At 41.6% G+C, this 115,343-nt stretch carries 78 protein-coding genes, 1 tRNA gene and 4 pseudogenes (1 of these 83 running past the window's edge); 55 read left to right on the top strand and 28 right to left on the bottom strand.

Annotated features, from left to right (window positions below; translation table 11 throughout):
- Positions 1 to 2,635: the 3' portion of a DUF3536 domain-containing protein gene (locus tag RMZ42_RS16935; RefSeq protein WP_322672475.1), read on the top strand. Its footprint begins 107 nt before the window's first position; 2,635 of the gene's 2,742 nt are visible here — the last part of the coding sequence; the start codon falls outside the window, past its left edge; the stop codon is at positions 2,633 to 2,635.
- 70 nt (positions 2,636 to 2,705) lie between these two features.
- On the opposite strand, the gene RMZ42_RS16930 is transcribed toward RMZ42_RS16935, so the two are convergent.
- The 4 genes from RMZ42_RS16930 to RMZ42_RS16915 all read right to left on the bottom strand — a co-directional run bounded on the left by RMZ42_RS16930 (position 2,706) and on the right by RMZ42_RS16915 (position 4,974).
- Positions 2,706 to 2,951, bottom strand: a complete 246-nt coding sequence (locus tag RMZ42_RS16930; protein WP_322672474.1) for a hypothetical protein — start codon at positions 2,949 to 2,951, stop codon at positions 2,706 to 2,708.
- A 35-nt stretch (positions 2,952 to 2,986) separates the two neighbouring features.
- Entirely contained in the window at positions 2,987 to 3,232 is a 246-nt protein-coding gene (locus RMZ42_RS16925; RefSeq protein WP_322672473.1) for an HNH endonuclease, read from the bottom strand.
- Positions 3,233 to 3,239: 7 nt separating this feature from the next.
- On the bottom strand, positions 3,240 to 4,337 hold the full coding sequence (locus tag RMZ42_RS16920; protein ID WP_322672472.1) for a Gfo/Idh/MocA family oxidoreductase: 1,098 nt from the start codon (positions 4,335 to 4,337) through the stop codon (positions 3,240 to 3,242).
- 169 nt (positions 4,338 to 4,506) lie between these two features.
- A complete protein-coding gene (locus RMZ42_RS16915; RefSeq protein ID WP_322672471.1) occupies positions 4,507 to 4,974 on the bottom strand; it encodes a DUF4870 domain-containing protein in 468 nt (155 codons plus the stop codon).
- Between the two features lie 1,098 nt (positions 4,975 to 6,072).
- On the opposite strand from RMZ42_RS16915, the gene RMZ42_RS16910 reads away from it, so the two are divergent.
- The 18 genes from RMZ42_RS16910 (at position 6,073) to RMZ42_RS16825 (ending at position 30,184) form a co-directional block, all read left to right on the top strand.
- Positions 6,073 to 8,418 (top strand): NACHT domain-containing NTPase, encoded by a 2,346-nt coding sequence (locus tag RMZ42_RS16910; RefSeq protein ID WP_322672470.1) that lies wholly within the window; start codon positions 6,073 to 6,075, stop codon positions 8,416 to 8,418.
- 434 nt (positions 8,419 to 8,852) lie between these two features.
- Positions 8,853 to 10,904: a glycosyltransferase gene (locus RMZ42_RS16905; protein WP_322672469.1), complete on the top strand. Its 2,052-nt coding sequence runs from the start codon at positions 8,853 to 8,855 to the stop codon at positions 10,902 to 10,904.
- A 24-nt stretch (positions 10,905 to 10,928) separates the two neighbouring features.
- On the top strand, positions 10,929 to 11,495 hold the full coding sequence (locus tag RMZ42_RS16900) for a hypothetical protein (protein ID WP_322672468.1): 567 nt from the start codon (positions 10,929 to 10,931) through the stop codon (positions 11,493 to 11,495).
- 96 nt (positions 11,496 to 11,591) lie between these two features.
- Positions 11,592 to 13,382, top strand: a complete 1,791-nt coding sequence (locus RMZ42_RS16895) for an ABC transporter ATP-binding protein (protein WP_322672467.1) — start codon at positions 11,592 to 11,594, stop codon at positions 13,380 to 13,382.
- Positions 13,379 to 15,190 carry an ABC transporter ATP-binding protein gene (locus tag RMZ42_RS16890; RefSeq protein WP_322672466.1) on the top strand — a complete coding sequence of 604 codons (1,812 nt, stop codon included), beginning with the start codon at positions 13,379 to 13,381 and terminating at the stop codon, positions 15,188 to 15,190. The genes RMZ42_RS16895 and RMZ42_RS16890 overlap by 4 nt, the downstream gene beginning before the upstream one ends.
- Positions 15,191 to 15,246: 56 nt before the next feature.
- The gene (locus RMZ42_RS16885) at positions 15,247 to 15,942 is read left to right on the top strand and encodes a carbohydrate deacetylase (protein ID WP_322672465.1); all 696 of its coding nucleotides are present in this window, start codon (positions 15,247 to 15,249) and stop codon (positions 15,940 to 15,942) included.
- Positions 15,943 to 15,958: 16 nt separating this feature from the next.
- On the top strand, positions 15,959 to 17,227 hold the full coding sequence (locus RMZ42_RS16880; RefSeq protein ID WP_322672464.1) for a hypothetical protein: 1,269 nt from the start codon (positions 15,959 to 15,961) through the stop codon (positions 17,225 to 17,227).
- A gap of 5 nt (positions 17,228 to 17,232) precedes the next feature.
- Positions 17,233 to 18,429 carry a hypothetical protein gene (locus RMZ42_RS16875; RefSeq protein ID WP_322672463.1) on the top strand — a complete coding sequence of 399 codons (1,197 nt, stop codon included), beginning with the start codon at positions 17,233 to 17,235 and terminating at the stop codon, positions 18,427 to 18,429.
- Positions 18,430 to 18,431: 2 nt separating this feature from the next.
- A complete protein-coding gene (locus RMZ42_RS16870) occupies positions 18,432 to 19,625 on the top strand; it encodes a hypothetical protein (RefSeq protein WP_322672462.1) in 1,194 nt (397 codons plus the stop codon).
- Between the two features lie 69 nt (positions 19,626 to 19,694).
- Complete coding sequence (locus RMZ42_RS16865) at positions 19,695 to 20,834, top strand: glycosyltransferase family 1 protein (RefSeq protein WP_322672461.1); 1,140 nt, start codon at positions 19,695 to 19,697, stop codon at positions 20,832 to 20,834.
- Between the two features lie 26 nt (positions 20,835 to 20,860).
- On the top strand, positions 20,861 to 22,033 hold the full coding sequence (locus tag RMZ42_RS16860) for a glycosyltransferase family 2 protein (protein ID WP_322672460.1): 1,173 nt from the start codon (positions 20,861 to 20,863) through the stop codon (positions 22,031 to 22,033).
- Positions 22,030 to 23,160: a glycosyltransferase family 2 protein gene (locus RMZ42_RS16855; protein ID WP_322672459.1), complete on the top strand. Its 1,131-nt coding sequence runs from the start codon at positions 22,030 to 22,032 to the stop codon at positions 23,158 to 23,160. Before RMZ42_RS16860 ends, RMZ42_RS16855 begins: the two co-directional genes overlap by 4 nt.
- A gap of 172 nt (positions 23,161 to 23,332) precedes the next feature.
- Entirely contained in the window at positions 23,333 to 24,544 is a 1,212-nt protein-coding gene (locus RMZ42_RS16850; protein ID WP_322672458.1) for a glycosyltransferase family 2 protein, read from the top strand.
- 75 nt (positions 24,545 to 24,619) lie between these two features.
- On the top strand, positions 24,620 to 25,891 hold the full coding sequence (locus tag RMZ42_RS16845; RefSeq protein ID WP_322672457.1) for an efflux RND transporter periplasmic adaptor subunit: 1,272 nt from the start codon (positions 24,620 to 24,622) through the stop codon (positions 25,889 to 25,891).
- Positions 25,892 to 25,961: 70 nt separating this feature from the next.
- Positions 25,962 to 27,140: an ABC transporter permease gene (locus RMZ42_RS16840; RefSeq protein WP_322672456.1), complete on the top strand. Its 1,179-nt coding sequence runs from the start codon at positions 25,962 to 25,964 to the stop codon at positions 27,138 to 27,140.
- A 924-nt stretch (positions 27,141 to 28,064) separates the two neighbouring features.
- Entirely contained in the window at positions 28,065 to 28,742 is a 678-nt protein-coding gene (locus RMZ42_RS16835; protein WP_322672455.1) for a hypothetical protein, read from the top strand.
- Between the two features lie 196 nt (positions 28,743 to 28,938).
- Complete coding sequence (locus tag RMZ42_RS16830; RefSeq protein ID WP_322672454.1) at positions 28,939 to 29,322, top strand: hypothetical protein; 384 nt, start codon at positions 28,939 to 28,941, stop codon at positions 29,320 to 29,322.
- Positions 29,323 to 29,506: 184 nt separating this feature from the next.
- The gene (locus tag RMZ42_RS16825) at positions 29,507 to 30,184 is read left to right on the top strand and encodes a hypothetical protein (protein ID WP_322672453.1); all 678 of its coding nucleotides are present in this window, start codon (positions 29,507 to 29,509) and stop codon (positions 30,182 to 30,184) included.
- 105 nt (positions 30,185 to 30,289) lie between these two features.
- Here the strand turns inward: RMZ42_RS16825 and RMZ42_RS16820 are convergent, their stop codons facing one another.
- The 3 genes from RMZ42_RS16820 to RMZ42_RS16810 form a co-directional block, all read right to left on the bottom strand.
- On the bottom strand, positions 30,290 to 31,810 hold the full coding sequence (locus RMZ42_RS16820; protein WP_322672452.1) for a BamA/TamA family outer membrane protein: 1,521 nt from the start codon (positions 31,808 to 31,810) through the stop codon (positions 30,290 to 30,292).
- 72 nt (positions 31,811 to 31,882) lie between these two features.
- The gene (locus RMZ42_RS16815; protein WP_322672451.1) at positions 31,883 to 32,716 is read right to left on the bottom strand and encodes a DUF3598 family protein; all 834 of its coding nucleotides are present in this window, start codon (positions 32,714 to 32,716) and stop codon (positions 31,883 to 31,885) included.
- Between the two features lie 319 nt (positions 32,717 to 33,035).
- Complete coding sequence (locus RMZ42_RS16810) at positions 33,036 to 33,938, bottom strand: ABC transporter permease (protein ID WP_322672450.1); 903 nt, start codon at positions 33,936 to 33,938, stop codon at positions 33,036 to 33,038.
- 383 nt (positions 33,939 to 34,321) lie between these two features.
- Here RMZ42_RS16810 and RMZ42_RS16805 point away from each other — a divergent pair, with 383 nt between their 5' ends.
- The 3 genes from RMZ42_RS16805 to RMZ42_RS16795 all read left to right on the top strand — a co-directional run bounded on the left by RMZ42_RS16805 (position 34,322) and on the right by RMZ42_RS16795 (position 36,014).
- Positions 34,322 to 34,609, top strand: coding sequence for a Mo-dependent nitrogenase C-terminal domain-containing protein (locus tag RMZ42_RS16805; RefSeq protein ID WP_322672449.1), 288 nt, complete (start codon positions 34,322 to 34,324; stop codon positions 34,607 to 34,609).
- A 627-nt stretch (positions 34,610 to 35,236) separates the two neighbouring features.
- Positions 35,237 to 35,800 carry a peptide deformylase gene (def, locus tag RMZ42_RS16800; RefSeq protein WP_322672448.1) on the top strand — a complete coding sequence of 188 codons (564 nt, stop codon included), beginning with the start codon at positions 35,237 to 35,239 and terminating at the stop codon, positions 35,798 to 35,800.
- A gap of 10 nt (positions 35,801 to 35,810) precedes the next feature.
- Positions 35,811 to 36,014, top strand: coding sequence for a hypothetical protein (locus tag RMZ42_RS16795; RefSeq protein WP_322672447.1), 204 nt, complete (start codon positions 35,811 to 35,813; stop codon positions 36,012 to 36,014).
- 63 nt (positions 36,015 to 36,077) lie between these two features.
- Here RMZ42_RS16795 and RMZ42_RS16790 read toward each other — a convergent pair whose 3' ends face one another.
- The 6 genes from RMZ42_RS16790 to RMZ42_RS16765 all read right to left on the bottom strand — a co-directional run bounded on the left by RMZ42_RS16790 (position 36,078) and on the right by RMZ42_RS16765 (position 47,063).
- Entirely contained in the window at positions 36,078 to 39,605 is a 3,528-nt protein-coding gene (locus RMZ42_RS16790; RefSeq protein WP_322672446.1) for an NB-ARC domain-containing protein, read from the bottom strand.
- 315 nt (positions 39,606 to 39,920) lie between these two features.
- Entirely contained in the window at positions 39,921 to 41,273 is a 1,353-nt protein-coding gene (locus tag RMZ42_RS16785; RefSeq protein ID WP_322672445.1) for an efflux RND transporter periplasmic adaptor subunit, read from the bottom strand.
- A gap of 132 nt (positions 41,274 to 41,405) precedes the next feature.
- Positions 41,406 to 41,606 carry a hypothetical protein gene (locus tag RMZ42_RS16780; RefSeq protein ID WP_322672444.1) on the bottom strand — a complete coding sequence of 67 codons (201 nt, stop codon included), beginning with the start codon at positions 41,604 to 41,606 and terminating at the stop codon, positions 41,406 to 41,408.
- Positions 41,607 to 41,935: 329 nt separating this feature from the next.
- Positions 41,936 to 45,400 (bottom strand): efflux RND transporter permease subunit, encoded by a 3,465-nt coding sequence (locus RMZ42_RS16775; protein ID WP_322672443.1) that lies wholly within the window; start codon positions 45,398 to 45,400, stop codon positions 41,936 to 41,938.
- A 57-nt stretch (positions 45,401 to 45,457) separates the two neighbouring features.
- Positions 45,458 to 46,006 carry a PadR family transcriptional regulator gene (locus tag RMZ42_RS16770; protein WP_322672442.1) on the bottom strand — a complete coding sequence of 183 codons (549 nt, stop codon included), beginning with the start codon at positions 46,004 to 46,006 and terminating at the stop codon, positions 45,458 to 45,460.
- Between the two features lie 859 nt (positions 46,007 to 46,865).
- A complete protein-coding gene (locus RMZ42_RS16765; RefSeq protein WP_322672441.1) occupies positions 46,866 to 47,063 on the bottom strand; it encodes a hypothetical protein in 198 nt (65 codons plus the stop codon).
- A gap of 64 nt (positions 47,064 to 47,127) precedes the next feature.
- Here RMZ42_RS16765 and RMZ42_RS16760 point away from each other — a divergent pair, with 64 nt between their 5' ends.
- The 17 genes and pseudogenes from RMZ42_RS16760 to RMZ42_RS16685 form a co-directional block, all read left to right on the top strand.
- The gene (locus RMZ42_RS16760) at positions 47,128 to 47,355 is read left to right on the top strand and encodes a hypothetical protein (protein ID WP_322672440.1); all 228 of its coding nucleotides are present in this window, start codon (positions 47,128 to 47,130) and stop codon (positions 47,353 to 47,355) included.
- Positions 47,356 to 47,445: 90 nt separating this feature from the next.
- Positions 47,446 to 48,264 (top strand): PD-(D/E)XK nuclease family protein, encoded by an 819-nt coding sequence (locus RMZ42_RS16755; protein ID WP_322672439.1) that lies wholly within the window; start codon positions 47,446 to 47,448, stop codon positions 48,262 to 48,264.
- Positions 48,265 to 48,464: 200 nt separating this feature from the next.
- Positions 48,465 to 49,106, top strand: coding sequence for a GNAT family N-acetyltransferase (locus RMZ42_RS16750; RefSeq protein ID WP_322672438.1), 642 nt, complete (start codon positions 48,465 to 48,467; stop codon positions 49,104 to 49,106).
- 185 nt (positions 49,107 to 49,291) lie between these two features.
- On the top strand, positions 49,292 to 51,343 hold the full coding sequence (locus RMZ42_RS16745) for an amylo-alpha-1,6-glucosidase (RefSeq protein WP_322672437.1): 2,052 nt from the start codon (positions 49,292 to 49,294) through the stop codon (positions 51,341 to 51,343).
- A 139-nt stretch (positions 51,344 to 51,482) separates the two neighbouring features.
- Positions 51,483 to 52,484: a glutathione S-transferase family protein gene (locus RMZ42_RS16740; protein WP_322672436.1), complete on the top strand. Its 1,002-nt coding sequence runs from the start codon at positions 51,483 to 51,485 to the stop codon at positions 52,482 to 52,484.
- 34 nt (positions 52,485 to 52,518) lie between these two features.
- Entirely contained in the window at positions 52,519 to 52,974 is a 456-nt protein-coding gene (locus RMZ42_RS16735) for a VOC family protein (protein ID WP_322672435.1), read from the top strand.
- Positions 52,975 to 53,195: 221 nt separating this feature from the next.
- The gene (locus RMZ42_RS16730) at positions 53,196 to 55,892 is read left to right on the top strand and encodes an MGH1-like glycoside hydrolase domain-containing protein (RefSeq protein ID WP_322672434.1); all 2,697 of its coding nucleotides are present in this window, start codon (positions 53,196 to 53,198) and stop codon (positions 55,890 to 55,892) included.
- 405 nt (positions 55,893 to 56,297) lie between these two features.
- Positions 56,298 to 57,722 carry a HAMP domain-containing sensor histidine kinase gene (locus tag RMZ42_RS16725; RefSeq protein ID WP_322672433.1) on the top strand — a complete coding sequence of 475 codons (1,425 nt, stop codon included), beginning with the start codon at positions 56,298 to 56,300 and terminating at the stop codon, positions 57,720 to 57,722.
- Positions 57,719 to 58,393, top strand: a complete 675-nt coding sequence (locus RMZ42_RS16720; protein ID WP_322672432.1) for a response regulator transcription factor — start codon at positions 57,719 to 57,721, stop codon at positions 58,391 to 58,393. The genes RMZ42_RS16725 and RMZ42_RS16720 overlap by 4 nt, the downstream gene beginning before the upstream one ends.
- Positions 58,394 to 58,449: 56 nt before the next feature.
- Positions 58,450 to 58,662 carry a CopG family transcriptional regulator gene (locus RMZ42_RS16715; protein ID WP_094351406.1) on the top strand — a complete coding sequence of 71 codons (213 nt, stop codon included), beginning with the start codon at positions 58,450 to 58,452 and terminating at the stop codon, positions 58,660 to 58,662.
- A gap of 592 nt (positions 58,663 to 59,254) precedes the next feature.
- On the top strand, positions 59,255 to 60,604 hold the full coding sequence (locus RMZ42_RS16710; protein ID WP_322672431.1) for a hypothetical protein: 1,350 nt from the start codon (positions 59,255 to 59,257) through the stop codon (positions 60,602 to 60,604).
- Between the two features lie 228 nt (positions 60,605 to 60,832).
- Positions 60,833 to 65,545 (top strand): response regulator, encoded by a 4,713-nt coding sequence (locus RMZ42_RS16705; protein ID WP_322672430.1) that lies wholly within the window; start codon positions 60,833 to 60,835, stop codon positions 65,543 to 65,545.
- 231 nt (positions 65,546 to 65,776) lie between these two features.
- On the top strand, positions 65,777 to 66,412 hold the full coding sequence (locus RMZ42_RS16700; RefSeq protein ID WP_322672429.1) for a hypothetical protein: 636 nt from the start codon (positions 65,777 to 65,779) through the stop codon (positions 66,410 to 66,412).
- 125 nt (positions 66,413 to 66,537) lie between these two features.
- Entirely contained in the window at positions 66,538 to 68,718 is a 2,181-nt protein-coding gene (locus RMZ42_RS16695) for an OmpA family protein (protein ID WP_322672428.1), read from the top strand.
- A gap of 50 nt (positions 68,719 to 68,768) precedes the next feature.
- A complete protein-coding gene (locus RMZ42_RS16690) occupies positions 68,769 to 69,293 on the top strand; it encodes a Rab family GTPase (RefSeq protein ID WP_322672427.1) in 525 nt (174 codons plus the stop codon).
- Between the two features lie 5 nt (positions 69,294 to 69,298).
- Positions 69,299 to 70,066 (top strand): annotated as a pseudogene (locus tag RMZ42_RS34725) (PAS domain-containing protein); the annotation flags it as partial.
- Positions 70,067 to 70,078: 12 nt separating this feature from the next.
- Positions 70,079 to 71,752: pseudogene (locus tag RMZ42_RS16685) on the top strand (ATP-binding protein); the annotation flags it as partial.
- 20 nt (positions 71,753 to 71,772) lie between these two features.
- Here the strand turns inward: RMZ42_RS16685 and RMZ42_RS16680 are convergent.
- Positions 71,773 to 72,201: an anti-sigma regulatory factor gene (locus tag RMZ42_RS16680; protein ID WP_322672425.1), complete on the bottom strand. Its 429-nt coding sequence runs from the start codon at positions 72,199 to 72,201 to the stop codon at positions 71,773 to 71,775.
- Between the two features lie 150 nt (positions 72,202 to 72,351).
- Here RMZ42_RS16680 and RMZ42_RS16675 point away from each other — a divergent pair, with 150 nt between their 5' ends.
- Entirely contained in the window at positions 72,352 to 73,539 is a 1,188-nt protein-coding gene (locus tag RMZ42_RS16675) for a SpoIIE family protein phosphatase (protein ID WP_322672424.1), read from the top strand.
- Positions 73,540 to 73,581: 42 nt separating this feature from the next.
- On the opposite strand, the gene RMZ42_RS16670 is transcribed toward RMZ42_RS16675, so the two are convergent.
- From RMZ42_RS16670 to RMZ42_RS16650, 5 genes are all read right to left on the bottom strand, one after another.
- On the bottom strand, positions 73,582 to 73,908 hold the full coding sequence (locus RMZ42_RS16670) for an STAS domain-containing protein (RefSeq protein ID WP_322672423.1): 327 nt from the start codon (positions 73,906 to 73,908) through the stop codon (positions 73,582 to 73,584).
- 73 nt (positions 73,909 to 73,981) lie between these two features.
- Positions 73,982 to 74,695, bottom strand: coding sequence for a PIG-L deacetylase family protein (locus RMZ42_RS16665; RefSeq protein ID WP_322672422.1), 714 nt, complete (start codon positions 74,693 to 74,695; stop codon positions 73,982 to 73,984).
- Positions 74,696 to 74,869: 174 nt separating this feature from the next.
- On the bottom strand, positions 74,870 to 76,864 hold the full coding sequence (locus RMZ42_RS16660) for a glycosyltransferase (protein ID WP_322672421.1): 1,995 nt from the start codon (positions 76,862 to 76,864) through the stop codon (positions 74,870 to 74,872).
- Positions 76,865 to 77,262: 398 nt separating this feature from the next.
- Positions 77,263 to 80,106: a DUF3131 domain-containing protein gene (locus RMZ42_RS16655; protein WP_322672420.1), complete on the bottom strand. Its 2,844-nt coding sequence runs from the start codon at positions 80,104 to 80,106 to the stop codon at positions 77,263 to 77,265.
- A 269-nt stretch (positions 80,107 to 80,375) separates the two neighbouring features.
- Positions 80,376 to 80,567 carry a hypothetical protein gene (locus tag RMZ42_RS16650; protein ID WP_322672419.1) on the bottom strand — a complete coding sequence of 64 codons (192 nt, stop codon included), beginning with the start codon at positions 80,565 to 80,567 and terminating at the stop codon, positions 80,376 to 80,378.
- A 210-nt stretch (positions 80,568 to 80,777) separates the two neighbouring features.
- Between RMZ42_RS16650 and RMZ42_RS16645 the strand changes: the two genes are divergently transcribed.
- Positions 80,778 to 82,109, top strand: coding sequence for a hypothetical protein (locus RMZ42_RS16645; RefSeq protein WP_322672418.1), 1,332 nt, complete (start codon positions 80,778 to 80,780; stop codon positions 82,107 to 82,109).
- 30 nt (positions 82,110 to 82,139) lie between these two features.
- Here the strand turns inward: RMZ42_RS16645 and RMZ42_RS16640 are convergent, their stop codons facing one another.
- Entirely contained in the window at positions 82,140 to 82,817 is a 678-nt protein-coding gene (locus tag RMZ42_RS16640; protein WP_322672417.1) for an S-layer homology domain-containing protein, read from the bottom strand.
- Between the two features lie 238 nt (positions 82,818 to 83,055).
- Between RMZ42_RS16640 and rpiA the strand changes: the two genes are divergently transcribed.
- Positions 83,056 to 83,766: a ribose-5-phosphate isomerase RpiA gene (gene rpiA, locus RMZ42_RS16635; RefSeq protein WP_322672416.1), complete on the top strand. Its 711-nt coding sequence runs from the start codon at positions 83,056 to 83,058 to the stop codon at positions 83,764 to 83,766.
- Between the two features lie 419 nt (positions 83,767 to 84,185).
- Positions 84,186 to 85,817 (top strand): serine/threonine protein kinase, encoded by a 1,632-nt coding sequence (locus RMZ42_RS16630; RefSeq protein WP_322672415.1) that lies wholly within the window; start codon positions 84,186 to 84,188, stop codon positions 85,815 to 85,817.
- 227 nt (positions 85,818 to 86,044) lie between these two features.
- On the opposite strand, the gene RMZ42_RS16625 is transcribed toward RMZ42_RS16630, so the two are convergent.
- The 4 genes from RMZ42_RS16625 to RMZ42_RS16610 form a co-directional block, all read right to left on the bottom strand.
- Positions 86,045 to 87,226 (bottom strand): CapA family protein, encoded by a 1,182-nt coding sequence (locus tag RMZ42_RS16625; protein ID WP_322672414.1) that lies wholly within the window; start codon positions 87,224 to 87,226, stop codon positions 86,045 to 86,047.
- A gap of 208 nt (positions 87,227 to 87,434) precedes the next feature.
- Positions 87,435 to 87,519 (bottom strand) — tRNA-Ser (locus tag RMZ42_RS16620).
- Positions 87,520 to 88,086: 567 nt separating this feature from the next.
- On the bottom strand, positions 88,087 to 88,422 hold the full coding sequence (locus RMZ42_RS16615) for an STAS domain-containing protein (RefSeq protein ID WP_322672413.1): 336 nt from the start codon (positions 88,420 to 88,422) through the stop codon (positions 88,087 to 88,089).
- A gap of 190 nt (positions 88,423 to 88,612) precedes the next feature.
- The gene (locus RMZ42_RS16610) at positions 88,613 to 90,058 is read right to left on the bottom strand and encodes a PQQ-dependent sugar dehydrogenase (protein WP_322672412.1); all 1,446 of its coding nucleotides are present in this window, start codon (positions 90,056 to 90,058) and stop codon (positions 88,613 to 88,615) included.
- A 66-nt stretch (positions 90,059 to 90,124) separates the two neighbouring features.
- On the opposite strand from RMZ42_RS16610, the pseudogene RMZ42_RS16605 reads away from it, so the two are divergent.
- The 5 genes and pseudogenes from RMZ42_RS16605 to RMZ42_RS16585 form a co-directional block, all read left to right on the top strand.
- Positions 90,125 to 90,468, top strand: a pseudogene (locus RMZ42_RS16605) (IS1 family transposase); the annotation flags it as partial.
- A gap of 164 nt (positions 90,469 to 90,632) precedes the next feature.
- On the top strand, positions 90,633 to 90,905 hold the full coding sequence (locus RMZ42_RS16600; RefSeq protein WP_322672411.1) for a hypothetical protein: 273 nt from the start codon (positions 90,633 to 90,635) through the stop codon (positions 90,903 to 90,905).
- Between the two features lie 226 nt (positions 90,906 to 91,131).
- Positions 91,132 to 92,838: a dihydroxy-acid dehydratase gene (ilvD, locus tag RMZ42_RS16595; RefSeq protein ID WP_322672410.1), complete on the top strand. Its 1,707-nt coding sequence runs from the start codon at positions 91,132 to 91,134 to the stop codon at positions 92,836 to 92,838.
- Positions 92,839 to 93,025: 187 nt separating this feature from the next.
- On the top strand, positions 93,026 to 93,364 hold the full coding sequence (locus tag RMZ42_RS16590; protein WP_322660052.1) for a hypothetical protein: 339 nt from the start codon (positions 93,026 to 93,028) through the stop codon (positions 93,362 to 93,364).
- Between the two features lie 234 nt (positions 93,365 to 93,598).
- Positions 93,599 to 94,612 (top strand): alpha/beta hydrolase, encoded by a 1,014-nt coding sequence (locus RMZ42_RS16585; RefSeq protein WP_322672409.1) that lies wholly within the window; start codon positions 93,599 to 93,601, stop codon positions 94,610 to 94,612.
- Positions 94,613 to 94,875: 263 nt separating this feature from the next.
- Here RMZ42_RS16585 and RMZ42_RS16580 read toward each other — a convergent pair whose 3' ends face one another.
- The 3 genes from RMZ42_RS16580 to RMZ42_RS16570 form a co-directional block, all read right to left on the bottom strand.
- The gene (locus tag RMZ42_RS16580; RefSeq protein ID WP_322672408.1) at positions 94,876 to 100,293 is read right to left on the bottom strand and encodes an AAA family ATPase; all 5,418 of its coding nucleotides are present in this window, start codon (positions 100,291 to 100,293) and stop codon (positions 94,876 to 94,878) included.
- A 613-nt stretch (positions 100,294 to 100,906) separates the two neighbouring features.
- On the bottom strand, positions 100,907 to 101,461 hold the full coding sequence (locus tag RMZ42_RS16575) for a RidA family protein (protein ID WP_322672407.1): 555 nt from the start codon (positions 101,459 to 101,461) through the stop codon (positions 100,907 to 100,909).
- 1,096 nt (positions 101,462 to 102,557) lie between these two features.
- Entirely contained in the window at positions 102,558 to 104,207 is a 1,650-nt protein-coding gene (locus RMZ42_RS16570) for a Ppx/GppA phosphatase family protein (protein ID WP_322672406.1), read from the bottom strand.
- A gap of 476 nt (positions 104,208 to 104,683) precedes the next feature.
- Between RMZ42_RS16570 and RMZ42_RS16565 the strand changes: the two genes are divergently transcribed.
- The 6 genes from RMZ42_RS16565 (at position 104,684) to RMZ42_RS16540 (ending at position 110,574) form a co-directional block, all read left to right on the top strand.
- Positions 104,684 to 105,565: a 4-hydroxybenzoate solanesyltransferase gene (locus RMZ42_RS16565; RefSeq protein WP_322672494.1), complete on the top strand. Its 882-nt coding sequence runs from the start codon at positions 104,684 to 104,686 to the stop codon at positions 105,563 to 105,565.
- Between the two features lie 391 nt (positions 105,566 to 105,956).
- Positions 105,957 to 106,241: a type II toxin-antitoxin system RelE/ParE family toxin gene (locus tag RMZ42_RS16560; RefSeq protein ID WP_322672405.1), complete on the top strand. Its 285-nt coding sequence runs from the start codon at positions 105,957 to 105,959 to the stop codon at positions 106,239 to 106,241.
- 15 nt (positions 106,242 to 106,256) lie between these two features.
- Entirely contained in the window at positions 106,257 to 106,565 is a 309-nt protein-coding gene (locus RMZ42_RS16555) for a HigA family addiction module antitoxin (RefSeq protein WP_322672404.1), read from the top strand.
- A gap of 326 nt (positions 106,566 to 106,891) precedes the next feature.
- Entirely contained in the window at positions 106,892 to 108,670 is a 1,779-nt protein-coding gene (locus RMZ42_RS16550; RefSeq protein ID WP_322672403.1) for an asparagine synthetase B family protein, read from the top strand.
- A 645-nt stretch (positions 108,671 to 109,315) separates the two neighbouring features.
- On the top strand, positions 109,316 to 109,972 hold the full coding sequence (locus RMZ42_RS16545) for a pentapeptide repeat-containing protein (RefSeq protein WP_322672402.1): 657 nt from the start codon (positions 109,316 to 109,318) through the stop codon (positions 109,970 to 109,972).
- 323 nt (positions 109,973 to 110,295) lie between these two features.
- Positions 110,296 to 110,574 (top strand): hypothetical protein, encoded by a 279-nt coding sequence (locus RMZ42_RS16540; RefSeq protein WP_322672401.1) that lies wholly within the window; start codon positions 110,296 to 110,298, stop codon positions 110,572 to 110,574.
- A gap of 375 nt (positions 110,575 to 110,949) precedes the next feature.
- Here RMZ42_RS16540 and RMZ42_RS16535 read toward each other — a convergent pair.
- Positions 110,950 to 111,209: pseudogene (locus RMZ42_RS16535) on the bottom strand (IS4 family transposase); the annotation flags it as partial.
- A gap of 165 nt (positions 111,210 to 111,374) precedes the next feature.
- Here RMZ42_RS16535 and RMZ42_RS16530 point away from each other — a divergent pair.
- Positions 111,375 to 115,343: hypothetical protein (locus RMZ42_RS16530; RefSeq protein ID WP_322672400.1), on the top strand; the 3,969-nt coding region annotated here is incomplete at its 3' end.

Raw genomic sequence — 115,343 nt, 5'->3', positions numbered from 1 at the left:
TTATGTGACGGTGCATGGTCATTTTTACCAGCCACCAAGGGAAAACCCTTATCTGGACGCAATTGAACGCCAACCGAGCGCTGCACCTTTCCATGATTGGAATGAGCGGATTCATTGGGAATGCTATCGTCCAAACGCCTTTGCCAGAGTCTTAAATGACCAAGGTGAAGTGGTGGGGATCATCAATAATTACGAGTATTTCAGTTTTAATATTGGCCCAACGCTGATGTCGTGGCTAGAACGCTACGATGTGGAGGTTTATCAGCGCATTTTAGAGGCGGATGCCAAGAGTAGCCAACGCTTGCATGGTCACGGCAATGCGATCGCGCAAGTATACAATCACATCATCATGCCTCTGGCGAACGAGCGCGACAAATATACCCAAATTCGCTGGGGTAAAGAAGACTTCCGCTCCCGCTTTGGCCGCGATCCCGAAGGAATGTGGCTAGCAGAAACTGCTGTAGACTACGCCACCCTAGAAGCTCTTGTGGCTGAGGGTATTCGCTTCATTGTCCTGGCACCATCTCAAGCCCTGCGTTGCCGTCCCCTCCCGACTCCAGATCGTCCCCATCCTGAATGGATCGAAGTCGGTGGTAGTCAGATTGATTCCACCCGTCCCTATCGTTGTTATTTGAAGCCGACGCTAGATACTTCATCTTCACCTCTGAGTGCGATGGGCTACGCCCCGCCGGAGGCGATCGCCACTAGCCCCAACGATAGTAGTACAGAAGAATTACCCTACATTGATATCTTCTTTTACGACGGGCCGATATCGCGGGATATGGGTTTTAGTGATGTGGTTTATAATTCCAGTCACTTTGCCGGACGTATTGGTTCGGCAGTACGTGGGGATCATCGTCTGGCACAGTTGATTTCTGTGGCGACAGATGGAGAAACCTTCGGACATCACAAAAAGGGAACAGAGAAAACTTTAGCCTACGCCTTTACCAAAGACTTTCCTCAACAGGGTTGGACGGTGACGAACTTCGCCCACTACCTGAGCTTAAATTCTCCCAGTTGGGAAGTGGAATTAAAGTCAGTCACAGCCTGGAGTTGCGCCCACGGTGTCGGCAGATGGGAGGATGACTGTGGTTGCGGTGGGGAAGGCTCAGTTTGGCATCAGAAATGGCGTCGTCCACTGCGGGATGCCCTAAATTGGCTGCGGGATCGGCTAACTGAAGTGTATGCAGAACATGGTAGACAGTTATTTCGCGATCCCTGGCTAGCGCGAGATGAATATATCCAAGTAATACGCGATCGCTCTGCTGGCAATGTCAACCGTTTTCTCGCCCGTCATCAAACTCACAAACTAACCGCAGCCGAACAAGTAGACGCTTTGCGCTTGTTAGAAATGCAGCGTCATGCTTTGTTGATGTTCACTAGTTGTGGCTGGTTTTTTGAAGAAATTTCCCGTCCAGAAGGGACACAAATTCTGCGCTATGCCGCCCGTGCTTTGGAATTGGCAGGGGAAGTGGCCGGCGTGCAGCTAGAAAAAGGCTTCGTCAAACATCTTGGTTTAGCCCCCAGTAATGTGGATCAGTTCAAACACGGTGCGGAAATTTATCGACAACTAGTGTTAACTGCCCAACTTGGCTTTAAGCAAGTTGCAGCCCATTACGCCATTACTTCCCTGTTTACCAATCAGAAACCAGCAGAAACACACAATTCTCTACCGAGAAAAGATGCTGCTGACAAACAGTCTCAGCGTTACCAGAAGCGGGTTTATTGCTATGCTGCCAATGAGCTAGATTACCAACTGCAACGTATGGGATCGCTAACTCTGGCTGTGGGAAATTTAAAGCTGGTATCAGAGATTACTTGGGAAAGTGAGCATTTGGTATTTGCAGTTCTACATTTGGGAGGCTGGGATTTCCACTGTGGCATTCAACAATTTACTGGGCGGCGTGACTACAGCAAATTAAAAGAAAAGCTGTTTGGGGCGCTAAAACAAGCTAGTGCGGCTCATACGATCTTGGCGATGACACAGCTATTTGGAAAAGAAGCTTTTAACTTGCAAAATCTATTTGCTGAAGAACGCCACCGGATTATGCGGCTGTTGAGCCAGGAAACACTGGCACGTTTAGGACAGTTATATACTCAAGCCTACCGTGATAATTACGGTGTGCTGATGGCGTTTCATCGCGATGAAATCGCAGTACCGCAAGAATTGCAGGTGGCAGCAGATATTGCTTTAGGGCATCGCTGTCTGATGACATTACGATCGCTTGAGCAAGAGATTGCCGATCCCCAAAAAAGTTGGAGTCACATCTTAGAATTAGAGGCGATCGCTACTGAAGCAAAACATCTGCGTTGTCAGCTGAATATTCCCGACGGGAAGCAAATGTTAGAACAGTTAATTGCGCGATCGCTCTGGCAATTGTTGCACGATGCCAATGATAGCTTTAATGCAGATATCCAACTATTGGAGCGATTGATTGATGTCGGGGATCAACTAAATATTCATATTTCCCTACAGCGATCGCAGGAACTATACTTTAGTTGTCTGCAAAGTCAGATAGCACCAGTGTGTATTACTAGCGTTGGGAATGAAGGAGATAATCAGTGTCTTCAGTTGCTCAAGTTGGGTAAAAAATTAGCCGTTGATGTTAGCTCGATCTCAAATCAGTTGAAATAGATGTAGGGACGCACGGTAAAATCTCACGCATAGAGAAGGGGAAAATTTCCCCTTCTCTTTTTAATTTGCTTTACCTAACGTGAGAGCGATCGCAATGGTAGGGATAAAGCCACTCACACCTAAAAAGTCCGAAGGTATGTTTCTCAAAAAAGGTTCCTGCGTGGCGGCTACGTGATATATTGATCCCAGCTTTAGTTTTAACCTCATATAGCCAGGGAAAGGCTATTACTAAAACAGTCATGAAGGTGAAGAGGTAAAGAATTGTAGTTTTAATATTGGGGAATCTTCGAGAATTGCTATTGTGATTTTCAGGCATAGAAATAAGAAACGAATAGCCCGTACTATTGTAGCCTAAAGCTGAAAATATCGCCGGAAGCGGGGGTCAATATTATCTGTTTTCTGCTGATTGCAGGTAAGACAGAGGGTTTGTAAATTGCTGATATCATTTTGACCTCCACGGACGAGGGGAATGATATGGTCGATGCTGAGGTGAGTTTCTATAGTAGTTTTACCGCAGCTTTGACACTGGTATTGGTCGCGTTGTAAAACGTATTTTTTTACTTCCGGTGGGATACGAATCCGGGGAGTTTTGCTCATTTGTTTTCTAGTTACTCAGAAATCTTTCCAAGCTAGGTACGTCTACCCAACTTGCTTTTTGATGCGATTCATGAGATAAATCCATCAACAGCTGAGAATAAATTCCTTCGCGTAGTGATGGTGTAATTTCCTGATTGCGGTCAATTCCTTGCACCCATTGGTCTACTACGCGGATAAATGCTGAAATCCGGCCATCAGCATAATTTTTGGGAAAAATTAACCGATTCGGTATTTCTATTTCTGTTAGAGATTTACCTGGCTGGGAACCCCAAACACGAAAACCATGTATATAATCTTTTTGATTTTCACTGCCTACAATTAATGTACCGCGATCGCCATATACTTCTACCCAATGCGTTCTTGCTGCATGAACAACCGCACTGATAGAAAGTTGGCAAGGTGTACCATTGGCTAATTCCAGCGTTAATATACAATTGTCATCTGTATTCACTGCTTTAGATTCCCCGCTAATCGGGTCAACTCGTGTAGGAATAGCAGTAGTTAAATGAGCGTTTAATCTACGCACTGGCCCGAATAACCAGTGAATATAATCGAAGGCGTGAGAACCTAAAGATCCCAATGCACCGCCTCCTTTCTCTTTCTCAGAATACCAATTCCAAGGGCGTGAAACATCAGCACGAGAAGAACCTAACCAATCAATTTTAATGAGGCGTAACTCACCTACATATTTTTCTGACAATAATTCTGCAAACAATTGCCATGCTGGTACAAAGCGAAATTCAAAGTCTACAGTTGCAATGACACTTTTTGCTTTAGCTAACTGATAAAGTTCTTTCGCTTCAAATGCATTTAAAGCTGTTGGTTTTTCTAGTAATAAATGTTTGCCAGCTTGCAGTACAGTTTTTGCCATTTCATAATGCAAAAAAGGCGGTGTCGAAATGCTGACGGCTTGCACTTCTGGTAATGCCACAATATCTGCAAGTGAGTCGGAAGCGTGACGAATATTATGGGATTCTGCTATGGCTTTAGCTTTATTTATATCGCGGTGATAAACAGCAACTACCTCAGTCTGAGAATGTGCTTGGAATCCGGGTATATGGACTTTTTGACCAAATCCAGTGCCTGCGATCGCAACTCCAATCATCTAATTTTTATCCTCATATTTATGCAACTTATTATTTACTTATAATTCACATCTAATATGTAGTTGTATCAAAGTTTATCGGCAATATTTTCCTCCTGCTTTGCGGTTGCTATTGAGTTGATAACATCTAGCGATCGCTCTTTTGAATCTAGTATACTATCAGATAGGCTTATCGTAAAACTCTAATTGTAAAGGGGTAACGATAATGCTCGCCATTGTAAGCTTTAACAGCAGCAAAAGTCACTACAAAGGATTGTAGTAACAGTTTGAATAAAATTAATGACATAAGTATAATTAATAAATTATCTAAAGTATTTTTTATTTGATTAATTGAACCATTAGTAGTCACTGCTAGACTCAAGCTAGTTACTACTAAAATTAAGGATATTGCAATCGCAATAAAAGTATAAAAAGTTAAAGAAATTTGAAAATTTAAGGATTCCTTACCTTGTAAATCAATCCAAGGATATTGAGATTTTTTAAAGTGCCAAATTATGAATGGAGGCAAAATATTTAAAGGTATATATAAAGGAATGCCAATAAATACCAAAAAACCCAATAATATCCACCCTAGCAAAGCCGAGAGATGACACAACATCGCCCATATACGGATTTGTTGTTTAGGTTTTTCTTTCATGGCTTTTTATTGGTAGTGGATTTAGCTGATAATTCCCCACTATAATTATCTATAAAAAAGCCACCAAAGTTAAAATCTGAGTATTTCTCGGTGATAATTGACGAAAAGAGGTTTTATTTGCCAGGTTATGTTTTCTCCTGGTAATATAGCAATCCTATTTGATTCCTGATTACTCGTAAGGATCGGGGACTAGGGACTGGGGACTGGGAAGATAGGAATAAAGGTGTACTGAGTGAGTTTTTTCAGAAATCAAATATGAGTCCTATAGTGCAACTTCTATCATAGTTAGGTTAAGCAACTCGAAGTAGCAAACACAACTGTTTGGTTCAGATTGTGGTATAATTCACAACTTTTAAGTATACCTGCGTAGGCGTAGCTAGTTGATACCGTGTCCGCTTAAAAACTTATCATTGAGATCGCAGAGATGCAGATAAGAGAGGTTTTTGGGCTTTTTGCTTCCCTCTTTTGGCATAAAGTTTCGCAGATTGCACTGCTAAAGATGGCCTTGGCGTAGCTTTTTGACGTAAAACCTTTGAGAATTTCATCAACGCGATCGCAATCTGAAAATAGTCTGAAAGTTTACATTCAGTACTGGCGAAAATAGCAACTATCTTTTGGGATACCTAATAGCAAGGTTTTTCTAAATAAAGGATGAATCCAATAAATCTGTTTGCGATCGCGTTCAGGAGGATGTATGACTTAACGTATAAGTTATATCAGATGAGTTTGCTTGAATTTGTATATCTATCCTACTTTTCCTACCTTTCCTACTTTTCCTACTTTCAATTAAATTGTTTTAATTCGTATTTAAAATCACGAATCATAAAAAACATTTTTTTCAAAAGAAAGGTAAAATATAAGCCATAAGAGGGAAGAAAGCCCCGAAATAAATTAGTTAGTTTTAAAAGCCAGTAATTAAACCGATCGTATTAATAAATATCAGTGCAACTACATCGATTACGTTGGTTACAATTTTTTATTTAAATATATCAAAAAAAATTGATAAAACTTAAACATGAAAGTGACATAATTATGAATCAATAATTAATTAATTAAATATTTCCTTAAGTTAATAACTGGAGATTAAAAAACTGGTTTATGGCACGACGTTCGTTGAAAGCATCTATTGTAGGTATTGAGAAAGCAAAAAAGGCTTTTAAAATTAGAGAATGGACGCAAGAATATTTAGCTAGCGAGATAGGACTTGAGACTCGGCAACCAATCTGGAAATTTTTTACAGGCAAGCCGATTGAGCGTCAGAACTTTATGGAAATATGCTTTCGACTCGGTTTAGATTGGCAAGATATTGCTGAACTACCCAATCAGAAGCTACTGACAGAAAACAACCAGGAATGGGAAAGGGAAAACTGCCAAGATACCGAAAGCTTAGTGCAAATGTTGCGATCGCGTCTAAGTGATAAGATTAAATGCCAATGTGGCACTACCAGATTGTTAGATATCGATCGACCAATTCAACTAGAAGAAATTTATGTCAGCACCAATATTCTGAATAATATTACAAGTCGAAGATGGGTAGATATCCTCGACCTACAAAGCTTCATTCCCGAAGAGTTCGACTGTTTTACTTTTAATCAACTTTATCAAGAACGAGTTTCTGCAATTCAAGCAGTTATCACCTATCCCAAACTCATGGTACTAGGTAAACCAGGGTCTGGTAAAACTACGTTTTTACAGTATATTGCCATGCAATGCAATCAAGGCAAATTACTATCAGACCGGATACCAATTTTTATTCGCTTGAAAAACTTTGCCGAGGATGCTAGAGAATCCGGAAATTACAGTTTATTGAACTATATTAGTCAAGAGCTTGCCAACTGCGGTGCTTCAGACCAAGAAATTCAAACATTACTAGTTAGTGGCAAAATATTAATTCTACTGGATGGCTTAGATGAAATTCCAGAAGATGATAACGCCAAAATTATCACTAAAATTCGTAGTTTTGCTGCAACTTATTACCAAAATAAGTTGATTCTAACATGTCGTATCGGTTATCAACAGTATCAGTTTGAAGAATTTAGCGATGTTGAAATTGCTGATTTTGATTGTTCTCAAATTGAGGCTTTTGTGCAAAATTGGTTTGTCAACGTTAGCAAAAATTCCATCGAAAAAGGAAAAGCCTTAGCTTGTCAGTTCGTGCAAAAATTACAGTTATTAGAGAATCAACAAATTCGAGAACTAGCTGTCAGACCACTTTTGCTTAATTTGGCTTGTTGTGTGTTTCAAGCTGGCTCGGACTTTCCAATTAGAAGGGTCGAATTTTACAGACAAGGATTGGACATTTTGCTCAATCGCTGGGATAAAGTGAGGAACATTAAACGAGATGAAATTTATCTTCATTTGTCTTTAGCTCAGAAGATTGAACTGCTGAGTCAAATTGCTGCTAGTACGTTTAAACAAGGTCATTACTTTTTCACACAAAGTATTGTCGAGCAATACATTACGGACTACCTCTGTAACTTACCCATAGCCCAAACTGAGCCTGGTATGCTGCAACTCAACAGTGAAGCAGTGCTGAAATTGCTTGAAACACATGGATTACTAATAGAGCAGGCGCAGGGAATTTACTCGTTTTCGCATATAGCTTTTCAGGAGTATTTAACAGCTAAAAATATTGTTACTAGGGCTAACCCCCAAATATTAGAAAAAAAATTAATCGATCTGGTTAGTCATTTAACTGAACCACGTTGGCGCAAAATTTTTTTACTAACCGTTGGGATGTTGGATAATCCCACTTGTCTGTTGCAATTAATGAAGCAACATATCGATCGGCTTGTCGCCTTTGACCGGCAATTAGAAAATTTCTTCAACTGGCTTAACCATAAGTCTCTTTCAGTTCAGTCTACTCATAAAAGAGTAGCTATTCGTGCCTTTTATCTAACCCTAGAACTTCTCGACGATCTGAGCTTGACTAATGACTTGGCTTTTTCTCTTGGCATCGATCTCAGACTTACTAGCAATCTTACCCCTGATTTAGCTTTAGATATAACTCTTCAGTGTGCCCTTCACTTAAGCGTTGCCCTCTCTAACGAGCCGACTTTAGATCGAGTTTTGGCTTTAAACTTTGCTCTTTCTGATGACCGAATTCTTGTCTGTCACCCTGAGTTACAGCATTCTTTGCAAAAACTCAAAGAACAATTACCAACCCCAGTTCAAGGCAGAGAAAAGTTAAAAGAATGGTGGAATGCTAACGGTCAAACTTGGGCTAATAATTTGAGGTTGGTGATAGTTCAGTGTCGCAACATTGGTCATCAATGGCAGTTCAGCGAGGAGCACAAAGAAATACTCAAGCAGTACTACACTGCCAGTCAGTTATTGGTAGATTGCCTTAATAGTGCTTGTAAAGTAACTCCCACCGTACCAGAGAGTCTTTTAGCAACGTTATTGTTACCCACCCCTAAAATATTGATGAAATACGGCAGCTAGCAGCTTTATGAAGGATAGTAGTAACAAGTTTTAAACTACTCTTTTCCGAGTTAGTATATGTAGTATAAAATTTTTAGCAAAATTTCGTCCATTGGCTGAAATTGAAGCCTGAATCTATGTATTCAACTACACATTTTTGAACTGACTCAGCAACTAACGTTGCTAGTTTGATCGACCAACTGGATACAAAACTGGACTAAAAGTATACGTTAATTCATACATTTTCGTAAACGCGATCGCAAACGTACTTCTGGCACAGTATTAAATATTGCAATGTTGTTAATCAATAGCGATTGTGGTGGTACTAACGCAAAATATGCTGCCAATGCATTGAACTAAGTATATGTGTGTTTCTTTTTTTGAGCCAATTGACGTAGCGTTTCAGTAACAAGGAAATAAATTTGCAGGGAATTGTCGGGGGTAATTTGCGAAACTTGACTTCAACACCTTCTGGCTTCTGTGCTGAACCACTTGCACAAGGCGAGGTAGTCACAGCAAAAGGTAAGTTTTTCTTTATTAAGGATAAAAAGTTTTTTCTTAAAGGAGTTAGTTACGGCCCTTTCTCCATTGGTAGCCACGGTGAATCTTTTCCAGAAAAATCAGTTGTGGAAAAAGATTTCGCCATGATGGCAGAAATGGGGGCTAACTGTGTGCGTACCTATACTGTTCCACCTGATTGGCTGTTGGATCTAGCTGCAATCTCTGGTCTGAGGCTGTTAATTGGTATACCTTGGTCTCAGCATATTGCCTTCCTTAACTCTTCTGCTCTAAAAGCAGAAATCCGTAACTGCATTGTTCAAGGAGTTAAAGTTTGCCGGAATCATCCCGCTACCTTTGCCTATTTGGTGGGCAATGAAATTCCTCCAGATATTGTCCGATGGCATGGAGCAAAACCAGTTCGAGCTTTTATTAAAGAGTTAATGGCGGTAGCAAAAGACAGCGATCCCGAAGGTTTGGTGAGTTATGCCAATTACCCCTCTACAGAGTATTTAAATATTGACTTTACTGATTTCTCATGCTTCAACGTTTACTTGCATCGGGAAACAGATTTTCGCCGCTACCTCTCACGACTCCATAACCTAGCCGAGGATAAACCTCTAGTGCTGAGTGAGTTTGGCGTTGACTCAATGCGTGAAGGAACCCAAGCCCAAGCCGAAATTCTCTCTCAAAAGCTGTCCTCTAGTTTTGAGATGGGAGCAGCCGGGACAATAATATTTTCTTGGACGGATGAATGGTTTACCGGCGGATATGCCATACAGGACTGGGCTTTTGGTCTAGTTGACGCCGAACGGCTCAAAAAGCCTGCCTTTGAGACAGTTCAGCAGTATTACACAGCGCCTCTACCGCCAGCGCTACCTGAGTATCCTAAAGTCTCAGTGATTGTCTGCGCTTACAATGCTGAACGCACGATGGATAGTTGTCTAGCTTCTCTTAAAGAACTCAACTATCCCAACTATGAAGTCATTGTAGTTAATGATGGATCGAGCGATCGCACTTTAGAAATTACTCAGCGTTACGACTATGTACGGCTAATTAGCCAAGAAAATAAAGGATTAAGCGTCGCCCGCAACGTTGGTATGACCGCCGCAACTGGCGAAATTGTGGCCTATACAGATTCTGATTGTATGGCAGATCCAGACTGGCTCACCTATCTGGTCGCCAATCTCTCCTCTGGTGTAGCTGCCGTAGGCGGGCCAAATTTATCTCCCCCGGAAGACTCTCTTGTTCCCGCCTGCGTTGCTGTCTCTCCCGGCGTACCTACCCACATACTTTTGAGTGATGAAGTAGCCGAACATATTGCTGGCTGTAACATGGCTTTTCGTCGGGAGGTTCTACAAGAAATTAACGGCTTCAACCCGATATTTCGTACTGCTGGGGATGATGTCGATATCTGCTGGCGACTGCAAGATCGAGGTTACACCATTGGTTTTAGCCCAACGGCAATCGTATGGCATTTTCGCCGAAATACAGTAGCAGCCTATCTCAAACAGCAGCAAGGTTATGGCAAGGCAGAAGCGCTCGTTTATTTTCAGCATCCCTACCGCTTTAACCTTCTGGGACAGCCTTCTTGGTTGGGGAGAATCTACGGGGATTTATCAACATTTCTTCGTATTGGTCAACCAGTTATCTACTCTGGGGTGTTTGGTCGCGGTCTGTTTCAAACCTTGTACGAGCCTTCCTCGTCTCTGATTTCTTACCTGCCACTGACACTGGAGTGGAATGTCGCAGCTTTTATCCTCTTGGTGTCTGCGCTTTTATCTGGCGATCGCCCCTGGTTGGGTGCAGCAATGTTCCTCATCTCTTTTACCTGGTGTGTAGCTGGTGCTATACAAGCGCGGATTGACTCTCGTTTTCTCAAAAGAAGGGCACGGTTGCTGGTGGCGCTACTGATTTACCTGGGGCCAATTGTACGTAGTATAGAGCGCTATAAATGGCGAATCAAAGAACTTAAGAAAGCCGAGCCGATAAAGTTTGATGAACTGTAAATAAAAATAGAAGCATTAAAAAAAATGACTCAAACACTAACTCAAGCAGATTTAATTCAATTTGATTCGCCAGCGCACAAAGTAAATATTTCCTGGCGCGATCGCGCCTATGAGTTGTCCTATTGGACAGAAGCAGGAATCGAGAAGGAGAACCTGCTACAAAAGGTAATGGATTTACTCGTGCCTTGCAAGTATTTCATTGCGATGGATCGAGGCTGGAGCGACTGGGATTTAGAGATTTATCAGGGGATTTGGTCAAAAATTCAGCTGAAAGTATGTGCTGAAAATCATGGAGGTAACAAAAGAGTTTTGCGGGTGCGGTGTGCCTTGAGAATGTCACAGTTAGCCATGATGGCGATGGTTGGCTATTGTCTCTTGGCAATTGTGGCGATCGTTCTGGAAATGCCGGAAGTAGCAAAACTTACAATTGTACTAAGTATATTAAACACCATTGTCATCTTATATCAGAACTTCCAGTTGGGACGTATTCTTTACCAAGTACTGGAGATTGTTGCCAAAAGAGTTTACTTGCTGCCAATACAAACCACCAACAACCAGTCTGTCGCAGAAAGTGTAATATTACAGCCATGACAAACGTCTTGGTACTCCAGTAAGCAAATGACCAGACGAGAGGTAAATCTGCAAGTGAGGCAAGAGATCGAATTAATAATGCATCGATACGGGCAGATGCTCCGATATCCGCTGCGCCAGTGGCGTACCTTAATCGCAATCCTCGGTCTCACGGCTGGCACTTGTGCCACCGCCACACTTCAACCTTGGCCAATGAAAATCTTGGTGGATTATGCTTTCGGCCAGGCAGTCATCCCCCCGCCGGTTCGCTCATTCCTGGAGACTTTTAACTTGGTGCTCACACCAGCGTTGCTGGTTGTTGTCGCCGCTGTTTGTAGCCTTGGACTTTATGCTTTAAACGCTACCTTGGAAACTAGCCTTAGCTGGGCCTGGAGCGCTGCTGGGCAAGGTATGGTCTACGAACTTGCCCAAAGACTGTTCTATCGTTTGCAACGCCTTTCACTGCTGTTCCATAGCCAACGGACTGTGGGTGATTCCCTCAGCCGTCTAGCCGGAGATACCTATTGCGTTTATACCTTAAGCGGTGCTTTGCTGATTTCACCTGTGCAATACCTGTTGACGCTAGCAACTATTAGCCTCGTCGCCTGGAATCTGAGTCCTTTACTAACGCTGCTTTCGCTTTTCGTAGCCCCAATAATGGGTGGTTCAGCCCTTGTTTTTGGTTCCCGACTCAAGCGCCGGACAAAACTTAACCGTGAAGCCCAGTCCCGCCTCACCAGTTTTGTCCACCAAACGGTAACAGCAATCCCGATGATTCAGGCATTTGGTAGAGAGAGTTACAATACCCAGCAGTTTGAGCATTTAGCGGCAGACGCAGTTGTTCTCTCACAACGCGAAACTCTGCTCAAGAGTGTTTACGGTGTGGCCAATGGTACTGTGACAACGATTGGTACTGCGATCGTTCTGTATGTGGGCGGACAGCAGGTGTTATTGGGGGCTATGAGTATCGGTAGCTTGCTTGTCTTTTTAGCATACCTACAATCTATACAAGGAGCATTTAAGGGTCTATTTGGCATCTACGGGAGCCTGAAGTCTGTAGATGCCAATATAGATAGAGTGTTAGAGGTTTTGGATGCTGAAGATGGAGTGCAGGATGCCCCTGGTGCTAGACCATTGCCAGCTCGTCCAACAGGAGGACGCGGACACGTATGTTTAGAGAAAGTTAGCTTCGGTTACGAACCGAACTATCCCGTCCTCCAAGAAATTACCCTAGAAGCGCGATCGGGAGAAACGATCGCACTGGTAGGCGCGACAGGTGCTGGTAAGAGTACGCTGGTTTCTCTGATTCCCCGCTTTTTTGACCCCTGGCAGGGACGAGTCCTCTTTGATGGGGTGGATGTCCGAGATGTGCAACTCAAAAGCTTGCGCGAGCGAATTGCCCTGGTGCTGCAAGAGCCGTTTTTACTGCCGCTCTCGGTGGCAGAGAACATTGCCTACGGATGTCCAGAAGCAAGCCTAGAGAAGATTGTCGCAGCAGCCAAAGCGGCTAAGGCAGACGACTTCATCCAACAGTTGCCCCAAGGGTATGATACCCCAATCGGTGAAAGAGGAGCGCTCCTCTCTGGAGGACAGAGACAGCGACTAGCGATCGCCCGCGCCCTGCTCAAGGATGCACCAGTACTGATTCTCGATGAACCCACTTCTGCCCTGGATGCCCAGACTGAGAATTTACTCCTAGAAGCTTTAGATCGCCTGATCGAAGGCCGGACTACATTTATCATTGCCCATCGACTTTCCACGATTCAACGAGCAGATCGGATTGTAGTTCTGGAGCAGGGAAAGGTTGTGGAAATGGGAACGCATCAAGAGTTGCTGGCTATCGGTGGTTTCTACCAGCGTTTGCACTCCTTGCAGTTTTCCAAACCGCCGCAGGAGGCCGTTCTATGAAACTGTGGTGGCTGCGACTGGCGCGTTACGCCCTGGTTCGTTGGCGCAAACTCACCTTTGTCATGCTGCTAATGCTGATTAATGTCGGGCTAAATGTACTCAAACCCTGGCCTTTGAAGTTGATCGTTGATTGCGTCTTGAACAATCAATCGCTACCAAATAACGTTGTTTGGCTCAAAACCTTGCCTGGTAGTGAATCCGATATGCAGTTGCTCGGTTGGTTAGCAGCTGCCACAATCGTTTTATTTTTATCCAGTGAGGGAGTTCGGCTGATACAGGAATATGTTGGAGCTGGTGTTGGCAGCCAGATGGTTTATGACTTGGGAGCAGCACTATTCGATCGCTTACAGCATCTTTCTTTGAGATTCCACAACCAACAGCGCGCCGGCGATCTGGTCAGGCGAGTAATGACTGACAGCATCTGTATTCAGAATCTGGCAATGGGGGTTTTTCTGCCCGTGCTTACTTCTCTGGTGAATTTGGTCGCAATGTTCGGCGTGATGTGGCAGATTAATCAACTGCTTTCACTGCTCTCGCTGACGATCGCTCCTTTAATAGTCTTACTAATTTGGGTCTTTAACCAGCCCATGACTGAACGAACCTATCAGTATCAACAATTTGAAGGTGAGATCGTCGCACTCAGCGAGCAAACCTTGACAGCAATACCGATTATTCAAGCATTCGGACGTGAAGCATACGAAGATCAGCGCTTTCGCTACCTGTCTCAAAAAGCCCTGCAAGCTTATGTACGCTCTATCCTTGCCCAAATGCAATTCAAAGTTGGGGTGGGTGGCGTAACCGCAGTTGGAACAGCAGCAATCATGGCTTATGGTGGCTTCCAGGTTTTGGATGGATCGCTCTCAATTGGTTCTTTACTGGTCTTCCTCTCTTATCTCGCCTCCTTGTACGTGCCGATGGCAACTCTAGCTTATATGTCGTCGAGTTTTGCGGCGGCAGCTGCTAGCGCTAGGAGAGTGTTAGAGGTTTTGGATGCTCAAGATGGTGTGCAGGATGCTCCTAATGTTAGACCATTGCCAGTTCGTCCAGTCGGAGGACGCGGACACGTATGTTTAGAGAAAGTCACCTTCGGTTACGAACCGAACTATCCCGTCCTTCAAGAAATTTCCCTAGAAGCGCGACCGGGAGAAACGATCGCACTCGTAGGCGCAACGGGTGCTGGCAAAACTACCCTAGTCTCCCTGATTCTCCGGTTTTTTGATCCTTGGCAGGGACGAGTCCTCTTTGATGGGGTGGATGTCCAAAGCGTGCCAGTCAAAAACTTGCGCGAGCAGATTGCCCTGGTACTACAAGAGCCGTTTTTACTGCCGATAACTATTGCTGAGAACATTGCCTATGGCTGCTTTAATGCTAGCTGGGAAGCGATCGTCAAAGCCGCTCAAGTTGCCAATGCTGACAGCTTTATTCAACGATTACCTCAAGGTTATGACACGGTAATTGGTGAACGCGGAGCGACACTTTCAGGAGGCGAGAAACAACGGTTAGCGATCGCCCGCGCCCTGCTCAAGGATGCTCCAGTGCTAATTCTGGATGAACCCACCTCCGCCCTAGATGCTCAAACAGAGTTTCTGCTGCTGGAGGCATTAGAGCGACTGATGGCAGGACGGACTACGTTTATCATTGCCCATCGCCTCTCAACAATTCAACGAGCTGACCGAATCGTAGTTTTGGATCGGGGGAAAGTAGTAGAGATGGGAACTCACGAGGAGTTGCTAGCGGTAAATGGCTATTACAAGAAGCTGTATAAATTACACTTCGGCTCAACTCAACCATGCGATCTGCGATCGTGAATTCGCAAACAGGTGGTTAGAAAACTAGCAAGATTTCTGTTTAAAGAGTTTGATCCATGAAGTATTGCATTGTTAATGGAGATGATTTTGGTGCTAGTCAAGGAATTAACTGTGGCATTGTTGAAGCCCACTGTAAGGGAGTCCTAACTAGCACGAGCTTAATGGTGAATATGCCAGCGAGTGAGGAAGCAGCTATCTTAAGCCGTAAACTACCCGAACTGAGCGTTGGTTTGCATATAAATATCACAACCGAGGATGGAGAATTAGCACTCGATCTCACGACTTCGGATCGATGCCGTGCCGAACTAAATCGCCAATTGGAACGCTTTCAAGAGCTAACAGGGCGTCTACCGACTCATCTTGACTCGCATCATAACATCCATCGCTCTCCTCAATTACTGCCCCACTTCCTTAATTTGGCGCAGCAATATCGATTGCCACTAAGAGAACACTCTCCGGTTCGTTATTTCCCCAGCTTTTATGGGCAATGGGATGGAGAGACGCACCTGGAGCAGATTAGTGTGGAAAATTTAGTCCAAATGCTAGAAACCGAAGTTCAGGAAGGGTTTACTGAATTGAGCTGCCATCCAGGTTACGTCGATCCAGAGTTTTCATCAACCTATGCGATCGAGCGAGAAACGGAATTACAAACGCTTTGCAGCCCAATCATCAGAAGCAAGCTCACAGAACTCCAGATCCAACTTATAGGCTTTCGAGAACTCGCCAATTTTCTAGCAAACCTATCAGCTTAGTTGGGAGGGAAGTATTATGTCTGTCGTTGTCATCTCCCCATCAAACGTCGTGACCTTTCCAGAAGGAGGGGGTCATTTCTGGGTTTATATGCAATATGTGCAGGGGCTGCGCCAGTTGGGATGTGAGGTGTATTGGCTAGAGCGCTTCCACAGCAGCGGCGATCGAGAGCAGGATAAACTTATGCTTTCTACGTTTTATCAACGTATGGAACGCTATGGACTGAGTGGAAAGGTCATCCTTTATTCAGACCAGAACGCGATATCGGATCGTGGCAGCGAGTATGAATACGTCGGAGTTTGGTCATCAAAGGCACAGGCAATCTTTCGGCAAGCAGACCTTTTACTAAATTTTTACTATGGTATTCATCCAGCTTTGCTTTCATGTTTTCGACGGACTGCTTTAATAGATATCGATCCAGGTTTATTACAATTTTGGATAACAGTTGGACAGCTCGTCGTACCCCCACACGATTATTACTTTAGTACTGGTGAAACTGTCGGCACACCTAGCGCTAAGTTTTCGGATTGTGGTTTGACTTGGATGCGAATTCGACCACCAGTATGTCTTGAATTGTGGCCATACGTTTACAATCCCAACAGTGAAGCATTTACGACTGTCTCCGGTTGGTGGGGCAATGGTGGCAAAGGGGAATGGATTACGGACGGGCAGGATATCTGCTACGAGAACAACAAGCGAGTTTCCTTCATGCAATTTGTGGAACTACCGCGCTTAACCGACCAAGTGCTTGAGCTGGCGCTGTGCCTGGGTGAGGGAGACGTGGAAGATGACCAAAGCAGAAAAGAGCAAAGCTGGCAAGCTAACAATACCGTACCGTCTGATGTTACTGATTATAAAGGAGACGCAGAGGATCGAGAAGTGCTGGAGAGCTATGGTTGGCGGGTGGGTCATGCCTACAAAATGGCTAGCAGTCCAGATAGGTATCAATCTTACATCCAAATGTCGCGAGGAGAGTTTAGTTGCGCTAAACCTTCATGCATGAAGTTTCAAAATGCCTGGATTAGCGATCGCACCCTCTGCTATTTAGCAAGCGGGAAACCTGTTGTTGTTCAACATACTGGATCGAGTTCCTTTCTACCCGATGGCGAGGGGATGTTCCGGTTCTCGACGCTTAGTGAAGCAGCTGATGCTTTAGCAACAATAAATACCAATTATGAAAAGCACTGTCGAGCAGCAAGGGAAATTGCTGAAACATATTTTGAAGCTAAACAAACTTTGAATGGCATCCTCAACTATGCTCTTAAATTTCAACGATCGATGGAGTGAACCCAATGATCCTTTCTTTTGACTATCCGCCTGCTAATCGGGGAATAGTCGTCGTCTGGGGAATGCTAGCATCCTTCCCATTTGGAGGCATGACTTGGCAAGTGCTCCACTATCTAGCAGGCTTGCGGCGATTAGGTTTCGATGTCTGGTACGTCGAGGATACTGATAGCGAACTATTAGATCCCATTACCTTCTGCTGGCATACATCAGAATATTCAGCAAATGTGCGCTATCTTGCCCAATACATGGATAGTATCGGTTTGGGCGATCGTTGGATTTTCCGTCCTCCAGGAGTGCGAGATGCAACCCTGGGAGCACGTGACTTAATGGGATTGGCAAAATTATACAAGGAAGCGGATGCAGTCATCAATCTATGTGGATACCATCCCCTACGTAGTGAGCACGACGATATAGCCTGTCTTATATATTTACAAACCGATCCGATGGTCGATCAGATTAAAGTAGCTGAGAATGACGCTCAAAAGATTGAGCAACTTGATGCTTACAATTACTTATTCACCTATGGCGAGAATCTTGGAGCGCCCGACTGTCTTGTACCCGTCGATCGATACCAGTGGCATCCGACGCGACCGCCAGTTTGCCTCGATTGGTGGTTTACCGATAGTCCACCAATTTTGGACTCAGCTCTGACAACTATCTCAAACTGGGAGCATTGGGACAATGATATCCTTTGGCAGGGGGAGAAGTATTACTGGCGCAAAGACCGAGAATTCCGGCGTTTCATAGACCTTCCAACAAAATCTTTGCTACCGCTTGAGCTTGCTCTTGAAGGTATTAATGCTCAAGAGGAAGCTGAAATGATTAATCACGGTTGGCGGATTGTTTGTGCTAGGGCATTATCCGATCCGATCGCCTATCGTAACTATATTTGTGCCTCTCTAGGCGAGTTCACCGTGACAAAGGATCAGTATGTTCGTCCTCGCACTGGCTGGTTCAGCGATCGCTCTGTCTGCTATTTAGCGGCAGGTCGTCCTGTCATAACACAAGAAACAGGATTTAGCAAGTTCTTGCCTACAGGGAAGGGATTATTTGCATTCAACACTATGGAAGATATTCTCGCGGCAGTGGACGCGATCGAAAGCGACTACCAAGGCAATTGTCGGGCAGCTCGTGAAATTGCCTCAGAGTACTTTGCCGCAGAGAAAGTGATTGGCAGTCTCATGGAACGAGCGGGGTTCTAAGCATGGCACGCATTGTTGTTTGCGGATATATGATTCGACATCCAGTCGCTGGCAATCTCTTAGCCTACTTTCATTATGTTTTAGGGTTACATCATTTGGGACATGAAATCTTATACCTGGAGGAAAGCGGCTGGGCTGGGTCTTGCTATAACCCCATCGCCCACAATTACACTGATGACCCAGGCTTTGGACTTCACGCAGTCCAAACGCTAATACATAGTTATGGCGTGAATGCAACAGTCTGCTATGTAAATCGGGATACAGGAGATGTCTACGGTGCAGATTGGCAAGAAATAAAGCAGATGCTCAAGACGGCGGATCTGCTATTAAATATCGGTGGAGTTTGCTGGTTATCTGAATTTATTTTATGCAAACACCGAGTATTAATCGATATGGACCCATTCTTTACCCAGATTGGGACGTTCGCTGCCGAGGGTCGTAACGATTATCACGCCTACTTTAGTTATGGCGTTAATATTGGACAACCCGATTGCGGCATACCGAGTGATGGAATTGAATGGCTCCCTACCGTACCGCCTGTTGTACCAGAGATATGGAAAAGTTCGATACTTATTCCCGAAGATAGTGGCGCAGAACGCGCAGATTTACCATTCACGACAATTGCTAATTGGAATGCTTATGGAGGTGTGACTTACAAAGGTGAGGATTATGGGCAGAAAGATCGAGAATTCATGCGTTTGCTGGAACTCCCTAGCCACTGTTCGCAGAAACTCGAACTCGCTCTTGCTGGCAAGGACGCAGAAATAGCAGAGGTTACGAAATCTTTAAAGGCAGCAGGTTGGTTAGTTCGAGATGGCAAGGAAATTAGCGCTAGTCTGTCAATCTACATAACTTATCTGACTGGCTCCCGTGGAGAATTTAGCGTTGCCAAACAAGCTTATGTCAAAACCCGTAGCGGTTGGTTTAGCGATCGCAGTGTTTGTTATCTCGCTGCTGGTCGTCCCGCCATCTTACAAGATACCGGATTTAGCGATTGGCTGCCGACGGGGCAAGGTGTGTTGGCGTTTTCATCTTTGGAGGAAGCGGTAGATTGCATCGAGCGCGTCAATACAAATTATCTAGCTCACTGTCAGGCAGCAAGGGAATTAGCCGAACAATTCTTTAGTTACAAAGTGGTGCTACCTCGACTACTGGAAACAGTTTTAAGCACGCATCTATCTCAATTTCGAGTCTGACTGCCTCTGGAGAAGGAAAAATCATCAGCTAATAAATCTAATGAAAACATATAACAAATTTAAAATAGGATGATTATTATTTTTGCTAGTGCTATTGGTCGGTTTCCCATAGGAGGCAACGCCTGGTCTGACCTGCAATACCTCCTGGGTCTGCGTGCGCTTGGGCATGATATCTTCTACTTAGAAGAATGCGGGTTAGAGTCGTGGGTTTATAACTGGCAGACTGAAGAATTCACAACCGAGTTAGACTATCCCAGCAATTATGTGACAAACTGCCTGGAACCGCTTGGCTTTGCAAACCAATGGATTTACCGCGCTGGCTCTCGCTCAATAGGGATGGCAGTTGACGAGTTTAACGATGTTTGTTCCCAAGCTGATTTAATGATTGTTCGTGGCTCTCCACTTTCTGTTTGGAGAGATGAGTATGGATGGCCGCAGCGCCGCATCTACATTGACGCCGATCCAGGTTTTACGCAGATTAAGATTGCTAGCGGTAATTCGGAATTAGTAGAGACAATTGAACGTTGCGATCGCCTCTTCACGATTGGGCAACGCATTGGTGCTGAGGACTGTCTTATTCCCACAAACGGTAGGCATTGGCAAAAGACATTACCTCCAGTAGCACTGCCTTACTGGCCAGTAATTGAAGACAATCATACCACTCACTTCAGTTCGATTATGCAGTGGCACAGTTATCGAGAGGTGGTATACGAAGGAGTCACCTACGGCAATAAGGATAAAGAGTTCTTAAAATTTATAGATATACCGCAACTCACCAAACAGCAATTTCGGATTGCTTTAAGCGGTGGCTTTCCCGATCAACTATCACAGTATGGCTGGGAAGTGATTCCCGGATGGATTGCCTCCTTTACACCAGAATCTTACCAGAAATTTGTCCAAGCATCCCGCGCTGAGTTTGGAGTCGCAAAACAGGGTTATGTTGCTACCAAAGGTGGCTGGTTTAGCGATCGCAGCGTTTGTTATCTCGCTTCCGGTAAGCCAATTCTAGTTCAAGACACAGGTTTAAGCGATTGGTTGCCGATCGAAGAAGGGATTTTAACTTTTTGCGACCAACAGGAGGCAGTCAAAGGTGTAGAAGCCATCAACGCTGACTATGAGCGACACAAGTATGCAGCACGCAGGTTAGCAGAGGAATATTTTGACTCAGATAAAGTTCTTTCGTCTCTGCTAGAGGCGGCAATGAATTAACTGTCATTGAGTATAGGAGATATATTATGTCAACAGTAACTATCGGATTCTTTCCTCGCGAACAATTTACCTTAGCAGCTGAATCTTTACAGCGAATTTTCAACTACACCCACATCCCGTTTAACCTGATTGTAGTAAACTGCAATACTCCAAAAGTGTATTGGCAGCAGATGGAACAGGTATTAGAAGGTCGCAGTAATGTCAAAGTCATTTACAAAGATTGTTATTTGCAGCCCAACCAATTAAGAAACTTGGTAATTCAGGAAGCTAACGATGATTTTTTGTGCTTCGTTGAGAATGATGTTCTTGTTGAGGAAGGTTGGTTATCCCATCTGATCGCCGCTTGCGAAGAACAACCAGCTGATGTAGCTGTGCCCCGGATTATTGAGGGGCCTTTAGGAGCAACAAACGTTCATTGGGACCCAAACCAGGGTCAGGTTCGGTCAGTACAAACAGCCGACGGCGTTAAATGGGAAGTCCTTCCAGCCACGAGCGAGCAGCAACTCGATCGCGGAACTCATCGCCGGACAATACAGTTAGCTGGAGAGGCTCACTGTCGGCTCTACCGTCGAAGTGTTTTTGATCGAGTCTCTCCTTTCGATGAAGATGTTATTTTTCTAGATCATTTCGATTCTAGTTTGGCTTTATATAATGCCAAAATTCCAGTTGTCTTTGAGCCGAAATCTGTTGTTCATTTCTGGCACCCTTATCCTCCTCATCCAGAAGACCTCGATTATTTTTTCATGAGATGGGATCTTGAACAATCCGCCAAGAGCCTCGAGCGTATTCAAAAAAAATGGAACTTGGTTTCACTGTACGGAGACTTAAGTTTTGCCATAGAGCGGAATCACATTGGTCATCTGTACGAGGTAAGAGAAAAACTCAAAACTCTGATATCGCCACAGGAATCTTTTATCTTGGTCGATGAAGACCGCCTGAACGGTAACGAAATCATCAAAGGTTTTCAAACAATCCCCTTTACTGAACGCGATGGTTGGTATTGGGGACGTCCAGTAGATGACGACACAGCTATTCGAGAATTCGATCGCCTATACCAAACTGGTGCTAGTGCGATCGTTTTCTTGTGGCACACCTTTTGGTGGCTGGAATACTACACCGGATTTGATGAATATTTACGGCAAAAGTTTCCCTGTGTATTACAAAATGACCATCTGATTGTATTTGACCTACGCTCATGAACAAGCCTCTAGCCAGTATTATCATCACCAACTACAACTATGAACGTTTTCTGAAGGAGGCAATTGATAGCGCTCTCAATCAAAACTATCAGCCTTTAGAAGTGATTGTGGTTGATGATGGTTCAACAGACGACTCACAGCAAATCATTACCAATTATGGGGAAGAGATTATCCCTCTGCTAAAAGAAAATGGCGGACAGGGTTCTGCATTCAACGTCGGTTTTGCCGCAAGCCGTGGTGAGGTTGTCTGTTTTTTAGATGCAGATGATGTTTTGCTGCCTGATGCGATCGCCAGAGCCGTTGAACTGCTGGGCGATCCGAATATAGTACAGGTACACTGGCCTTTATCCGCAATAGATGCTGATGGTAAGCCATTGGGAAAATTGATTCCCGATCGACCTCTGCCAGAAGGAGATTTACGCGAGGCGCATCTCCAAGGTAGCATTGAAAGCTATGTCTTCTCACCCACGAGCGGCAATGCCTGGTCGCGTAGCTATTTAGAGAAAATTTTTCCCCTGCACGATATTTACTACTCTCTTAACGCTGATGCGTACTTAACTTTTTTGTCTCCTTTTTTCGGTAGCATCAAGCGCATTGCTGAGTACCAAGCCCTATATCGGATTCATGGTGATAATGGCACTAGCAAGCTTACTTATAGTTGGCAACTTAGCCAATATCACAATCATATAAAAGCTTTGTGCGAGTCTTTACACAAGCACGACATTCAAATCGAAGATGCTTTTGAGCGTTGGAAGGGTTCTGAGTATGAGTTTATCCAACGTCTGGGCGCGTTGGAGCCGGAACTAACTCCCTTAATTCCAATCGGGCAAGGGTACATTTTAGTTGACATGAACGAATGGGGATCTGGTCAGCTTCTGGACAAATGCCAATCAATTCCCTTTCTAGAAAAAGATGGGATGTATTGGGGAGCGCCAAAAGATGATGCCATTGCCATTAAGGAGTTTGAACGACTGTACCGGAAAGGAGCAAGTTTCATCGTGTTTGGATGGCCAGCTTTCTGGTGGTTTGATTATTATGCTGAGTTCGCTTGCTATTTACGTACTAAGTTTCGCTGTGTTTTAGATAATGAGCGCTTGGTTGTCTTTGATTTACGTATGTCTGTTTAATTTTATAGCACAAGCCTTCGTGGTTAGGACATTAACAGATGATAAAACTTAGACACAACAAGACTTTTCACCCAATCCCCAGCGATGCACTGAGCTTGTCGAAGTGTCACCAGTCCCCAGTCCCTTGCTATATTTAAAAATTTTTAGTTAAAAAGGCGGTAATTATAAAAACATGGCACTTCAAACCAAAGTTAGCATTGTAATTCCAACTTACAATCGCTCGGAGTTATTAAAAACTAGCTTGCAGAGCGCATTGGCACAAGACTATCCAGATTTTCAAGTTCTTGTCTTAGATAATGCTTCTAGCGATGATACAGAGGCAGTTGTATGTTCATTTGCGGATTCGCGCATCACTTATATACGCAACGAAACGAATATTGGAATGTTTCGCAATTGGCAGCGAGCTATTGAGGTAAATTCTAGTCCCTATCTAGCTCTCTTGTCGGACGATGACATTCTGCTGCCCAACTTCATCCATGAATCTGTCTTAGCATTAGACAACCATCCAGATGCTGGTTTTTCAGTTGCGCAAGCTGAAATTATCGACACTAATGGTGTTCCAGTGCATATGACAGGCAGAGAGCTTTCAGATAACTTTCCAGAAGGGTCAATTCATGGTCTAGAGTTCATCCACCAAATTGCTGATGGGCGGAAATGGATTTTGCTATGTTCAGCGATCGTGTTTCGCGCTAATGCGCTGGCAATGGTTGGGGGAATCGACGCACCGCACTCGAAGTATATGCTTGATTTGAACTTATACTTACGTATGGCGGCGCAATTCGATCTCTTCTTTATTGCTAAACAACTAGCCCAAGTCCGATATCACATTGAACAAGATTCCCAAATTAATTTTAGTTTTGGAGGAACAGGCCCACTTGGTGTGATCGCAGAACGTACTGATGCGATCGCTTATTTGTTAAAGTCGCCACGTGCAGAGGATGCATCTTATCGTCAGTGGCTAGCAGAGCGCCTGTTGCATATAAGTATGCGTCGCAGTCAGTTCACGTCTGAATTGATACCTGAACTTAATTTGAGCTGGTCAGAACGCCTACAAATTGCGATGCAGGAAATTACATCTGTGATTCCCGCCGGGAAGCGTTTGATTTTGGTCGATGAAAATCAATTGGGCTGCGAGATTCTGCCGCAATTCGATGCCCTGCCCTTTTTAGAACATGAGGGTCACTACTGGGGAGCGCCCCTAAATGACGAGATCGCCATCCGGGAACTGGAACGAATGCGTCAAGCAGGAGCAAGTTTTATGCTCATCGCCTGGCCCGCTTTCTGGTGGCTTGATTATTACTCTGGTCTACGAAATTATCTCAGTTCAAATTTTTGCCGCGTTTTGGACAACAGTCGCCTTATCGTGTTCGATCTCTCGCTATGAGATTCTTCAACCAACATTAATCTGCGGTGAAAGCCTCACTTGCAATCAACTGCAAACTCACTGGATCGAGTTGTCATGAACTGGAAATATGAAAAAGCTAAATTTAATATCCCAAGTCGATGGCTAGCCTGGTCAGGAGTTTTGGCTTTAGCTGGTGCTGGCGGTTGGCTAACCTACTTTTTAGCTCTAAATCAACCTCCCGAACCATTAGCAGTACGCTTGTTAACCGTGGAGCGAGGTAATGTTGAAACCACAATCAATGAGAGCGGTACTGTTGAGTTACGGGAACAGCGAATCTTGAAGTCCCCAAAAGAGGGTGCGGTAGAACAAGTCATGGTAAAACCTGGTGAGAGGGTAAAACTTGGTCAAGTGCTGCTGACCCTGCGCTACCCCGAACGAAAAGTTGCTCTTACCAATCAGCAATTACAAATTCAACAAGAGCAACTCAACCTAGCACGTAGTCGCGAGAAAATTATTGAAGCTCAAGAACGATTAACAGCCGAAGAAAAACAACTCCAGAGGCTTGCTCCCTTGGTGCGAGAGGGAGCTATTGCCCAAGAACAAGCCAAAACGCAGGAAGATACTGTACGCGTTGCTCGCGCTAGCCTGCGAGATAGTCAAGCAGAGGCACGTACAACCGCTCTCAAAATTCAGACTTTGCAATTGGAGCGCCAACTTATTCAGCAGCAACTCCAAGATAATATTGTGACTGCACCATTGAATGGCGTAGTCTTGGGTGTGAATGTAGAAAATGGTGATGGGGTCGAGTTGCGTACCAATCTGCTCACTTTGGGCGATCCCAGAAAAGTTTTAGTGAAACTCCAGCTTTCTACCCTCAACGCTGCTCAAGTTCGCGTCAACCAACTTGCCCGCATTAATGCGATCGGGCCGAATGCAAGGAGATTCTCTGGACGCGTAAAAAGCTTGTATCCTCAAGCACTCAGCCCTGAAGCCCAAAAACAAGATGGTAGTAGTTCAAAACAATCAGAGCAACCAACAGTACCCGCAACGGTTGAGCTTGATAGCCCGACTCGCACACTGCTCCCTGGTAGCAGGGTAAATGTCGAGGTTGTGTTGCAGCAACGGCAGAACGTAGTAGTTTTGAAGACAGAGGCAATTGTGCGATCGCAACCACACCCGTTTGTATGGGTTCTAGATAGCCAAAATCATGCTCAAAAACGCACCATTAATCTAGGATTGGAAGGGTTAATGAATGTAGAAGTAACCTCTGGTTTGCATCCCGGCGAACAAGTTATACTGCCCCCCGTTGAGTCGGAACTCAAGCCAGGAACGCCAGTTAAGGCAGGGGAGCAGGGGAGCAGGGGAGCAGAGGAGAAGTTGCAGTAAATTTTTCCTCTTTGCCCCTCTGCCTCTCTGCCCCTCTGCCCAATCCCCAAGCTAGAGCAAAGCAACTATTATGGCTCTTTCAGGTTTTGACTTATTAAATATTACCTTTCACTCTTTAGGTAGAAACCCCTTGCGTTCTGCTCTGACTACTCTGGGGGTATTTATGGGTGTGGCTGCTGTCAGCGCTACACTTCAGGTTGGTAATATTAGCCGAGATGCGATCGCTCAACAATTAGCAAAACGAGGCGCGCCTCAAGTTTCAGTTTATCCAAATTGGGATTCTGGTGGTGAAGCTACCCAACTCAAGTTGGAAGATATGGAATTCTTACGACAGCGAATGGTAGGTTTGCAAGCGATCAGTTCTTTTAATTGGGCTGGTTCTACACCAACTATATTTCGGGACAAGGAATTTATTCCAACCTTGTCACCTGTTTCTCAAGATTTTTTGTTGACTTCAGGGATATCTTTAGTATCAGGACGGTTTTTCACATCAGAAGATTTTGCCAACTACCGCCCGGTAATTGTAATCGATCGATTGCTGGCAGAACAACTTTTTCAAAAGCAAGAACCTGTAGGGCAGCTGATTTATGCTGGAGACAGACCCTATATCGTGATCGGGGTGGTAGAAACTAGTTTAAATGAAAATGCACCTCCGGCGGGTCAACTGTATGTGCCGATGTCTATTTACAACGCTTCGACTGGTAGCCGCGACATTGGGAGCATCCAAATGCGCCCTTATGCACTTGCAGATGTGGAAGAGTTAAGCCACCAAGCAGAGGAGTTACTGTTACAAAGATTTCCAGGTTACAAATTTAAATTTTGGAATAATGTATCAGATATTATACAGCAGCAGAAAACTCTAGAGATGGCTTCTCAAGGTCTAACAGCAGTAGGAGCGATCGCGCTCTTGGTTGGCGGTGTTGGAATTGCGAATATTATGATTGCCTCTGTAAATGAACGAACTGCTGAAATAGGTTTGAGACGGGCTATAGGTGCAACCCAACGCGAAATCATGCTGCAATTTATTTTAGAGGCGATGCTTTTAAGTCTAATAGGAGGAACAGCGGCTCTAGGAGTAGTGCATGGATTGACTGTTGTAATTACCGATACCTTTAGCTTGCCCTATAAGTTTGATAGCAGAATTGCAGTGCTAGCAGTGGGTTCAGCGCTACTGGTGGGGGTGGGAGCTAGTTTGCTTCCCGCCGTGCGTGCTAGCCAGATCGATCCAGTAAAAGCCTTGCGCTCATAAGTTTTTTTCTACATTTTGAGGCAGGAAGTATATTGAGTAGAGTGTAGCCAGATACAATTCTTCTTAGGGACTTCCAAAAAATAAAACATTCCATTTAAAATAATGATAATCATTATTATAGGGGAGAAAGTGGCAGCCGATGGCTGCCGCTTTCTCCCCTCCTTTTTGTAGTAAATTCAGTAATAATGATAGGACTTACGCATCGTACATAAGTACTAAACACAATTTGGGTATTTTAGCCATGTTTTGCATCCAGCGATCGCAAATGTCGGAATAAATCAGGGTTATCTGAAGCCTCTGAAAAGACTAAATACCGTAGTACACGTTTTGGTTGATTTGTATAGTGCGTAAGTCCTAAATGATTGAATTTTCTGCCAAAAGATTAGTTTTCTGGAACAATTTATTCTTTGGAAGTCCCTTATTCATCAACTCGCGTAGACGGCGAATATTATCCGCTTTTACAGTTAGTAGAGTCGGGTTTAAGTAAGTCAGCGTAAATAAATATTGTTGGCATAAGACAAAAGCAGAGAGCTTTTAGCAGGGGGAGAATGAGTTTGAGCGTTATTTACTTTTATTTACACAGTTTGGTTTTATTGTACCGACTTGCTTATTTGCACTGTTTTCTAATAGTTATTTCAAATAATCCTCGGCCTTCTTTTTGGCGATAATCACTGTTTTAAATACGTTTTTTTCAACACTAAAAACAAAACCTGGTGCTACATTCCGTAGCACATCATATCTATTAAAATTTGTTTAAATATGGAGTTGTAGCATGATTCATGCAAGTATAAATCTTATGAGTTTATACCTTAAAAAAGACTCAAACCATCTATTTACTATTTGGAAAAACTTATGCTGTTGAGTAAAGCTTTATTACTAGGCTGTATAGCGTGTTCAATAGGTTTTACTACTCCGGTCTTCGCTGTGAGTATTAACAAATCTTTAGATGTACAACAAGGTTACAATTTCCAGCCAAATACCTATAAACCTCTTGGGTTTATTAAGACATTAAGCATTGGTGATTTAGCTCTAGTCGCAGATCAATACGTAATCGATCCCACCAGTCGCCCAAGTCCTGGCGGAACCGGGATATATAATTACCCTGTTGTAGCAGTGCTTAGTAATGTTCAATGGGATGGTTCGCCAGTGGGAGATATATTCCTTACAGGGCGTATTTCGACCCCAAATAAGGCGCAGTTAGCTTTGTTGATGGGAGTAATCGGTAAAAAGGTGGTAGCAATTTCCTTTGCTACTTATGAATACAGTACTACCACTAAAACTTACTATCCTAGTTTTGCTTCTTATCAAGGCAGTCGTCCAAGCTATATTAATCCTCCTACTACAACTAATGTAATATATGGCTTGGCAAAAACGTTTACTGTAAATACCCTCCCTAGCACTGATGTTCTCGGCGCCCCAAACTATGTATTTAATATAACTTTATCTCCGACAGTAAGTTCAAGCCCGCAAGTATTCAAAATCCAAACTTCTCCCACTTCGACACAGTTTCAACCGTGGGGATTACCCCAAGCTTCTATCCAACCAACTGAGCTTTATGCGGGAGAATTAGACCTAAGTAAAATTTTTAGTATGACATTCTAAATGACGTTTTTAATGATCGCTATGGGGATTTTTTCACAAAGAGATATGTAACTTTTGTGGGCTGATGCGAGAAATTGGGTCGTCTTTGCACTCAAAATTATTCATTAATTTGCGATCGCTAATCTCGGTTAAATAATTCCGATTAATCTGTGTTAAATCGTTGTCAGCTGTGAATCGCAGGGTCTACAGTCTAACGATGAAAATAAACCGTCATGGTCGCGCCAGGGTTCTAACACAGCAAGAGATACAGCTAATTTTTAGCGATGGCTTAAACAACGGGCGCGATGCCTACGGCGGGCTACGCCTACGCGCTTTGTTCGGTGTCTGCCTGTTTAGTCCTGTAGAATCCGTGAATGCTGTACGCGACAAACTCAAGATATCTACACACCCAAGGGTAACGTTAGACCGCAGTTTGTCATCAGAAAGTCAAACACTAACCCTCGGAATGATTATCATTCTTATAGCCTGTATATTTTATTTTCTGGAAGTCCCTTACTTTAATCTCATGCTTTTAAAGGTGGGTTACTCCTGCCTTTTGACTCCTGCCCCAGCAAAAACTGCCTTCTACCCTCTGTTATAAAGACTCTAACTGATGCTAATCTAAGATTGTAGAACCAAATCCAATAAAAACTTTTGTTTTTGACAGTTTTCTTTTTTGAACAATAGTAATATAAGTCGTGGATAAAGTCTTTAACAATTAAGACTTGGTTATGATTTAAGTAAGTTCTAGAGAACTTAGTTAGTTTTTTAACAGGAGAAGTAGGGTGCTTAACAACCTTCATCAGTTATTATCTCCCCGGAAGTGGGGAATTCCCCTCGCGGGCTTAGGCTTACTTCTCGGTTTGGGCCTTATATCCAAGCAAACTCAAGTAACATCATTTACAGATTCTCGATTATCATCGGCTCAGATTCACAAAACCTCGGAAAACTCTCTTTTATCGCAGCTCAGAAAAGTTCGAGATCAAAGAAGTCAACTGAATGCGGCTTCTGGAGACGGAAAAACAGTACCTACAACCACAGCGCTGCTTCCAGACGATGGGGGAACTACAAAAAGCGCCAGAGTTTTACCAAAAGGAAGTTTTCCTGTAAAAGATGGGATTTACCTTTATGGTCAATCCCCAAAGCCAAACCAGCTTGGTCAAGGTTATATCATATTTCAAAAGCAGCAAGACAAGGTAAAGGGTGCGTTGTATATGCCCCAATCAGAGTTAAATTGCTTTCAGGGTACAATCAACCCATCAGGAGAGTTGGCGATGACGGTTAATACTTCGTCAAATGAAGCCAGTTCTGAACAATCGAATCAGGTAGCTACAAGCAATAGACTGCCCAAGGTTGGTGAGGATGAGTCAAATTCTTATGCTTACTCTTTGGCTCTGCAAGACTTTTATCGGTTAAATTCGATCGCAGCTAGCGATCGCCGCACGTTACAAATGTGTAAGTAATCTCCAATGTCTTGATTATGTCCTTTTGGACTAGACACACTCAAGCAGCCCTGAGTGTGTTATTAAGCAATCTCCAGTAGTTTTCTAGAACTTTTTTGCCACCCGTTAAAATCGTTGACCTGTAGTTAGCTCAAATCTAAGTTCACCTCGATCGCTAATTCCGAAATCACCTCGAATCAGTCCAAAGGATGACTTGACGCGCAATCCTAAGCCGTAACCAAAGCCACTTCCGGGTTTATCTCGTAGCACTCCTGGTTCTCCTAGCACGGTTTCGCTAGACCCGAAATCTGAGGCGAAGTCAGTAAAAACAACTCCTCCGATTGAGTAAGAAATTGGGAAACGATATTCCACAGAAGCTAAACCATAACTCCGACCACTGGCAACTTTTCCATAACCATAACCCCTGACAGAATTTAGTCCACCAATATTAAAAGCATCAGCTGGTGGAAAGTCTCCCAGAATCGTACCAATTTGGAAATTAATCGCCAACATTTCTGGATTGTCAGTTGGTCTACCATTACCGATCCAACTGACTGGTAAATACTGAATATAATCTCCCCGTAGGCGGTTGCTAGAAATATTACCCAGTCCAATCGGAATTGCTTGTTCTGTGCTGAGAGTGAGAATCGATCCTTGAGTCGGATTTTCTCGGCGATCGCGTTGATCTTTGGATACAGAAAATAATACTGTATATAAGTCATCAATGCCAGTACCGCTAAGAGATAAAGGACTCCCTAATCTATCTACCTGTGTAACGTTATAGTCGCGATCGCGTAAGCTAATTCTGGTATAGTTCAAACTTATAGCTGCATCCCACCGATCAAAAGATTTTAAAACTCCTACAGAACCGCCAAACCTTCCCTCGCGTACTTTGTCACCGTTAGACAATCTGATATCGTCGTTGAAAGTTCCCGATGTATTACGAGTACGAAAAGCTCTGATGCTGTAGCCTAAGCGGTTTGGTTCTTGAGGACGATAACGACTAATGAACTGACCATTAAATTGGACATCTTGACCGCTGATTTGTACAATTGTATCTAATTTATCGTTAACACCGCTGATATTTTCATCTCTATAACCTACCCGACCGTATAATCCAACATCGTCGTTATTACCGCCTCCGAAAATTAGAGAAGGGAAATTACGCTCTTTGATTTCATAAATGAGATTAACGCTATTGGCATCTTCTTGGCGATAAACATTGACTTCATTAAATGACTCTAATCTCCGCAATCGTTGCAAGTCTGCTTCTAGTAAATCTTCACGAAATACCTCACCAGGTTTGAGTTTCAGCAGACCAATGATAAAATCTTTTCGGGTACGTCCTTTGATCGGCTGACCTTTTTCATCGAGTAATCGATCTTTGTTGTTAACAAAACGAATCTGGATATCTTTGACAATTCTTTGAGAAATTTGGGAAAACTCGGCAGACTGGTTATCTACTGGAGTTAATCCGATATAGTCACCATATTTTGCATATCCTCCCTCTATTTCCAAAGTTGGTTTTGTTGCCACAATACTACTAGGACTATCTTCAGTAGAAGATTGCGAGTCTGCAACGGCCTCTAGATTTTCTCCAGCTATTAAGATGAATGCGATCGCAACTACAGCTATTTGAATATACATAAATAAAGCTTTGTCATTACCCACATTTTGGCAACAGTTAAATATTTGATAAGTAATCAAGCGGACATGATATCAAAGCTTCCTTTCTTCAGTGACTAATGTCAAGCTAACCCATTCGCCTTTCTCGTTGTAGCTGCGAATCATCCGTTGGCGAAGGTTTGGCTGGATTAACCACCCCACTTCCAGAAAAAATGGTTGGCGTAACTGCACCTTGACAGGTGAAGTTGCAGAAGCGCCATCTGGTAAAAACAATACTTGCACCTGCTTTTGTGGGTCTTGGTCAAAGAGAACAATCGGGCCTTTGATAGTAGCAGTTGAGGTAATTGTGCGATCGCTAAAAGAGGTACTTTGAATTAATCGCCCAGCATCATCAAGTTGTAATTTGAAGATTGTAGAGTAAGTATCAGGCGAATCTCCTTCGGAGACGCTACGCGAACGCAAATCTGGATATATTGTCACTGCTTGGCCTTGCCATTCTCCCAACAAATCATTTATCTGTAAAGTTGGACGTTCATCTGCTGGGGTTCCAGCTAGATGTTCTCGAATTAAAATTAATTCCTTTAGCTGACCGGTAGTATCAAACAGTTGTACCAGACGCAAGCGGCGATTTTCATGAACAAAAGCGAGTTCTCCACCAAATTCGGAAAATGGCCCTAGCTGAATTAAACCTTCAGAAAATGAACCATTTTCAAAAAACAGCAGACCCCCTCCCACGGTATTAAAGTCTCTGATTATATCTTGCCCCGAACGGCTCAGAGTTAGGCGCACTTTCTGGCTATTGTTCAAATGTTCTAGGGAAAGACGGCTAGGAGTATCGTTCAAAAGTGTTCCTTGGGGAGAAAAATTAGTAAATGAACCTTCCCAAACACCGAGATTCTGCAAAAAACATTCCCATTGTGATTTCATAGTTATTTTGTCATTTGTCATTGGTCATTTGTCATTGGTCATTGGTCATTTGTCATTTGTCATTTGTCATTGGTCATTTGTTATTTGTCATTTGTCATTGGTCATTTGATTAGCCTTGTTAAGTTGATATATAGGTTTAATTTCATATTCGTTCAAGCAAAACTTCAGTTATTCTTTTAAAATCTTGGAAATTTCGAGTTTAGAGGTCGAAGTTCTGAGTTCAGAAGTCAAAATTCTGAGTTCCGAGGTCGAAGTTCCAAGTTCAAAGGACAAATGACCAATGACAAAGGACAAAGGACAAATGACCAATGACCAATGACTATCCTTTAGCAAAACGTCGGACAGCAAATAAGCTCCCCATTAATCCTACACCTGCACCGAAACTCAAAAGAATCAGAGGCAATAATAAAATTTCTGCTGGAGTGAGTTGCACTCTGTTGGTGATGACTTGGATAAACTCAGGTTGATTGACTAGCAACTTACCGAGAAACTGTTGAATCACAGAAATGAAACTCCAAGCGATCGCACCACCAACCAAACCAAAGGCAATTCCTTGTAAAATAAACGGGAGGTAAATCCAAACAGAAGTTGCTCCCACTAGTTGCATAATTTCAATTTCCTGGCGACGCGCCATGACAATCAGCCTAATTGTGGTGGTAGTCACTGCGATCGCTGTTAAAGTCAGAATCATCGTAATTGTTAAAGTAATCCAGTTCAGACCCCGATGCAACTGGGCAATGCGTTTAACTGCTTCATCCACATACTGCACCGTCTCAACTCCTCGTAATTTAGCCAACTGTGTTGCTAAGGTTGGTACAACTTGAGAATTACGTGCTTTCACCTTCATCTCATCAACCAGAGGATTCTCACCTAGCTGCTGGGTAGCACCCTCAATATCAGAAATTCTCATTTCCTTAACTAACTTAGTCCAAGCTTGTTCTTTGGTAATGGTTTTTATCGTCGCTACCTCTGGCATTTTAGCGATTAGTGGCTCAATACTTTCCATCCGTGTATCCGGTTCCAGATAAACTGATACTTCTAGCTGGCTACCAAACTGATAAAGAAGTTTTTCGACTTGCCAAGAGGTTTGCAGACTCAAGCCGAATAAAAACAGTAACACCGTCACAGTACTGACAGCGGCCCAATTCATCCAACCTCCCCGCAATAAACCGAGGAAAGTTTCTTTCAGCAGATAATCAAGTTTCGTGAAAGATTTAAACACACATCACCTCAAAATTTGAACTTAACGCCAAAGCAATAAGTTCAGCTTTTGCGTCTTTGCGTCAACAACACCACTATTTATAGTCAATGGTGCAAAGTTTGCCAATATATCAGCTTTTATCTATTGCTATTTCCTTCTTCTGTCCTCCTGCTGTCTTGACCATTCACCCGATCCTTCATGCTATTTGCCACAGATATACTCACTATTGCCTCTAACAGTTATTGATAATAATTGGCTAGCTGTTCTGGTTTCTCAGCAATTTTACTGTTATTTAAACTTGACCTCAAAAAGTGGGAAAATACTTTGGTATTTATACTATGTTTTTCTCTGAATATCGGAGTAATTTTATAGGAGCAACAGATTAATTAAAGGAAAGTTGAGTTATGAACTTCTTAAACAAAGCCAATTTGGACAATAGCTTATTAAACCAGATCCGCGATCGGCTTGAGTCCGTAGAAATACATAATTCTAATCTAGCCAGACTATTGTGCAAAATAATTCCTTCCAATTGCCCTTTTGAAAGAACTGTTAAAGTTTTCGGTCGGACTTTACTTCGCATTCCACCTATGTGTAAATTAAACCCCCTTTATGAACAGATAGTTGGTCTTCGTTTTAAGTGTTTATTATATTTAGTTAATGAATGTGGTGAAGATGCGAGAAAATATTGTTAAACATAGGTTTCTCTCAATAAAAAATTGATTAGAGAAATCTTTTTACTAAGAAAAATTGTATAGGAATCCTAGTTGCAATCAAAGCGTCAGAAATAGGCTGATAAACGATTGATCCCGTTTCTTTGTAAAGCTGCGCCAAATCCTAGCTTTTTTTCAACGCAAAGGTACGCAGAGGTTAGCGCAAAGGTACACGGAGGTTTTTTGAAGATAATTCGCTATGTCCCAAAATAATTAGGCGCATCTTCATAGAGAATTGCTATGATAATCGATTTCACATTTAAAAGTACTGTTTAATGATGTCAGCCTTGATAAAAGGATCGCTGCAAGTATTGGTGCAACGTGACTTCACAATAATTATTTTGGAGATTGCTACTACGTCTAAGGGGATATTTAAAAAGTATTATTGCTAACAATAGAACCTCGGAGACCTAACCCTTAGCAAACCTTACTGACGATAAAATAAGGGTTTCACAGCCTCTCACTCTTGGCATCAGTCTGCCGTTAAGCAAACAAAAAGAGGAATGGCAGATGGGTTTTTGGTATAGTGCAGGACTTTTTAAACATCCTCTAACTGAGATTGATAGAATGAAAATAGTAGGAATTTTCACCATCTAGCCATCGAGACTCATGCCCTCTGAAATTGCTGTCGAGAAAAAAAAGTTAAAAAATCCACCTTTGGAGCTTCATTATTTAGGCGATCGCGTGCTGCGTCAAGCTGCAAAGCGGATTTCTAAAGTTGATGACGAACTTCGCCAAATAGTGCGCGAAATGCTGCAAACTATGTACAGCAAAGATGGCATTGGTTTGGCTGCACCCCAAGTGGGAATTCACAAACAACTAGTTGTCATCGACCTGGAACCAGAGAACGCAGCTAATCAGCCTTTGGTCTTGATTAACCCCACCATTAAACAAGTCAGCCGCGACATCTCTGTTGCCCAAGAAGGCTGCTTGAGCATTCCCAACGTATATTTAGACGTAAAGCGCCCCGAAGTCGTAGAAATCGCCTATAAAGACGAATACGGTCGTCCTCGAACATTAAAGGCTAATGACCTTCTGGGACGCTGCATTCAGCACGAGATGGATCACCTTAACGGCGTGGTATTTGTAGACCGTGTAGAAAACTCCTTGACTTTAGCCCAGGAGCTATCTAAGAATGGCTTCTCGTATCAAGCGGTGAAACCAATAGCATAGGGGGGCAGTAGTGTATTTAACTCCAAAAAGTAGTTTATTTCTGGGTGGTTCTTGTGTAAGTGCGATCGCAGCTGTCGGTTCGGTTTTTGAACTCGGTTACGGACAACCAGATTTTGGTTTTACAGCCACGGCAATTATCCTGGTATTAAGCATTCCACTTACAGGATTATTTTTCTTTGCCGCAGTTAAGGATGCAAGGGCTAACATGAAATAAGCATCAGGTACATAAAAAAGGTAAAAGGATGAAGCAAAAAGGCAAAGTTCATTCTTTTACCTTTTATTTTTGCTCTCCATTTTGCACTGCCCCTAAAGCTTTTAGCGTCACTAACTGCGCTGCGGTTAACCCTGTAACCCCGGTGATATTCATTTTTTCGTAGGGTCGTGGCGATCGCAGTGTTCTTACACACTCACCCGTCGATATATCCCAAAGCTTGATTGTCTCATCTTGGCTACCACAAATCAGAGTTTGACCATCGGGACTAAAAGCAACTGACTTTACCCAATTAGCCCCTTGCAAAGTTTTCAGGCACTTGCCATTATGGACATCCCATAATTTTATCGTTTGGTCTTCACTGGCACTAGCTAAAGTCTGACCATCGGGACTAAAGACAACTGACCAGATTCGATTAGTATGTTCTTGCAAAGTTGTCAAGCACTTGCCCATGAAAACATCCCATAATTTCACTGTTTGGTCATCACTGCCACTAGCTAAAGTCTGACCATCTGGGCTGAAAGTAACCGATCTGATCCGATTGCTATGTCCTTCCAAAACTTGGATGCATTCTCCTGTATAAATATCCCATAACCTCACTCTTTGGTTTTCACTGCCACTAGCTAAAGTTTGACCATCAGGACTAAAGGCAACCGATCTTACCCAACTGGTATGCCCTTTCAAGGTTTGAAGACATTTTCCGGTGTGAACATCCCATAATTTCACTGTTTGGTCGTCACTGCCGCTAGCTAAAATTTGACCATTCGGACTAAAAGCAACCGATCTAATTCTATTGGTATGTTCCTGCAATTTTTTCAGGCATTGTCCCGTCTGAACATCCCATAATTTAATTGTTTGCTTTTCACTGCCGCTAGCTAAAATTTGACCATCAGGACTGAAGGCAATTGACCGTACCCAACTGTTATGCCCCTCCAAAATTTTGAGAAACTTATCGTTACGGACATCCCATAATTTCACTGTTTGCTTTTCACTGCCGCTAGCTAAAATTTGACCATCGGGGCTGAAGGTAACTGACCTGACTCGATTGCTATGTCCCTGCAAGGTTGTCAAAGATTTACCATCCTGGACATTCCATAACTTCACTGTTTGGTTTTCACTACCACTAGCTAAAGTTTCACCATCGGGACTGAAAGCAACTGACCTGACCCGATTGGTATGCCCCTGCAAGGTTTTCAGACATTTACCATCACGAAGATCCCATAACTTTACTGTTGGGTCGTCGCCACCGCTAGCTAAAGTTTGACCATCGGGACTAAAGGCAACCGACCAAACCCGATTAGTATGTCCCTGTAAGGTTTTCAGACATTTACCATCACGAACATCCCATAATTTAACGGTTTGGTCGTCACTGCCAGTAGCTAAAGTTTCACCATCGGGACTAAAAGCAACTGACCTTACCCAACTGCTATGTCCCTGCAAAATTTTCAGGCATTTACCATCACGAACATCCCACAACTTCACTGTTTGCTTTTCACTGCAACTAGCTAAAGTTTGACCATCGGGACTGAAGGCAACTGACATAATTCGATTGGTATTCCCCTGCAAAGTTATCAGACATTTGCCGATGTGGACATTCCATAACTTTACTGTTTGGTCTTCACTGCCACTAGCTAAAGTTTGACCATCGGGACTAAAGGCAACTGACCTGACCCAATTACTATGTCCCTGCAAGGTTTTCAGGCATTTACCATCACGAAGATCCCATAATTTCACGGTTTGGTCATCACTGCCACTAGCTAAAGTTTGACCATCGGGACTGAAAGCAACTGATTTTACCCAACTGCTATGTCCAATACAGGTAAACAGTAGCTTTCCATCGTCAACTTGCCACAAGTAAGTCTTGCCATCAGCATCACCCGTAGCCAAAAGTTTTCCATTCGGGCTAAATGCTACTGACGAAACACTAACTAATGTTTCGGCAAAAACGCATTTAGCTAAATCGCTATTGGCAAAATTTACCCGATGCAAATTCACACTTTGTAAATATGCTTGCCAAATGGTCAGATTTGAAAAATCATAGCCGCTAAAATCAGTTTGTAATTGAGAAAGAATATTTAACAGATTTCCACCTGCATATCCTGCTATTTGGGGAACCTGTCGCAGGGACAATAAAATTTGATATAGATGATGTTCAATATTTTTAGCATATCTAAAAATAGTTGATAACCTATCTATAATTGGTTTAATAATCAGGGTAATCTGAGTGTTTCTAATATAATCTTTGGCCGTCGCTTCCATTAAAGCATGGCTGATAAATAGTCTAATATTACGAGTGGTAATTTCGTCACAAATCTGTTCAATCAGTTGGTCGGTGATATATTCCATGACCACAGATTGGAGGGTGAAAAGTGCTGTTCTTTGTTCAATTAGCGATCGCCGTCGTAGAGATTCTAGCGCTTCCATCACTTCCCTTTTGGTCAAGGGACGCACAATATCATTGAGCAATTCGTCGAGAGAAACTAACTCGCGCTTGATTGCTAACCAATAAATGATTTCTTTTTCGATCTCTGACAAGCGCTCAAATTGCTGGTCTAGTAAATTTCGAGTGTCACCAAAAATGATCTCACCTTCAGCTAGAAAAGCAGCGATATCACCACCAAATAACTCCCGAATAGGCTCAGAAACTAGTTTTAACGCTAAAGGATTACCTGAATACTTCTCAACTAGCTTGGCCCATTCCTGTTGTGAGCCAAATAACCCTTTATCTTGGAGAATTTCTTGCCCTTCTGTTTCTCCTAAGCCGAGTAACGATAATGTTCTGACTGGTGATGCTTCTCCTTCTAAAGAAGCAAATTCTTTTGGTTTTTCACGAGATGTCAGCACCAAGCAGCTTTGATGCGGTTCTTCCCCTACCCGCCTAAGTAGTTGACCATAATCTTCGTATTCTTGTTTATATTGTCCGGCGCGATCGCCTGATTGTAAAATTGTTTCTGTATTGTCAAATACCACAAGACAACGATGCTCTCGTAAATAATGAATCAGCAGCGTTACTTTACCATCTACGCTTTCTGGCAAATTTGTTTCCCTCTCATCAGATAAAAATCCGATTAGGCTTGCCAACATCTCTGCGACGGGTGGCGCATTGCGGAGACTTCGCCAAATCAAATACTCAAAATTATCCTGAACTTCCTTTGCCAGTTTCACAGATAAAGCAGTTTTGCCGATTCCCCCCATTCCCAATATTGCCACTAGTTGGCAGTTATCCTTAATGAGCCACTGCGCTAGCTGAGACAATTCTGCTATGCGTCCCCGAAAAAAGCAGACACCAGGCGCTTCACCCCAATCTTGACGGTTTTGGGTAATGGATTTCTCAGTCTGTGAAGATGCTTGATACTCAGATTCTATAACTTGCTGTAACTTAGTGAGCTTACCTGGGCCGCTACCAGTAACATTAAATTTCTTGTAGACTTCACTTAATCTTTTGCGTACTGCTTCGGCACTGATTGCCAATTCTTTCGCGATCGCATTTGGCGATTGTCCCTCAACAGCATATAAAAACACTTCGATCTCGCTGTTAGACAAGCACCGTTTTTCGGCTAAAGCCAAAAGAACGTTTTCGGGAATGACACTCATACTCACACAAAGACATATTACAAAACAATGTTATCTCACATAGTGAGATAACATTGGGTGCGCGATCGCGCCGATGAGTTTAGTGTACCTCACCTAAACAGTGCTGAGTGCTGAGTAAAAAAAGTAATAATTGTACTGGCTCAACGCCCCGCTACCGCTAACAGCACTCCTGAATTAAATACATTAGACTTCTTGCATAAATCAAAAAAAAGAACCCCACCCCGCCTTTGACTTACGTCAAATTCTCCCCTCCCCGCCGGCGGGGAGGGGTTGGGGGTGGGGTGTTAGGGGACTTTTGCAAGAGGTCTATTGAGTCTACTTTTTTTCTGCAACTGGCTGCACGCGCAAACCCTCTGTCTCATCAACCGTAGGAGTGGCAATGAGCGATTCATTTCCTGTCAGACCTGATGTAATTTCTACTTCAGTACCATAATCTCGCCCAACGGCCACTTTTTGATAATGCACTGTATGGTCTTTGGTTACAGTTGCTACCTGCGTACCTCCGGCATTAACAACTAAGGCACTATCCGGCACAACAAAAGGAGGATTAGTGCGGTTAATGGCAAATCTGACATTGGCATACATCCCAGGTCGCAGCGTCGCGTCTGAATTGTGTACTTCTAATTGTGTCAGCAAAGTACGAGTAGTTGGGTCTATAGCGTTGCTAGTACGCACTACTTTACCCGTAAACACTCGTTGGGGTAACTCTTTGACTGTAATTTGTGCTGTTTGTCCAGTTTGAAGTGACTGTGATAAACTTTGGGGAACACTCACATTTACCTTTAGATTGTCATAAGCAGCAATCGTATAAAGGCTGCTATTGCTAGTGTTAGTGTTGCTGGTACTGCTACTGGTGTTGCCATTACCTGCTGAAATTAAAACACCTGTATTGACATTACGTGCAGTAATCACTCCGGCAAAAGGAGCAGTGACTTTCTTATAAGACTGCAAAACAGTATTACGCTGGAAGTTTGCTTGACTTGCGTAGGCGTTAGCTTGTGCTGCTTTGATGTTGGCAGAATCAGAATTAATAGTGTTTTGTGCTGCCTCAACGCTGGCAAGATTAGCTTGATATGTAGCATATTTTGTATCTGCATCTTGTTGAGGTACTGCACCTTGTTTGACAAGAACTTGCCAGCGCTCCCAACTCTGACGTGCGATCAATAAATTAGCGCGGGCTTGCTTCAAATCGGAAACACTTTTAGCTAAATTAGCACGAGTTTGAGATACATTCGCTTGTGCTTGCACTACCTCTGCCTTCGCTTGCAGAACTTGCTGATCGGTGTCTGGTGAATCAATTTCTGCCAACAACTGACCGGCTCGGACGCGATCGCCAATATCTGCATACCACCGCCGTAAATACCCAGTACTGCGAGCGTAGATGGTCGTTTGATTCTGGGCTACAACACTACCAGGTAATTCCAATTTGGTAGCACCAGTAGCGCGACGGGGAGCGATTACGTTAACAGAGGGTACTGTGCTTGCTTCCTTGACTGCTGCTTGTAATTCCGACTTTTGGCTTAACCGGGGTAGAATACCTATCGCCAGTAGGCTACCAAAAAAAACAGCACCAATTATAGCCCAACCAATACCACCGATACCGCGCCTGTGTTTTCTAGAAGTCGTTTGTTGTTCAGAATCAGGAGATGGACGATGCTGAGAATCCATAGGTAAACTGTCCTGTATTATCTAATTTGCAGAAATTTAGCAGCTAGAGTCATTACCATTATTAGACTTCTTGCAGAAGTGCCATTCAGGTAAGGGGTAAAGGGGAAAGCAGCTTAGAAAAAACCCTTTCCGCTACGATGTACACACAAGTTTTTGACTTGCACCTTTATTGCATCGACTTGCACCTTTATTGCATTGGCTTGCACCTTTGATTGCATCGACTTGCACCTTTGTTGCATTGACCTGCACCTTTGTTGCATTGACCTGCACCTTTATTGCATTGACCTGCACCTTTATTGCATTGACCTGCACCTTTGTTGCATTGATCTGCAAAAATTAATCTTCCCTACGTTACGTAGTAACTTTAACGTGAGTTCGACAAACCTCTCCCTCTCCTAAAAGGCTACGGTGTACACACAAGTCGAATTACCCCCCTTAATCCCCCCTTATAAAAGGGGGAAATCAGATATTTTGTTCCCTCCCCTTTACATACGGGGAGGGTTAGGGTGGGGTAAAACCTTGGGTTTTTCAGCTATTTAAGACTTGTGTGTACACCGTAGCTCCTCCAAGGAGAGGGGCTGGGGGAGAGGTCAAAATAGCACTCGTCGAACTCACGTTAACTTTAAAAGATTTATGTGTACACCGTAGCTCCTAAAATATGTCTATGACTTGCCTTGAGATGATGACAACGAATATGCTGTCCGTGAATCGGAGAAATTTAAATCGTCATCATCCTCATCAATAAGACGAGGTGGTTGACGCCGCATAATGCTGTATACAACAGGTACAAAGATGAGAGTAGCGACTGTTGCAGCTGACAAGCCGCCAATTACGGCGCGACCCAAGGGTGCATTCTGTTCGCCACCTTCACCAAGACCTAGAGACATTGGCACCATCCCGATCAGCATGGCTAAGGCAGTCATCAACACCGGACGCAACCTTGTATAACCTGCCGCTAGGGCTGCTTTATAGGCATTTTCCCCTTCTACACGTTGCTCATTCGCAAAAGTAATCATTAAAATACTGTTCGATGTTGCCACACCTATACTCATAATTGCACCCATTAACGAAGGGACGCTTAGAGTGGTGCGGGTGACAAACAGCATCCAAACGATCCCTGCTAAGGCACTTGGCAGCGCCATCATAATAATCAGGGGATCGAGCCAAGATTGGAAGTTCACTACCATTAAGCAGTAAACCAACACAATTGCAAACACAAGTCCTAAACCAAGCCCCAGAAAGGAAGAGTTCATCGTTTGCACTTGCCCTCGGACATTAATCTGACTTCCCTTAGGCAATTTTTTCTGATAATCAGCGATAATTCGATTGACATCGCCGGCAACTCCCCCCAGATCGCGACCAGAGGCGTTAGCGTAGATATCGAAAACTGGCTGAATGTTGTAGTGATTCACAACTTGCATCACTGTGTCGCGTTTGACACTAGCTAAGTTACCTAAAAGTTGGGGTGTAGTTTGACCGTTGCCAACTGGCGTATTTTTCAGACTATCAATAGAGTCAAGTTTATATTGGGGAACTTGTACAGCCAGGGTGTAACTCACGCCTTTTTTGGGATCTAGCCATTGGTTGATTGCAGCTTGACCGCTTGAACTTAAGGAAGTGAGGACGCTATTGGCAACATCACGCTGGGTCATACCCAATTGTTGAGCCTCGGTGCGATCGACATCAAGACGTAATTTGGGAGCATCGACAACTTGTTGAAGATGTACATCTACAGCCCCAGGAATGCGCGTCATCCGCGCGGCGATTTGTTGGGCAATTTCAAAGTTGCCCTTTGAGTTTTTCAGAGGGCCAGATATTTGCACATCAACAGCAGCAGGCAAACCGAAATTGAGAATTTGAGTCACAATATCAGCCGGCTCAAAAAAGAAGGTGTAGCTGGGAAATGTCGCTTTCAATTTCTGGCGGAGTTCCTTGACGTAAGAAAAAGTTTCACCAGATTCTTTTAGGGAGACAAGAATATCAGCATCAGCCTGTCCAATTGTCGCGCCGTTGTAGCCATAAGTAAGGTTAATGCCACTGGTGGGTAAGCCGATGTTATCCAGAATTAGAGCGAGATTATCCTTCGGTACAGTTTGGCGGATAACGCCTTCAACTTGGCTGACAATTTTTTCTGTCTCTTCCAAACGAGTACCAGGTAAGGCTCGAACATGGAGGCTAAACTGACCGCCATCGACTTCCGGGAAAAAGTCTTGACCGACGAATGGCAACAAAACTCCTGCACTGACGATAAAAGCACCAAATAGCACAAAGACTATGCGGCGGTGACTTAATGCTGAGGCTAGGACGTTGTAGTACCAACTGCGAAATTTCTCAAATTGTCGGTTAAACTTTTCGTGTAGCCGCCATATCCAATCTTTCTTCACAGATTTGGCAGTTGTCGTTGCTGCCTCTTCTGTTTGGTGGTGGTTATCGTGACCATTATTATTTTGGACTGGCGAATGGGTGTGGCGATCGCGATTATCATGGATTTCGACTAGCGAATGGCTGTGGCGATCGCCGTGACCATTGTTATTTTGAACTGGCGAATCTATATAATGGCTGTTGTTACCATTATTATTTTGAACTGGTGAATCTAGATGATGGTTGTTATTACCATTATGCTCCTCGTTTTCTCTATGCCAGTCTGCTTCGGATGGTAAAAGATAGCTTGCCATTGTCGGGACTACAGTCCGAGATAGCACATAAGAAGCAAGCATCCCAAATACTACCGCCATCGCTAGGGGGACAAATAGGTACTTTGCTACTCCACTGAGAAACACGACCGGCACAAAGACAATACAAATACATAATGTTGCTACAAGTGCTGGAGTAGCGATTTGCTGTGCCCCATCTAAAATTGCTCGCTTGATGGGTTTACCTTGTCCGAGATTTCGGTGGATATTTTCAATTTCGACTGTGGCATCATCTACCAGAATCCCAACAGCTAAGGACAAACCACCTAAAGTCATGATGTTGAAAGTTTGTCCCAAACGACTCATCACAATAATTGAAACTAGCATCGAGAGAGGAATCGATACGGCTACAATTAAAGTGCTGCGCCAACTTCCCAGGAAAATTAAAATCATCAACGCAGTGAGACACCCGGCAATCAATCCTTCTTTAAGAACGCCTTCGATAGAAGCTTTCACAAATATAGATTGATCGAACAAAAATGATAAATTCAGTTCTGGGGGCAAGGTGGATTGGATGCGAGGCAAAGTTTTTTTGACTCGCTCGATCACATCAATGGTTGAGGCATTGCCACTTTTAAGAATACTAAGTAAGCTCGATCGCCTCCCATTCTGACGTACAATGTTCGATTGCACACCAAAGCCATCTCTTACCTGCGCGACATCACGAATGGAAATGACAGTACCATTAACTTGCTTAATTGGCAAGTCATTGAGGGCTGCCACCACATTTGGACTATTGTTGATTTGTACGGCGAAGTCGCGATCGCCTATTTTCATATCTCCTGCCGGCAAAACCAGATTTTGGGCACTGACAGCATTAGTCACATCTTGGGCAGAAATGCCATTAGCCAACATCGCTTGGGGATCGATATCAACCATAATTTGCCGAGGTTTACCACCATAGGGCAGAGGTATACTCGCTCCTTGCACTGTTGCTAATTGGGTGCGAACGAAGTTGGTAGCATAGTCGAAGAGTGCTTCTTCCGGCAAGGTTTTGCTACTGACACTCATCTGGATAATCGGCACCGAAGAAGCGTTGTATTGAATGATGAATGGCGGTGTAATCCCAGGTGGCAAAGGGCGGAGAATTGTTTGGCTGACGGAGGTAATTTGAGCGACTGCGGAGGCGATATTAGCGTTGGGTTGGAAAAAAACCTTGACGACGCTAACACCACTTAAAGATTGAGACTCAATATGTTCGATGTCACCAACAGTTGTTGTCATGGCGCGTTCGCTAATGGTGACGATCCGCTGTGCCATTTCCTCAGATGTGGTTCCAGTGTAAGTCCAAACTACGCTGACAACCGGAATGTTAATTGCAGGAAAAATGTCAACTGGTGTACTAAATATCGTCACTACACCCAGAATCACAATCATCAAAGCTGCGATCGCGAATGTATACGGAAGACGTAAAGCAATTTTGACGATCCACATAATTAGTTAGGATACTTCAAAAGTTTTTGGTGTTATGGCTGTTTTACTCATCACTCATCACTCATCACTCTTGATTGAGGTTGGCGTTTGAGCTAATTGAAGTTGTTCTGTTTGGAGTTGCTCAACTAGCCACTCAATTTCTGATTTGATGACTTCAACCGCACGCCTTCGCACTTTCCCTTGATATAAATCATCAGTAACTTCCAGTGCTTTTTTCTCTGCAAGGCGTAACTGACATGACATCAATCGATGTTCAATTAACCGCACTCGTTCTTCAGGTAATAAATGACCAAAGAAAAAAAATTTGATTAGAAATCGCGATCGCATATTCACCCAACTTTCATGAGGATATGCCAACATCTCTTGATACCAAGTGTTTTTGCCGAGGGGTGTAATCTCATATACCTTTCCACACTGCCCACTTTCTTCTCCTTGTTCTGCACATAAAATCACTTCACCTTGTTCTTCCATGCGCTTCAGCAAAGGATAAATCGCGCCATAGTTGACACAAATACTGCAACTCATAAACATCTCTAGTTGCTGTTTGAGCCGATAACCGTTTAATGGTTCTCGCTGTAATAAACCTAATACCGCCAACTTCAGCATTTTGATATATCAATCTGATATGTCGATCAACAATATCAAATTGAGCTTTTTTAGCCAAGTACCCAAGGTTCAATTGTCAGCATTCTCTGTCATACCGTAAAGGCCAAGCCGCATAAGTTACCTGTGGGCTAGTTACGAGCGAGTGAGATGCGCACCTCACAATAGGTAGGTAAAAGGGACTGGGGACTGGGGATTAGGGATTAGGGATTGGGTGTCAAATCGAAAAATTATGGTGGGGGCTTTTTCTCACCACCAAATTTTAAAAAACTTTTTCCCAGTCCCCAGTCCCCAATACCCAGCTGTTTAAATAATTTTCTCTACAGTTTGAGTAAGTAACTTAGTTACTCATAGTTACTTGACTTAGAAACTAAGTGACTTTATAGTTAGTAGTAGAAACCGCGGTAACCTAGTAGGTTAAGGGTGAATTAAAAGGAACTTAGTGAGTAAGACATAAAGGCAAAGACTGGAGCTGTAAATTCTGAAACAGGCAATTTGTATACAAGTTACCTGTAGGAATTTCGAGGGTTCAATGTGCGTAGTACGCCTTCTATGCAATTACGCGCATTGAGCGCCTAATTTTTGATATCCAGATGCCCTGGAAATTCATCAAAGAGCTTAATTTTTCATCATCTGCAAATATCAAGACCACCTTTGATTGGTATTCCCACTCCACTCAGGAGTAGGACTTTTGTCTACCTTGACTTGGTAGGAGCAAAACTGTGGAGATTTGCTGTTTCTTTAGTGTGGTCGGGGGAGCGCAAACTGCTACCTAGATTCAACTTTCAAAACAGGAAAAAAACTATGAAACCCAGTCTCAAAGATAACGATAATCTGTTGTTCAGGTGGTTTTGTATAGGACTCAAATATTTTCTGCTGGGGCTGCTGGGGCTGGGAATAGCCTTTGTTGTGTCTCACACTTTTGGGGCAAATGCAATAGTTGGGATGCTTTTATCCGCAAGTCTCCGGTCATGGGTTGCGAAGATAGCGATTTTCCTAGTCTGTCTATTTGCGATCGCCATGATATTCGAGTCTTGGGGTTAAGGCTCATATTGACCATAAATAGCCTTTAGCTGAGTGAAGTCAGCCAAAGGCTTCGTAACTTTTCACTTGGAGATCGTATCATGTCTAACAACAACAACGGCTCTGGAGTAGAAACATTTTCGCCACTTTTAGTCATCTTAGTGGCAGGGTCAATTTCTTTGGCGATCGTTAACAAAGCTAATCACCCAGCATATTTTGACATCGTTAAAATAGCTATAGCCTACAGCTTTGGCTCAATCAAGTCTCAAGAAAAAAGTAAACATTCCGACGATCGCCACGATGAGGTAGATCGAGACGAGTTGAAATAGCAGATGTAAAAGCAGTAAAAAATACCTGTTTTTTACAGATAGTCTGCCAAAGGTGAGTTGCAGATTATAATTTACTTCTAAAATAGAAGAATGCTGTCAACTCCCACTCAACTATTGCGACTCTCTCAAGGACAACTTAACCTACTAGAAGCTTGTCCGCGTAAATTTCAACATACCTATCTCGAAAAACTTAATTCTCCCTCAAATCCAGAACAAGAAGAACGGCAAACTTTGGGTAGTCGTTTTCACTTGTTAATGCAGCAGCGAGAAATGGGTTTGCCAATTGATAGTTTCCTGGAAGCAGATGCTCAACTGCAAAGCTGGATGCTAGGTTTTGCTGATGCAGCACCAGAAATTTTAACGGCTGCATCTGATAATCAAACTTTCCGTGAAAGCGAACACTACCGGACTCTGCAAGTTCAGGATTATTTGCTCACAGTTATCTATGATTTATTGATTGCAGATAACCAACAAGCGCAAATTCTCGACTGGAAAACTTATCCTAAACCACCTAATAAACGCAAGTTAGAATCAAACTGGCAAACACGGCTTTATATGTATGTCTTGGCAGAAACTAGCGATTATTTGCCAGAAAAGATTTCTATGACTTATTGGTTTGTCCAATCTGAGGGCAAACCGCAAAATATTAAATTTAATTACAGTACTGCTCAACACGCACAAACAGGAAAGAAACTTAATCAACTATTAAGTCAGTTAACTCATTGGTTGGAAAATTATCAAAATAACCAGCAGTTTCCCCAAGTGGTGGAGGGTAGCAAAAACTGTGATTATTGTCAGTTTGCTAAACGGTGCGATGCCTACGGCGGTAAACTACGCATCCAAGCGACTGAAGATGCAGTGAAAGACTCATTGCCAAATTTTGACAGTATTCAAGAAGTCTCACTTTGATTTTATCCGCAGGATTTGGTTGCTAAAACAGATTCCTTATATCTGTAGAGTCTTGTGGAAAATTAAAAAGTAATGTAAAGTCCTTTTTCTAACTCTAAAACATTTGAAAGCATTTTGATTTAAAAAGCTAGATTCGGTAAATGCTCTTTTTTTTCATTCAACAACATATCTATAGTAAATAAATCACAATTTCTAAATTTATGTCAACTTTTGATGAAACTGAAGCAATTTATGTACGCGAATTAGGAATTGATGACATTGCTCCCGTTTACCACTTGGGAGAAGGGTTATTTACCAGCGATTTATACCCTTATTTATACCGCACCTGGGATGAATGGGAAGTGATTGGACTTTACAACACCGATCCAGAATACTGTCTTGTGGCTGAAACAGACGGGGAACTAGCAGGATTCGTTTTGGGAACTATCATCACCAAAGCATCCTGGACTTATGGATATATTTTATGGCTGGGAGTTAGTCCAAAATATCAGCGTCGGGGAGTTGCAGACAAGTTAGTTGATAAAGTCGTCGCTCGGATGATTGAAGATGGGGCGCGGTTTATGCTGGTAGACACTGACCCCACCAATACTTCAGCATTAAAGTTTTTTAATCGCAAAGGTTTTGGTAATATCCGCCAGCATATTTTTTTGTCGATGAATTTAAGCAAGCATGAATATTATGGCAGATTGATTGATTACGAACACCAAAAAGCTGAAAGAGCAGGTTATAGGCGATCGCGTCCAGCAATTCGTGCCCGTAAAGCTGATAGTGTAGCAAATGAAGTCGTCCTCAATCCTCTAGTGAGTGAATCTCAAATAACTGAGGATCAATCCCCAATCTAACAAAAGTTAGGAGTAGCCCTTTCAATTTGGGTAAAATTTTTGGACAAGAATTCCTCTTTTTTCCGTGTTCTCTGCGCCTCTGTAGTTCAATAAATGACTTTTAAACCGTAGACGCATAGAAAACGCAGAGAGAAAAGCATGATGGCGATTGTGAATTTTGAATTTAGAGCAAAGTGGTGTGACTTATGTGTATAGAATTTGGGCGAGAAATCTGCGGCAATCTTGACATTGCAGAATCGCGGGAGTGGTTAGTTACTAACGGTATTGGTGGTTACGCTTCTGGGACTGTGGCTGGTTTATTGACTCGCCGCTATCACGGACTATTGGTAGCAGCATTGAAACCACCTTTGGGTCGCACTTTAATGCTGACAAAACTAGATGAAACTGTATTGTATGGCGTTAGCGCAGCTCCTTTGCAGGAGGCTCGCTCTTATTCTCTAGACACTAATCGTTGGGCAGATGGTATTGTCAGTCCGCACGGTTATCAGCATATTGAACGTTTTTCTCTAGAAGGTACAATTCCTGTATGGCGTTTTGCTATTGCCGATGCCTTATTAGAAAAACGGGTGTGGATGCAACAAGGCGCTAATACAACTTATGTTCAGTATACTTTGCGTCGTGCCACCCAACCGCTAAAGTTGAGGCTCAAAGCAATAGTCAACTACCGCGATTATCACAGCGATACTCAAAGCAATGGTTGGCAGATGTCTGTTGAGGAGGTAGAACAGGGGATTTGTGTAACTGCTTATCCGGGTGCTGTACCACTATATCTACTGAGTGATTCACCTAAAGGCGATGCCTACGGCGGCAAGCTACGCAGCATTTCACGTGTTAGTACATCTGTTGTTCATAATTGGTATTATGGCTTTGACTTGGCAGTTGAACGCTATCGGGGATTGAGAGATCGAGAAGACCACCTCCACGCCGCCACTTTTGAAGTTACACTGAATCCTGGGGAAGCGATCGCATTTGTAGCCAGCACAGAAAAACAACCAAATCTCAACGGTGAAGCTGCACTCAAGTTACGTCGCGCTCAAGAGCAGAAGTTAACAGGATTTTGGAAAACTAATCGACCCCTGAAAATTAAAGAATCACCTAGCTGGATCGACCATCTAGTACTAGCTGCTGACCAGTTTATTGTCGATCGCTCATTGCCAGAAGACCCCTACGGCAAAACCATCATCGCTGGTTATCACTGGTTTAGCGACTGGGGACGCGACACCATGATTAGTTTACCTGGTTTGACAATTTCCACTGGTCGTCCAGAGGTAGCACGCTCAATTCTTCGCACCTTTGCCAGATACGTAGACCAGGGAATGTTACCTAATCGCTTTCCCGATGCGGGCGAGCAACCAGAATATAATACAGTCGATGCCACACTTTGGTACTTTGAAGCAGTCCGCGCTTACTACAGCGCTACAGAGGATGATACTTTGCTAAGTGAACTTTTTCCCATACTTGCAGACATCATTGATTGGCACTGTCGCGGTACACGCTACAATATTCATCTCGATGCCGCCGATGGCTTACTTTATGCAGGCGTTGCAGGCGTACAACTGACCTGGATGGATGCCAAAGTTGATGATTGGGTAGTTACGCCCCGAATTGGCAAACCGATTGAAGTTAATGCCCTCTGGTATAATGCTTTACGGACAATGGCAAAGTTTGCCCGTCAGCTTGGGAAACCACACCAAGAGTATGAAGCAATGGCAGAGCGGGCAAAGTATAGATTTTCTCGCTTCTGGAATGAAGAGACAGGTTATTGCTATGACGTTTTAGACAGTCCTGATGGTGATGATGGGTTGCTACGTCCTAACCAAATATTTGCTGTGTCATTACCAGAAAGTCCGCTCACACCTGTCCAGCAGAAGGGTGTGGTGGAAGCTTGCGGGCGATCGCTGCTGACTTCTTATGGATTGCGATCGCTTGCCCCCGATTATCATCAATTTCAGGGTAAATACGGTGGCAATCAGTATCAACGTGATGGAGCTTACCATCAGGGAACGGTTTGGGGTTGGTTGTTGGGGCCATTCGTCTTAGCACACCTGCGTGTCTACAAAAATCCCGAACAGGCTCGTCAATTTTTGGAACCAATGGCTAATCACCTGAACGCGCACGGTGTTGGCAGTCTCAGCGAAATTTTTGATGGTGATGCCCCGATGACTCCACGGGGATGTATTGCCCAAGCGTGGACAGTGGCAGAGGTTTTGCGTGCTTGGTTGGCGACAGCGAGTTGATACGGGAAACCGTGGTCTATCTGCAAAGTCGATTTTGTCAAGAATTTTTAAGAAATTAACATCCTTCAGAAAAGGAAAGACGTAATGCTGAAGTAATCCTCAAAAGTTTATAGACACGTTTTAGTGTTAGGAGGAAATTATGCCGTCAGGAATGATGATCGAAGGCAAATGGACAACCAATGGGAATAAATCAGATCCTAGCGGTAAGTTCAAGGAAACGGCGACAACGTTTCGCGATCGCGTCACCGCCGATGGTTCTAGTGGGTTTAAGGCAGAAGCAAGGCGCTATCACCTCTACATTTCCTTAGCCTGTCCGTGGGCGCATCGCACTTTAATTATGCGAGAAATCAAAGGTTTGAATGATGTAATCTCAGTCTCTATCGTCGATCCGATTATGAGCGACAAGGGATGGATGTTTTCTGAAGCACCGGGAGCTATTCCTGACTGGGTGAATCACACTCAATATTTGCAAGAGATTTATCTGAAAGCCAATGCCAAATACACAGGACGAGTTACTGTTCCCGTGTTGTGGGATAAGCAAACTCAAACAATCGTCAATAACGAATCTCGCGAAATCATGCGGATGTTTGATGTAGAGTTTGGGGAATTGGCAACACAAAAAATAGACTTATACCCACGCGACCTACAGCATCAGATTGATGAAACGATTGATGCAGTTTATCTGCCAATCAATGCTGGTGTATATCGCGCTGGTTTTGCGACTTCACAAGCAGCTTATGAAGATGCGGTAACTGAACTCTTCGAGAGTTTAGATCGATGGGAAGTGATTCTGAGCAAGCAGCAGTATTTATGTGGCAATCAACTCACCGAAGCCGATATTTGTATGTTTGTTACTCTGTATCGGTTCGACTCAGTGTATTACGGTCACTTTAAATGCAATTTGCGGCGAATTATTGACTATCCAAATCTCTGGAATTATCTACTAGACCTATATCAGCGTCAGCCATTCAAAGCGACTTGCAATCTAGACTATACCAAGCGCAGCTATTACATGAGTATGACTGATATTAATCCAAATCGAATTGTGCCGAAGGGGCCGATCGTTGATTTTGACCAACAGCATGATCGCCAGCGCTTCACTAAGGCGTTTCGTAGAGAAGTTATCGCTCCCTATTCATAGAAAAGAAATTGCACAATCTAACTGGAGTAACACCATGAGCCTTGTATCAGGTATCCACCATGTTGCAGTGGTGACAGCAGATATCGACCGCTTTATCGACTTCTATACTGATGTATTCGAGATGCCAGTAATCTTTCAAGAGACGACCCCAGCCTTTCGTCACGCACTTCTGCTGGCTGGATCGCAGAGTGTGCTTCACGCAGCAGAGATACCTAATAATGTCCATAGTTCTGGATTGCCGGATATGTTTGCACGGGGACACATCGACCACTTAGCTTTGAATGCTCCAACAGAATCAGCATTTCAGATTATCCGCCGCAAACTCATAGATCGAGGTGTGAGTGATGGCGCGATCGCTGACCTTGGCCCAGTACTTAACTTATCATTTTCCGATCCTGATGGTATGCATATCGAAGTTTGCCTCATCGTCGATGCTTCACTCCAGGGTTTTCACCAACCGCGGCCATATCTAGAGACTATCAACCAATAGGTTGAAGTTAGCGTTAGTCCCCTTCGCTGTTTGTAGTTAATTAATAGTGTCGATTTCGTCTGCTTATTTTCAACTTGCGATCGTCCGATCGCAAATTTTATTAGTATACCAGTTTTACTATCAATTATTAATTATAACTTCAGCCCTATCTTAGGTAGAAAAAGTATACTCCAGATAGCAAATTAACTGGACTAAAATACAGATATGCATAGGGTGATATTATGACAATTTTAACCCAAGAAGAAATTAGATTAGCAGAAGCCCTAACTCACAAAGCTCATTGGCGCAGATGGGGGCCATATTTAAGCGATCGCCAATGGGGAACGGTGCGCGAAGATTACAGTCACAACGGTACAGCCTGGGACTATTTTACCCACGATCAGGCTCGTTCTCGCGCCTACCGTTGGGGTGAAGATGGCATTGCTGGCATTTCTGATAATCATCAACGACTTTGTTTTGCGATCGCACTTTGGAATGGCGAAGATTCTATTCTCAAAGAAAGATTTTTTGGTCTAACTGGTAGCGAAGGAAATCATGGGGAAGATGTTAAAGAATATTATTTTTATCTAGACAATACTCCTACCCATTCTTATATGAAAGCGCTTTATAAATATCCCCATAAAGCCTTTCCTTACTCCCAATTGGTTGCAGAAAATCAACGCAGAAATCGCCAAGAGCCAGAATTTGAATTACTAGATACAGGTATATTTGATGAAAATCGTTACTTTGATGTCTTTATCGAATATGCCAAAAATGATGCTGAAGATATTCTCATCCAAATAAAAGTAATCAACCGAGGATCGGAAGCAAAAACCCTACACCTATTACCTACTCTCTGGTTTCGTAATACTTGGTGTTGGAATGGAGATATCAACAAACCGACTTTAAAAGAGGTCGAATCTGGTAATGGCTTTAATTTAATTGAGGCGTTTCATCCAACTTTAGGTAAAAGATGGCTGTATTGTCAAGAAGCAAACGAAATTCTTTTTACAGAAAACGAAACAAATTATCAGCGATTGTTTGGCTATTCTAATTCGTCTGCCTATGTCAAAGATGGCATTAATGATTACATTGTTCAGGGTAAAAAACAGGTAATAAATCCAAATAAATTTGGCACTAAAGCATCTGCCGATTATTTGTTGGCAGTTGGTGCAGGTGAAACGAAAATCGTTAAATTGCGATTGAGTGATGTACATAAGTTAGTTGAGCCATTTGGCAAAGAATTCGATATAATCTTTTGGGAACGGCAACAGGAAGCAAATAAATTTTATCAGCGCGTTACACCATTTCCTCTCAGTGAAGATATGCAAAATGTGCAACGACAAGCATTTGCTGGAATGCTGTGGAGTAAACAATATTATCACTATGTTGTAGAGGATTGGTTGAAAGGCGATCGCAATACACCAGTACCACCTCCAGAACGGCAACAAGGGAGAAATCGGGAATGGTTTCATCTCTACAATAAAGATATTCTTTCTATGCCCGATAAGTGGGAATATCCTTGGTTTGCAGCTTGGGATTTGGCATTTCATACTATTCCTTTGGCAATGATCGATCCTGATTTTGCTAAGTATCAGTTGGATGTTTTAACACGGGAATGGTATATGCATCCCAATGGGCAAATTCCTGCTTATGAATGGGCTTTTGGTGATGTTAATCCACCTGTTCACGCTTGGGCAACTTGGCGAATTTACAAGATTGAGCAGAAGATTTACGGACGAACAGATAGACAGTTTTTAGAAAGGGTATTTCAGAAACTAATGCTCAATTTTACCTGGTGGGTAAATCGCAAAGATACTCAGGGTAATAACGTCTTTCAAGGTGGATTTCTCGGTTTAGATAATATTGGCGTATTTGACCGCAGCGCAGCTTTACCTACTGGCGGACATATTGACCAATCTGATGGTACGAGTTGGATGGGAATGTATTGTTTAAATATGTTAGCGATCGCTTTAGAATTAGCCAAGACTAATCCTGTTTACGAAGACATTGCTTCCAAGTTCTTTGAGCATTTTCTTTACATTGCCGATGCTATGAATAACATCGGCGAAATAGAAGCTAGTTTGTGGAATGATTCCGATGGATTTTATTATGATGTGCTGCATTTACCCGAACGGCAAATTACCTTAAAAGTTAGATCAATGGTAGGTTTAATTCCTCTATTTGCCATTGAAACTATTGAACCAGAAACTTTAAAATTGCTTCCTGGTTTTAAAAAGCGATTAGAATGGTTCATCCAAAACCGTCCTGATTTGCGGCAAAATGTGGCTTGTATGGAAACAAAAGGAGTGGGTGCGAGGAGATTACTGGCGATCGTTTCTAGAGATAAGCTCAGAAGTATTCTGCAAAAAATGCTGGATGAAAGCGAGTTTTTTGGCCCTTATGGCATTCGGGCACTTTCGAGATTTCATGCTGAAAATCCTTATATTTTTGATGTTAATGGTTCGCAATTTCGAGTCGATTATGAACCGGCTGAATCTACTAGTGGTTTATTTGGTGGTAACTCTAACTGGCGCGGCCCCGTTTGGTTTCCGGTAAATTTTATCCTAATTGAATCTCTGCAAAAGTTTCATTATTATCTAGGAGACGATTTCAAAGTGGAATGTCCGACAGGTTCAGGTCAAATGATGACACTTTGGGAAATTGCATCAGAATTATCTCAACGATTAACCAGAATTTTCTTGCAAAATTCTTTTGGTAAACGTCCTGTTTATGGTGGAATGCAAAAGTTTCAAAACGATCCACACTGGCAAAATCTGATTTTATTCTATGAGTATTTTCATGGTGATAACGGAGCCGGAATTGGTGCTAGTCATCAAACTGGCTGGACAGGTTTAGTTGCCAAATTAATCCAGCAATTTGGTGAATATGAAGCACAGCATCAAGAACCAGAAATAGAGAAGGATAAAATAAGGTAAGGACATCTAAACCCACTCCTACCTCACCCTCATTCAAAAGACTTGTTATTTGCCTTTATTCTTTCTGGTTAAATAGCAAAATTTACTTTTAATATCTGCGTTCAGTCAAGCTAGAAATATAAAAAATAGTATTACAAATTTTAAGGTAATTCTCAGCATAAATTAATTTAATTACTAGTAAATGCATTTATATTATTAAATAATAATTCGCGGATTTGAGAGGGCGATGAGATAAAAATATTTAGCAATCTTTTGGTAATAGCTGTACTTTTCCCTGTAGATATGCAACAGAAGTAAGTTAAAATCAGCTATAACTAAAGATGTAACAGTTAACAGCAAGCTCACATTTAGCAGTTTGATTTTATTTTTTAAGATTTATTAAACACCTAAAATGCAACCGGAACAGTGAAGCAAATCATAAAAGTTAGGATAAATATAGATCCATTTTCCTTGCAGTCACGCCTCACGGTTGGTATTGCATCATTTTCAGCTTTGGTATTAGGTAGCCTCGCTACATGGACTAGTTGGAAAATGCAACAAATTTTAGTTGATAGTCATAAATATAATATAGAAGAAATTGCCAAGCGTTTGCCGCAAGATGTGCAAATTTATAGTGAAATGATGCAACCTGAAACTGGGTTGCAAAAGGCTATTAATAATTTAGCAAATACTAACATATTATTATGGCTAAAAAGTCCTAATAATAAAATTTTGGCAAAATCTACCACTTTGGATTTATTATCTGATGCTACGATAGCTGAGTTAATGACTCTGACAAAGATGCCGATTAAACCACAAGTTTACAAAGTAAACCAAAGCTATTTTGTTTTATGTGGTAGTTCTGTGCAAGTGCAGGGTAAGTTATTGGGTGAGTTATTTGTAGTCAAGGATATTACCCGCGAACAGAAAATGTTTATCGTAATGGTGCAGAGTTTAGGTATTACTAGTGCTTTGGCAATTATTGTTTTAACTGCTGCGATCGCATTCTACATTAAGCGTTCTCTGCAACCTTTGCGCCAGCTAAATCAAATGGCTTCTGTGATTTCCGCTGAAGATTTAGGACAAGCACAGCTATATCTTGATAATGCACCCAGTGAAGTTAAAGAATTAGCTCAAACTTTAACCATGCTGTTATCGCGCCTTTCTCAATCATGGGAGCAAGAGCGAGAATTTGTGAGTAATGTTTCCCATGAATTACGCACACCTTTAACGATTGTACATGGTTATTTGCAAAGCGTCTTGCGAAGGCAGAATAACTTAACCCAAACTCAACAAGAAGCTTTAGAAACTGCGGCATCGGAAGCTGAACGCACTATCCGCCTACTACAAGATTTACTCGATCTAGCACGTGCAGATAGTGGTTACTTATATTTTCAAATGAAATCTTATGTGCTGAATGACTTGGTTGAAGAAGTTGTCATGATGGCAAAAAAATATAGCGATCGCACAATTACAATCGAATCAGAAATTTATCCAATTGAGATCAAAGCAGATTATAGTCGCTTTAAACAAGTATTATTAAATTTAATTGATAATGCCATTAAGTATTCTGACGCTGACACACCCATAATTTTTAAGTTAGCTCGGCTTCAAGATCGGGCTATTATTCAAGTTTGTGACAAAGGTTATGGCATTCCTTTGCAACAGCAAGCACGGATATTTGAGAGATTTTATCGTGTAGATGAATCTCGTTCTCATAATACTGGTGGTTGTGGTTTGGGCTTATCGATTGTTAAGACACTTGTAGAAGGGATGGGGGGTAGTGTCAGTGTGGAATCAAAGTTAAGAGAAGGGAGTATGTTTACAATCAGTTTACCTATATATATATGACAGCACATATCCTTTTGGTGGAAGATGAAGTCAAACTGGCGCGATTTGTCGAATTAGAGCTTAATAGCGAAGGATACCGAGTAAGTGTTGCTCATGATGGCATTGCAGGCTTGACTCTGGCGCGAGACTCCTCACCAGATTTAGCAATTCTGGATTGGATGCTTCCAGGGTTGACGGGTTTAGAAATTTGTCGGCGTTTGCGAACAACAGGTAGTACAGTACCAGTGATTTTGTTGACAGCAAAAGATGAAGTTAGCGCTCGCGTCGCCGGATTAGATGCAGGAGCCGATGATTATGTAGTTAAGCCCTTCAGCATTGAGGAACTATTAGCTAGAATTCGCGCTCATCTCCGGCGCACGCAAGAAACAGACGAGGATTTGTTGCAATTTGAAGATTTAAGCTTAAATCGGCGCACTCGTGAAGTATTTCGGGAAAAACGAAGCATTCAGTTAACAGCAAAAGAATTTGACTTATTAGAATATCTCCTTTCACATCCTCGTCAAGTATTTACTAGAGATCAAATTTTAGAGAAAGTTTGGGGTTACGATTTCATGGGTGATTCTAATATTATTGAAGTATATATTCGTTATTTGCGACTCAAGTTAGAAGAAAATAATGAAAGACGTTTGATTCATACAGTCCGTGGTGTAGGCTATGCACTACGGGAGTAATCGTAATGACTTGGTGATTTCGAGAAAAAGCAACATATTCAAGATAAAAGAAAATTATGAAGAAAAAATGGGCGGTTAAACGACTGACAGTAAATCTCACAACCGAGGAAATGAAGAAACTTGAACAATACTGTACTCTCACAGGAAGACCAGCAACAGATGTAATTCGAGAATTGCTCCGAAGTCTTGAGGTTGACAATGCTGAAAACTCTGAGATGGGAACAGCAGACTCAAAAATCACTGTTGGCAGTTCGTCAAAATCACACTAACTATCGACTCGAATATAGCAGACTTATTGCAGAAGTGGGGTAAGAGGATGTCTGAGAAGTATCAAATATTTCTTGATCCCCCCTAGCCCACGCCAGTCGCTCATGGGGGAAACCCCCAAGACCGCGCTGGCTCCCCTTAAAAAAGGGGGGAATAAGAGTCTTAAAGTCCCCCTTATTAAGGGGGATTTAGGGGGATCTCCAAGGGTTAGATGTATTCAAAAAAAACTTTTCAGACATCCTCTAAAGGGGAAAGGATGGAATTTTCCCTTTCCCTTTAATCTTTCCCCAACATCTTGCAAAAGTAAATTTTGCAAGATGTCTAGCGTTTCCTAATCAGAATCAGCTACAGCTTAACCTCACCCCCAACCCCTCTTTTCACCAAGGAGAGGCGTTGGGGGTGGGGTTTTGATATGTACTTTCTGCACCTGGGAACTTCTATATCCCGCCAAATTAATGCCTTTACGCTTTTTGCCTTTCTTATGTCTTAACAAGCATCGATTATGGGCATCATAATTCCAGCCCGAATACATCAGCTAGCAGCCAGAAAACTATTTGGCAGCAAGTTTTGCATTTACAAATATAGTATTAACCGATGGTATATAGTTTAAGACCTTATCTCTTTGTTTCTCGATATAGTTTGTACGCTGTATTTCTTTTGGGATGCCTACAGATTCAATTGGGAGTAATCTGTAGCGTAGGTATTTGGATATTATCAGAAGCTAAATTACAAGCAGCCCAAGCACATCAGACCTGGAAATCACCTTTAGGATTGACTGAGCAAGTCACCACAGTAAATTCTGAGTCAGCACAATACTCAAAACCACTCCCCTATCGATTAAAACCAACACCTATTTTGCTGGCGGCACCGGAAAACTTCAATCCTGATTTGCGATTACCACCATCGCTACCCGAACCACCGCAGCAAAATTCTAGTCCGCGATCGCTACCCGAACCACCGCAGCAGAATTCTAGTCCGCGATCGCTACCCGAACCACCGCAGCAGAATTCTAGTCCGCCAACAACTGCCACTGAAGCAAAAACGCCGGATGCAGTTTTGGAAAGTATTGATACAGACTATCACTATGAGACAGACAACTTTGGCCAAACAAATTTTTTCCTAGAACCAACAGCTCAGTTTCGATTGAGAAATGGCAATAAAATATTTTTCAAGACAGGTTTTAACTTCTTTGAGCAACGCGGTGTTGAATCAATTACCAATTTTCCTTTGCAAGTTGGATGGCAAGGAAAAATTGGACAACTAACTCTACAAACAGCAGCCGGAGTCGATGTGTTCAATCGTTTACCCACAGCGATCAATCTCAATGTTAAAGTGGATGCTCCCATTTCGTCGCCGCGAGTTTCGTCATCAGGTCGATTGCTATCGGCAGCAATAATATCAGGTAATTTAGAACAAGGGCCTTATAAATCTAACGCTCGAACTTTAGACAATCAAATTACTGCTTGGCGATTTGGCCCTGATTTATACTGGCAGATTGACCGTAATACCAGCTTGTTTTCGTCATTGCGTTTGGGTAATTATAACGATGGTAATTCCGAGGTGCAATCTTTTAGTAGGTTAGAGCGCAAGTTCGGACAATTTTCTTTGGCAGCTAACTTATTTACTTGGAGTTACGATCGCGATTTAGAACGCACAAGCGGTTATTTTTCTCCACCAGATTTCCTAGTTTACAACGGTGAGGTAGCTTGGGAAGGAGATATTGCTAATTTCTTACGCTGTCGCCTCGCTGCCAATTTAGGACGGCAGCGACTTAAAGGAGAATTTGACAACGCCAATACCTATCAAACGCGCTGTACGGTAAAACTGTCGCCCAGTATAGAAGCAGACTTGGGCTATAGCTTTAGTAATGTCCGCAATCAAGAAACCGGTGGAAGCGCCTACGGTGGTAATTCCTTCACAGGACAGTTGCGGGTCAAATTTTAACAAAAAAGAATTCAGGAGTCAGAATTCAGGAGTCAGAATTCAGAATGAATATAGAATCAAGCTCTATATATTTTTGATTTTTTGATTTTTTGAAAGTTACAAACTTTGACTATTAAAGTATTTTTAATTCTAACTTCTAATTTCTAACTTCTAATTTCTAACTCCTGGATTCTGAATTCATCATTCTGAATTCTGTTTTTAAAATCCAAAATGGTATAAGGCTGGAGAATGAAAGCACCATTACCTGATAACGAAACACAGCGAATTGAATCTCTTTTGCAGTATAAAATACTCGACACTCCTTCGGAAGCAGCCTTTGACGACCTCACCCGTTTAGCCTCATATATTTGTGGAACTCCCATTGCCTTAATCAGCTTAATTGATACTAATCGTCAGTGGTTCAAGTCAAAAGTCGGTTTGGATGCCCTACAAACACCCCGTGATTTGGCATTCTGCGCCCATGCTATTCTGCAACCTGAAGTTTTTGTTGTACCTAATGCAACAGCTGACGAAAGGTTTGCAACAAACCCCCTTGTCACCTCTGACCCAAATATTCGGTTTTATGCTGGAGTACCGCTAACTAACCCTGAAGGATATGCACTAGGAACACTTTGTGTAATCGATCGTGTACCAAGAAACCTCTCTCCAGAACAAGTTGAAGCATTACGAATTATTGGTCGCCAGGTAATTAAGCAATTAGAAATGCGCCGCAATTTAGCAAGTTTGGTATTGGCAAGTGATACACGCAAACAGTCCCAGAAGACACGCAAACAATTTTTTCAAAGGATAGCTGGAGGGTTTGGGTTAGCATCGGCAGTTTTAGTTTTGATTGGCGTGATTTCTTATCAAAACACACATATATTGATTGATACGAATAAGCAAGTACAAATAACCCAAGAGAAAATCAATCAACTAGAAGAATTACTGTCTGAGATGAAAGATGCTGAGACTGGACAACGCGGTTACATCCTCACTGGACAAGAAAGTTATCTAGAACCTTATCAAGCAGTAATTGGAAACATCGATCGCAAAATTGTAAAACTGAAGGATTTAATTGCAGATCAACCTAACCAACAAAAGCAGTTCGCAACTCTTGAATCTCTGATAGCTGCAAAACTTACCATACTTAAGCAGACTATATACCTGCGTCAAAATCAGGGATTTGAGGCGGCGTTGCAGGTAATCCAGACAAATCAAGGAAAACATCTCATGGATGATATCCGCAAGATCGTTCATGAGATAGAAAATCAGGATAGAAGGTTGCTTCAACAACAGTCACAAGCTGCAAAAGCCAGTGCTAACAACACAGTTTTGACACTGGCGATCGCAATTTGTCTAAGTTTTTTGATTCTGGCTATAGTCTACTACTTTATTTACCGTGAAGGAAAAGAGCGGAAATTAACAGAGGAAACACTGAATCAAGAGCGCAACTTTATCTCAGCAGTCCTGAATACAACCAGCGCTTTAGTAATAGTTCTTGACACGAAAGGGCAAATCGTTCGCTTCAATCAAGCTTGCGAACAAATTACTGGTTACTCATTTGATGAGGTGAAAGGAAGGCATTTCTGGAACCTATTTCTACTTCCCGAACAGGTAGAGCTGGTGAAAGCAGTTTTTGAGCAGTTGCGATCTGGTGAAGCGCCCAAAGAATACGAAAACTATTGGGTAACTAAGGATGGCAGCCGGCGGCTCATTTCTTGGACTAACACTACCTTGAAAGACTATGAGGGGCACGTTGAATACATTGTTGCTACAGGTATTGACATCAGCGATGTCTTTGAAGAACTTCGCTTACGCCAACGAACTGAACAGCATTTGAAAGCAGAGTATGTTACAACCCGGATCTTAGCAGAGTCAGCCACAATCAACGAAGCCATGCCCCAAATCTTGCAAGGAATTTGCGAAAGTTTGGGATGGGATTTTAGTGAATTTTGGATAGTAGATGGGCGAGCAAATCTACTGTCTTTGCTAAATTCATGGTATAAAATCTCCTTTGAGATGCAAGAGTTTGACATCCTCAGTCGGCTGATTACATTTGCACCAGGAATTGGGCTGCCTGGCCGTGTCTGGGCTAGTCTTGAACCTGTTTGGATCGCTGATGTCGTTAAAGATCGGAATTTTATCCGCTCTCAAATCGCTGCCGAAGCAGAACTGCACGGAGCTTTCGGTTTTCCGATCTGTAGTGGTAAAAAAATCATCGGTGTGATTACCTGCTTTAGCCATAAAATCCAGCAAGCTGACCCAGATTTGGCAAAAGTCATGAATTTGATTGGCGAGCAAGTAGGGCAGTTTATTGAGCGCAAGCAGGCAGAAGAACAACTCCAACGCCAAAACTTGCGATCGCAACTATTTACTGAAATTACCCTCAAAATTCGTCAGTCTTTGCAAATCAAAGAAATTCTCCAAATTACTGTCACCGAGGTTCAAAAAATTCTCCATAGCGATCGAGTTTTGATTTATCAGCCTTTGGCTGATGGCTCTGGAGCTACCGTGGTTGAGGCAGTAATTTCTGGCTGGCTAGCAATTAAAGAGAAACAGCTAGTCAATGCTTACTTTCAAGCTGAATACATCCAGCAGTACTATCTACAACAGTACCGTCAAAAACCGAATCTGGGACTTGCTGACTTGGATATAGCTGAAGTCCAAAAAAATCATCTCGAATTACTGCAACAATTTGGAGTCCAGTGTAATTTAGTCATACCCATTCTTGTCAAAGAAGAACTCTGCGGTTTGCTGATTGTCCATCAGTGCGGCAGTTCCCGCCAATGGTCTAGCTTTGAAACTCATCTTTTACGCCAAATAGCCGATCAAGTAGGTATTGCCTTAGCCCAAGCCCAAATGTTAGATGCAGAAACTCAACAACGACGAGAACTCGAAATTGCTCGTCACCAAGCTGAATTAGCCTCTCAAACCAAAAGTGCCTTTTTGGCCAACATGAGTCATGAAATTCGGACTCCCATGAATGCTGTATTGGGGATGACAAGCTTAATGTTAGAAACTCCCCTAAATTCCGAGCAGCGAGATTTTATGGAGACAATTCGTATTAGTGGCGATGCTCTCTTAAGCCTAATCAACGAAATTTTGGATCTTTCCAAACTAGAAGCTGGGGAAATGGCACTAGAAACTCTAGATTTTGACTTATCTACCTGTGTAGAAGAAGTATTGGAATTATTGGCTCCCTCAGCCCATGATAAGGGATTAGAAATTGCAGGATTAATTTACAGCAACGTCCCCACCCACCTCCAAGGCGATGCCGGCCGCTTGCGACAAATTCTTATGAACCTGATTAGCAATGCAATCAAGTTCACCAGCAAGGGAGAGGTAGTATTACGAGCAGAATTGCGTACGCTTTCCTTGACTACAGCCACCATCTATTTTGCGATCGTAGATACCGGTCTTGGCATTACCCCTGAAGATCAATCCAAACTCTTTAAGCCATTTACCCAAGTAGATGCTTCCACCACCCGCAAATATGGCGGTACAGGTTTGGGATTAGCCATCTGTAAGCAACTGGTAAGCTTGATGGGAGGAGAAATGGGCGTAGAAAGTCGCTTGGGGAAAGGATCTAAGTTTTGGTTTGAAGTAACTCTCGCCAAGCAACTCGACCCTATTTCTTTAGAAGGCGAACGCGAACTTTTGCTCAATCGCCGCTTGTTAGTGGTGGATGATAATGCTACTAATCGCAAAATTATCTACCATCAAGCTACTCGTTGGGGAATGCTGGTGGATCAAGCAGCCTCGGCTACTACTGCCCTCAAAGCTATTCAAGAAGCCGCCAAGCAAAAAAATTTCTATGACATAGCTGTGATTGATATGCAGATGCCAAAAATAGATGGCATGACTTTAGGAGAACAAATTAAAGCAAATTCAGCGATCGCTGGGCTACCTTTAATTATGCTTACCTCTACTAATCAACGCGATGAAATCCAACGAGCGCTAAAAATAGGATTTGCGGCTTATTTAGTCAAACCGATTAAGCCGTCCCGACTCCTCGATACCATGATGACTATTTTAGGAACGCAGCCAGAAGAGGAGACAGAAGTCATAATTCAGGAGTTAGAAGTCAGAAGTCAGGATTTAAAACTGAAAAATTCTGAAAACAACCGCAACTATTATTCTCCTAACTACCACAAATTAAGAATTCTCTTAGCTGAAGATAATTTGGTGAATCAGAAAGTTGCTTTGAAGCAACTCCAAAGTCTGGGTTATAGTGCTGATGTTGCTGGTAATGGGAAAGAAGTTTTGCAGCTATTAGAAAAAATTCCCTACGATTTAATTCTGATGGATTGCCAAATGCCAGTTCTTGATGGTTTAGAAACCACAAAAGAAATTCATCGTTGGCAAGAAAGCGACTTTGCTAGTGGTTATCGTCCGGTGGTAATTGCAATGACAGCTAATGCCATGAAAGAAGACCAGCAAATGTGTCTAAATGCCGGAATGGATGACTATTTGAGCAAGCCAGTAATCAAAGAAAAATTGGCGGCAGCACTAGAGCGTTGGGGAAATGTGATATTCGAGGCAAAAGAAACAACTGCCATAGAACAAACAGTTTCGACAACAGATGTCGGTGCAGTTAACCTCCCAATTGATTGGGAACGTTTGCACCAACTCTCAGAAAACAACCCAGAATTTGAATTGGAACTACTGCAAATATTTGTTGAGGATATTCAACCTCGTCTAGAGTTAATTAAAATAGCGATCGCATCTCATGACTTTGAGCAAATAATACTCCAAGGTCATCAAATTAAAGGTTCTAGTGCCAATATGGGAATTACAACCATGCATCTGGCAGCAGAAAAACTAGAACAACTAGCTCATAACCAAGAGCGTCGAGGTTCTAGTAACTTAATCGTAGAGTTAGAAGACTTTATTAAACGCATCCAAGATTTTTTGAATTGTCAAGATAGTAACGCCACAACCTTAAATAATAATATTTCTTAATAAATTCACTGGATCGCTTTTTCTGAGTAACTTATAAAAAACACTTATTTTACATTCCTCATTATTAATTTTCTATTTTAAAGATAGAAATTCTAACCGATTGGGAATAATAACAAAGTATATTCGGTGAGTTAGCTGCATCATAAGCTAAGAATTTTTAGCCTAAATATCAGTTAAATACATCATCTATCTATTATTCCCAATTGATTCCCAAAAAGTGAGGTTTTCCTAATGAGTCAGATGAGTAGAGACGATGTACGAGAAAGACTTGGTAATATCGATCAGATCCGCGATATTATTCTTGGAACCCAGCTAAGAGAGTACGAAAATCGATTTAGCAAGCTGGAGTCAGATGTATCTCTCCTGCAACAACAGACACGATTGCATGTTGAGCAACTCAAGTCCAACTTTTCAGCCGAACTAAAAGCGGGATTTGAGTCGCTGGATAAAAAGCTGAAATCACTGAACCTCGCAACTCAAGAAGAAACTCTTGACTTACGGCAACAGGTTGATAGACTTAATAAAAAGTTCTCTAGCAGCGTTCAGTCGCTTGATGAAACCTTAGATAGCCAAACTACCTCGATTCGAGATGAAATCTTTCAAACTAAAGTCCAATTACAAGATGATGTTACGGCATTACGGGATCTGATTTTAGAAGAAATAGATCGGCGCTTCTCACAGCTGACAGATACGAAAGTTTCTAAAGACGATATGGCTGAAACTTTGTTTGCCTTGGGAATGCGTCTGAAAGAAACTGAATTTATTCCTAAATTGCGAGAAGCAGCCAATGAACGCAGCGATGAATATACTGCTGTACCGCTTTTAGAAACTACAAAGTTATCAAAAGTAAGTGTTAACTCACTCTAACAGTACAGCAGAATTAAATTCATAATCAAGTCAGAAAGTAAAGAGATATGAAGGAGATAATGACTCCAAACTCATAACCTCTAACTCACAAACTCTAACTCAGCACTCTAAAAAGGATAACTCAGGTGGAAAATTCGGTTTCTCAATCTGTTGAGTTGAAGTCAGAAACAGCTGTGCAGCTTGACAATTTGCTGCATTTGCTTATCGATCTCAAAATTATCGAATCCCCTGAGCAATCTCCTTTATTACCATCAGAAACTGATAATAGTAATGAGTATATTCCAGAAGAAATTGAATTGCTGCAACTTCCTCCAGTAACATTAGAAGTATGTGAAGCTTATTTAGAATCGGATTTTAATTTTCCTCAAGATATATCTAATTACTCACAAACTAATCAAGAAGAATTAGAAGAATCTATTGAAATATTTACAGAATTTGAGGAAAAATTAGACAACTCAGAAGATGCATTGCAAAAATTACGGGAGATATTAGTCGGATATGAACTAACAGAAATAAACAATATTACCGATAAGTTGGAACAAAAATTAACAAAAATAGAGCATCAAATTTATGACCCTAAAGAGTTAATAAATCTATTACTACCGTGGATTTCTGAACTTTTAAAGCTGAAGATTACAGAGTCAAGAGAGGAAATTGTTCAAATAATCGCTCCGATCATTGATGAGACTATCCGCAGTCGCACTGAACAAAATAAAGTTAGTATGAGTACAGCGATCGCACCTGTAATTCCTCTAGCTATTTCCCAGCAAATTATTATAGCTCCAGAAGAAGTTTCAGATGCGATCGCTCCGGCAATGGGACGAGCTATAAAAAAGCAAATTGAAATTGAACAGAATATTGTCGTGGATGCACTCTACCCAATTATTGGTAGTACTATAGCCAAATATATGGCAGAGACAATCCGTGCCATTAACCGACAAGTTGAAGAAACCCTCAGCGTTGAAGGTATTAAACGTAAAATTCGTGCCAAGCTCCAGGGAGTTTCGGAAGCAGAATTAATTCTTAAAGAAGCTCTGCCATTTACAATTCAAGCCATTTTCTTGATTCATAAAACATCTGGTTTAGTTATCTCAGATATTCAGCACTCTCATGTAGAGCAACTAGAGGCTGAAATGGTAGCAGGAATGCTGACAGCAATTCGTAGCTTTGCCAATGATTGTATCAATCAATCTGGGAGCATAACAGAATTAGATGCAATTGAATATGGAACATCCAAAATAATTTTAGAAGTTGCCGGATACTGTTATTTAGCGATTGTTGTGCGAGGAGAACCAAGCAAAAACTTTATTTGGAAAATGCGGCAAGCATTCAGCAAAATTGTTAAAAGTTATGGTAATCTAATTGAAAAATTTGACGGCGATCCTGATTTAATTCCTATTGAAATTCATAGACTTCTAGAAAAGCTAAAGAATTCAGATATTCAGGATAAAAATAAAGCGAAAATCTCGCCACTACAGCTATTAATCTTAACAGTTATAAGTACCATTTTCATTCCTTGGGGTATTTGGCAATACCGTAGTGCAATTATACATTCCATTGAAAATCAAACTTCGTTGGCTCTAACTTCTGTTCCAGAACTAGCCGTATATCGGCTTACTGTACAAGTAGAACACAACAAAATAAAACTAACAGGAAGATTACCTAATCAACTTCTTCGCCAGAAAGCCGAGCAAACTGTTAAAATCACCTCTCCTAATTGGTTGATTGACAATCAAATTTTATTAGTAGAAGTACCAGCAGATCCCGTATTAGCTGCTGCTGAAGTCAAACGAGTTACAGCAGTTTTAAATCAGACTAACGATATAGCAATTTCCGCTCAATATATCGCTGGTAAAGTAGCTGTTGAAGGAACTGTCAACCAAATTGCAGATGCTCAGATTATTGCGAATGCATTTGCGCAAATTCCCGGCGTAAAATCTGTGTCTAGTGCGGTGCGAGTAGAACCCCCACAGATTGAAGTTCGATTTTACTTTCAACCCAACTCAGCTAATTTAATGAGAGTAGATTTAGCGTACAAGGTTCAACAGGTCAAGTTTTTCCTAGAACAGCACCCAAATAAGCATTTAAAAATCATTGGTTATAGTGACCGTACTGGCGCGAACAAATCTCAAAAATTGGCACTGGCGCGAGCAAAGGCTGTACAACAAGCACTGATTAAATTAGGCATCAAGCCATCTCGCCTACAGGTCATTGGTAGGACAAATTTACCACCAGGAATTGATGAAACTCAACCTTTGTGGTTAAGTCGTTGTGTCGCTCTAGAAGCGATAAACAAGCAATTTTAAGTTTATAGTAGTTATGATTTTAATAAAACATTCTCTACTTTCCTTAAATTATGTCTACAATCTCTAAAAAAGTATGCTTATTTGGTGACTTTGGTGTTGGTAAAACTAGTCTGATTCGGCAATTTGTAGAGTGTCAGTTTAGTGATGAATACCTTTCAACTGTAGGAGTAAAAATCTCTCGTAAATTGGTTACTGTTTCAAAACAAGAGCTACTTGTTGAACCAAATTTACAGTTAATCATTTGGGATATTGAAGGTAGTAATAAGTTTAAAGCAGTTGCTAAAAATTATTTTCAAGGTTCTAAAGGTGCTGTGATAGTCGGTGATGTGACACAAGCAGAAACCCTCAATCATATCCAAGAGCATATTCAAACTTTTTTAGCTGTTAATCCTAACAGCTATATTGTTGTTGCACTGAACAAATCAGATATGATTGCAGCCGAATATTTAGAAAAAATTCGGGAAATGCATCAATTTACTAATCAAGCTAATATATTAGACACTTATGTAACCTCAGCTAAAACTGGTAATAATGTTGATAAAATATTTCAAGCTTTAGCCACTCGTTTAATTTAATTAAAATGAATTCATTTTTTACAAACCTATTAGCTGTATGTGGCATTGAATATTTGATAATTGATGAAAACTTCAAAATTATAGAGATGTCTTTGGGATTAAATCATTTTGCCGAGCTTCCTAATGAAGTAAAGCTAGGTCAGGATGTTCGGATTGTGTTTCCAGAATTAGAGGGACTGGAAGATGTTTTTGATGCAATTCTCCAGGGAGAACAAGATAATTTTGAATTAAAAGGAATTATGCGATCGCCAGATACGCCTTCTCCTTTATATATTGACATTTGTATTACTAATAATCTCCAAGAAGACCATTCTAGGAATCGACTAACCATTGTTGTCGAAGATGCGACAGAACGGATGGTGCTTGAACAATCTTTATTTCAAGGTGCAAATGAAGCAAATCTTTTATTACGTAACTTAAAGGCTTCTAAACAATACATTGACCAAATTGTGACATCAATGGCGGATGCCTTGTTAGTGACAACGCTATCAGGCGAGATCAAAAAAATGAATTATGCCGCACAAATCTTATTGCAATACAACGAAATAGAACTCATCGGTCAACCGATCGCAAAAGTTATTGAAGAAGCCAATAAATATCCATTGATAATTGATGATATTGATATATCCCACAGTCAAGACATAAATTTTTTAGTAAAAGAAGTAGAAACCGTTTGTTATACCAAAAGTGGTAAAACAATTCCTATAGCTTTTTCATCCTCAATTGTCAAGACACAAATTGAACATTTTCAAGGTTATGTTTACATTTTGCGAGATATGACTGAACGAAAGCAGGCAGAACTTGCTAAACAGGAATTCTTAGCAATGATTAGCCATGAAGTTCGGACTCCGATCGCATCGGTAATTGGTATGGCTGGTTTGTTGCAATATACTGAATTGACTGCTGAACAGCAAGATTTTGTTGAAACCATTTACACCAGTGGAAATTCCTTACTTAAAATTATTAACGATTTCCTTGACTTCTCCAAAATCCAATCGGGTAACTTAGAACTCGAAGAGGAACCTTTTGCTTTGCGAAATTGCATTCATGAGGCTTTTTATTTACTTGCACCTACAGCTAGAGAAAAAGGTTTAAAACTCACATTTTTAGATAGTCCTCAACTTCCTACTATGATTGTGGGAGATATCACCAGACTGCGCCAAGTCTTGATTAATTTAATCAGTAATGCGATTAAATTTACCGAAACTGGAAGTATAGAAGTTTCAGTTATAATCCGCAATAATAGCGATATCAATCATTCTTCTGCTGCAAATCCTGACGAAATTCAGTTTAGTATTAAAGATACAGGCATTGGAATTCCACGCGATCGCTTAGAGCGTTTATTTAAAGCTTTCAGTCAAGTTAACTCCTCCATTACTCGACAGTATGGCGGTACTGGCTTAGGTCTTGCTATCTGTAAGCAACTGTGCGAGTTAATGGGTGGCAGAATTTGGGTTGAAAGTGAATTTAATGCAGGTAGTACATTTTACTTTACGATTGCCGCTTCTGTTATTCCAGAGGAGTCAGCAGGAGCCAGTGTGGTCTTCTCCCAACAAGAGATCCCAAAAGCGATCGAGTCTTCACATATGGAGCAACTGGCTCTCAAAAGTCAGAAATTATTCTTATTATCTCCGCATAAGAGCGTCTTTGCGTCCCCTTCTTCCCCGTCTCCTGATTTATATAAATTAAGAATTCTTTTAACTGAAGATAATCTAGTGAATCAGAAAATAGCCTTGAAGCAACTCAAAAATATAGGCTATAGTGCTGATGTTGCTAATAATGGAAAAGAAGCGTTGCAACTATTAGAAAAGATTCCTTATGATTTAATTCTGATGGATTGTCAAATGCCGATTCTCGACGGTTTAGAAACCACAAAACAAATTCATCGTTGGCAAGAAAGCAGCTTTGCTAGTGGTCGTCGTCCTGTAGTAATTGCAATGACAGCTAATGCAATGAAACAAGACAAACAAATGTGTTTAGATGCTGGAATGGACGACTATTTGAGCAAACCGGTGATGAAAGAAACTTTGGCTGCGACGTTAGAGTATTGGGGAAATGTAATATTCAAGGCAAAAGAAACAGCTGCCACAAAGCAGACAGTTTCGACAACAAATGTTGGTTCAGTTGAACTCCCAATTGATTGGGAACGATTGCATCAACTTTCAGAAAATAACCCAGAATTTGAATTAGAACTACTACAAATATTTGTTGAAGATATTCAACCTCGTCTAGAAGTCATTAAAATAGCGATCGCAGATTATGACTTTGAGCAAATAGCGCTCCAAGTCCATCAAATTAAAGGTTCTAGTGCCAATATGGGAGTTACAACTATGTATCTGGCAGCAGAAAAACTAGAACAATTAGCGAGCAATCAAGAGCGTCGAGGTACTATTAACTTAATTGTAGAGTTAGAAGATTTTATTAAACGCATCCAAGAGTTTTTAATCATCAGTCAGTAGTCACGATCTCCCTACTGCAATCATAGACATTTTTTATAAGATTTACTAATAAATAAACAGTAACGATTATCTACTGTCGGCTCATAACTCAATTTGTCGGCAATGGCGGACATAATTTTTAAACCCCGGCCGCGCTCTCGATTGTTATCCTCAAATTCAGATGTTTGGCGCAATTGCTGTTCTAAGTCAAATGGTTCGCCTTGAGACCAGATGCGAATTTCTATGTATTCATCTAACCGCACAGCTTCCATCTCAATTGGAGTTTCAATAGGTAAGTTTTTGTGGGCATGTTCGACAATGTTAGTAAAGCCTTCCATCATCAGTGTTTGACATTGCCACCAAATTTCTTGATCGGGAATAGGTGGTTGATTCATCTGCTCGAACCAAGACAAAACTTGAGGTGAAACTGTCAAATCTGTGTTGACTTGGAGATAAATTTTATTATTCACTTCTTAACTAATAAAATATCGTGGAATCATCATATTCGTTAATTAGATTATTTAATTTGAGTATTTTTACTATACATTAAAAACTAAATTGCATATAACTTAAATTAAAGCAACTATTTATCAATCATTTTACTTAGTAAACTGTAATTTATGTTTAAAATTCTAGTTATTGATGATGACCCGACAGTGCGAGCAGTACTGAAAAGCACACTCCAAAGGCAGGGTTATGAGACTACTGTAGCTAGCAATGGTGAAGAAGGAATTATCCAAGCACAACTGCTACATCCTGCCCTGATTATCTGTGATTGGATGATGTCACAGGTAGATGGGTTAGAAGTGTGTCGTCGAATTAGAACAGATCCAGAATTGGCAACTACTTTTTTTATTCTATTGACAGCTAGGGGAGCAGCTCGAGGAGAGGAAGAAGATAGAGTTAGAGGACTTGATGCTGGAGCGGATGAGTTTATCTCCAAACCAATAGAGATGAATGAATTGAAAGCACGGGTAAGAGCAGGACTAAGGTTACACCAGCTAAATCAGGATTTGCAAAGTCAAAAGCAAGCTTTGGAGACACTCAATCAGGATTTGCAAACTCAAAAGCAAATTTTGGAAGCCGAATTGGCTGAGGCCGCTGATTATGTGCGATCGCTTTTACCCTCACCGCTTGTAGGAGCAGTAACTACAGAAAATCTGTTTATTCCCTCAGCGCAGCTAGGAGGCGATTGCTTCGACCATTATTGGATTGACGAGGATCATTTGGCAATTTATTTATTAGATGTATCAGGTCATGGGGTGGGTTCTGCCCTCCTATCGGTATCCGTACAGAATGTTTTGCGATCGCAATCTCTACCAAACACTAACTTTTGTCAACCAAGTGAAGTCCTAAAAGCTCTCAATCATGCTTTCCAAATGAGTAAGCACGGTGATAAATACTTTACAATCTGGTATGGAGTTTATCACCGCCTGAAACGTCAACTCGTTTATGCCAACGCCGGACATCCCCCAGCTTTACTGTTATCTAATACCTCCACAAACAATATTGAAGTTAAACAGCTAACTTCTTTAGATTTACCAATTGGTTTTTTGCCTGAAGTTAAATTTGAGGATGCTGTTTTTCAGGTTGAAGAAAACAGCACTTTATACATTTTTAGTGATGGTGCTTATGAAATTAATCAGCCAGATGGTAAAATTTGGGGAATCGATGCATTCATTGACTTATTAAGTAAATCTACTGGAAATACCTGCAACCTCAATCAACTCTTAACAAAGATTCTCACCTTAAGTACTCAAGATAATCTTGATGATGACTTATCTTTAGTAAAAGTTAACTTTGGTTAAAATAGTCAGCTATACATACTTAAATTTGGATTGCTTCACAGCTTATTGTGTTGCTAATACTTGACGATAAAAGTCATCTTTATCAGCAAAAGTTTGAAAAATTCTATCCATTTTCGTCAGTTCAAATAACATCCTGACTTGATCGCTGATCGAACAAACAAACAGTTTAGCTTTAGCAGCTCGTACCATTTGCATTGCTGATACTAAAGCACCTAAACCAGAGCTATCAATAAACTTTACTTCTTTCATATCGATTAACAAAATATCAGCGCCATTTGCCAGCATACCGCTAACTTCGCGACGTAGTTCGTTACCTCTAATACCATCTAAAATTCCCGATATTTCTAGGACTTTCACACTCAAATTCATGGTTTTGTTACCTTATTATGTAGTTATATTTTGGCATTGAATTAAGGCAAACTGCAATAGAGAAAATCTACAATTAGTTTTGTTTTAATACTTTTTGATGACTATTATTTGCGATTGCCATAAAAAAGCTAGCATCAACCCATTGCCGAGAAATTTCAAAAGCTTCAAAATAGCCGTCTTTTTGACCTAACTCACGTGCCCAGAAGCGAGACAGAACAAGTATGGCATCAAGTTGCATAAATGCTTTATTTAACTCTGATTCATAACAACCGATCGCTGCAACTTTTTCCTCAATTACAGAGGTGATATCCACAAAAAAGTTGGGTTCAAAACCGCGCAAAAAAACAGGTGGTGCTGAATACCACAAGGGTATATTTTTGCGGGTAGCAACATTAGAAACTGCGATCGCACACACTTCATGATCTCTATGCCCATATTTTTCAGGTTGTGGTGCGTGAGTAATAATCAGATCCGGTTGCCAACGCCCAAGAGCTTCTTCAGTAACTTTAATCACTACTTGTGTGGAGAAATTGCACTCCTCAAGTGCATGAAACTCGTAAGTTGCACCGATGATTTTGCCAGCTGCATCTGCTTCTTGATGACGTGTACCCTTAACAGGCGAACTAGAAAGACCACCATCAGTCAAAATTAAGCAACGAACATTCCATCCTGCTTTGGACATCAGACTGAGAGTACCAGCAGCAGGTAGAACTTCATCATCAGCATGAGCATAAATTGTTAAGACAGTTCGCTGACCAAAATTTTTTGAGTCTGAATCAGTGTTCATAGCTGTTTTTTTCTAGGCTGGATTTATAAGTCAGTAGTCATCTTCCTTCTGCTCACTCCTCTTATACCAATTTGAAAAATGATTGCGACAGATGGAAAACTGAAACACTTATCCAATGGAGATTTCACAATCCAAAATCTAAAATCTAAAATCCAAAATGGTATTACTTAACTTTTAAACCTCTTTTGGAGGCTGCCAAACAGATGCGCGGACGATCGCCCACAAAAGTAATAAATTATAAATACCCCATGCACTATTGAGCAGGTGAACATCAGGATTATTTAAATGGCCAATAGCGAATTGGTAAAGGCTCCATAACATCCCCAAAATGGTAAGGATAAAAACAACCAACTGCGGCCAAACAAGCTGGAGATAAATCCCGGATTGTCGCTGCTTAGGTGTGACTTGAAAATTGAGTTTTTGTCCTGTGAACACACTCCATACAGCTTGGATTAATAAGGGGAATAAAGCGATCGCATATTGTTCAGAACGCCATACTTCTCTAGCTGGAATGCCCCAAGTAGCTGTAAGGAAAGTCAGACGGTTAATAATAAAAGCTGGAAAAAAATGTATGGCAAAGTCAGACCCGTAGCTTCTAACTGGAACAATGTCCGTAAAAAAATAGATAATTGGACAAGAAATAAAAACCAGAGTTGCAAAACCAGAGAAATAACTATACATCGTCTTGAAATATTGCAACCTTTGCCAAAACGTTAGCCCTGATTTGGTTAGAGGATTTTCCCTCACTAGCACTTGGATAGTTCCTTGTGCCCAGCGTAACCGCTGTTTAAGAGTAGAACTGAGATCGTCTGGTGCTAAACCTTCTGCCAAAAGTTCATTGTGATAAATAGATTTCCAGCCAGCACTATGCAGACGCATGGCTGTATTCATATCTTCCGTAATGCTATTACTGGATACCCCACCAACTAAATCAAATTCATCTAAACGTTTTTCATCTTTAGCAAAATCATCAGCAAAATTTTGCAGTCCTACACTAACTAATGCCTCACGTCTGAGAATCGCATTTGTACCTGTATAAAACGCAGCATTCATGCCATCTTTGCCTTGTTGAAGTGGCCCATAAAATAAATTTGCTCGATGTCCAAAAGGATCGCCTGGAGGAATATTGTAAAAATCCTGGCGGGTCTGTACAAAAGCAATTTGATTCTGGTCGTATTTTCCGTTTAAAAGATTATAGGTGTAGAAATAAGGCAGAACTCGCTTGAGAAAATTTCGCTTGGGAATGTGGTCAGCATCTAGAGTAACAATAAAATTTCCTGACGTTTCTCCAGAAAAAATTGCATAATTGATGTTGCCTGCTTTGGCATGATGTGCAACACCAGGCGTCTTCGGACGAGCAATGTAACGAAAACGAGCCAGATCAACTAGTTCTAGTTCTTTTTTATAAATAGCTTCTTCTAAAGCTTTCCGTTCTATAATGAGGCGATCGCGTAGCGTCTTTGTCAGAGAATCGCTAATACTTTGATGAGTCGAAGGTAGCCAAAGAATCAGCGATCGCAAACTTTGCACAAATCCAACCGCAGGCTGGTTCACCACTGATTCTGATGATGTTTGCAGCCATTGTTCGGCAGCTTGAGTATTAGGTGTCAGATTTTCCAGTTGCTTCAAACGCTCTAACAATCCAGCATGTTCTGCATCAATCCGTTCCGCTTCTAGCTGTAATTGTGGGGACTGCAAATCTTCAATACACAATCTTTCTGTCATCGCTCGCATCTCAGCCGAGTTCCCATCATCCAGCACATAAACGCGTAACTTGATGGGCGGATAATCCATTGCTAAGGCAGCTTTGGCAGTTTTTTCGACAATTTCCGGCGGCTCATTGTAGCAGGTTACAAATACATCCACTGTTGGCCAGTCGGCTCTGGGTATAGGTGGGGTCATCTGGTCGAGAGACTTAATTTGTCTGACTAAAGGTCGCCACAACCCAATTACAAACATGACGCCACCGAAATAACTGTAAATCTCGGCTATCAGCAAAGGAATAGAAATCCAGAGGGCATCAAAATTGATCGAATGGGTGACGCGCCATTGCAAATACCAGATACCAAAAATTAAATTGATTTCTGCTAAATAACGAAATAACAGCGTTCTTTTTTTGAGTAATGAGCGGCTGTTACCAGGAAAGTTTGTTAGAGAAACTGAAGCCATCTTAGTACCAATAGTTAATGTATCTGCATCCTCATCAACATAAGTATTCCCTAGTTAAATTTGCGACTAACAAATTTTCTCGCTCGATCCAAAATTAGCGTTGCTGAATTGAGCTACAAATCTAGATGTAGAGACGTAGCATTGCTACATCTCTACAAGGATTTTGGATTACTAGGACTTATATAGCAATCTGATTTGATTTCTGAATTAATCCTAGGGACTAGGGACTGGGGATGGTGGGGCCCCCTCTGGGGATAAGGGGTAATGGGGACTGGGAAGAAGGAATAAAGCTGTACTGAGTTTTTTTCAAAAATCAAATATGAGTCCTATACAAAACTACAGACTGTAGGAGCAATTTTATGAATTGCTCTTACCTGAAAATCAGGGTTTTGGTTGTGTTATTTTGTGCCAGTTACTAGATGAGTCTTTTCACTATCTGAAACCCAGTAACTTCCAGAACTATCAGAAGTTAACTTGGTTTGTTGTGTGGCGCTGTTTGGTAGACCTCGCCCAGAATTTCCCTTAGTAACTGTCTGCCACCAAAGGGAGTTCATAGTAGTAATCGGACGAATTAAGGGTTGTCGATTTGTCACATTGTATAGTAGGGATTGCAAAATCATACTGTTGGTGCTGCTGGTAAAACCAACTGCCGTTTTGCCGGTGGTTTCGTAGAAGCCCTCATAAAATCCAACTAATGGATTATATAAGTCAGTCGTTCCTTCCTGTAACTGTTGACTATACTTATTGTCTGGAAGCAGGGCATTATAGGCAAAAGCTACTGCTGTACTTACCAATCGCCCCTTTGGTACTGGTTGACCATCATCTCCTAAAGCCACCCAAGACTCTCCTTGTCCAGTAATTGTACTGTGGACAGTGTAAGGTTTACGATCGATTAAGGTGGTGGCTGAGGCTGTGAGCGTGCCCGTGCGGCGGTAACGTTCAGCTTGTGCTTGAAAAATTGGTTCAAAGAGCGATCGCATTTTTGGATCTAATCCAAACTCCAATCCATAGAGTATAAAAGGATTGCTAACTGTATATTGGTTAACTTTAGAATTAGTATCTGTGCGATGGCGTTGAATTGGGACTTTCAATCCTTCCACTGAGGCAGTTTGATATTCACCTCCAATAGCAGAACGATCGAGATTAAACCCCCATAATTGAAAAGCACGAGCGGCATATTCCTCATAACCCAAGCGGATTTCGGGGTTAACGCGGGTGAGATATCGCCCATCTTCTTCTTTGGTAACGGTGGCACTGGAGAGAATACCTTCGCGCACCACACGCAAGTATGACCAATCTAGGACAATTTTATCTACGGCAGCCGTGTATTCTGGATGACAGCTTTTTAAGTTGTAAAGCGCTGCCAGCATTCTACCCAAATCTAAAGCTGACCAACCGTTTCCTTCGGGAACTGGATTACCACCATAATCGATTGGTTGGAGCGATCGCGTATCATAACTCCGACTTGGCAATTCCCCAGCAAATAACGGTAACTTTGTCAAAGCTCCTAAGAGATGGCGGGTGCGCTGGTCAAATTCTTTAGGGGTAATTGTATCGAGCGATCGCGCTGCATGGAGTGCTGCCAGATAATCTCCCAATCCCCAGAGGGTTGCACCTTTGAAATCACTGCGATCGTCTATCAGCCCACTCTTGGCGTGATAATTCGCTTGAAAGTATCGCCAAGCCGCCTCTGCATAGCGCCGTTCAACAGGCGTTAGCGATCGCTCTAGTTTCAGGTTAGATGATGACTGGGGACTATCCACTGGTGGAATAGGTGCAACAGCTACTTCTGTAGGTTTAGAAGTTGCGATCGGAGTCGTAACAGTAGAATTCGGTTGATTTACAGGTGTTGCACCAGAGGCATTTTCACTAGGTTTGCCAGTAGAATTCGGTTGATTTACAGGTGTTGCACCAGAGGCATTTTCACTAGGCTTGTTAGTAGACACACTCGTAGAAGCCGAAGCAATTAAAGGGTGATTTCCCTTAGCCTTATAGTATAAAATCTCCAAAATTAACCCATTCGTATTACCTGTTAAAGCTTTGTTGGGTTGTTTTGATTCTTCATAGATGCCAGCATAGTAACCGCTATCATCAGGACTGCGAAGATCCTTGACTGCATCAAAAACTTTTTGGGCATAAGCATTATCTGGAAATAGATAGCGCCAGCCAAAAGCAGCTTTTGTACTGAGGCTGCGAAACTGTGGGTAAGGTTGATTGGTATCGGTAATAGTTGCCCAGTTTGTACCGTTGGCGTAAACGGTGTTGTAGAGAAAATAAGGTGCTTGGTCGATATTATCTTCTGTTACCGCAGTTAACTGACCTGTGGTATCAAAACGCCGTTTTTGCACATCTAAAACCCTGGCAGCAAAATCAGCTAATTCACCTTGCAAGCCAAATTCAATCCCATCAAGGATATAAGACTCACTCACAACGTAATTATTAGCATTGGTGCTTTGAAAGTCACGGCTATCAACAGGGATTTGCACACCATTAATTTCAACTAACTTAAATGGTTCTAAAGCAATAGCTTTGGGTGCAGAGAAACCCCAAAGTTGATAACCCCTAGCACCGTATTCTTCGTAGCCGAGTCGTCCCTCTTGCACTAGTAAGGTTTTGTTGTCAGGGAGAACAGTAGCGCCGAAAAGTTGTCCATCTTTGAGCGATCGCGCCACCTGCCACTTCGCTATAATTCCTTTGAGCCAGTCATTATATTGAGGATGACAGGTACGGATGACATCAAACGCAGCCAATATTCGCCCAACATCCAAAGCAGACCAGCCAAGACCACGCTCTAGTGGATTGTTACCATAATCAACCATCTGTGCAGTGGCTGCGTTATAGACTTTATTGGGCAAAGCATCTTCAAATAACTTCAGACTGCTAAGAGTCGTCAAAAACTTATTGAGGCGGGAATCAAAGTCTGCTTGATCGGTAAGATTCAACCATCGTGCAGCATTCAATGCCATCAGGTAGTTACCCATATCCCAGAGTGTACCTGAAGGATAACCGCCAGTAGAATTGGTAAATCCCGTTGCTGGCTGATAATTTTTGACAAAATACTGCCAAGCCGCACGAGCATAAGTTTGTTCTTCAGATGTGAGCGGGGTTGTAATATTGCTACAGCTATTGGAATTTTGAGATAAGACTGGTGTCGGGATGTAAAACAAAAATTGCAGAAATGTTCCAATTAGGAACAATGCAATCCATCTCAACAGCTTTTGTTGAGGGGGTTTGTATATCATAATGCAAAGAAAGAGTTAGGACTTAGCAACGTCATAGCACATCTGTACAGCTATATTCATAAATAGAGATGTATTGAATGAGTCAAGTAGCGCTAGTAAATGATATTCGGAAAAATTCTGGAAATCAGGGTGAATTATACGGAAATTTTCTATACTGTTTCCTTAAATGGGGACTATATACGGAAGAAGTTTGTATTTTGTCCAAAAAGAGATTTTATAGAGAAAATTTATTTCTATATGTATAGATTACAAATAATTACTAACTGTAATTATTTGTAATTAACTATTTTAAATATTTCTACCGCAGAGATGCCACCTCTGCTGCCCAAGGTGAATATTGTAGATATCGCAGTAGCTATCCATTCTTCGGTAAGCACCATCGATACGTTGTTAGTCCTAATCCTGTAGAAAATCAAGATAGCGAAAATGGAAGCTGGGGCGATCGCAACTAAGATACTCAAAATTAATTTTTAGACTAAACAGTTTAGTTTAAAATAGTGATTGGTAAATTTTTGACTTACTTGTAACTAATAATTTCTTGAGAAGTTACGATGAAATCACAATCGAACTTTAGTTGAGATATTTCCTTCCCAGGCAATAAAAGCATCAAACAGCAATGCCTCTTCCGTTGAATTTTACCAATTTATAGTAAATCTCACTTAGCAAATCCCATGCCACATCGTCATTATCCTCCCGCCTACTTACGCTATCTCAAAGCCAGGTTATGGAATCTAGGGCGGCCTGGTTTTTGGGGAACTGCGATTTTTTTATCTGTAGTTGGGCTAGCAACCTGGGAATACTGGTCAAACCCAGATATTTTCGCTTATAAGCAAAAAAAACCAGTCGTTTTACAAAAGTCTGCTGATTCCTCCCTGTCAGAAGAAAACAAAGCTATTGCAGCAGATATTGATAACCTGCCAGCTTTATTTAATGACTTTGAGCAAGGAACTCTTTCATCAACGGCAAATGCGCCTGAACAACAGACTGAGGCAAAAAAGAGCAAAGGCTTATTAGATGATGTCATCAACAAACAAAAGTCTGCTAATAATACCAAATTAAATCCTGGTTTAAGTGTTAACGGCGACAGCTCCCCAGCCGCGAAAAATCCCTTTGTCCAACAAACAGACAATTTATTGCGTACTGGAACAGTTGATAGTAATAACCCGTTTCTAGGTCTTAAAACTTTTAATACGGCGTCTGAACCAACAGGGGGAGACCAAACATCTTCTAACTTGGGTGTTGGATTCACTAATCAAACCAATAAGAATCAAAATTCTCTCTCTATCGACCCTCTGCAAGCAGCGCTTAATCAATCGACAAACCAGAAATTGTCTAGCTTCAGTGGTACCACTGCAACTCAGACAAATGCTGTAGGGCAAGTTTCCGCTCCAGGAACAACCTTAATGCCACCCAGCAATAGCTTAACCAGTCAGAATTCTCTACCAAACACTGGGTTAACTACTGGGACAGGTAACACATCAACGGGTACGAACTTACCGCAAAATCCCTACAATACCTACACTAATTTAAATAACGGTCAAGTAGTCCCTAATAATGGGTTAAGTACGGGTACGAACTTACCGCAAAATCCCTACAATACCTACACTAATTTAAATAACGGTCAAGTAGTCCCTAATGTAGCACCAAGTAATACTGTACCTTACTCTAGCCAAAGTCCGAGTCAAAGTGTTGTCACACCCACAAATCCTGTAGGGTATGGGAATTATGGCTTGCAGCGACCAACCCAACTGCCACAAACTAATTATGGGAATTATGGCTTGCAGCAACCGACCCAAATACCACAAACTAATTATGGGAATAATGTGTTGCAACAACCAACTCAACTACCACAGTCTAATTATGGGAATTATGGCTTGCAACAACCTACACAACCACCACAAACTAATTATGGGAATAATGTGTTGCAGCAACCAACACAGTCTAATTCCGTATATCTTCTTCGCCAACTTCGAGACAAGTATAAAAATCCGGGTCAAAACTGATTTTAAGTACGTCGGCTAGAAAAAGTCTAGCTAGGGTGATTGTGGGCTATTTGGAATCATCGGAACTTCTGGTGTTTCGGGTTGTTGCTGTTGTCGTTGCAAATATTTACTCAATACATAAGCCATATCCCCACGGGTTACGGGTTTTAATGGAGAAATATTACCTTGAGCATCTGTATTCAGAAATCCCTCAGTAGCTACTGTCGCGATCGCTTTTCTTGCCCAAGTTGGGATAGACTTTTCATCTGGATGTGAAGCCAGAATCTCATTTACAGCGGCATCAGGAAATTGAAATACACCATAAGCCTGGGCGAAAATAGCCAGAGCTTCTGCCCTTGTCACTTTTTGGTTAGGAAAGAATTCATTACCCCGATAGCCTTTCATGATGTCAGTTTTTAGGACTGTCTGTATATCATTAAATGCCCAATAAGAACGAGGAACATCTGGAATAGTTAAATTTTCTTTGGTAACAGCTTCTCTTTTATCTAGGCGAAATGCTTTGACCATAATCGAGGCTAATTCTGCCCGACTCACTAACCTTTCGGGATAAAATTTGCCATCGGGAAAATTTGTCATCCATTTGACAGCAGTTACCTGTTGAATGGAATCAGCTGGTATTTCAGAAGTAGATTCTGGTACTTGAGCAATTGCTGGCAAGCTTTGTAGGAGTGCCATTAAAGAGAGAGTAATTGAAAGCTGACGGATCATAATAACCACTTGTAGCTGCAAACGTGAATTGAAAAAACTACGTTACTGAGGTGAACGTAAAACTTAATCTCAGTTAATTAATGACGAATTTGGGCTAGGCGATGTTGCATAGCTACGTAATACGCGAGCTGGTTTTCATCATCAAAAGAGTGGAAATCAGCAAAAACTTGTTTTTTACCTTTGATGTTTTGGCGTTATCCGCCCACTACTATGGACTATAGTCAGTTTTTCAGGAGTTTTGGGAATGACAGCAGATCCCGTAAAGTTAATGAAGCAAGAAGTTGGCAAAGCCGCCGCCGCCCTGGTCAAATCGGGTTCCATTGTCGGGTTGGGTACGGGGTCAACTACAGCATATACGATTCAGTTTTTAGGCGATCGCCTCAAGTCGGGCGAACTCAAAGATATCATTGGTATACCTACCTCGTTTCAGTCAGAAGTGCTGGCGAAGCAGTACGGTGTCCCTCTCGCCACCTTGGATGCTATTGACCGCATCGATATTGCCATTGATGGTGCAGATGAAGTCGATCCGCAAAAGAATTTGATTAAAGGCGGTGGTGCAGCACATACCCGCGAAAAAGTCGTAGACTACCTAGCAGAACAGTTCATCGTCGTGGTAGACAGTGGCAAGTTAGTAGACCGCTTAGGTTCTAGTTTTGCTGTGCCCGTGGAAGTGATTCCAATGGCAATTACCCCTGTAACCAATGCCATCAAAAAACTCGGTGGTAAACCAGAACTCCGCATGGGTGTAAAAAAAGCTGGGCCAGTAATCACTGACCAAGGAAACTTTGTCTTAGATGTCAGATTCGAATCCATCGAAGATCCAGCCGGACTAGAAAAGACATTGAATAACATTCCCGGCGTTCTGGAAAATGGTATCTTCGTTAACTGTGTCGATTTAGTTTTAATTGGCGAAGTCAAAGATGGTCAGCCATTAGTACGGCAACTGTAAAAATTTTAGATTTTGGATTTTAGATTTTAGAGATATCTAAAATCCAAAATTAAGCAAGATTCTAGTGAGTTTAAACAGAAATTTCACCAAATTCGCCAGTTGTACATCATTCATTCTGAATTCTGACTTCTGAATTCTGTTTTGACACTAAACTTTAGCCTAATTTTCTATAAAACCTCAAAAATAGCCTTAGCCCGTCTTCCGCTTTAAGCTTGCCGCACTCCCGCGCTATCATCTGAGAAAGATAAAACTGTTGCGATCGTGGGGAGGTCTTTCTCACTTCAGGAATTCCAACAACTACATCCCGTAAAATAGACAGGCAAGAACCCTGCCCGATAAAAATATGGGAAAATTTTTGGGAAATCCCTCAAAACTCAGGACTCGGTACTTATCTGCTCACTCAGGACTCAGGACTCTTTATGTTAGCAGGCACAATTTTGCAGGATGGAAAATATACCCTAATTCAAGAAATAGGGCGAGGTGGCTTTGGCATTACCTTTAAAGCTACGCATCACTACTTGGGTCAGGAGGTGGTGATGAAAACCATCAATGAACGGCTGCGACAACATCCTGATTTTGCCAAATTCGAGCGCCAATTCCAAGATGAAGCCAGACGATTAGCTACGTGTATTCACCCAAATATAGTCCGAGTTAGTGACTTTTTTGTGGAGGCTGGACTGCCTTATATGGTGATGGAATACATTCCTGGCGAAACCTTGGGAGACGCATTTGTATTACCAGGAATAACTTTGCCTGAAGCCACAGCAATTCATTACATCCGACAAATTGGGGCAGCGTTGCAGGTAGTACACAACAACGGCTTGTTACACCGCGATGTCAAACCAGATAATATTATTCTTCGTCAAGGAACGCAGGAAGTAATACTAATTGATTTTGGCATTGCCAGGGAATTTAATGGCGGTGTCAGACAGACTCACACAGGTTTGGTTTCTGAAGGTTATTCTCCGATTGAGCAGTATATGACGCAAGCGGCACGCACACCCGCTACGGATGTTTATGGTTTAGCAGCAACCTTGTATGCACTGCTGACAGCCCAAGTTCCCATGCCAGCATTATTGCGCGATCGCGAACAAATGCCTTCCCCCCGCGAACTGCAACCACATTTGAGTGCTGCTGTCAACCAAGCGGTAATGCGCGGTATGGCGGTAGAGTCTCGTTTTCGGCCAGCGACAGTTGCTGAGTGGCTGCAATTGCTACCTGGAAATGGGGTGAATGGAACACCGCAAGTTTTACCCACTTACGCAGTGCCAACTGTCAATTTATCTGCGCAGCAAGCAGTAACTTTAATTGGGAAAAGTGCCCAAAATTCTATTCATAGACCATCTGTGCTGGCGCAACCCAACCCAGGTATAGCTAAGGGAACTCTACTGGCTAAAAAGCTGGGATCATCTAAAGTATTTATTAGTATGGGTGTAGCCTTAGTTGCTGCTACAGCAGGTTTTGGGATCGCGAGTTTATTACCCAAATCTCAGCAGCAACCGACTGCCAAGCCACTTGTTGAAAAGCCAACTCAAGAATCAGGTGCGAAAGCACCTAATGTTGATAGTACATCTTCACCCAGAAGTGAAGAGACTAACACCACTTCAAGAAGCGAAAAAGCACCCGTCTCTAATTCCAAACAGCGTCGCCGCAATCGTCGTTCTTCCCAAGAAGAATCTACCAGCAGCCCTGCAAGAGAATCGCAACGCGGTGATTCCGAACAATCCACACCTTCACCTAGCGTTTCTCCTACACCCTCTTTAGTGGAGAAACTACGGGCAATCCGCTCATCTCGAAAAGCTTCCCCCGCCCCCGCACCATTGCCATTCCCACAAAATAACTTACCCGCTTCTAGTCAAAAACCTGCCTCCCCTCAACCCGTAAGTCCATCAAAACCTCTACTGATACCACCAACAGCACCAACAGAATCCAAACAATCAGATCCTTCTGCTGTGGTAGTACCAACACTAGAAAAGCAAAATTCACCGACTAATAGCCAACCCCAGAATATTCAGAAGTTCGAGGAAAAACCACAAGATGACAATAACTAGTCAATTTTGGATTTTGGTAAAGCAGCGTGGTAAGTCCGCAACCACCCTGGCTTCCAATACTTGTCGGGTTTTAGGGAAAGGGACTCATGTTAAAGGGTAAAAACCTTATATATCAAGCCTTCCAATCCTTTTCCCTTTAACCGAGCAGTATTGCGCTGACTCCTATTAACTAATTACAAATTACGAATTACGAATTACGAATTACGAATTACGAATTACGAATTATTTTAGGAAGGGTTAAGTTTATTCTTTACAACAACTTCCCCCTTCTTATTAATCTTCACCGGATTCTTGGGAAAAGCTTGATTATTCAAATAACGCATAAGTCTTACAGTTTGAAAACTCCGATCGATATGAGGGATTCCCTGCCGATCCATCCGAACGGGAATAATTTTACTTGATACCAAATTTCCTACTGAGTTGAGTTTGACTTCTAAAATCATGGAGTCACCTGTTTGGGCATTTGTAGATAAAGTCCGATATCCCAAAAAGTTTCCTAAAGAATAGGCAATGATTTTTCCCTGATAAATTTCCATCGCTCTGGGAACGTGAGGGCCATGTCCTAGAACTAAGTCTGCTCCTGCATCAATCATGTTTCGAGCAAACGCGATCGCATTACCTCGGTTTTCTCCATAAAAAAACTCTGTTTGATTCTTAACGTGTAGTGCCCCCGTTCCTTCCGCTCCAGCGTGCATCGATACTACTACAATATTGGCTTTATTTTTGGCTTCTGCCACGAGTGCTTTAGCTGCTTTTAAATTATGGATGGAGTTATACATTTCATAAGGAGAAAATCCGATCATTGCCACAGGGATATTGTTAGCTTCCAAATAAAGAATTTGATTTTTATGACCTAATGTTGCAATGCCTACAGCCTGAAGATTTTTCATTGTATCTTTGAACCCTACCGGGCCAAAGTCCATAGCATGGTTATTTGCCATATTGAACACATTAAAACCAGCCTCAGCAAAAAGCTGGGCGTATGCAGGTGGAGAGCGAAAGGCAAAGACTTGTCCTCGACTAATATCTTTGGCAGTATAGGGATAATTAGTTAGACTACTTTCAAAATTTCCAAACAAGATATCAGATCCTTGCAAGTGAGTTCTCACTGACTTTGGTAATAATTGATCTCGAAAGCGAGGTAATCTATAGTTAGGGAAATTAGTGCCGGGAATAATATCTCCAACGGCTTTGATAGTAATAGTATTTGGAAAGGTTTGTTGTTGTATTTTTGATGGGGTAAGTTCAGGAATAGCTAATGGAAACTGCATTGTCTTAGTCGGCATAGTAGCAGCGTTTAATCGCTGTGATTGACCAAGCCGGATAATGACTCCTATACTAATACCCAGATATAAAGAAATACCGATCAGACTAAATGAGAATACTCGCCCCAAGCTGCGATCTACCACCGTTCACTCCTCACACGATGGCATTAGTTTATCCCAAAAATATGCGTTAACGGTGTATATTTTAGGGTTTTTGGCAAATATTTGACTGCGTAAATATTGAGCGATAATCCTATCTAACTTGCAAATAAACAGACAAGTTGTTCAATATCCTTGCTAAAGGTAGGCAAATTTCAGCCACATTGTAGTAAATTTTCAGTAATCTTTTGAACGGAGAGGGGGGGATTCGAACCCCCGTTGGGTTTCCCCAAAACGCATTTCGAGTGCGTCACCATGAACCGCTCGGACACCTCTCCAACTATTTATTCAGACATTTGAGTATCTATTCTACATTCAAATGCTGTAAATTTAGGAAAATCTTGCTGGACTCCCTATACTACTATAGCATTATCGCTTTTTTTGCGTAATGCAATCTTCCAAGAACACCAACGGCAAATTAAGGTCTGTAGACATCGAAAAAGACATCACGAGATTCATGTTACTTAGATTAGCATGGCTTAAAAATAACAGTCCTCGTATTATTCTGTGAAATATTTTTTAATCAGCATCCTCTGATCTCAACTACTCCAATAAAAGCGTAGCCGTAAGGCTTGTCGTCAGACATCGCACTCTCGTTAATCCTTGCCTTCTATCGCTTAAACTACTGCTGTATCTGCTTTCTACACTTTAACTCTTTTGTTAAGAAAGATGTGACTAATGCATAGATCCCGAAACTAAAAATCCCACCAATCAAAAGGTGGGATGAGTTAAGTATTGAATTGGTTACAGGGACAGGCAGAGCAAAAATCTTAAATCTCTACTGTACTTAGATATTTATTACCTTATTTTTTCAGTACCAGTACAGACAGCAAAAATCACACTAATTAGAATGATTGAAGTGCTTCTGTTTCACTGTCATAAGTCTCAAAAACCGTTATGAGTTGGGTTATCATCAGAATATCGTGAACTTTCGGGGGAAGATTTGTTAATTTAAGTTTCCCACCCTGGTTAGTTGTTGCAGTATAACTTGATACTAGTTCACCTATTCCAGAAGAGTCTATTGTAGTCACTCCGCTTAAATCGAGCAAAATCTTTTTAGCACCATCTGCAAGTGCGCTTCTGATAGATTCGCGAAGGGTTACATCACCTTCGCCAATTGTCACTTTGCCTTTTACATCTAAAATAGTCACGTCTTTCACAGTTCTTGTTTCTATTGACATAGTTATGCTTCGTTAATAGTGTTGTTTTACAAGAACTTATCACGCCCGAAAAATCGTTACAAGGACAGTTAAGACAGATAAGACACTTAAGGAAAAAAGATAAATAAGTTTAGAAAAGTTAGATTCTCGCAATCTATTTTCGTTTGGCGTTGTCGATGCTGTCACTTGTTGGGGGAATGTCGAATTTACTTTACTTGGTAGGCATAGAGACTTCCCAAATTCCTTGATTTCCGCCATATTCTAGAACATAAATCTTATTGCTAATAATCTCAGCATCAATGGGATTACTAAAACCTTTGACAAGGCGTGTAGCGTTAAGTTTATAGTTGGTATTTCCTACTTTAGTTAACTTTAAATGCAGTAGGTCTTGGCTGGCATCTTTAAAAGGGCCTATTAGTGTTTCGCCAGTGGGATCGCCTGCTGTCCAACTCAACATAAATCCATTTTTCTTGAATTCTGGACTCATTACTCCTTGCGTATCAAAAACTAAGCCTAAAGGAGAACGGTGTGTTGTAAAAGTGCTAAAAGGTTGCCCAAGAACGCTGGCATCTTTGATTTTTCCATCTACAGGATCGCGGTAATTATCTGCGTCCGGGCCAAGATTAGGAATTGGTTCAATCAGTTTTCCAGTAGGTCGATTAGGAAAGGTTGGATCGTTACGATAGTAGCCTTTTTGGATGGCGTTAAATTGAGGGCTTAACAATCGGTCAGTGGCAGGATTATAATTGGGAAATTGTTGTGGATTATCTGTCCCACCAATACGCCAAGGAAAGCCGTAATTACCACCTAAGCGTAGCCAATTTAATTCTTCTGACATATCGCGATCTGGGCCATTTTCTGTGCCAAATAAATCCCCATTGGGCGCAAAAGCCATATCGAAAGTATTACGTATTCCTTCTGCAAAAATATAGCCAGCTGTCTTTAAAGTTGCTCGATTGTTTGCCAGAAAGAGATTGTTACCATTACTAGGAAGACGGAGTATACAGGCAGTTAATCCGACTTCGCGAGTATTGGGATATAGGCCATCAACAGACTGAATCTCACCATGATCGGTACGAGAACCGCTATTTACATAGATAAAGTTACCATCCAGGCTAACAACTACGCCGTTGAACCGATGGTCATAAGCTGTTTTGCTTTTGGGATAGGCTTCACTCTTAGCTAAGATAGACCAGATACGCTGTTTTGTACTCGAATTAATTACACCTTTAACAATAATTGCTTGAGTTTGGTTATTCACAAAGTCTGCATTGCCAACTAAATAAATTGTGCCGTTAGGGCCAATGGCCATACCTTGAGTTTCACTTAAATTATGATTACTAGAGTTGTAAACAAGAGTTTTAGTAGAGGAGGCTAAATTGACTTGATAAATCTCACCATTTCGTTTGAGGTAATAGAGAGTATTGTTTCGTGGATCTTTTACAATCCGCACAGAAGGAGATACTGATAATGTATTAATAATATTGCGAATCTTGATATCAGGACGCAGGCTTTGAGGGACAGCATTTACTCCAATAGTGCTATGATTTAATAACACTATTGTAAATAATAGTGTTATTGTAAATAACAGCGTTTGAACAGCAATCTGATTGAAAAATCTGCGTTTAACTTGGTTAGATGATTTCATGTTATTCATGATTTTCTTGATAAATTGGTTATTTAATTTTGTTGCTAAATTCTTATTGATGAGTGGAAAAATTTTGGAATTTTAGCTTGGATTTTAGGAAATCATCGTGCTGAAACATTTAAACCTTTATGGGACATTTTTTGCAGTTGGCAGCGCTATTTTTATGTGATGGATGGAAAGTTTACCTCAGTCTTATTAACCTAGAAGATCGTATCGTCAGTAAAACATATATGACCACAGTAGAATGTGAAAATACACGTTTACGTCATTATCTTATACACCTACAGACACTCCTAATGTCACTACTGCTTCGCTATGGAAAAAAGTTATGCTATTCCAAATTAGTAGATATGCTTAAATATTCAATTCAAATGTTACTTAGCTCTTTTAAGTATAGAGAAATACCCATATTTAGCTAATTCATCCTGCATTTATGTAACGCCTATCAGTGCAATCATACTACGCTCCCATCTTTTAAAAGCGAAAAGCAATCCGCACCTGGAAAAACTTTCCAACAAAATATTTCGGATTGTCTGATAACTTACTGTATTCTGGGATATCCTACCTTGTGGAAAGCCAAATAATGACTATGAATATGCAACGACTCATCAAAAAAACTTCTAACCCAATTCGCAAGATAACAGACGTAACTCCACCATCGACTGAATCCATTGAGATGCCTGAGAGTCAAGATATTCCTGAATCGGTGGTTGAACCAAATCTACCTGTGTACATTGAAGCATCCGAATCGGACTACATCTGGGAACACTATCGCCCTTTGCGCTCCGTTGGTAACTCTGGCTGGCAACCGTCTGATGTGTGGCGCGAGTTGAGGATTGATAATTTCTGTGGGTGAGTAATATGAACGCAGAGAGCCATTCGATTTATGGCTGAATAAAATTATACGTTTGTGTAAGTTCTGCTGAAATGTAATTTCTCAGCTACAGCAATAAAGTAGCGCAGATTTCATAGTCTCATATTTTTGATACTTTATACGTATCAATTTTAAATATATATATATTGGACATTTCAAAAAAGGCTCCATATCATACTCGTACAGAGATTTGATTGAGGCCAGAGCAATGAGTGAAAAAACAACGTCAGAGAATTTAAGAAGTAAAGCTGTTACACAAGGAGTACAGCGATCGCCAAATCGGGCTATGCTGCGTGCAGTAGGTTTTCAAGATGAAGACTTTAAGAAAGCGATTGTGGGTGTGGCTAATGCCTACAGCACCATTACTCCCTGTAACATGGGGATTAATCAACTAGCACTCATAGCTGAAGCTGGAATTAAACTAGCCGGGGCAATGCCGCAAATATTCGGCACAATTACTATTAGTGATGGGATTTCGATGGGAACTGAGGGAATGAAATATTCCCTTGTGTCACGAGAAGTGATTGCTGACTCCATTGAAACCGTCTGTAATGGTCAAAGTATGGATGGTGTGCTGGCTATCGGTGGCTGTGATAAAAATATGCCAGGGGCAATGATTGCAATGGCACGGATGAATATCCCAGCTATCTTTGTTTACGGTGGGACAATTAAACCCGGACACTACAATGGCCGCGATTTGACTGTTGTGAGTTCCTTTGAGGCTGTGGGTGAACACAGTGCTGGCAAAATTGACGACACCGAACTGATGGAAGTAGAACGCCGCGCTTGTCCTGGTGCTGGTTCTTGCGGTGGGATGTTCACAGCCAATACTATGTCCTCGGCCTTTGAAGCAATGGGTATGAGTTTACCCTATTCTTCCACAATGGCGGCGTCAGATGACGAAAAAGCCGATAGCACGGAAGAATCAGCCAAGGTATTAGTAGAAGCAATTCGCAATCAACTGTTACCCCGGCACATTATCACGCGTAAATCTATAGAAAATGCTATTTCTGTAATTATGGCTGTGGGTGGTTCAACTAACGCCGTGTTACATTTTCTAGCGATCGCTCGTGCGGCTGGTGTAGAACTTAATCTAGATGATTTTGAAATTATCCGCGATCGTGTCCCGGTTTTATGCGATTTAAAACCCAGTGGTAGATATGTTGCCACAGACTTACATCAAGCTGGTGGTATTCCTCAAGTGATGAAAATACTATTGGTGCATGGATTACTTCACGGTGACTGTATCACCATCACAGGTAAAACCATCGCCGAAATTTTAGCAGATGTCCCCGATGAACCACCAAGCAATCAAGATGTAATTCGTTCTTGGAATAACCCGATGTATGCTCAAGGTCACTTAGCCATCCTGAAAGGAAATCTCGCTACAGAGGGAGCAGTAGCAAAAATTACCGGGGTGAAAAATCCCAGCATTACCGGTTCTGCAAGAGTTTTTGATTCCGAGGAAGAATGCTTAGATGCCATCCTTGCAAGTAAGATTAAAGCCGGTGATGTGATTATCGTCCGCTACGAAGGCCCTATTGGTGGCCCTGGGATGCGGGAAATGTTAGCACCCACCTCAGCAATTATTGGTGCAGGTTTAGGCGATGCAGTGGCGTTAATTACTGATGGGCGCTTTTCAGGTGGTACTTATGGGATGGTAGTCGGACACGTTGCTCCCGAAGCCGCCGTTGGTGGTGCGATCGCTCTGGTCAAAGAAGGTGATAGCATCACTATTGATGCTAATTCTCGCTTGTTACAAATCAACATTTCTGATGCAGAATTAGCCAGTCGCCGCGCCAAATGGCAACCCCGTCCACCCCGTTATACAAAAGGCATCTTAGCAAAATATGCTAAGTTAGTTTCCTCTAGCAGTGTTGGTGCTGTCACAGACTTGGATTTATTTCATGAGTAGGGAGTAAGGTTAGAGACGCGAGATATCGCGTCTCTCTACAAGAGTATGGAAAAACAATTTTCTGCTATTGGCTGTGAAACTTACTTATGTTTTAAAGTAGAAAATAGTTGAGTGAAAGTGTTTGTTACTACCAATGAAAGTTTTAGGGTCAGTCTTGCCAATCCTGTTGTTGTTATGCAGTCCTGCTATGGCAGTTGAGCTTAAAGGACAAAATATTGACGGCCAAAAGCTACCTGCTACAGCTTATTATTATGCAACTGGTGGGGTCTACAAAGTTCAGGTGCGCTTTCACAACAAACGAGCCACAATTTACTTTGATGACGGCAACCAAACAACTATACAGCTGAACCAGCAAGCGATCGCTGACTCAAAGAATATTGAAGGTTTTGGAAAACTAGGACAATATCCTCTAAATAGAATATTCAGTGTGGGGTTGGTGTATGACAATAATTGGCTCGGTAGCAATGATAGTCAATTCCAACTGTCCAATCCGCTAGACGGGTTGTGGAAAATTAGTTTGGAGTGAATACTCATCCGACTTTAAAAAGGTTTTTCACTTCTGACAGAGCAACTCAACAATATGTCCTCTGCTAGACTCGAAGTAACTACTTAATTACTAAAGTAACATATATCTATAATTATATTGGATTTTTAAATAACTAAGCTGCTTAAAAGCTTGCCAGACAAAGATTTCCTTTTCAGGATGCGATCGCGATTCAAGTAGGATTACTATATATATACGAATATAATAATTACATAAATGAAAGTTGGTATTCAAAATACAGTAGAAATTCTAGAGCAAGTTCACCAATTAGAGTCCACACTAGGTCTTAAAAATGAAGCCTGCCGTTCTAAATTTTTGATTCATTCTGACTTCACGTCAAAAGTTTTTTTGTTTTTGCATGGTTTTACAGCAGGCCCTTACCAGTTCGAGCCGCTTGGTAAAGCTTTCTTTAACAAGGGATATAACGTTCTGATTCCTTTACAACCCGGTCATGGCCGCTCAGGTGACTGGAAGTCTCAAAATCCTCCACCCCTGCCAACAGATATTGATATTTATCAACAATTTGTCATCAAATGGTTGCAGATTGCCAAAACGCTAGGGCAACAAGTTGTAATTGGTGGATTATCAACAGGTGGAACTTTAGCTGCTTGGTTAGCTTTAGAGCATCCTCAAGAGATTGACCGCACTTTATTGTTTACGCCTTTTTTAAGTAGCCGCTATTTACTATTCGATCAACTCATCAAAATTCTGCCAATTTACTTTGAATGGTTTAACAAAGATGCACCTGGGAATTTTGGTTATAAAGGTTTTCGTCTGAAGGCCTTACGGATATTTCTGGAATTGGGATATCAGGTTTTAGACAAGGCTCAAAGCTGTGTTTCTGCCCCAATCTTAATGGTATGTAGTGAGGCAGATAGTGCTGTTAGTCGCTCGAAACAGCAGGATTTTTTCCGAAGAATACTTAAGCAGCAACCGAAATCCTGGTATTACTGTTTCGATGATTCGCTTCATATTGAACACCGAATGATGACAAAATTGGAAGACAATGATTATGAAGAACTGGTAATTATCCTTGCTAAAGCATTTGTTGAGAGTAATTTAACTTGGCTAGAGTTTCAGGAAATGGCAAAGCGGATAGCGCAGGGACAAGCTTATGACCAAATCATGCGCGAACTCAACTTTGATGAACAAGTTTTTCCACAGCTATCTGCAATGATGACTCAAGGTTTCGGCTGTGAGCATCTTAAATGTATTAATCCAGATTTCTAATGAACATCCCAATTTTGCAAAAAACGGAGAGGTTAAAAAGTATTTGGCATTTCAAAATATAGTTCAAGTATCGAGAGGTTCAGTTAACAGCTATTATTATAGATAATTGGTTTTTAAAGACGCGATGAATCGCGTCTCCATATCAGTATTTTGACTGATATGAACTGTATTGGCTCAACCTTCAATTTAATTAATGATTGGCTAAAGACGCGATGAATCGCGTCTCTACAAATGGTCTATTTGTCGCATTCTTTAAATTGGTATTAATTTTGAGCCTGAGCCAGAATCGGTAAGGTAATTACAAATTCTGTTCCAACACCCACGGTAGAATTCACAACCAGGGAACCGCCATGTTTTTCTACAACAATAGACTGAGCGATCGCTAACCCTAATCCCGTTCCTTTACCAACACCTTTCGTAGTAAATAAGTGGTCAAATACTTTTTGCTTGACTAATTCACTCATGCCTTGACCATTATCAGCAATGCTCACTTCAATTTGTTTATTTATTAGAGAGGTAGTAATTTTAATTCGATTGGGATTGGCTTGAATTTCTCCAAAACTCCGACCTGTATTTGATTCATCCAAGGCATCAATAGCATTTGCTAAGATATTCATAAATACTTGATTTAATTGACCAGGGAAGCATTCAATTTGTGGTAAATTTCCGTACTCATTGATTACTTCAATAGCTGGACGTTCTTCGTTGGCTTTCAGACGATGTTTGAGAATTAAAATCGTACTATCAATGCCTTCATGAATGTTAAACGGTACTTTGTAATCTCTATCAGCACGAGAGAAAGTACGCAGACTGGTGCTAATGTTCTTGAGCCTGTCACACGCCATTGTCATCGAATCAATCATCTTGAGCAAATCTTCTAAGGTATATTCCAAATCGATTTCTTCAGCATGAATTAAAATTTCATCTCCGGGAGTAGGAAACTTTTGTTCATATAATTTCAAGTGTTCGATAACATCAATAAATGTTGGTTTAGCTTGTTGGAGACTGGCAGCAATAAAACCAAGAGGATTATTCATTTCATGAGCGACGCCAGCAACTAAGTTACCCAATGCAGACATCTTTTCACTTTGGACGATTTGTAATTGAGCTTGTTGCAAATCTTGTAAAGCTTGCCCAGCTTGCTGATAAAGCCGAGCGTTTTCTAAAGCAATTGCTGCTTGGGAGGAAAGTAGGTTAATCACCTGTAAGCGGTTACTAGTAAATACTCCTTGATTCAATTGATTTTCTAGGTAGAGAATCCCCACCAAATGACCTTGGTTAATAATGGGCGTGCATAATACGCTTTGAGGTTGATGTAGGAGCAGATATTCTCCAATTACACCAGGAATACTCGTTTCACAATTGTCTATGATGACAGTTTCTTGAGTATTTTTAACGTAATTGATCAGTTTTCTCGGAATATATTGACAAGCATCTATTGGTTGTGAATCAAGAATAGTTTTGACATCAGTCTGGGAATTTAACTGTTGATCGATAAAAGTAATTGCCCGCACTTGCCAAGTATCCTCTTGAGGAAGAATTAATACAGATGTTTTCGCACCAGAATTTTCTAAGATAATGCGAGTGAGACTGCTGATAAGTGCGTCTAATTCGATACAACTGGAGATAGTTTGAGCTGCTTTGAGAATGCAGGTTAAATCTAGAGCATCAGAAATATTAGTGCTGCTGGTAGTGTAAGAAGTAGATGTACGAGCAATGCTGGCTATGGTTTCTAAGGGATTTAAGTTAAATTCTTGCTGTTGGAAAATGGGTTTGAGTAATTTGGGATAGCGTTTTTCCAAGTCATCAGTTTTGGCTTTTGCTCCCCAACGAGCATAACTGTAATATGCTTGTTGCAGATATCCTTCTGCGGCTTTTTCTTTACCCCATTCTAGGTAAAATTTGGCAGCAAGTTCGTTAGCGATCGCGGCTTCTTGAACATAGCCATTGGCGATCGCTTCTTGGATCGCTATTTCATAATAATCTGCGGCTTGTAGGCGATCCCTAGTTACACGAGCTTGTTCAGCTAAAATTAAATTGTACTTGTGCTGATAATTTACGGGTGCATGAGTCGCCCATTGTTGCATTTTTGACTGGTTTTCGGCTACTTTCTGGAGATAAACCTCTTGCTGTGCTTCATTTACCTGAGAACAAAGAGCTAACAAACTTAAAGATTGATAGAAATTCCGCAAAGGAACAATTAATAAGCCTGCTGCTCCCTGCTCATACTGCTCAAATTTTTGGGAATATTCCCAAGCAGATTCATACTCACCAAAAAGATAAGCCAGGAGCGTTTTTGCTAGATAGACATAACAAATACCATTGATATTGTTTGTTTCAATTAAAGTTGGTAACATTTCAACCTCGTGAAAATGCTTACCAATTAAACAACAGGGATTAGCCGCTTCTCCTTGTAAATTTAGCACCGTCTGCCGCCAGATATTTCCCCAAACCAGAGATACTTCTTGTTTTATTTGCTGCATGAGATCGCAATATTTATCTGCCTCCAGCACAGCATTTTCTAGGTTTTCTCCGCTCCAAAAGAGAAATTGACAATAGCAATTGGCACAATAGCCTACATATTCTAAATTTCCGGTTTCTAATCCACTCTGCAATCCCTCCAAAAATAGATTTAATGTGGATTTAATTGAATCTTTCCAATGTTTAATAAACAGACTAAAGGTTAAATAAACTCTACTTTTAAGTTCTTTAGTTTGAAATTTTTCTAAAAGTTGTACTGCTAGTTTACCAAACTGATATCCATCTTCAATTGCACCAATACTGCACAAAAATAATCCATAGAGACTATAAGCAACAGCTGCCTGTGGTGAGTTGCCGTACTTGATACAAATCTCGATCATTGTAAAAATTTTGAGCGGCAATAACATCGGTTTGGCTATATAGACTGGAGCAAACAAACCCGATAATATGCAGAGCGCAACTATTTTTTGGGGATCAATCATTTCTGGCATATCTGCTAATGCTGCTATCGATTGATCAACCAACATTTGTTGTAACTGGTTATATTCATCAAAAATCATTTGAGTGTTACTGTCTTCAGGTAACGTCAAATCTAGTAATTGCAATGCTTCTCTACCTGTGGCTATTGCTTCAATAAATTTATTTTGTGCCGTATAAGATTGGATTTGAATCTCATAGGTACGAACTTTTTCCAATGGAGATTTAGCGTTTTTGAGGATAATCTCTACTAATGATTTTGATGACTCAAAGTTTGTATTCAGATATTCTGCCTCAGCCGCAGATTCGTAAACAGCAAGGGCCAAATCGTAGCTGCTTTGCCAAGCATTTATCGGTAATAGAAGCATTGCCACTTTTAAATACTCAACTGCTGTTGCATAAGCTGTCGAGTTTTTGGCTTTACAACCCGCTATCAAATTTAACCGGGATAAATGTTCTCGTTCGTCAGCTTCTTTTAATAATTCCAGTCCGTAATTAAATTGATTAACGATCGCAAAAATTCCTGATTGCTGCTCTTTAGGTGTATTCTGCAACAACAATCGCCCAATTTGCAGGTGTGTTGACTGTTTTTGTGCTTCTGGAATTAGTGAATAGGCTGCTTGCTGGACGCGATCGTGTAAAAATTTATATACAACCATCTCAGACTGTTCTTGAGTAGCTGCTTGATTTTCGGAACCAACAAAAAACTTATAAATCTCACTTTGCGGCAAAATCAACCCTTCTTGCAAAGCGTTCCATAAACAATCTGCGGTTTCTACCTCAGATTGTTTAGAAACAATCACTAATGTTTTTAAATCGAACTGATTACCAATACAAGCGGCTAGCTTCAATTGTTGTTGAGTTGATTCTGGTAATCTTCGTAATTGAAAAACCATAAAATCAACAACATTGTCTGCTAGAGTTTGCTGATTTATTTGAGAAATGTCACACTGCCAACACCCTTCGGCAAAATTGAATTGAATTAGTCGATCTTGATGTAATGATTTCAGGATTTGAGTGGCAAAAAATGGATTCCCTTCAGCTTTACGATAAATCAATTGTGAAAGAGATAATGCCACATTTTCTGCACAATTTAAGGTATCGGCTACAAGTTGGTTCAATTGTAATTGGTTGAGCGGTTTCAGGGCAAGACTATTCACCTTTACACCTGTTTTGCGAATTTCATCCAACATTACCATCAACGGATGTGCTGGAAATACTTCATTGTCTCGATATGCACCAATTAACAATAAATATCCCTGATTAGCTTCATTCATTAATAATTGCATCAATTTTAATGAAGCTGAATCTACCCACTGCAAGTCATCTAAAAATATAACTAACGGATGTTCTTTAGTTGTAAATACTTGGAGAAATTTCTGAAATAATAAATTAAATCGGTTTTGTGCTGCGTTACCTGATAATTCTGGTGCAGGTGGTTGTTTGCCAATAATTTTTTCTAATTCAGGAATGACTTCAATAATTACCTGTCCGTCTTCACCTAATGCTTGAATAATTTGATTTTGCCATTTGTTTATTTGTATCTCACTTTCTGCTTGTAATTGCTCCATGAAGTTACGGAAAGCTTGGACAAATGCAGAAAAAGGAATATTTCGATTAAATTGGTCAAATTTGCCTTTGATAAAATAACCGTGTTGACGAACAATAGGTTTATGCACTTCGTTAACAACGGCAGTTTTACCAATTCCCGAAAACCCAGCTACCAGGATTATTTCTGTTGCTCCCAGGCTGGCATTTTCAAATGCTTCTAGCAGAGTTTCTACTTCTGCTTCTCGTCCATAGAGTTTATCAGGGATAATAAATCTGTCGCACACATCCCTTTGGGCAATTGGGAAACTTTCAATTTTGCCAGTTGTTTTCAGTTGAACTAAACAATTTTCTAAATCATACTTCAATCCTAATACACTCTGATAGCGGTCTTCAGCATTTTTTGACATTAATTTGCTAACGATATCCGAAATTACCGCCGGAATTTGTAAGTTAATTACATCTATTGATGAGGCTACCTTAGCAATATGGGAATGCACCAATTCCATTGGATCGTTTGATTGAAAAGGTAACTCACCTGTGAGTAATTCGTAGAAAGTTACACCAAGCGAATAAAAATCAGTCCGGTAGTCAATTCCCCGATTCATTCTCCCTGTTTGTTCTGGAGAAATATAAGCTAATGTTCCTTCTAACACATTGGGGCTAATTAGCGTATGCATTTCTCTTGGTAATAGAGAGGCAATACTAAAGTCGATTAATTTAACTTGTTTGGTTTCTGGATTAATTAAAATATTGCTCGGTTTGATATCTTTATGAATGATCCGCTGACTATAGAGTATCTCTAAGGTATTACAAAGTGCGATCGCTATTTGTAAAAATTCTTGTAAAAACCTGATATCTCGCGTTTGATCGCGAGCAAAATAATCTTTTAGAGAAATGCCGCCAAAATCTTCCATCACCAACGCATAGGCATTTTGATACGCCTCTAGGCTGTAGGTTTGAACGATTAAAGATGAGTTTAGATTTTTGGCAATGGTGTACTGATTGCGAAACTGCACCAGTTCGTTGAAGGATGGATATGGATTTTTCAGCAGTTTGATCGCTACAGGTAATGAGTCACTTTCTCGATACCCTCGGTAAACTACAGTTCTCGAACCATTGTAGATTTCTTCAATGATTTGGTATCCATAAATATTAACATGAGTGCTAAACATACCGTTAAATCCGAGTCATTTATAACTTGATTATTCCCAAATTAATAACGGCAATTTAATGTTAATTAATAAAGATTACTATGGCTTTACTTTCGAGACTATTTATGAAGATAAACTTTAAATTGTATGGTACATTACACGCTAATTTATCTTTAAAGCATCCAATGCAGAGATAGAATATCTCACACAAGGTATCAAGGTTATCAATAGTAAATTAGGAACCTGCAAAGCGTAAAGTAGGAATTTTTTAACTCAAAAATATGCTTGTAAGGGCTGGGGAAAGATTAAAAGGGAAGAGGTTATACCATTTTAGATTTTGGATTTTAGATTTTGGATTGGGAATTGCCTTGGTGCGTCTGGCTTGGTGTGAATCCATCTGTCGCAATCATTTTTCAAAATGGTATTAAAAACCTTTCACCTTTTCCCTTTAAACTTTAAAGAACCAAGTTAACAACAGCAAACTACTAGTACCTGCTGGGATTTTTAGTTAGGTTTCGTAGTCTGACTAAAGGCAATTCCATACTCAAATAGAAGAGACTATTATTGATTGACAGTAGGGGAAGTTTATTACTTTGCCGACTGTTATTAGATAGGGTTATGTTATAACTAGTCCTCAACTACGGTTATCTGGAATTACCGCATAAGCATCAATTTCAAATAACATACCGTCAAGTGCAAGTCTAGGAACGGGAATAAGAGTGTTTGCCGGTGGTTTATTCCCCCATAAATTTATAATTTCACGTCCTAACGGGATCAATTTATTTTGGTTGTGATCCACTATAAGAACAGTAATTTTTGCGACATCTTGTGGTTGTGCCCCAACGGCTGCTAAGGCATAACGGAGGTTTTTAAAAGCCTGTATTAACTGCTTTTCAAATTCATTGGAGACAAGATTCCCTTGTAAATCAGAACCAAATTGACCAGAAATATAGACGGTTCTCGCCCTTGATGGTGTCACAGCTATATGGCTATAGCCATTTTGGGTTGGATTATATAATGTTGGTGGGTTCACCAATTTCAACTCTTTGTTGTCTTTAGCGCTTACTTCCGTTTGTGTTCCCACCATCAAAGCGGTAGTTATTCCACTACCTCCAAGCCACAAAAGTGCATTTCGTCGCGAGAAGTTTGCTACTAGCGAATTTACAGCACTGGTAATACGTTTAGTCATTAAAGCTCCTTAAATGTGAGTTCTCTATTTTTGCTCATACTTAGTTCTATTATCTATCCAATTATGCTAAAAAGCACTATTAATGAAATATAATGCCGTGCAATCACGTAATTAATAGCTCCTAATGGCTTTCAGGTCGTTTAGCTTTCGATATGGATGCAGTTAATACTTATACCAAATCAGGTTATTAACCCCCAAAAAGTGTATTAGGCGATCGCAGCGCGTGTTATTTTTCGTAAACAGGTTGTGTCGGTTAGTAGACTTCTTGGCTGTCGGGAAAAGGGGGAAAGGGACTCATATCATGTCCGGTTAAAGACTTATCATTAAGACGGCAGGGGAGCAGTTCTTGCTGGGGGCAGGGGGAAAGAGGGTTTCCTGGTTTTTGCACAGATGCGGGAATTATAACTAATTAGGCGGACATGATATCATGTTTTAAATCCCTTACTATGAGTCCCTTTCCCCTTTCTTCAGACCTCACAAGCGCATTTTTAGGTTGGCAGACTACTAGCGGTAATCTGCGCAAGTTTCTTTTGCAGCCCTCAATACTGGAGTTTAGACTAAATTCTTTTTTTAAGGCTACAACCTGTATGTGGTAAGCATTTTAGACTTCGGAATTATATCAAGCCTAGAAATTATCAAAGCTTGTCTGGATAAGGGTTTAGCGGTTTGATGGGTAAAATTAGTCTAAACTCCAGTCAATATTATGTCTGCTTGATTACTTATTAAACTATTGAAATTTTATATAAGGATATCTAAGTTTCCCGGCTTAGATATCCACTAGCAACATAACCTAAATTTAATAGATTGTTAGCTCTATTCTAACTACTATTTTTTGTTTTTAAATGGTTCTTAGGATAGTTATAAATTCATCCTTAAGTTGGATGTCAAAGTTAGATATATATTTTATTTTCATACACTTGGCAAATTTAATTATGATTTTTGTTGTATAATATAATGCTAATAGTTATTAGATAAATTTTCTGATTTTTACCTGAAGCTTTTATATTGGAACTAACTTCTCAAGCTGATTAGCGATCGCAACCATAAATATCAGCTATGTGTAGGTGCGTTAACACAGTGTAACGCACCCTAATTTCTAAGAGAAGTTAGTAATATTAGACTTTTCTAAACTTGCTACTAATCTCACTCCAAATTCTTCTTCAAACACTCCTTTTTTATAATCTAAGCTCCAAAGTTCTAAAGCACAATCATCATCTGATTGAGATGGAAAAATTAGCAGATTGACCTGCTTAAGTTGTGGATAATACTCACATTGCACTTGAGCAACTGCACCAATTTGTCGTCTATCTAATGCCACTGCCAATCTTAAAATCGCACTTAATTGACTAACAATTTGTCGTTGTTGTTTGGTCAGCAAATTTTGGTAGTTTTCATGTTTTTTCTTGGGCGGCGATTTGCGATGATAACGCGCTAAATTGGCAATAATTTCAATCTCGGTTTCTGTATAACCGAGTAATTCACCATTGCGAATTAAATAGTAAGAGTGCTTGTGGTGAGACGAATGGCTGATATAATGACCGCAATTGTGTAATATTGCCGCTGCCCACAGCATTTGTCGTTCATCAGTTCCCCAATGATGTAGAGTACCTTGAGTTTGGTCAAATAAACTCTCGGCAAATTTTGCCACGCGATCGCTGTATTCTAAATTGATATGGTATTTATCTGCGAGTTTGAGGATATTCCGTTCCCGAATTGAACTTTGATAGCGCAGCTTATCTTCAATTAAACCGTGGGTTAACATCCAGTCTACAATTACGCCTTCTCTCAGAGAACGCTCACAAACTGTTACCGATTCACTGCCCAAAAGGGTCATTGCTTCTTGTAATATGACTGCGCCAGCGAGGATAACTTCAGGGCGCTTCTCTGGCATACCAGGAATCTCAGCCCTTTCGGAATTACTCAGTTTCCGCAAGCGATTTACCAACTCTTGCAAGTCTTGAAGACTAAATTGGTAGCCATTGAGAGTGGAAGGAATAACACCTGACTTTTCCCGTGCATGAATCATCGCCAGGGTTTCAATTGTGCCCGCCGTACCCACCAAACGCGGAGATTCCCCTAACTCTAGGTTTGCTAAGATTTCTTCTACAGAACGTTCCAACATCCCGCGTGCATAAGCTTGCAGATACTGGAACTCAGTGGTGCTGATGGGGTCAGTAGTGATTAACTCGCTAGTGAGTCGCACTGCACCAACTTTGGTACTGGTGAGAGTCCGGGCTTGGTGACTATCGCCTAAAATCAATTCTGTGGAACCACCGCCAATATCAATAATCATGTGGGGCTGGTTGTTAAATTCCATCCCCGACAGCACACCAAGATAAATTCGCCGCGCTTCTTCTTGACCAGAAATCAAGTTAACGCTTAAACCCAACTCTGTTTCTATTGTGTGCAAAAAATCTTTACCATTGGGCGCTTCTCGCACAGCACTAGTTGCCACAGCGATGATTGTTTCAGCGTTGATAGTTTTGGCAACTTCTTGAAAGCGTCCTAAAGCAGCGATCGCCTTTTCAATTATCTCTGGCTTGAGTTCTCCAGTGGTAAGATTGCGATCGCCAAGCCTTACGGTTTCCTTTTCTCTAGCAATAATGCTGAAAGCTGGTAGTGTAGGGTCAATCTTGACTACTACCATGTGTAGAGAATTTGTTCCCAGGTCAATGGCAGCAATAATCCGATGTTGCTTAGATGGTTGAGTTGGAATACTCTCCCAGCTAGAAACTAAATTCAGCATCTAGTTTTCTCTCTTTATTAAGAAATGATGTCAAACGGTGATACGTCGGGGTAGCTAGCACTGATATTTATGACAACACACTTGCTCAGACTGAGTGCTGTTAGCGGTAGCAGGGCGTTGAGCCAGTGCTGAATATTGAGTAAATTAAAAAATACTCAGCATTCCCAACTCAGATCGATCGAGGGTAACTGAGCTATGTATATTCACCCTACTATTTATAACCGCAGTGACTATTTAAAGATATTTAAAGTTGCCACTTTGGGTTATGTTTTTACAAATAACAAATAACGTTATTCTATAGATGTAAAGAAGTGTGAATTAAAAAATAGGGCATAGGGAATGGGGCATAGGGAATAGGGCATAGGGAATAGGAGTAAAAAAGCAAGGGGAGAAATAACTAATCCCCAATGCCCAATGCCCAATGCCCAATGCCCAATGCCCAATGCCCAATGCCCAATGCCCCATCAATCAATCCTATGCTAACGACACCAGAACGCCCCCAGTCACCAATTTGGCTTGTAATTATCCGGCTTTTACGCTGGCATAAACCAGAAGGGCGGTTAATTTTAATGATTCCTGCCCTTTGGGCTGTGTTTTTGGCAGCTTCAGGAAAACCGCCTTTACCTCTGGTTGGTGTGATTATATTGGGTACTCTGGCCACGAGTGCAACTGGGTGTGTTGTCAACGATTTGTGGGATCGGAATATCGATCCAGAAGTGGAGAGAACACGCGATCGCCCCCTTGCTTCTCGCGCCTTATCTGTGAAAGTTGGAATTATAGTTGCGATCGTCTCGCTAGCATGTGCAGCAGTCTTGGCCTTTTATCTTAACCCCTTGAGTTTCTGGTTATGCGTGGCAGCAGTGCCTGTAATTTTGCTTTATCCAGGTGCAAAGCGGGTGTTTCCCGTACCGCAACTGGTGCTTTCCATCGCTTGGGGTTTTGGGGTTTTGATTAGTTGGAGTGCGGTAACGCAAAGCATTTCTCAACCAACTTGGTTGCTTTGGGGCGCAACTGTATTGTGGACATTGGGATTTGATACAGTTTACGCCATGAGCGACAAGGAAGACGATCGCCGCATTGGTGTTAATTCTAGCGCCCTTTTTTTTGGTAATTATGCCCCTCTCGCTATTGGAATTTTCTTTGCTGGCACAATCTTGTTGTTGTCTTGGTTAGGCGTAGTTATACATCTGCACTTAGCTTTCTGGATTAGCCTTGCAGTTGCTACTATCGGATGGGTTTGGCAGTCTCTGCGATTAAGAGAGCGATACTTACCTAATTCTGCTTATGGTGAAATGTTCCGGCAAAATGTGTGGATTGGTTTTATTTTACTTGCTGGGATGATTGCTGGATCTTTATAAGAGGTTGTTTTAAAAGTGTTTGGCTGTGTTTAATCGCATTTTCACCCCCCTTAATCCCCCCGATGCATTGGCTACGGTGTACACACAAGTCACATTACCCCCCTTAATCCCCCCGATGTATTGGGGGGAAACAGGAAAATCTAGTTCCCTCCCCAATACATACGGGGAGGGTTAGGGTGGGGTAAACAAATATTCGATACACTACTACAGACTTTTCAAACATCCTCTAAGAATTCAGGAGGCAAGAGGCAGAAGGCATTTTGAAGTAATTTTTCTAAAGCTAGATAGCTTTTCGCAGGAATCACACTTGGCATCACACAAATTAAGTTAATGCGAGTTGCCTTGAAGTGTATACTAACGCTTTACGATAGTAACGCAAAGCGATAGTATTGTGATTGTTAGTTTTAAATCTGAAGAGACAAAGCTTATCTTTGACGGCTTTACATCTTCTCAGTATCCGCCCAATATCCAAAAAACTGCTTTCCGAAAACTGCTCATCCTTGAGGCTGCAACGTCAATTAGCGATTTGCGCTCTCCACCTGGTAATCGTTTAGAAAAGTTAGTTGGCGACAGGAAAGGGCAGTACAGCATTCGTATTAACGATCAATGGCGAATTTGCTTTGTTTGGACGGATGAGAATAATGCCTCGGAAGTTGAAATAGTAGATTACCACTAATGCAGGTCAATAATTATGAATAACACCCGTCTGCCAAATATTCACCCTGGGGAAATCCTACAACTAGAATTTTTAGAGCCACTAAATATTACCCCTTATCGATTAAGCAAAGATATAGGTGTAGCTCAGACACGAATTAGTGAAATTTTATCTGGAAAACGCAGTATTACAGCAGATACAGCGTTGCGTTTATCTCGCTATTTTGGTAGCAGCGCTCAGTTTTGGTTGAATTTACAAACGCAATACGATATACGTCAAGCTCTTGAAGAAAATGCAGAAGTTTACAATCAAATACCTAAACTTCCGTTTAATGATGTAGCCTGAGTTTGTCAAGCAAAATTTTAAATTTTGTAGGGTGCGTCATTTGAGGGAGAATGGAAAATTTCATGGTTATAAAACTTGTAAGTAGAACAGGCGGGAAAAATCAAACTATGTTAATAAAAGTAAAGTGGAGTAAAACCCTCTTTCCTCCTGCCTTCTGCCTCCTGCCTCCTGCGTGAACCTGATGATAAATATTCACAGCGACTTACTTATCTTGCTTGGATTTTTAAAATTCACTAGAAAATATAAGTTACATTATAGCCCCCTCCTCGCTTGCAACGAGTGCGTTGGAGGTGGACTTCTTACTGATTATGCGTTGAAAATTTCCCATGCTATTTGATGCGTTTAAAAATCGTAAATCTCCTAAAATCGAATTCATCAAAACTAACCCAACCTGGCGCGTAGCGTGGGGAACAGTTGATGCAAATCATGAAGATATAGCTTGGCGAGATGAAAAAATTTCTGTAATTTTACCACGCACAACTTCGGAATTGCCGACAGAAAAATTAGCAATCAGTTCTAGAGGACGATTTGTTGTTGTTGGTGATGTTTGGTTAACTAACCGAGTGCAATTGCTGCAAAAGTTGGGAATTGAACCGGATAGCTTTCAAGGAAGTTCTCTGCAACTGGTGGCTAATCTTTGGGAACGATGGGGTAATGAAAGTCTTAGCCAACTTGTGGGGATGTTTGCGTTGGTGGTTTGGGATAGAGAGAAACAGGTGTTGAGATTGGTTCGCGATCGCATCGGTGTGCGTACTCTCTATTACACTACCACTGGTTCAGTTCGTTGGATTGCGCCTCAACTGAGAACTTTAGCACCTCATCGTTCATCCGATTTAGATTTGGTGGCGTTGCGAGATTATCTTTGTTGTGCTTTTGTTCCTGGCGAACGAACCCTTTGGGAACAGGTGCGAGAACTGCGACCTGGAACTGTTTTAGAATTTCCTGACTACAAAGCTACAGCTTATTGGCAGCTTCAAGAACAGATTATAGCAAGCGATCGACCCTTAGCATGGCATGGCGATCGCTTGCGAGAACTTCTAGAGCAAGTTGTTCAAGAATATTTACCACCAGCTAATGAACCCGTTGGCGTTTTTCTTTCTGGTGGTTTGGACTCTAGCAGTATCACTGCTTTAGTAGCAAAATTCCACAAAGCACCAGTCCACACCTTCTCGATTCATTTTGGTTCAGAATGTCCCAATGAGTTAGAATTTTCCAGTCTCGTTGCATCCCATTGTCAGACGCAGCACCACATTTTAGAAATTACTTTTAAGGATATGTGGTCACGCCTGCCGGAAACAATGGCTTATTTAGATGACCCCATTGGCGACCCATTAACTGTTCCCAACCTGTTGCTGGGACGACTGGCGAGAGAAAGCGTAGAAGTAGTTTTAAATGGTGAAGGTGGCGACCCTTGTTTTGGCGGCCCAAAAAATCAGCCGATGCTAATTAATAGTTTATATGGCTCTGTCACCAATCAAGATGCATTGCAAGCTTATTTAATTTCCTTTCAAAAGTGTGCTGTTGACTTACCACAACTTTTAAAACCAGAAGTTTGGACAGCAGTACAAACAGCGCCTTGGGTTTTTGCAGAAGATTTATATTCCCAAGCTAGCTATCTGAATCGGTTGATGGCAATGAATATCAAATTTAAAGGCGCTGACCAAATTTTGACGAAAGTCAGTAACTTGACTCAAGCTGCTCTTTTGCAAGGTCGTTCTCCTCTGTTTGACCAACGAGTAGTAGAGTTAAGCATGGAGATACCTCCAGAGTATAAGCTTTCGGGAGTGGAAGAAAAAGCAGTTTTAAAGCAAGCGATTACCTACGGTGCGTCTTTGGCGATCGCAGATATCTTACCAGACACAATTATTCATCGTCCCAAAAGTGGGATGATGGTACCAGTGCAGCTAGGATTTCGGAAATATTGGCAGCAAGAAGCCAGAGATTTATTGCTCAATCGAAATGCAGCTATCACTCCTTACTTAAACCAGATGCCAATTCGTAATTGGTTAAACTATCAAGGAGATACTTGGAGCCGATATGGAGTAAAGCTGTGGTTGCTTGCTAGTTTAGAAATTTGGTTACAAGTAAATCAAAAAGCGCACTAGTGAAAGCAACAAAAAGATACGTCATAACTCAATTGAGTTATGCCTTCGCTATCAGTGCTGGGTAATAAGTGAAAAAAAATACTCAACACTGATGGAAATTTGAAATCTTAACTCATCCCCTGGCTTTTCATAAAAAGCTGTAAGGAAATCGAAGTCATTAGACTTATTGCAAAAGTCGGGGTAAAAGGGTAAAAAAACTCAAAATCCTTTCCCTTTAACCTTTTCCCTTTTCCCTAAGAGTGCAAAAATATATTTTTGCAAGAGGTCTATTAGTACCAATGATAAATGACCAAAGACAAATGACTCTTGTTATATGAATATTTCCTGACTTATGTCAGCATTTTTTGTTTTAAAAACCACTGAAAAAACGCATTTTCAAGTGATTGCCGATTTTCTGTTAATTTATTTTTGATTATTTCCTGAGCTAATCTCCGTTTGCGGTGTACTCTCAATATACGGTAACTACCAATACTTCTCGGTTAAGGGGAAAAAAGAAAGGGGAAAGGGGAAAGAAAAAACCTTTAACTCAAACCCAGTAACCTTTTGCCAAAGCCCGATTCCGAATTAAAAATGCACAAAGCGAGAAGTATTGCGGTAACTAACACACTCAACCTTTGAGATCGATTACACCCAGAGGTGAATACCATGAACAATTATCCTCAACAACAGGAATTTATTTTAAGTCAAATTACAAATAAATATTTTCAGCGTCGGGATTTCAGTGGATGTGACTTGAGAGGAATCGACCTGAAAGGAATTGATTTAAGTGGTATTAATTTAATTGGAGCTGATTTGCGTGATGCAAATTTATCTGGCTGTGTTCTGACTCGTGCTAATTTAAGTGGTGCAAATTTGATCCAAGCTAGCTTACGCGAAGCTAATTTGTATGAAGCATCTTTATGTGAAGCCAATTTGACTAATGCTGATTTAACACGAGCAAATTTGTGCGGAACATTCTTATGGCGAGTAAAATTCATAGGTAGTAATCTTTGGGGTGCTTCTTTATGTGATGTAGATTTGAGAGAAGCAGACTTAAGTGAAGCCAAATTAATTGAAGCATCGCTGATTGAAGCTAACTTAAGTTTTGCAAATCTCACACGAGCCAAGCTATGTGGAGCAAAATTACTAGAAGCTAATTTGACTGAGGCTAACTTAACTAGTGCAGACTTGACATGGGCAAATTTAACTAAAGCAAACTTGAGTAAGGCAAACCTTTGGAAGACAAATTTGATTTATGCGAAGTTGCGAGATACTATCATGCCTGATGGCACAATTGAGCAACCTCAGATAGTTATTTATTAGCTAGAAGTAGCTCTGCCAAAGTGAGATAATCTTCTGATTTCGTTTCCATACTCTGCATGGAAACGAGATATAGCATAATTCAGAATTCAAAAGTCAGAATAAGTAAACTTGAAACCCAATACTTATCGGGTTTTGGGGAAGAGGAAAGGGAAAGAAAAAACCTTATAACCCTTACCCTTTTCCCAAAACCCAATTCTGAATTAAAAATGCACAAAACGAGAAGTCTTGAAGCCTTAGTTAATACAACTTCAATATTGATTATAAATATTCCTTATATCATAAGTAATGCTTAAGCTGTAGTTAACACAGCTTCTTCTGCGATTATGAATGCTCAAGCCGTAGTTAATACGACTTCTTCTGTGATTATGAATGCTCAAGCCGTAGTTAACACAGCTTCTTCTGTGATTATGAATGCTCAAGCTGTAATTAACACAGCTTCTTCTGTGATTATGAATGCTCAAGCTGTAGTTAACACAGCTTCTTCTGTGATTATGAATGCTCAAACTGTAATTAAAATTAGATATAGCCGTTCCCATTCCGATGCGGTACAGCATTATACCGAGGGATGTAGGGCACGGCACTGCACATTAGTGTCAACTTAAGAAGATAAAGCCCAAATTTGTTGGGTGTAAGCGTCAATCTCTTGATGACGCTTACGCTTAGTTTTGACTATTCCAAAAGACCTGTCCGAAAATTAAATTCCCGTGAAGATAGGAGATATAATTTTATTTTTATAAATCCTAATATTTACCATATATAGCTTTGGCGGATTGTATAGCATAATAAATCGTGTTGGCGCTTCAAATTTAAAAATCCTATTTTTTGTTTCTAAACTATCATCAACTATCCCAAACCCTTATTGCTACGTTGAGCGAAGACATATAAGCACCCTTTAAAACCCTTGTACAGACTGGGTTATAAATTTACGGACAAGTCTAAAGAGCTTTTGATGTTCTACAATATAGCTGACAACATCTTCCTGAAATTTGTTGATACACAAGGTTTAACACTACCGCTATCATTACTGATAATGTCAATATTCGCGATGCCTGCGGCAGGCTGCGCCGACGCAATTTTTTTGTTCATCTTTCCCTGAACATAATTTTAGTGGCTTGAAGCTCGCAGGAGATAACAATGAATATAGTTGTTTTTCGATTTCCTCAATTGGCGGTGCTGGTATTTGCTTGTGTTGACGCAAATCCGGGTTTCCAATACTGGCTGGCCGTTTTGCACCTATGATGTAATATCTATGTAAATGTTCTTAGTAATACATCTTATACTAACTTTTTGCTTAAGTTGACACCAATGGTATCTATACGCCCCTACTTAGAACACGGAACTTCAAGCGTAGAACCTTAAAGTTCACTTGCTGACTGACAAGAAATAAACACAGGAGAAAATCATGGCTAATTCATCATTCAACCTGCTTAACCTCTCTTCTTTAAATGGCACTAATGGCTTTATAATTAACGGCATTGCACAATCTGACCAATTAGGCTTCTCAGTCAGCAATGCGGGGGACATCAATAACGATGGCATTGACGACCTGATTATTGGGGGGGCAACTAGTATCGTCTTCAACGGCTATGATGCTGGGCAAAACTATGTAGTGTTTGGGAAGACGAATCTAGGCAGTGGCGGCAGCCTCAACCTCTCTTCTTTGAATGGCACTAATAATGGCTTTTTGATTAACGGCATTGCACAATCTGACCAATCAGGCTATTCAGTCAGCAATGCGGGGGACATCAACAACGATGGCATTGACGACCTGATTATTGGGGCATATAATACCGGACCTTACGACAAAGATAATGCTGGGCAAAGCTATGTAGTGTTTGGGGGAACGAATCTGGGCAGTGGCGGCAGCCTCGACCTCTCTTCTTTGAATGGCACTAATGGCTTTATAATTAACGGCATTGCAGTAAATCCCTACTCAGGCTATTCAGTCAGTAATGCGGGGGACATCAACAATGATGGCATTGACGACCTGATTATTGGCGCACCGAATGCCAAGGGCAATGGCAAAGATAATGCTGGGCAAAGCTATGTAATGTTTGGGAAGACGAATCTGGGCAGTGGCGGTACCCTCAACCTCTCTTCTCTGGATGGCACTAATGGCTTTTTGATTAACGGCATTGCAGAAAATGACTCTTCAGGCATCTCAGTCAGCAATGCGGGGGACATCAACAACGATGGCATTGACGACCTAATTATTGGCGCACCGGGTGTCAAACGCAACGGCATCCGTAATACTGGGCAAAGCTATGTGGTGTTTGGGGGAACCAATCTAGGCAGTGGCGGCACCCTCAACCTCTCTGATTTGAATGGCACTAATGGCTTTTTGATTAACGCCATTGCAGTAGATGACTTCTTAGGCGCCTTTGTCAGCAATGCGGGGGACATTAACAACGATGGCATTGACGACCTAATCATTGGGGCATTTAATCCCTACGCCGACGACAGAAATTATCCTTGGCAAAGCTATGTGGTTTTTGGGGGAAGGAATCTGGGCAGTGGCGGCACCCTCAACCTCTCTTCTCTAGATGGCACTAATGGCTTTTTGATTAACGGCATTGCAGTAGGTGACGACTCGGAGGGCATCTCAATCAGGAATGCAGAGGATATCAACAACGATGGCATTGACGACCTGATTATTGGCGCACCGGGTGCCAAACCCAATGGCATCCGTAGAGCTGGGCAAAGCTATGTGGTGTTTGGGGGAACCAATCTGGGCAGTGGCGGCATCTTCAACCTCGCCTTCTTGAATGGCAATAATGGCTTTATAATTAACGGCATAGCAGAAGATAACTACTCAGGCAAATCAGTCAGCAATGCGGGGGACATCAACAACGATGGCATTGACGACCTGATTATTGGGGCACCTTATGCCGACCCCAACGGCATCCGTGATGCTGGGCAAAGCTATGTGGTGTTTGGGGGGACGAATATTGCGACTAGCAATACTTCTCCCAACCTGACTGGAACTTCCGATGCAGATAACTTATTTAGCACACCTAGCAACAACATCATCAATGGGTTGACTGGTGACGACACCATAAAAGGCAATGGCGGTGAAGATAAATTTTTGTTTCGCCTTGGCGATGGCGATGACACTATCGCCGATTTTGGTGGCATTGGTAAAAACACAACCCCAACATCGGCGGCGATCGCCAATGTTGACACCTTACAATTTAAAGGTTCGGGTTTAACTGCCCAAAATCTGCAATTAACTCAAAATGGTAACAATTTAGAAGTGACTTTTGAAAAAGTGGCTTTTACCAAAGTCACTTTGCAAAACTTTAAACTAGAAAACCTGGATAATCTCCCAGAAAGCGGTTCACAACCTGCACTTGGCAATATCCTATTTGATGGGCAAACCAACATCGCCGACAGCTTTGATGTCTTCGATGCTAACTCCACTCAAACTTCGCTATTCAACAAGAACACGGTGACTTTCCTCAATGACCTTAACAATAACATCACAGGTTTTGACAACTCTGCTGATGTGGTTAATGGTCAGGGGGGTGACGACATCATCGACGGTAAAAATGGCAATGACATACTCAGAGGTGGTGCGGGCAATGATACCCTTGTCGGTGGTGCAGGCAATGATACCCTTGTCGGTAGTGCGGGTGCTGACCCTTTCTTCAACCTCTCTGACTTGAATGGCACGAATGGCTTTATAATTAACGGCATTGCGGCACGTGACTCTTCAGGCTATTTAGTCAGCAATGCAGGGGACATCAACAACGATGGCATTGACGACCTGATTATTGGGGCACCTAGTGTCTCCCCCTACGACAAAGATTCTGTTTGGCAAAGCTATGTAGTGTTTGGGGGGACAAATCTGGCTAGTGGCGGCACCTTCAACCTCTCTGATTTGAATGGCACTAATGGCTTTTTGATTAACGGCGTAGAAGAAGGTGTATTCTTAAACGGCTCAGTCAGCAATGCGGGGGATATCAACAACGATGGCATCGACGACCTGATTATTTGGGGACCAAGTGCCAATTCGGATGGCAAATCTTATCTTGGGCAAACCTATGTGGTGTTTGGGGGGACGAATCTGGGCAGTAACGGCAGCCTCAACCTCTCTTCTCTGGATGGTACTAATGGCTTTTTCATTAACGGCATTACAGGAATTGACTTCTCAGGCAAGTCAGTCAGCAATGCTGGGGACATCAACAACGATGGCATTGACGACCTGATTATTGGAGCAGTTACCTCCCCCAACGTCAAATATGAAGCTGGGCAAAGCTATGTAATGTTTGGGAGAACGAATCTGGGCAGTGGCGGTACCCTCAACGTATCTTCCCTAGATGGCACTAACGGCTTCGCGATTAACGGCGTTGTAGAAAATGGCCACTCAGGCTACTCAGTTAGCAATGCAGGGGACATCAACAACGATGGCATTGACGACCTGATTATTGGGTCACGAAAGTTCTACCCTGAAAGTTATAATTATGATCCTGGGCAAAGCTATGTAGTGTTTGGGGGAACGAATCTGGGCATTGGCGGCACCCTCAACCTCTCTGATTTGAATGGTAATAATGGCTTCATAATTAACGGCATTGCAGAAGATAGCGACTCAGGCTCCTTTGTCAGCGATGCAGGGGACATCAATAACGATGGCATTGACGACCTGATTATTTCGTCAAAATATGCTTACCGCAACGGCAAAGATTTTGCTGGGCAAAGCTATATAGTATTTGGGGGAACGAATCTGGGCAGTGGCGGCACCCTCAACCTCTCTGATTTGAATGGTACTAACGGCTTTTTAATTAACGTCATTGCAAAAGGTGACTCCTCAAGCTACTCAGTCAGCAAAGCGGGGGACATCAACAACGATGGCATCGACGACCTGATTATTGGGGAATCTGATGCCACCGCCAACGGCAAAAATTCTGCTGGGCAAAGCTATGTAGTGTTTGGGGGAACGAATATAGGCAGTAGCGGCACCCTTAACCTGTCTGACCTGAATGGCACTAATGGCTTTATAATCAACGGCATAGAAGCAAATGACTTATCAGGCTACTCAGTTAGCAATGCGGGAGACATTAACAACGATGGCATTGACGACCTGATTATTGGGGCATATGGTGCCGACCCCAACGGCAAAAATGGTGCTGGGCAAAGCTATGTGGTGTTTGGGAGGACGAATATAAACAGTGACGACACCCTGAAACCGACCGTAACTCCTGGTAATGATACCCTGACGGGCAACAGGCGTCAAGATAAATTTGTATTTCGCCCTGGCGATGGCAATGACACCATCACCGATTTTAGTGGCATTGGTAAAGGCACAAAGCCGTCGGTAGCAGCGATCGCCAATGTTGACACCTTGCAATTTACAGGTAGTGATTTAACTGCC

Source organism: Nostoc sp. DedQUE05 (genome assembly GCF_034530955.1).
Lineage (GTDB): Bacteria > Cyanobacteriota > Cyanobacteriia > Cyanobacteriales > Nostocaceae > Nostoc.
Note: the sequence above shows the minus strand (reverse complement) of the source record. Positions and strands in the feature narration are given on the sequence as shown.

Coding starts and splice junctions, on each gene's coding strand:
- RMZ42_RS16705 (WP_322672430.1), top strand. CDS start 60,833: ATGAAAGCACCATTACCTGATAACGAAACACAGCGAATTGAATCTCTT.
- RMZ42_RS16890 (WP_322672466.1), top strand. CDS start 13,379: ATGAAACTGTGGTGGCTGCGACTGGCGCGTTACGCCCTGGTTCGTTGG.
- RMZ42_RS16850 (WP_322672458.1), top strand. CDS start 23,333: ATGGCACTTCAAACCAAAGTTAGCATTGTAATTCCAACTTACAATCGC.
- RMZ42_RS16610 (WP_322672412.1), bottom strand. CDS start 90,058: ATGAATAACATGAAATCATCTAACCAAGTTAAACGCAGATTTTTCAAT.
- RMZ42_RS16900 (WP_322672468.1), top strand. CDS start 10,929: ATGACTCAAACACTAACTCAAGCAGATTTAATTCAATTTGATTCGCCA.
- RMZ42_RS16745 (WP_322672437.1), top strand. CDS start 49,292: ATGTGTATAGAATTTGGGCGAGAAATCTGCGGCAATCTTGACATTGCA.
- RMZ42_RS16870 (WP_322672462.1), top strand. CDS start 18,432: ATGGCACGCATTGTTGTTTGCGGATATATGATTCGACATCCAGTCGCT.
- RMZ42_RS16575 (WP_322672407.1), bottom strand. CDS start 101,461: ATGACTAAACGTATTACCAGTGCTGTAAATTCGCTAGTAGCAAACTTC.
- RMZ42_RS16590 (WP_322660052.1), top strand. CDS start 93,026: ATGGCAGTTGAGCTTAAAGGACAAAATATTGACGGCCAAAAGCTACCT.
- RMZ42_RS16645 (WP_322672418.1), top strand. CDS start 80,778: ATGCCACATCGTCATTATCCTCCCGCCTACTTACGCTATCTCAAAGCC.
- RMZ42_RS16840 (WP_322672456.1), top strand. CDS start 25,962: ATGGCTCTTTCAGGTTTTGACTTATTAAATATTACCTTTCACTCTTTA.
- RMZ42_RS16715 (WP_094351406.1), top strand. CDS start 58,450: ATGAAGAAAAAATGGGCGGTTAAACGACTGACAGTAAATCTCACAACC.
- RMZ42_RS16710 (WP_322672431.1), top strand. CDS start 59,255: ATGGTATATAGTTTAAGACCTTATCTCTTTGTTTCTCGATATAGTTTG.
- RMZ42_RS16770 (WP_322672442.1), bottom strand. CDS start 46,006: ATGCTGAAGTTGGCGGTATTAGGTTTATTACAGCGAGAACCATTAAAC.
- RMZ42_RS16580 (WP_322672408.1), bottom strand. CDS start 100,293: ATGTTTAGCACTCATGTTAATATTTATGGATACCAAATCATTGAAGAA.
- RMZ42_RS16660 (WP_322672421.1), bottom strand. CDS start 76,864: ATGGCTTCAGTTTCTCTAACAAACTTTCCTGGTAACAGCCGCTCATTA.
- RMZ42_RS16815 (WP_322672451.1), bottom strand. CDS start 32,716: ATGAAATCACAATGGGAATGTTTTTTGCAGAATCTCGGTGTTTGGGAA.
- RMZ42_RS16915 (WP_322672471.1), bottom strand. CDS start 4,974: ATGAAAGAAAAACCTAAACAACAAATCCGTATATGGGCGATGTTGTGT.
- RMZ42_RS16820 (WP_322672452.1), bottom strand. CDS start 31,810: ATGTATATTCAAATAGCTGTAGTTGCGATCGCATTCATCTTAATAGCT.
- RMZ42_RS16545 (WP_322672402.1), top strand. CDS start 109,316: ATGAACAATTATCCTCAACAACAGGAATTTATTTTAAGTCAAATTACA.
- RMZ42_RS16925 (WP_322672473.1), bottom strand. CDS start 3,232: ATGAGCAAAACTCCCCGGATTCGTATCCCACCGGAAGTAAAAAAATAC.
- RMZ42_RS16790 (WP_322672446.1), bottom strand. CDS start 39,605: ATGAGTGTCATTCCCGAAAACGTTCTTTTGGCTTTAGCCGAAAAACGG.
- RMZ42_RS16805 (WP_322672449.1), top strand. CDS start 34,322: ATGAACTTCTTAAACAAAGCCAATTTGGACAATAGCTTATTAAACCAG.
- RMZ42_RS16855 (WP_322672459.1), top strand. CDS start 22,030: ATGAACAAGCCTCTAGCCAGTATTATCATCACCAACTACAACTATGAA.
- RMZ42_RS16860 (WP_322672460.1), top strand. CDS start 20,861: ATGTCAACAGTAACTATCGGATTCTTTCCTCGCGAACAATTTACCTTA.
- RMZ42_RS16875 (WP_322672463.1), top strand. CDS start 17,233: ATGATCCTTTCTTTTGACTATCCGCCTGCTAATCGGGGAATAGTCGTC.
- RMZ42_RS16615 (WP_322672413.1), bottom strand. CDS start 88,422: ATGTCAATAGAAACAAGAACTGTGAAAGACGTGACTATTTTAGATGTA.
- RMZ42_RS16885 (WP_322672465.1), top strand. CDS start 15,247: ATGAAGTATTGCATTGTTAATGGAGATGATTTTGGTGCTAGTCAAGGA.
- RMZ42_RS16895 (WP_322672467.1), top strand. CDS start 11,592: ATGCTCCGATATCCGCTGCGCCAGTGGCGTACCTTAATCGCAATCCTC.
- RMZ42_RS16910 (WP_322672470.1), top strand. CDS start 6,073: ATGGCACGACGTTCGTTGAAAGCATCTATTGTAGGTATTGAGAAAGCA.
- RMZ42_RS16740 (WP_322672436.1), top strand. CDS start 51,483: ATGCCGTCAGGAATGATGATCGAAGGCAAATGGACAACCAATGGGAAT.
- RMZ42_RS16750 (WP_322672438.1), top strand. CDS start 48,465: ATGTCAACTTTTGATGAAACTGAAGCAATTTATGTACGCGAATTAGGA.
- RMZ42_RS16585 (WP_322672409.1), top strand. CDS start 93,599: ATGAAAGTTGGTATTCAAAATACAGTAGAAATTCTAGAGCAAGTTCAC.
- RMZ42_RS16675 (WP_322672424.1), top strand. CDS start 72,352: ATGTTTAAAATTCTAGTTATTGATGATGACCCGACAGTGCGAGCAGTA.
- RMZ42_RS16690 (WP_322672427.1), top strand. CDS start 68,769: ATGTCTACAATCTCTAAAAAAGTATGCTTATTTGGTGACTTTGGTGTT.
- RMZ42_RS16775 (WP_322672443.1), bottom strand. CDS start 45,400: ATGTGGATCGTCAAAATTGCTTTACGTCTTCCGTATACATTCGCGATC.
- RMZ42_RS16665 (WP_322672422.1), bottom strand. CDS start 74,695: ATGAACACTGATTCAGACTCAAAAAATTTTGGTCAGCGAACTGTCTTA.
- RMZ42_RS16570 (WP_322672406.1), bottom strand. CDS start 104,207: ATGCTGAATTTAGTTTCTAGCTGGGAGAGTATTCCAACTCAACCATCT.
- RMZ42_RS16670 (WP_322672423.1), bottom strand. CDS start 73,908: ATGAATTTGAGTGTGAAAGTCCTAGAAATATCGGGAATTTTAGATGGT.
- RMZ42_RS16540 (WP_322672401.1), top strand. CDS start 110,296: ATGAATGCTCAAGCCGTAGTTAATACGACTTCTTCTGTGATTATGAAT.
- ilvD (WP_322672410.1), top strand. CDS start 91,132: ATGAGTGAAAAAACAACGTCAGAGAATTTAAGAAGTAAAGCTGTTACA.
- RMZ42_RS16555 (WP_322672404.1), top strand. CDS start 106,257: ATGAATAACACCCGTCTGCCAAATATTCACCCTGGGGAAATCCTACAA.
- RMZ42_RS16930 (WP_322672474.1), bottom strand. CDS start 2,951: ATGCCTGAAAATCACAATAGCAATTCTCGAAGATTCCCCAATATTAAA.
- RMZ42_RS16830 (WP_322672454.1), top strand. CDS start 28,939: ATGAAAATAAACCGTCATGGTCGCGCCAGGGTTCTAACACAGCAAGAG.
- RMZ42_RS16845 (WP_322672457.1), top strand. CDS start 24,620: ATGAACTGGAAATATGAAAAAGCTAAATTTAATATCCCAAGTCGATGG.
- RMZ42_RS16630 (WP_322672415.1), top strand. CDS start 84,186: ATGTTAGCAGGCACAATTTTGCAGGATGGAAAATATACCCTAATTCAA.
- RMZ42_RS16735 (WP_322672435.1), top strand. CDS start 52,519: ATGAGCCTTGTATCAGGTATCCACCATGTTGCAGTGGTGACAGCAGAT.
- RMZ42_RS16765 (WP_322672441.1), bottom strand. CDS start 47,063: ATGGTCAATATGAGCCTTAACCCCAAGACTCGAATATCATGGCGATCG.
- RMZ42_RS16600 (WP_322672411.1), top strand. CDS start 90,633: ATGACTATGAATATGCAACGACTCATCAAAAAAACTTCTAACCCAATT.
- RMZ42_RS16640 (WP_322672417.1), bottom strand. CDS start 82,817: ATGATCCGTCAGCTTTCAATTACTCTCTCTTTAATGGCACTCCTACAA.
- RMZ42_RS16865 (WP_322672461.1), top strand. CDS start 19,695: ATGATTATTATTTTTGCTAGTGCTATTGGTCGGTTTCCCATAGGAGGC.
- RMZ42_RS16655 (WP_322672420.1), bottom strand. CDS start 80,106: ATGATATACAAACCCCCTCAACAAAAGCTGTTGAGATGGATTGCATTG.
- def (WP_322672448.1), top strand. CDS start 35,237: ATGCCCTCTGAAATTGCTGTCGAGAAAAAAAAGTTAAAAAATCCACCT.
- RMZ42_RS16755 (WP_322672439.1), top strand. CDS start 47,446: ATGCTGTCAACTCCCACTCAACTATTGCGACTCTCTCAAGGACAACTT.
- RMZ42_RS16565 (WP_322672494.1), top strand. CDS start 104,684: ATGCTAACGACACCAGAACGCCCCCAGTCACCAATTTGGCTTGTAATT.
- RMZ42_RS16730 (WP_322672434.1), top strand. CDS start 53,196: ATGACAATTTTAACCCAAGAAGAAATTAGATTAGCAGAAGCCCTAACT.
- RMZ42_RS16785 (WP_322672445.1), bottom strand. CDS start 41,273: ATGGATTCTCAGCATCGTCCATCTCCTGATTCTGAACAACAAACGACT.
- RMZ42_RS16720 (WP_322672432.1), top strand. CDS start 57,719: ATGACAGCACATATCCTTTTGGTGGAAGATGAAGTCAAACTGGCGCGA.
- RMZ42_RS16550 (WP_322672403.1), top strand. CDS start 106,892: ATGCTATTTGATGCGTTTAAAAATCGTAAATCTCCTAAAATCGAATTC.
- RMZ42_RS16880 (WP_322672464.1), top strand. CDS start 15,959: ATGTCTGTCGTTGTCATCTCCCCATCAAACGTCGTGACCTTTCCAGAA.
- RMZ42_RS16920 (WP_322672472.1), bottom strand. CDS start 4,337: ATGATTGGAGTTGCGATCGCAGGCACTGGATTTGGTCAAAAAGTCCAT.
- RMZ42_RS16700 (WP_322672429.1), top strand. CDS start 65,777: ATGAGTCAGATGAGTAGAGACGATGTACGAGAAAGACTTGGTAATATC.
- RMZ42_RS16760 (WP_322672440.1), top strand. CDS start 47,128: ATGTCTAACAACAACAACGGCTCTGGAGTAGAAACATTTTCGCCACTT.